The 115,343-nt window shown below is 56.2% G+C and carries 106 protein-coding genes and 4 tRNA genes (1 of these 110 running past the window's edge); 33 read left to right on the top strand and 77 right to left on the bottom strand.

Annotation, left to right across the window (positions count from 1 at the left end; translation table 11 throughout):
- The first annotated feature begins 38 nt into the window (after positions 1-38).
- Positions 39-1,399 (top strand): IS3 family transposase gene (locus tag KGP26_RS01770; RefSeq protein ID WP_371824949.1). Its coding sequence is split into 2 segments (ribosomal slippage): positions 39-554 and positions 557-1,399, totalling 1,359 coding nucleotides; the frame shifts between segments, so codons are not numbered across the junction.
- Between the two features lie 56 nt (positions 1,400-1,455).
- Here KGP26_RS01770 and pepE read toward each other — a convergent pair.
- On the bottom strand, positions 1,456-2,181 hold the full coding sequence (gene pepE, locus KGP26_RS01765; protein WP_021807957.1) for a dipeptidase PepE: 726 nt from the start codon (positions 2,179-2,181) through the stop codon (positions 1,456-1,458).
- A 242-nt stretch (positions 2,182-2,423) separates the two neighbouring features.
- On the opposite strand from pepE, the gene rfaH reads away from it, so the two are divergent.
- Positions 2,424-2,912 carry a transcription/translation regulatory transformer protein RfaH gene (gene rfaH, locus KGP26_RS01760; RefSeq protein ID WP_021181462.1) on the top strand — a complete coding sequence of 163 codons (489 nt, stop codon included), beginning with the start codon at positions 2,424-2,426 and terminating at the stop codon, positions 2,910-2,912.
- A gap of 42 nt (positions 2,913-2,954) precedes the next feature.
- On the opposite strand, the gene hemB is transcribed toward rfaH, so the two are convergent.
- From hemB to udp, 14 genes are all read right to left on the bottom strand, one after another.
- Positions 2,955-3,977, bottom strand: a complete 1,023-nt coding sequence (gene hemB, locus KGP26_RS01755) for a porphobilinogen synthase (protein WP_021181463.1) — start codon at positions 3,975-3,977, stop codon at positions 2,955-2,957.
- A gap of 14 nt (positions 3,978-3,991) precedes the next feature.
- Positions 3,992-4,774 carry a 3'-5' ssDNA/RNA exonuclease TatD gene (gene tatD / locus KGP26_RS01750; protein WP_223664947.1) on the bottom strand — a complete coding sequence of 261 codons (783 nt, stop codon included), beginning with the start codon at positions 4,772-4,774 and terminating at the stop codon, positions 3,992-3,994.
- A 52-nt stretch (positions 4,775-4,826) separates the two neighbouring features.
- Positions 4,827-5,597 (bottom strand): Sec-independent protein translocase subunit TatC, encoded by a 771-nt coding sequence (gene tatC, locus KGP26_RS01745; RefSeq protein WP_021181465.1) that lies wholly within the window; start codon positions 5,595-5,597, stop codon positions 4,827-4,829.
- A 3-nt stretch (positions 5,598-5,600) separates the two neighbouring features.
- A complete protein-coding gene (gene tatB / locus KGP26_RS01740) occupies positions 5,601-6,173 on the bottom strand; it encodes a Sec-independent protein translocase protein TatB (protein ID WP_059199066.1) in 573 nt (190 codons plus the stop codon).
- Positions 6,174-6,176: 3 nt separating this feature from the next.
- Positions 6,177-6,443 (bottom strand): Sec-independent protein translocase subunit TatA, encoded by a 267-nt coding sequence (tatA, locus tag KGP26_RS01735; RefSeq protein WP_021181467.1) that lies wholly within the window; start codon positions 6,441-6,443, stop codon positions 6,177-6,179.
- Positions 6,444-6,583: 140 nt separating this feature from the next.
- A complete protein-coding gene (gene ubiB / locus KGP26_RS01730; protein WP_021181468.1) occupies positions 6,584-8,215 on the bottom strand; it encodes a ubiquinone biosynthesis regulatory protein kinase UbiB in 1,632 nt (543 codons plus the stop codon).
- On the bottom strand, positions 8,212-8,820 hold the full coding sequence (locus KGP26_RS01725; RefSeq protein WP_094983281.1) for an SCP2 domain-containing protein: 609 nt from the start codon (positions 8,818-8,820) through the stop codon (positions 8,212-8,214). Before KGP26_RS01725 ends, ubiB begins: the two co-directional genes overlap by 4 nt.
- 13 nt (positions 8,821-8,833) lie before the next feature.
- Complete coding sequence (ubiE, locus tag KGP26_RS01720; RefSeq protein ID WP_021181470.1) at positions 8,834-9,589, bottom strand: bifunctional demethylmenaquinone methyltransferase/2-methoxy-6-polyprenyl-1,4-benzoquinol methylase UbiE; 756 nt, start codon at positions 9,587-9,589, stop codon at positions 8,834-8,836.
- A 78-nt stretch (positions 9,590-9,667) separates the two neighbouring features.
- On the bottom strand, positions 9,668-11,215 hold the full coding sequence (gene rmuC / locus KGP26_RS01715; RefSeq protein WP_223664946.1) for a DNA recombination protein RmuC: 1,548 nt from the start codon (positions 11,213-11,215) through the stop codon (positions 9,668-9,670).
- A gap of 142 nt (positions 11,216-11,357) precedes the next feature.
- Complete coding sequence (locus KGP26_RS01710) at positions 11,358-12,671, bottom strand: OprD family outer membrane porin (protein WP_223664945.1); 1,314 nt, start codon at positions 12,669-12,671, stop codon at positions 11,358-11,360.
- A gap of 107 nt (positions 12,672-12,778) precedes the next feature.
- On the bottom strand, positions 12,779-13,567 hold the full coding sequence (locus KGP26_RS01705) for a histidine phosphatase family protein (RefSeq protein ID WP_081050576.1): 789 nt from the start codon (positions 13,565-13,567) through the stop codon (positions 12,779-12,781).
- A 285-nt stretch (positions 13,568-13,852) separates the two neighbouring features.
- A complete protein-coding gene (locus tag KGP26_RS01700) occupies positions 13,853-14,383 on the bottom strand; it encodes a DedA family protein (protein ID WP_021807964.1) in 531 nt (176 codons plus the stop codon).
- Between the two features lie 86 nt (positions 14,384-14,469).
- Complete coding sequence (locus tag KGP26_RS01695; RefSeq protein WP_223664944.1) at positions 14,470-15,252, bottom strand: tyrosine-protein phosphatase; 783 nt, start codon at positions 15,250-15,252, stop codon at positions 14,470-14,472.
- Positions 15,253-15,403: 151 nt separating this feature from the next.
- A complete protein-coding gene (udp, locus tag KGP26_RS01690) occupies positions 15,404-16,165 on the bottom strand; it encodes a uridine phosphorylase (protein WP_021807966.1) in 762 nt (253 codons plus the stop codon).
- A 302-nt stretch (positions 16,166-16,467) separates the two neighbouring features.
- On the opposite strand from udp, the gene KGP26_RS01685 reads away from it, so the two are divergent.
- On the top strand, positions 16,468-17,295 hold the full coding sequence (locus KGP26_RS01685) for a dienelactone hydrolase family protein (protein WP_223664943.1): 828 nt from the start codon (positions 16,468-16,470) through the stop codon (positions 17,293-17,295).
- An 88-nt stretch (positions 17,296-17,383) separates the two neighbouring features.
- Here the strand turns inward: KGP26_RS01685 and fsa are convergent, their stop codons facing one another.
- Both fsa and ptsP read right to left on the bottom strand, forming a co-directional pair.
- Positions 17,384-18,049, bottom strand: a complete 666-nt coding sequence (gene fsa, locus KGP26_RS01680; protein ID WP_223664942.1) for a fructose-6-phosphate aldolase — start codon at positions 18,047-18,049, stop codon at positions 17,384-17,386.
- A 51-nt stretch (positions 18,050-18,100) separates the two neighbouring features.
- Complete coding sequence (ptsP, locus tag KGP26_RS01675; protein ID WP_223664941.1) at positions 18,101-20,602, bottom strand: phosphoenolpyruvate--protein phosphotransferase; 2,502 nt, start codon at positions 20,600-20,602, stop codon at positions 18,101-18,103.
- Between the two features lie 361 nt (positions 20,603-20,963).
- Here ptsP and KGP26_RS01670 point away from each other — a divergent pair, with 361 nt between their 5' ends.
- From KGP26_RS01670 to KGP26_RS01650, 5 genes are all read left to right on the top strand, one after another.
- Entirely contained in the window at positions 20,964-22,040 is a 1,077-nt protein-coding gene (locus KGP26_RS01670; protein ID WP_094983286.1) for a PTS fructose transporter subunit EIIC, read from the top strand.
- Between the two features lie 58 nt (positions 22,041-22,098).
- Positions 22,099-22,419 carry a PTS fructose-like transporter subunit IIB gene (locus KGP26_RS01665; RefSeq protein WP_094983287.1) on the top strand — a complete coding sequence of 107 codons (321 nt, stop codon included), beginning with the start codon at positions 22,099-22,101 and terminating at the stop codon, positions 22,417-22,419.
- Positions 22,420-22,485: 66 nt separating this feature from the next.
- Positions 22,486-24,783 carry a formate C-acetyltransferase gene (locus KGP26_RS01660; RefSeq protein WP_223664940.1) on the top strand — a complete coding sequence of 766 codons (2,298 nt, stop codon included), beginning with the start codon at positions 22,486-22,488 and terminating at the stop codon, positions 24,781-24,783.
- Entirely contained in the window at positions 24,749-25,645 is an 897-nt protein-coding gene (locus KGP26_RS01655; protein WP_218519980.1) for a [formate-C-acetyltransferase]-activating enzyme, read from the top strand. The genes KGP26_RS01660 and KGP26_RS01655 overlap by 35 nt, the downstream gene beginning before the upstream one ends.
- A gap of 21 nt (positions 25,646-25,666) precedes the next feature.
- Positions 25,667-26,011 carry a PTS fructose-like transporter subunit IIB gene (locus tag KGP26_RS01650; RefSeq protein ID WP_021807973.1) on the top strand — a complete coding sequence of 115 codons (345 nt, stop codon included), beginning with the start codon at positions 25,667-25,669 and terminating at the stop codon, positions 26,009-26,011.
- A gap of 147 nt (positions 26,012-26,158) precedes the next feature.
- On the opposite strand, the gene KGP26_RS01645 is transcribed toward KGP26_RS01650, so the two are convergent.
- Together KGP26_RS01645 and metE are read right to left on the bottom strand one after the other, a co-directional pair.
- The gene (locus tag KGP26_RS01645; RefSeq protein WP_094983290.1) at positions 26,159-27,046 is read right to left on the bottom strand and encodes an AraC family transcriptional regulator; all 888 of its coding nucleotides are present in this window, start codon (positions 27,044-27,046) and stop codon (positions 26,159-26,161) included.
- A gap of 125 nt (positions 27,047-27,171) precedes the next feature.
- Positions 27,172-29,448 carry a 5-methyltetrahydropteroyltriglutamate--homocysteine S-methyltransferase gene (metE, locus tag KGP26_RS01640; protein WP_223498726.1) on the bottom strand — a complete coding sequence of 759 codons (2,277 nt, stop codon included), beginning with the start codon at positions 29,446-29,448 and terminating at the stop codon, positions 27,172-27,174.
- 105 nt (positions 29,449-29,553) lie between these two features.
- Here metE and metR point away from each other — a divergent pair, with 105 nt between their 5' ends.
- Positions 29,554-30,504 carry an HTH-type transcriptional regulator MetR gene (gene metR / locus KGP26_RS01635; RefSeq protein WP_021807976.1) on the top strand — a complete coding sequence of 317 codons (951 nt, stop codon included), beginning with the start codon at positions 29,554-29,556 and terminating at the stop codon, positions 30,502-30,504.
- Here the strand turns inward: metR and KGP26_RS01630 are convergent.
- Positions 30,501-31,364 carry a carboxylate/amino acid/amine transporter gene (locus KGP26_RS01630; protein ID WP_223664939.1) on the bottom strand — a complete coding sequence of 288 codons (864 nt, stop codon included), beginning with the start codon at positions 31,362-31,364 and terminating at the stop codon, positions 30,501-30,503. The genes metR and KGP26_RS01630 overlap by 4 nt on opposite strands.
- Positions 31,365-31,520: 156 nt before the next feature.
- On the opposite strand from KGP26_RS01630, the gene KGP26_RS01625 reads away from it, so the two are divergent.
- Positions 31,521-31,874: a hypothetical protein gene (locus KGP26_RS01625; protein ID WP_094983292.1), complete on the top strand. Its 354-nt coding sequence runs from the start codon at positions 31,521-31,523 to the stop codon at positions 31,872-31,874.
- Here the strand turns inward: KGP26_RS01625 and KGP26_RS01620 are convergent.
- The 13 genes from KGP26_RS01620 to KGP26_RS01560 all read right to left on the bottom strand — a co-directional run bounded on the left by KGP26_RS01620 (position 31,855) and on the right by KGP26_RS01560 (position 45,762).
- Entirely contained in the window at positions 31,855-32,811 is a 957-nt protein-coding gene (locus tag KGP26_RS01620) for an AEC family transporter (RefSeq protein ID WP_094983293.1), read from the bottom strand. The two genes, KGP26_RS01625 and KGP26_RS01620, sit on opposite strands and share 20 nt — an antisense overlap.
- Positions 32,812-32,955: 144 nt before the next feature.
- Positions 32,956-34,110: an IS481 family transposase gene (locus KGP26_RS01615; RefSeq protein WP_166733846.1), complete on the bottom strand. Its 1,155-nt coding sequence runs from the start codon at positions 34,108-34,110 to the stop codon at positions 32,956-32,958.
- A 282-nt stretch (positions 34,111-34,392) separates the two neighbouring features.
- A complete protein-coding gene (gene ugpQ, locus KGP26_RS01610) occupies positions 34,393-35,130 on the bottom strand; it encodes a glycerophosphodiester phosphodiesterase (protein WP_223664938.1) in 738 nt (245 codons plus the stop codon).
- A complete protein-coding gene (locus KGP26_RS01605; RefSeq protein ID WP_021807984.1) occupies positions 35,130-36,203 on the bottom strand; it encodes a sn-glycerol-3-phosphate import ATP-binding protein UgpC in 1,074 nt (357 codons plus the stop codon). Before KGP26_RS01605 ends, ugpQ begins: the two co-directional genes overlap by 1 nt.
- 5 nt (positions 36,204-36,208) lie before the next feature.
- A complete protein-coding gene (ugpE, locus tag KGP26_RS01600) occupies positions 36,209-37,054 on the bottom strand; it encodes a sn-glycerol-3-phosphate ABC transporter permease UgpE (protein ID WP_021181492.1) in 846 nt (281 codons plus the stop codon).
- Positions 37,051-37,938 carry a sn-glycerol-3-phosphate ABC transporter permease UgpA gene (gene ugpA / locus KGP26_RS01595; RefSeq protein WP_021181493.1) on the bottom strand — a complete coding sequence of 296 codons (888 nt, stop codon included), beginning with the start codon at positions 37,936-37,938 and terminating at the stop codon, positions 37,051-37,053. Before ugpA ends, ugpE begins: the two co-directional genes overlap by 4 nt.
- A 115-nt stretch (positions 37,939-38,053) precedes the next feature.
- Positions 38,054-39,373 carry a sn-glycerol-3-phosphate ABC transporter substrate-binding protein UgpB gene (gene ugpB / locus KGP26_RS01590; RefSeq protein WP_021181494.1) on the bottom strand — a complete coding sequence of 440 codons (1,320 nt, stop codon included), beginning with the start codon at positions 39,371-39,373 and terminating at the stop codon, positions 38,054-38,056.
- A 193-nt stretch (positions 39,374-39,566) separates the two neighbouring features.
- Positions 39,567-40,754, bottom strand: a complete 1,188-nt coding sequence (locus KGP26_RS01585; protein ID WP_223498719.1) for a PLP-dependent aminotransferase family protein — start codon at positions 40,752-40,754, stop codon at positions 39,567-39,569.
- Positions 40,755-40,821: 67 nt separating this feature from the next.
- A complete protein-coding gene (livF, locus tag KGP26_RS01580) occupies positions 40,822-41,523 on the bottom strand; it encodes a high-affinity branched-chain amino acid ABC transporter ATP-binding protein LivF (RefSeq protein ID WP_021807790.1) in 702 nt (233 codons plus the stop codon).
- Between the two features lie 4 nt (positions 41,524-41,527).
- Positions 41,528-42,295, bottom strand: a complete 768-nt coding sequence (livG, locus tag KGP26_RS01575; RefSeq protein ID WP_166733863.1) for a high-affinity branched-chain amino acid ABC transporter ATP-binding protein LivG — start codon at positions 42,293-42,295, stop codon at positions 41,528-41,530.
- Positions 42,292-43,575 carry a high-affinity branched-chain amino acid ABC transporter permease LivM gene (locus KGP26_RS01570; RefSeq protein WP_021807789.1) on the bottom strand — a complete coding sequence of 428 codons (1,284 nt, stop codon included), beginning with the start codon at positions 43,573-43,575 and terminating at the stop codon, positions 42,292-42,294. The genes livG and KGP26_RS01570 overlap by 4 nt, the downstream gene beginning before the upstream one ends.
- Complete coding sequence (gene livH, locus KGP26_RS01565; protein ID WP_021181499.1) at positions 43,572-44,498, bottom strand: high-affinity branched-chain amino acid ABC transporter permease LivH; 927 nt, start codon at positions 44,496-44,498, stop codon at positions 43,572-43,574. Before livH ends, KGP26_RS01570 begins: the two co-directional genes overlap by 4 nt.
- 148 nt (positions 44,499-44,646) lie before the next feature.
- Entirely contained in the window at positions 44,647-45,762 is a 1,116-nt protein-coding gene (locus KGP26_RS01560; RefSeq protein WP_037376583.1) for a branched-chain amino acid ABC transporter substrate-binding protein, read from the bottom strand.
- A gap of 463 nt (positions 45,763-46,225) precedes the next feature.
- Here KGP26_RS01560 and panM point away from each other — a divergent pair, with 463 nt between their 5' ends.
- Genes panM through KGP26_RS01545 form a run of 3 tightly spaced genes read left to right on the top strand, consistent with a single transcriptional unit; the run spans position 46,226 to position 49,900 of the window.
- Positions 46,226-46,618, top strand: a complete 393-nt coding sequence (panM, locus tag KGP26_RS01555; protein WP_059199090.1) for an aspartate 1-decarboxylase autocleavage activator PanM — start codon at positions 46,226-46,228, stop codon at positions 46,616-46,618.
- Positions 46,615-47,832: a DUF3142 domain-containing protein gene (locus KGP26_RS01550; protein WP_115160209.1), complete on the top strand. Its 1,218-nt coding sequence runs from the start codon at positions 46,615-46,617 to the stop codon at positions 47,830-47,832. The genes panM and KGP26_RS01550 overlap by 4 nt, the downstream gene beginning before the upstream one ends.
- Positions 47,819-49,900 (top strand): hypothetical protein, encoded by a 2,082-nt coding sequence (locus KGP26_RS01545; RefSeq protein WP_223664937.1) that lies wholly within the window; start codon positions 47,819-47,821, stop codon positions 49,898-49,900. Before KGP26_RS01550 ends, KGP26_RS01545 begins: the two co-directional genes overlap by 14 nt.
- 58 nt (positions 49,901-49,958) lie before the next feature.
- Here KGP26_RS01545 and rpoH read toward each other — a convergent pair whose 3' ends face one another.
- The 4 genes from rpoH to ftsY all read right to left on the bottom strand — a co-directional run bounded on the left by rpoH (position 49,959) and on the right by ftsY (position 54,298).
- The gene (rpoH, locus tag KGP26_RS01540; RefSeq protein WP_021181503.1) at positions 49,959-50,816 is read right to left on the bottom strand and encodes an RNA polymerase sigma factor RpoH; all 858 of its coding nucleotides are present in this window, start codon (positions 50,814-50,816) and stop codon (positions 49,959-49,961) included.
- A 314-nt stretch (positions 50,817-51,130) separates the two neighbouring features.
- Positions 51,131-52,084 (bottom strand): permease-like cell division protein FtsX, encoded by a 954-nt coding sequence (ftsX, locus tag KGP26_RS01535; protein WP_021181504.1) that lies wholly within the window; start codon positions 52,082-52,084, stop codon positions 51,131-51,133.
- A complete protein-coding gene (gene ftsE, locus KGP26_RS01530) occupies positions 52,074-52,745 on the bottom strand; it encodes a cell division ATP-binding protein FtsE (RefSeq protein WP_021181505.1) in 672 nt (223 codons plus the stop codon). Before ftsE ends, ftsX begins: the two co-directional genes overlap by 11 nt.
- 5 nt (positions 52,746-52,750) lie before the next feature.
- Entirely contained in the window at positions 52,751-54,298 is a 1,548-nt protein-coding gene (ftsY, locus tag KGP26_RS01525; protein ID WP_223664936.1) for a signal recognition particle-docking protein FtsY, read from the bottom strand.
- A gap of 209 nt (positions 54,299-54,507) precedes the next feature.
- Between ftsY and rsmD the strand changes: the two genes are divergently transcribed.
- Both rsmD and KGP26_RS01515 read left to right on the top strand, forming a co-directional pair.
- Positions 54,508-55,131 carry a 16S rRNA (guanine(966)-N(2))-methyltransferase gene (rsmD, locus tag KGP26_RS01520; RefSeq protein ID WP_223664935.1) on the top strand — a complete coding sequence of 208 codons (624 nt, stop codon included), beginning with the start codon at positions 54,508-54,510 and terminating at the stop codon, positions 55,129-55,131.
- Positions 55,121-55,393: a DUF1145 family protein gene (locus KGP26_RS01515; RefSeq protein WP_021181508.1), complete on the top strand. Its 273-nt coding sequence runs from the start codon at positions 55,121-55,123 to the stop codon at positions 55,391-55,393. The genes rsmD and KGP26_RS01515 overlap by 11 nt, the downstream gene beginning before the upstream one ends.
- A gap of 29 nt (positions 55,394-55,422) precedes the next feature.
- Here KGP26_RS01515 and KGP26_RS01510 read toward each other — a convergent pair whose 3' ends face one another.
- Positions 55,423-55,782: a DUF2500 domain-containing protein gene (locus tag KGP26_RS01510; RefSeq protein ID WP_021181509.1), complete on the bottom strand. Its 360-nt coding sequence runs from the start codon at positions 55,780-55,782 to the stop codon at positions 55,423-55,425.
- Between the two features lie 163 nt (positions 55,783-55,945).
- Here KGP26_RS01510 and KGP26_RS01505 point away from each other — a divergent pair, with 163 nt between their 5' ends.
- On the top strand, positions 55,946-56,572 hold the full coding sequence (locus KGP26_RS01505) for a lysoplasmalogenase (protein ID WP_021181510.1): 627 nt from the start codon (positions 55,946-55,948) through the stop codon (positions 56,570-56,572).
- Between the two features lie 142 nt (positions 56,573-56,714).
- Positions 56,715-59,051, top strand: a complete 2,337-nt coding sequence (locus KGP26_RS01500) for a zinc/cadmium/mercury/lead-transporting ATPase (protein WP_223664934.1) — start codon at positions 56,715-56,717, stop codon at positions 59,049-59,051.
- 49 nt (positions 59,052-59,100) lie between these two features.
- On the opposite strand, the gene tusA is transcribed toward KGP26_RS01500, so the two are convergent.
- On the bottom strand, positions 59,101-59,352 hold the full coding sequence (gene tusA, locus KGP26_RS01495) for a sulfurtransferase TusA (protein WP_021181512.1): 252 nt from the start codon (positions 59,350-59,352) through the stop codon (positions 59,101-59,103).
- A 198-nt stretch (positions 59,353-59,550) separates the two neighbouring features.
- Between tusA and KGP26_RS01490 the strand changes: the two genes are divergently transcribed.
- From KGP26_RS01490 to KGP26_RS01480, 3 genes are read left to right on the top strand one after another with little or no spacing between them, the layout of a single operon-like run.
- Complete coding sequence (locus KGP26_RS01490; protein WP_021181513.1) at positions 59,551-60,216, top strand: 7-cyano-7-deazaguanine/7-aminomethyl-7-deazaguanine transporter; 666 nt, start codon at positions 59,551-59,553, stop codon at positions 60,214-60,216.
- 48 nt (positions 60,217-60,264) lie between these two features.
- Entirely contained in the window at positions 60,265-60,699 is a 435-nt protein-coding gene (locus KGP26_RS01485) for a GNAT family N-acetyltransferase (RefSeq protein ID WP_209555259.1), read from the top strand.
- Between the two features lie 53 nt (positions 60,700-60,752).
- Positions 60,753-61,319, top strand: a complete 567-nt coding sequence (locus KGP26_RS01480) for a DcrB family lipoprotein (RefSeq protein WP_021807781.1) — start codon at positions 60,753-60,755, stop codon at positions 61,317-61,319.
- 35 nt (positions 61,320-61,354) lie between these two features.
- Here KGP26_RS01480 and glpC read toward each other — a convergent pair whose 3' ends face one another.
- Genes glpC through glpA form a run of 3 tightly spaced genes read right to left on the bottom strand, consistent with a single transcriptional unit; the run spans position 61,355 to position 65,461 of the window.
- A complete protein-coding gene (gene glpC / locus KGP26_RS01475; RefSeq protein ID WP_223664933.1) occupies positions 61,355-62,554 on the bottom strand; it encodes an anaerobic glycerol-3-phosphate dehydrogenase subunit GlpC in 1,200 nt (399 codons plus the stop codon).
- Positions 62,551-63,822 (bottom strand): glycerol-3-phosphate dehydrogenase subunit GlpB, encoded by a 1,272-nt coding sequence (glpB, locus tag KGP26_RS01470; RefSeq protein ID WP_223665703.1) that lies wholly within the window; start codon positions 63,820-63,822, stop codon positions 62,551-62,553. Before glpB ends, glpC begins: the two co-directional genes overlap by 4 nt.
- The gene (glpA, locus tag KGP26_RS01465) at positions 63,812-65,461 is read right to left on the bottom strand and encodes an anaerobic glycerol-3-phosphate dehydrogenase subunit A (RefSeq protein ID WP_223664932.1); all 1,650 of its coding nucleotides are present in this window, start codon (positions 65,459-65,461) and stop codon (positions 63,812-63,814) included. Before glpA ends, glpB begins: the two co-directional genes overlap by 11 nt.
- Positions 65,462-65,822: 361 nt before the next feature.
- Here glpA and glpT point away from each other — a divergent pair, with 361 nt between their 5' ends.
- Both glpT and glpQ read left to right on the top strand, forming a co-directional pair.
- On the top strand, positions 65,823-67,175 hold the full coding sequence (gene glpT, locus KGP26_RS01460) for a glycerol-3-phosphate transporter (protein ID WP_021181519.1): 1,353 nt from the start codon (positions 65,823-65,825) through the stop codon (positions 67,173-67,175).
- A 103-nt stretch (positions 67,176-67,278) separates the two neighbouring features.
- On the top strand, positions 67,279-68,358 hold the full coding sequence (glpQ, locus tag KGP26_RS01455; RefSeq protein WP_021807777.1) for a glycerophosphodiester phosphodiesterase: 1,080 nt from the start codon (positions 67,279-67,281) through the stop codon (positions 68,356-68,358).
- Between the two features lie 122 nt (positions 68,359-68,480).
- On the opposite strand, the gene KGP26_RS01450 is transcribed toward glpQ, so the two are convergent.
- Positions 68,481-69,383 carry a LysR family transcriptional regulator gene (locus KGP26_RS01450; RefSeq protein WP_021807776.1) on the bottom strand — a complete coding sequence of 301 codons (903 nt, stop codon included), beginning with the start codon at positions 69,381-69,383 and terminating at the stop codon, positions 68,481-68,483.
- 429 nt (positions 69,384-69,812) lie between these two features.
- Here KGP26_RS01450 and budA point away from each other — a divergent pair, with 429 nt between their 5' ends.
- On the top strand, positions 69,813-70,592 hold the full coding sequence (budA, locus tag KGP26_RS01445; RefSeq protein WP_021807775.1) for an acetolactate decarboxylase: 780 nt from the start codon (positions 69,813-69,815) through the stop codon (positions 70,590-70,592).
- Between the two features lie 28 nt (positions 70,593-70,620).
- Positions 70,621-72,300, top strand: coding sequence for an acetolactate synthase AlsS (alsS, locus tag KGP26_RS01440; protein WP_223664931.1), 1,680 nt, complete (start codon positions 70,621-70,623; stop codon positions 72,298-72,300).
- A gap of 307 nt (positions 72,301-72,607) precedes the next feature.
- On the opposite strand, the gene yigL is transcribed toward alsS, so the two are convergent.
- Together yigL and pldB are read right to left on the bottom strand one after the other, a co-directional pair.
- Positions 72,608-73,408, bottom strand: coding sequence for a sugar/pyridoxal phosphate phosphatase YigL (gene yigL / locus KGP26_RS01435; protein ID WP_223664930.1), 801 nt, complete (start codon positions 73,406-73,408; stop codon positions 72,608-72,610).
- Between the two features lie 11 nt (positions 73,409-73,419).
- The gene (gene pldB, locus KGP26_RS01430; protein ID WP_218519994.1) at positions 73,420-74,457 is read right to left on the bottom strand and encodes a lysophospholipase L2; all 1,038 of its coding nucleotides are present in this window, start codon (positions 74,455-74,457) and stop codon (positions 73,420-73,422) included.
- Positions 74,458-74,573: 116 nt separating this feature from the next.
- Here pldB and rhtB point away from each other — a divergent pair, with 116 nt between their 5' ends.
- Positions 74,574-75,194, top strand: a complete 621-nt coding sequence (gene rhtB / locus KGP26_RS01425) for a homoserine/homoserine lactone efflux protein (RefSeq protein WP_021181524.1) — start codon at positions 74,574-74,576, stop codon at positions 75,192-75,194.
- 33 nt (positions 75,195-75,227) lie between these two features.
- Here rhtB and rhtC read toward each other — a convergent pair whose 3' ends face one another.
- From rhtC to pldA, 3 genes are read right to left on the bottom strand one after another with little or no spacing between them, the layout of a single operon-like run.
- Positions 75,228-75,854, bottom strand: a complete 627-nt coding sequence (gene rhtC / locus KGP26_RS01420) for a threonine export protein RhtC (protein WP_179249273.1) — start codon at positions 75,852-75,854, stop codon at positions 75,228-75,230.
- A 12-nt stretch (positions 75,855-75,866) separates the two neighbouring features.
- On the bottom strand, positions 75,867-77,699 hold the full coding sequence (recQ, locus tag KGP26_RS01415; protein WP_021181526.1) for an ATP-dependent DNA helicase RecQ: 1,833 nt from the start codon (positions 77,697-77,699) through the stop codon (positions 75,867-75,869).
- Positions 77,700-77,754: 55 nt separating this feature from the next.
- Entirely contained in the window at positions 77,755-78,633 is an 879-nt protein-coding gene (gene pldA / locus KGP26_RS01410) for a phospholipase A (protein WP_021807771.1), read from the bottom strand.
- A gap of 201 nt (positions 78,634-78,834) precedes the next feature.
- Here pldA and KGP26_RS01405 point away from each other — a divergent pair, with 201 nt between their 5' ends.
- Together KGP26_RS01405 and rarD are read left to right on the top strand one after the other, a co-directional pair.
- Complete coding sequence (locus KGP26_RS01405; RefSeq protein WP_021807770.1) at positions 78,835-79,305, top strand: thioesterase family protein; 471 nt, start codon at positions 78,835-78,837, stop codon at positions 79,303-79,305.
- A gap of 101 nt (positions 79,306-79,406) precedes the next feature.
- The gene (rarD, locus tag KGP26_RS01400) at positions 79,407-80,294 is read left to right on the top strand and encodes an EamA family transporter RarD (RefSeq protein ID WP_021807769.1); all 888 of its coding nucleotides are present in this window, start codon (positions 79,407-79,409) and stop codon (positions 80,292-80,294) included.
- Here the strand turns inward: rarD and KGP26_RS01395 are convergent.
- From KGP26_RS01395 to ysgD, 3 genes are all read right to left on the bottom strand, one after another.
- On the bottom strand, positions 80,286-81,347 hold the full coding sequence (locus KGP26_RS01395; RefSeq protein WP_021807768.1) for an AbrB family transcriptional regulator: 1,062 nt from the start codon (positions 81,345-81,347) through the stop codon (positions 80,286-80,288). The two genes, rarD and KGP26_RS01395, sit on opposite strands and share 9 nt — an antisense overlap.
- A 132-nt stretch (positions 81,348-81,479) precedes the next feature.
- Positions 81,480-82,430 carry a magnesium/cobalt transporter CorA gene (gene corA / locus KGP26_RS01390; RefSeq protein WP_021807767.1) on the bottom strand — a complete coding sequence of 317 codons (951 nt, stop codon included), beginning with the start codon at positions 82,428-82,430 and terminating at the stop codon, positions 81,480-81,482.
- A gap of 166 nt (positions 82,431-82,596) precedes the next feature.
- Complete coding sequence (gene ysgD, locus KGP26_RS30365; RefSeq protein WP_363136375.1) at positions 82,597-82,668, bottom strand: YsgD/CorL family protein; 72 nt, start codon at positions 82,666-82,668, stop codon at positions 82,597-82,599.
- A 208-nt stretch (positions 82,669-82,876) separates the two neighbouring features.
- Here ysgD and KGP26_RS01385 point away from each other — a divergent pair, with 208 nt between their 5' ends.
- Positions 82,877-83,350: a WbuC family cupin fold metalloprotein gene (locus KGP26_RS01385; RefSeq protein WP_223664929.1), complete on the top strand. Its 474-nt coding sequence runs from the start codon at positions 82,877-82,879 to the stop codon at positions 83,348-83,350.
- Positions 83,351-83,545: 195 nt separating this feature from the next.
- Here KGP26_RS01385 and uvrD read toward each other — a convergent pair whose 3' ends face one another.
- From uvrD to KGP26_RS01355, 6 genes are all read right to left on the bottom strand, one after another.
- A complete protein-coding gene (gene uvrD / locus KGP26_RS01380; RefSeq protein ID WP_223664928.1) occupies positions 83,546-85,708 on the bottom strand; it encodes a DNA helicase II in 2,163 nt (720 codons plus the stop codon).
- Between the two features lie 77 nt (positions 85,709-85,785).
- Positions 85,786-86,502, bottom strand: coding sequence for a 5-amino-6-(5-phospho-D-ribitylamino)uracil phosphatase YigB (gene yigB, locus KGP26_RS01375; protein ID WP_223664927.1), 717 nt, complete (start codon positions 86,500-86,502; stop codon positions 85,786-85,788).
- Positions 86,502-87,413, bottom strand: a complete 912-nt coding sequence (gene xerC / locus KGP26_RS01370) for a tyrosine recombinase XerC (protein ID WP_021807764.1) — start codon at positions 87,411-87,413, stop codon at positions 86,502-86,504. The genes yigB and xerC overlap by 1 nt, the downstream gene beginning before the upstream one ends.
- Entirely contained in the window at positions 87,410-88,114 is a 705-nt protein-coding gene (locus KGP26_RS01365) for a DUF484 domain-containing protein (RefSeq protein WP_021807763.1), read from the bottom strand. Before KGP26_RS01365 ends, xerC begins: the two co-directional genes overlap by 4 nt.
- A complete protein-coding gene (gene dapF, locus KGP26_RS01360; protein WP_021181537.1) occupies positions 88,111-88,935 on the bottom strand; it encodes a diaminopimelate epimerase in 825 nt (274 codons plus the stop codon). Before dapF ends, KGP26_RS01365 begins: the two co-directional genes overlap by 4 nt.
- A 69-nt stretch (positions 88,936-89,004) precedes the next feature.
- Complete coding sequence (locus KGP26_RS01355; protein WP_301178823.1) at positions 89,005-89,199, bottom strand: lipoprotein; 195 nt, start codon at positions 89,197-89,199, stop codon at positions 89,005-89,007.
- 78 nt (positions 89,200-89,277) lie between these two features.
- Here KGP26_RS01355 and cyaY point away from each other — a divergent pair, with 78 nt between their 5' ends.
- Positions 89,278-89,598 carry an iron donor protein CyaY gene (gene cyaY / locus KGP26_RS01350; RefSeq protein WP_021807760.1) on the top strand — a complete coding sequence of 107 codons (321 nt, stop codon included), beginning with the start codon at positions 89,278-89,280 and terminating at the stop codon, positions 89,596-89,598.
- A 38-nt stretch (positions 89,599-89,636) separates the two neighbouring features.
- Here the strand turns inward: cyaY and KGP26_RS01345 are convergent, their stop codons facing one another.
- A complete protein-coding gene (locus KGP26_RS01345; RefSeq protein ID WP_021181540.1) occupies positions 89,637-92,195 on the bottom strand; it encodes a class I adenylate cyclase in 2,559 nt (852 codons plus the stop codon).
- A gap of 314 nt (positions 92,196-92,509) precedes the next feature.
- On the opposite strand from KGP26_RS01345, the gene hemC reads away from it, so the two are divergent.
- From hemC to hemY, 4 genes are read left to right on the top strand one after another with little or no spacing between them, the layout of a single operon-like run.
- Complete coding sequence (hemC, locus tag KGP26_RS01340; RefSeq protein ID WP_094982255.1) at positions 92,510-93,451, top strand: hydroxymethylbilane synthase; 942 nt, start codon at positions 92,510-92,512, stop codon at positions 93,449-93,451.
- On the top strand, positions 93,448-94,188 hold the full coding sequence (hemD, locus tag KGP26_RS01335) for a uroporphyrinogen-III synthase (protein WP_094982254.1): 741 nt from the start codon (positions 93,448-93,450) through the stop codon (positions 94,186-94,188). The genes hemC and hemD overlap by 4 nt, the downstream gene beginning before the upstream one ends.
- A 22-nt stretch (positions 94,189-94,210) precedes the next feature.
- Entirely contained in the window at positions 94,211-95,335 is a 1,125-nt protein-coding gene (gene hemX / locus KGP26_RS01330) for a uroporphyrinogen-III C-methyltransferase (RefSeq protein WP_021807757.1), read from the top strand.
- A gap of 3 nt (positions 95,336-95,338) precedes the next feature.
- Positions 95,339-96,532 (top strand): protoheme IX biogenesis protein HemY, encoded by a 1,194-nt coding sequence (hemY, locus tag KGP26_RS01325; RefSeq protein ID WP_223664926.1) that lies wholly within the window; start codon positions 95,339-95,341, stop codon positions 96,530-96,532.
- A gap of 1,310 nt (positions 96,533-97,842) precedes the next feature.
- On the opposite strand, the gene KGP26_RS01320 is transcribed toward hemY, so the two are convergent.
- The 19 genes from KGP26_RS01320 to trxA all read right to left on the bottom strand — a co-directional run.
- A tRNA-Pro gene (locus KGP26_RS01320) sits at positions 97,843-97,919 on the bottom strand.
- 76 nt (positions 97,920-97,995) lie between these two features.
- Positions 97,996-98,082 (bottom strand) — tRNA-Leu (locus tag KGP26_RS01315).
- A 47-nt stretch (positions 98,083-98,129) separates the two neighbouring features.
- Positions 98,130-98,205, bottom strand: a tRNA-His gene (locus KGP26_RS01310).
- 70 nt (positions 98,206-98,275) lie between these two features.
- A tRNA-Arg gene (locus KGP26_RS01305) sits at positions 98,276-98,352 on the bottom strand.
- A 135-nt stretch (positions 98,353-98,487) separates the two neighbouring features.
- On the bottom strand, positions 98,488-99,891 hold the full coding sequence (locus KGP26_RS01300) for an amino acid permease (RefSeq protein WP_021807755.1): 1,404 nt from the start codon (positions 99,889-99,891) through the stop codon (positions 98,488-98,490).
- A 349-nt stretch (positions 99,892-100,240) separates the two neighbouring features.
- Positions 100,241-100,981 (bottom strand): lipopolysaccharide N-acetylmannosaminouronosyltransferase, encoded by a 741-nt coding sequence (gene wecG / locus KGP26_RS01295; RefSeq protein WP_021807753.1) that lies wholly within the window; start codon positions 100,979-100,981, stop codon positions 100,241-100,243.
- A gap of 8 nt (positions 100,982-100,989) precedes the next feature.
- Positions 100,990-102,357, bottom strand: a complete 1,368-nt coding sequence (wzyE, locus tag KGP26_RS01290; RefSeq protein WP_021807752.1) for an ECA oligosaccharide polymerase — start codon at positions 102,355-102,357, stop codon at positions 100,990-100,992.
- On the bottom strand, positions 102,354-103,439 hold the full coding sequence (locus tag KGP26_RS01285; RefSeq protein WP_223664925.1) for a TDP-N-acetylfucosamine:lipid II N-acetylfucosaminyltransferase: 1,086 nt from the start codon (positions 103,437-103,439) through the stop codon (positions 102,354-102,356). Before KGP26_RS01285 ends, wzyE begins: the two co-directional genes overlap by 4 nt.
- Positions 103,436-104,686 (bottom strand): lipid III flippase WzxE, encoded by a 1,251-nt coding sequence (gene wzxE, locus KGP26_RS01280; protein ID WP_223664924.1) that lies wholly within the window; start codon positions 104,684-104,686, stop codon positions 103,436-103,438. The genes KGP26_RS01285 and wzxE overlap by 4 nt, the downstream gene beginning before the upstream one ends.
- 1 nt (position 104,687) lies before the next feature.
- Positions 104,688-105,818 carry a dTDP-4-amino-4,6-dideoxygalactose transaminase gene (gene rffA / locus KGP26_RS01275; RefSeq protein ID WP_037376578.1) on the bottom strand — a complete coding sequence of 377 codons (1,131 nt, stop codon included), beginning with the start codon at positions 105,816-105,818 and terminating at the stop codon, positions 104,688-104,690.
- Positions 105,805-106,524, bottom strand: a complete 720-nt coding sequence (gene rffC, locus KGP26_RS01270; protein WP_094982250.1) for a dTDP-4-amino-4,6-dideoxy-D-galactose acyltransferase — start codon at positions 106,522-106,524, stop codon at positions 105,805-105,807. The genes rffA and rffC overlap by 14 nt, the downstream gene beginning before the upstream one ends.
- On the bottom strand, positions 106,502-107,383 hold the full coding sequence (gene rfbA / locus KGP26_RS01265) for a glucose-1-phosphate thymidylyltransferase RfbA (protein ID WP_021807749.1): 882 nt from the start codon (positions 107,381-107,383) through the stop codon (positions 106,502-106,504). The genes rffC and rfbA overlap by 23 nt, the downstream gene beginning before the upstream one ends.
- 66 nt (positions 107,384-107,449) lie before the next feature.
- On the bottom strand, positions 107,450-108,517 hold the full coding sequence (gene rffG, locus KGP26_RS01260) for a dTDP-glucose 4,6-dehydratase (protein ID WP_223664923.1): 1,068 nt from the start codon (positions 108,515-108,517) through the stop codon (positions 107,450-107,452).
- Complete coding sequence (wecC, locus tag KGP26_RS01255; protein WP_021807747.1) at positions 108,514-109,776, bottom strand: UDP-N-acetyl-D-mannosamine dehydrogenase; 1,263 nt, start codon at positions 109,774-109,776, stop codon at positions 108,514-108,516. Before wecC ends, rffG begins: the two co-directional genes overlap by 4 nt.
- Entirely contained in the window at positions 109,773-110,903 is a 1,131-nt protein-coding gene (wecB, locus tag KGP26_RS01250; RefSeq protein WP_021181555.1) for a non-hydrolyzing UDP-N-acetylglucosamine 2-epimerase, read from the bottom strand. Before wecB ends, wecC begins: the two co-directional genes overlap by 4 nt.
- 86 nt (positions 110,904-110,989) lie before the next feature.
- The gene (gene wzzE, locus KGP26_RS01245; RefSeq protein ID WP_223664922.1) at positions 110,990-112,042 is read right to left on the bottom strand and encodes an ECA polysaccharide chain length modulation protein; all 1,053 of its coding nucleotides are present in this window, start codon (positions 112,040-112,042) and stop codon (positions 110,990-110,992) included.
- 19 nt (positions 112,043-112,061) lie between these two features.
- Positions 112,062-113,159, bottom strand: coding sequence for a UDP-N-acetylglucosamine--undecaprenyl-phosphate N-acetylglucosaminephosphotransferase (gene wecA, locus KGP26_RS01240; protein ID WP_024484187.1), 1,098 nt, complete (start codon positions 113,157-113,159; stop codon positions 112,062-112,064).
- Between the two features lie 277 nt (positions 113,160-113,436).
- Positions 113,437-114,696, bottom strand: coding sequence for a transcription termination factor Rho (gene rho, locus KGP26_RS01235; RefSeq protein WP_021181558.1), 1,260 nt, complete (start codon positions 114,694-114,696; stop codon positions 113,437-113,439).
- A gap of 447 nt (positions 114,697-115,143) precedes the next feature.
- Positions 115,144-115,343, bottom strand: the 3' portion of a protein-coding gene (gene trxA / locus KGP26_RS01230) for a thioredoxin TrxA (protein ID WP_021181559.1). The gene runs 127 nt beyond the window's last position; only the last 200 of its 327 coding nucleotides appear in the window; the start codon falls outside the window, past its right edge; it ends in the stop codon at positions 115,144-115,146.

Raw genomic sequence — 115,343 nt, 5'->3', positions numbered from 1 at the left:
AAATGTTGGACAAACATCTGACATTTGGAGGTACAGTTCTGATGAAGTATTCACTTCAGTTCAAACTTGACGTTGTCCGGTACTATCTTGCCGGACTCGGCGGTCAAAAACAGACCGCTAAGAAGTTTTCTATTGCCCATGTCCAACTACGCAGATGGATTGCCGCTTATCAGCATCATGGGGAACAGGGGCTGCGGTTAGGACGCAAGCAACATTACACACCTGACTTCAGGCTCTCTGTTGTCGAATTCGCGCTTTCAAATCCGCTCTCTTTAGCGACAGTCGCCGCTAAATTCAATATTCCTTCTTACCTTACTGTGGAACGCTGGATTAAACTCTATCGGGAGAATGGGGCTGAAGCCCTTAACCTGAATAAGCGTAGTCGCCAAATGCGTCAGCATCCCAAAACCCCCCATGCCGATAAATCGCCTGATGAGTTGACCCCCGAAGAGATGCGGGAGGAAATCGAGTTTTTACGTGCGCAGAATGATTACATAAAAAAGTTGAGAGCCTTGATGCAACAGAAGGAAGCCCAGACTCGTCGAAAAGGGCAAAAATAATCAGAGCATTGAGGTCAGAACACCGTTTGGAGGTTTTGCTGTGGGCCGGAAAACTGCCGCGCAGTACGTATTACTATTGTTGTAAAAGCCATCAAGCACCGGATAAGTATGGTGAAGCCAAGCAGCAAATAATGGCTGTTTTTAACGAGCATAAAGGCCGTTACGGCTATCGCCGGGTGACCAGTGTTCTTCGAAAGATGGGGGCTGTGCTAAATCATAAAACCGTGCAAAAACTGATGGTTGAGCTGCAATTGAAATCGCCCGTTCGCCGTAAAAAATACCGTTCGTACAAGGGACATGTCGGTAAAGTGTCCCCGAATACCTTGCAGCGCGATTTTACCGCTCTGGAGCCTAACCAAAAGTGGGTGACCGATATCACGGAGTTCCGGGTGGCGGATAAAAAGCTGTATTTATCGCCGGTACTCGACTTGTTTAACGGTGAAATCATTGCCTATGAGATGTCCCGTAAACCTGTGTTCAGTCTGGTAAAAACGATGCTGGATAAGGCGCTCAGTACGCTAAAAACGGAAGAAAAGCCGTTGCTGCACAGTGACCAAGGTTGGCACTATCAGATGGCGGCTTATCAGCATCAGTTGCAGGAAAATGGGATAGAACAGAGCATGTCTCGCAAGGGTAACTGCCTGGATAATGCGGTAATGGAAAACTTCTTTGGCCATCTGAAAGCTGAACTGTATTATTTACAACGCTTTGAGAGTGTGGAACAGCTGTCTGAAGAGATAGACATGTACATAGATTACTACAATAACCATCGTATCAAACAGAAGCTCAAAGGCCTGAGCCCTGTGGAGTACAGAACGCAGGCTTTGATGGTTGCTTAATTTTAAACCGTCCAACTTCTTGGGGTCAGTTCACATGCTGCGCCCCCTTCGGTTTATCAATGGCAGATGAACGGCACCAACGAGCGCAGCGCCAAAGTATCATGATATTCCTGTATCTCTACCCCGTGGCGGAACACTTTAAAGCCCTGCTCCCTGGCGCTGAAGTAGCGCAGATCGTTGCCGCAGACGTGCAGCAGGCTGCCTTCACGCAGTGCAACAACCGACTCGCTTGGGTTCACCGCACAGAACTCTGCCAGGCGCTCATCACGGGTTTCACCCATGTGGCCGCTGATGTGGGCATCGATGTAATGTGGGTTGATCTGGACCGGGAACAACCCCAGCGCAGGCAACACGACGCTGCTGCGTACCGGCATATCATTGGTGGTACGGATGCTCGGCGTCGCCACGTTACAGCCAGCGCTCCAACCTACATAAGGCACTTCGCGCTCACGCACCGCACGCTGGATTGGCACAATCAGGCCATTTTCATGCAGCATCTGGTTCAGCATCCAGGTATTGCCGCCGCTGACCAAAATACACTCGGCCTGTGCGATCGCCTCTGCCGGAGACTCGGCGTGGTGGATGCTGGTAACCTTGATCCCCAACGTCTGCGACAGTTCCCCCGCACGCTGGTCGTAATCACCGCGGATCATGGCATAAGGAATAAATACGGCCGACGTGATGTTACGGCGTTCAATCATGGCCAACAGCTGACTCTTGGCATAACCGAGCAGTTCGGCCTCGCCGGAAAGCTTGCCGTTACTCAGTAAAAATAGCTCCATGTCTCTCCCTCAGTGCAAGAATGATAAAGGCGTCACATTGAGCATCAGGCTTGCCCACCATACTGTGACAGTCGTAAATTTGAGGCCTATTGTTATACCTGAATCAGGTAAACAAATATGTGACTTTATGCTGGCTACCGTGGATTGCCGCAACTCATGGCAACAAGATGGACGCTTGCGTCACTAGGTATCCGTAGTGGCTTTTGGTATGCTTAACGGCTGACAGAAAGGCATGTGAAACTATGGAATCTTGGTATTTACTTTATTGTAAGCGCGGCCAGCTGTTGCGGGCCCAGGAACACCTGGTAAGGCAAGCCGTCAACTGCCTGAGCCCAATGATTACGTTGGAGAAAATCGTGCGTGGCAAGCGTACCGCCGTTAGCGAACCGCTGTTTCCCAACTACCTGTTTGTTGAATTCGATCCGGAACGTATTCACACCACCACGATCAGCGCTACCCGTGGTGTCAGCCACTTTGTACGATTTGGAGCCTTACCGACCCAGATACCGTTACAGGTTATCGAAGAGCTCCAGACACATAGCGAAGAATACTATGTGGACCCAGAGACCCCACAGCCGGGCGATACGGTGTTGATCACCGATGGCGTGTTCGAGGGCCTACATGCGATCTACACCGAACCCGACGGTGAAGCCCGCTCGATGCTGCTGCTGAATCTGATCAACAAGCAGATTAATCAGAGCATCGATAACCGGCAGTTCCAAAAGCTTTAATGCAAACAGGCACCCAAGGGTGCCTGTTTTGTCTGCTACCGATTAACGGCGCATCGCATCATCATGCAGCCACTGGGCGACACGCTTGGCGAAGTAGGTCAGCACACCATCAGCCCCGGCACGCTTAAAGCACAGCAAGGATTCCATCACCGCCGGTTGCTCCTGCAGCCAGCCGTTCTGGATCGCCGCCATATGCATCGCATATTCGCCCGACACCTGATAGGCGAAGGTCGGCACCCCGAAGGTATCTTTGACACGCCGCACCACGTCCAGATACGGCATCCCCGGCTTCACCATCACCATATCCGCGCCTTCCTGCAGATCCTGAGCAATCTCTTGCAGGGCTTCGTCGCCGTTGGCCGGATCCATCTGATAGGTTTTCTTGTTGCCGCCTTTCAGGTTACCGGTGGAGCCGAGCGCATCACGGAAAGGGCCGTAATAGCATGAGGCATATTTGGCGGAATACGCCATGATCTGGGTATTCACCAAGCCTTGCAGCTCGAGTTGATCGCGGATCGCGCCGATGCGGCCATCCATCATATCGCTGGGAGCCACGATTTCGGCACCGGCTTCAGCGTGAGATAGCGCCTGGCGAACCAGAATCTCTTTGCTGATGTCGTTGATCACGTAGCCATGTTCGTCGATCACCCCGTCCTGCCCATGGGTCGTATACGGGTCGAGCGCCACATCGGTCAGGATCCCCAGCTCCGGCACGGCATCTTTCAACGCACGCACGGTGCGCTGCACCAAACCATCCGGGTTGTAGGCTTCCTCGGCATGCAGCGACTTCAGGCCAGGCTCAATCACCGGGAACAGGGAGATCACCGGCACGCCGAGCTTGGCAATGGCTTCTGCCTCTTTGATCAGCAGATCGATGCTCATGCGCGATACGCCAGGCATCGAGGAAACGGCTTCCTGACGGTTGCTGCCTTCCATGACAAACACCGGGTAGATCAGGTCATTGACCGTCACCTGATTCTCGGCGACCAAACGGCGGCTGAAGTCATGACGGCGCACACGGCGCATACGGCGACCAGGGAAGGTGCCCGGAAATGCATAGCTCATAATTTTCTCCTAACTCAGACCAGCCGGAATAACCGGCGGGCGTTCTCATCAGTTTTCTGGCCCAGCCACGCGGGATCTTCTTCGCGCCAGGTCGCAACCTGCCGAATGATATGGGGCAGAAAACAGGGTTCGTTGCGGCGAGATGCAGGTTTCGGGTGTAAATCCCGGGGCAACAAATAGGGGGCATCGGTTTCCAGCAGCAGACGATCGGCCGGGATTTGGGATAACAAGGCACGCAGTTCCAGACCCCTGCGCTCATCACAAACCCAACCGGTGATACCGATCGACAGCCCCAGCGCCAGACAGTCCTGTAACTCTTCGGCGCTGCCGGTGAAGCAATGCACGACTGCGGCGGGCAGTTTATCCAACCAAGGGGTCAGCAGTGCAACAAAACGTGCGTGTGCGTCGCGACAATGCAGGAAGACCGGCATATTGAGCTCGGCGGCCAATGCCAACTGGGCGTTGAAAGCCACTTCCTGCTGTTCCGGGGTAGAAAAGTTGCGGTTAAAGTCCAGCCCACATTCACCAATGGCTGCAACGAAGGGCTGCGATGCCAACCGGTGAATGTGCTGTGCGACCTCATCGTTCCAACTGCTGGCATCATGCGGATGCACGCCAGCCGTAGACCAGCAATAGCCACTATGCGCACGGGCCAGGTGACTGGCCGCCTCGCTTTGCTGCGCGTTGGTGCCGGTGATCAGCATCCCCGTCACGCCTGCGGTTTTGGCTCGCTCAACCACCTGTGTGGCATCTTTGGCAAATTGGGAGCTGGTAAGGTTGACGCCAATATCAAACATGGTTTTTCCAAAGCAAAAGCCGCCCGATGGGCGGCTTAGAGACAGACGAGTATCAGGAGGCTGGTGGCTCTTCGCCTTCCTCTTCTTCCTCTACCGGCTTGCGCCGCTTCCCGACATAGAAGCGGGCGAAGAATACCCCGACCTCAAACAGCAGGTACATCGGGATCGCCAACAAGGTTTGCGAGAACACGTCCGGCGGCGTCAACAGCATGCCGACCACGAAAGCACCAACCAGCACATACGGGCGTTTCTTACGCAGGTCTTCTGGCGTAGTAACACCGCTCCAGCACAGCAGAATAATGGCAACCGGCACTTCAAAAGCCACGCCGAACGCCATAAACAGCGCCATGACGAAACTCAGGTAGTTGCTGATATCGGTCGCAATCGTGACGCCGATGGGTGCAGTTTTGGCAAAAAAGCCAAAGGCCAGAGGGAACACGACAAAGTAGGCAAACGCCATCCCCAAATAGAACAACAGGCTGCTGGAGACCAGCAACGGCATCATCAGGCGGCGTTCATGCTGGTACAGCGCAGGAGCGATAAAGGCCCAGACCTGATAGAGAATGAAAGGCGCGGCAACGATCACCGAAACCATCATCGTCAACTTGATCGGAGCAAAGAACGGTGAAGCCACATCGGTGGCGATCATGCTCGCCCCGGCAGGCAACTGATCGATCAGCGGTGCAGACACGATCTGATAAATATCGTTAGCGAAAAACACCAACACGATAAAGATCGCCAGCACGCTGATGATCGAATTTAACAGCCGCTTACGCAGTTCAATCAGATGACTGATAAGCGGTTGGGTATCTTCAACGGCCATGTTTTAACGTTCGCCACTAGGTTGTTGAGACGCAGGGGATTTATCCGCCACAGGCTCTGGGATGGCCTGCTTTGCAGGGATTTGCTGATCCACGACCGTTGCCTGAGCCACGGTTGGCACCACCGGCTCACTATGCTCGACTGGCGCAGGTTCAGTCGGCTGCGGTGTGGCAACAGGTGCCGAAGCGGTAGTCGCCGCTTCCGCCGGCGTCACGCCATCGTGAATGGCTTCAGGATCGGTGACCACTGGATTGTGGATGGTATGCGGCGGCTCGTCCTTATCGACGTGATAAGAGCGTTTCAGCGACTCAGCCGCCTCTTTCAGCTCATCCATTGAAGCTTTGAGTTCCGGCGTTAAATTCTGCAAACCCGCTTTCTCCGCCTTCTTAAGGCTTTCCTGCAGTTCTTGCAGCTTCAATTCCTGCGTCAGCTCATTCTGCACCGAAGCTGCCAGAGAGCGCAGCGCTCGGATCCAGCCCGCAACGGTCCTGACCGCCACCGGTAACCGTTCTGGCCCGAGTACCACCAGGCCAATCACCAGTACCAGCAGCAGTTCACCAAACCCAATGTCAAACACGGTTTATACCTGCTCTTTGTTCTTCGACTCTTCCGCTGCTTTCACTTCCGGCTGCTTATCGGTGATAGGCTTGGCCGCAAAGTCTGCATCGTGGTTGGTTTTTTCAGTCGTGTTGGTTGGCGCGGTGCTGTTGTCGTCGCCAATCGCTTTTTTGAAGCCCTTGATTGATGCACCGAGATCGGAACCTAGGGTACGCAGTTTGTTGGTGCCAAACAGCAGTACCACGATCACCGCGATGATCAACAATTGCCAAATACTAATACCGCCCATTGTACTTACCTCTGGTTTAAAAAAGGGTCTATACCCGTTGTCTTTCAAGTTGCCGCATTATATACCCTTCATCTTTGTGTTGGATATGCCCCGTTTTTGCAGGGCTACAGCGACAACGCTTAACCTGATGGTTAATTTATTCAGACGGTGCGTTTCCAACCAACGACCCAGGCTACTACGCCTGCGGCCATCATCCAGGCAGGGAACACCTCTACGCCTCCCAGCAGTAAAATCGTACCACTGACTAACAGTGTAGCGCCAACCCCGAACAAATACCGTGATTGACCTTGCCGAACGCGTTGCGCCTGCATCTGACCGGTCAATTTATCGACGCTTTGTTGCAACAGTTTATGCTGTTGCAGGCTGTCATAAAATAGCTCTGGTAACTCCGGCAATTTCTCGGCCCAGAACGGCGCTTTTTCTTTCAGCGCGCGGATCACCGCCGGAATGCCCACCTGATCCCGCAGCCAGCTTTCCAGGAACGGCTTCGCCGTGGTCCACAGATCCAGTTGCGGATAGAGCTGGCGGCCAAGGCCCTCAACGTACAGCAGCGTCTTTTGCAGTAATACCAGTTGCGGCTGCACTTCCATATTGAAACGGCGTGCGGTATTGAACAGGTTCAACAGCACGTTGCCGAACGAAATTTCCGCCAGCGGTTTTTCAAAGATCGGCTCGCAGACGGTACGGATGGCAAACTCAAAATCTTCCACGTTGGTATCACGCGGTACCCAACCAGAATCAACGTGCAGTTCCGCCACCTTACGGTAGTCGCGGTTGAAGAAGGCGATAAAGTTTTCCGCCAGATAGCGCTTGTCGTCTTTGTTCAGGGAACCCACGATACCGCAGTCGATGCCGATATAACACGGATCTTCCGGGTGCTCATAGCTGACGAAAATATTGCCTGGGTGCATGTCGGCATGGAAGAAGCTGTCACGGAATACCTGGGTAAAGAACACCTGGACGCCACGCTCGGCCAGCAGTTTCATATTGGTGTTCTGCTGTTCCAGAGCCGCAATATCCGACACCGGGATACCGTAAATCCGCTCCATCACCAGCACGCTTTCACGGCAGTAATCGGAGTAAACCTCTGGCACGTAGAGCATCGGGCTACCGTCAAAATTACGGCGCAGCTGGATGGCGTTGGCCGCTTCACGCAGCAGGTTCAGCTCATCGAGCAGGGTTTTCTCATATTCACGCACCACTTCGCGCGGGCGCAGACGGCGACCGTCCGGCATCAGCTTGGGTACCCAGCCAGCCAGGCGATACATCAGGCGCACATCGGCTTTGATAATCGGCCCAATGTCCGGGCGGATCACCTTCAGCACCACCTCTTGGCCGGTCGTTTTCAGCCGGGCGGTATGCACCTGGGCAATCGAAGCCGACGCCAGCGCCTGCTGGTCAAAGTCATCGAACCAGGTTTCCAGCGGGCCGCCCATTGCCAACTCGATATGCTTACGCGCGAGCGCGCCATCGAACGGTGCTACTCGGTCCTGCAACAGCGTCAGTTGGTCGGCAATATGGGGTGGGAACAGATCGCGGCGGGTCGACATCATCTGGCCGAACTTGATCCACACCGGGCCCAGCTCTTGCAGCGCCAGGCGCAGGCGTTCACCCAACGGCTGGTCTTTATGGCGGTTAGGCATCCAGAACAGCAGGCGACGGCCAATGCGCAGCGGCAGCGTCAAGCGCATCTTGGGGATCAGTTCATCCAGTCCATAGCTCAGGAAAACGCGCACGATCAAATACAGGCGGCAAATTTCGCCAGGGGTCATCGGTTACCCTCCAACTTGTCCAGACGGGCAATCAGTGCGTCCACACTGCGAACGGTGGCATCAACCTCTTCGTTAAACCACACCACTTCAAGCGGGCCGGGAGCCATACGCCACTCTTCGGTCAGCGTTTCGGCGACGTAGCGTTGCTGGCTCTGCAAACCGGATTTCAGCAGGCCCAAACCTTTGCCAACGATCTGGCTAACCCCTTGCGCGGCGATGTCGCCTACATAAGGCGCCAGCCATTCCGCCGGATCCCACTCTGCCAGATCGAGCAAACCGACCAGTTGTTGCACCACCTGAATATCACCTTCGACAATCAGCTCGCCGCTGCGCATCAGCGGGGAAAGTTGCTGACGATCGCGCAATTTCAGCAGCACCGGTACGCGGGTTTGCACCGTACAGTCGGCTCTATCTTCTGATTGGCCAAGCACATCCACGCGCTGTTCGCTGAACAGCAGAACCAACGGCGAAGAGAGTTCCTGTAGCTCGATACGTAACACTTTACCCGCCAGCCGTTGGCGGGCAGCTTTCATGCTGCGATCGCGAAACAGCAGGCTATTGAGCGAGGTTTCCAGCACGCCGGTCAGTAACGGGGTTAGCAGCATCGGCATTTCCATATCAGAACTTGAAGCCCCGGTGCAGCGCCACGATGCCGCCGGTCAGGTTGAAGTAGTTGACGTTCTCGAAACCGGCCGCAGCCATCATCCCCTTCAGGGTTTCCTGATCGGGGTGCATGCGGATCGATTCTGCCAGATAGCGGTAGCTGTCCGGATCTTTCACCACCAGCTCACCAATTTTTGGCAGCACGTGGAAGGAATAGGCGTCGTAAGCCTTGCTCAGCGGCTCCAGCAGCGGCTTGGAAAATTCCAGCACCAGCAGGCGGCCACCCGGTTTCAGCACGCGGAACATCGAGCGCAGCGCTTTGTCTTTATCGGTGACGTTGCGCAGGCCAAAGGAGATGGTGATGCAGTCAAAATAGTTATCCGGGAACGGCAGCGCTTCGGCGTTGGCCTGCACGTAGCTGATATTGCCAACGATGCCGTGGTCGCGCAGCTTTTCGCGCCCCATCTTGAGCATGGAATCGTTGATATCCGCCAGCACCACCTGCCCCTGCTCACCCACCATGCGGGAGAACTTGGCGGCCAGATCGCCAGTACCACCGGCCAGATCCAGCACGCGCTGGCCGCGGCGCACGCCGCTGCAATCGATGGTAAAGCGCTTCCAGATACGATGGATACCAAACGACATCAGGTCGTTCATCACGTCATATTTTGCCGCTACCGAGTGAAAAACGTTGGCCACCATGGCCTGCTTCTCGTCTCTTGCTACGGTACGAAAGCCAAAATCGGTGGTTTCCTGCGCTTGATCTGCCATTGTCCTGCCTGCCATTCAGTCAATTTAGTGTCGTGGAGTGTACCAGAAAGCCGCGTAATACCCCACCTTGCAACGGCATCATCCGTGCGATGCGCGATGCGGTTCTTCGTTGCTATCGTCGTTCTCTTCCTCCGGCAGCGAGGTGATATCCTCGTCTTGCTCAGAGAGCAGCTCATCATCCTGTTGTTTCGATGCCTGCTGCGCCAAAAGCGGGTTGATGGGACGTTTAATCTCAACCCCAAGCGCGCGGAAGCCCTCGATCCGGCCGATAAGATTACCACGGCCTTCGCTCAGTTTATTCATCGCCTGGTGATAACTGCCCTGCGCCCTATCCAGGCTCTGCCCCAGGGCCGACATATCGTCAACGAACAGGCGCATCTTGTCATACAGGCGGGCGGCGCGATCGGCGATCCGCTGGGCGTTCTGGCTTTGGTGTTCATAGCGCCACAGGTTGGTGATGGTACGCAGAGCCACCAGCAAAGTGGTTGGGCTGACCAGCATGATGTTATGTTGCAATGCCTCGCTAATCAGCTCCGGCTCACGATCGATGGCCAGCAGGAAGGCGGGTTCCACCGGGATAAACATCAGCACATAATCCAGCGAACGCAGGCCAGGTAACTGTTGATAATCTTTACGGCCCAGCACACGGATGTGCCCACGCAGCGAAGTGATATGCTCGGTCAACGCTGCTTCGCGTTCAAAATCATCTTCACTGTTGAAGTAACGCTCATAGGCCACCAGCGACATTTTGGCGTCGATCACCACGTCTTTACCCTGTGGCAAACGCACGATCACGTCCGGCTGCATGCGGCTTTGGCTATCCAGCCGCACATTGACCTGCGTCTCATACTCATGTCCTTCACGCAGGCCAGAGGCTTCCAACACGCGGCTCAGCACCACCTCGCCCCAGTTGCCCTGGGTTTTGTTATCGCCTTTTAGCGCCTTGGTGAGGTTGAGCGCCTCGCGAGCCATTTGCGCATTCAACTGTTGCAGATTACGGATTTCGTGCGTCAGTGTATGGCGTTCGCGTGCTTCCTGGCCAAAACTGTCCTGCACCTGGCGGCGGAAACCATCCAACTGCTCGCGTAACGGCAGCAACAGGCGATCCAGGCTTTGCTTATTTTGCTCATCTACCTTGCGGCCGCTGTTTTCGAAAATACGGTTGGCCAGATTCTCAAACTGGGTAGTCAAACGCTGTTCACTGCTGATCAACAGCCGCTGTTTCTCTTCGGCGGCCATCCGGGTCTCTTCCAGGCGGATCGTCACCTCACGCAGTTCGGCTTCCTGAGCGCTGTTGACTTCACGCTGCGCCCGTAGCTCCTGGTTCAACAATTCACATTCATTGCGCCAATGGTTGAGCTGTTGCAGTCTCTCCTGCCCGGCGGCCAGTTGGCTGTGCAGGGTGCGCAGTTCCAGATCGTTTTCCCGTAGCAGCTGTTCGTGGCGTTGCAGCGTCTCTTGGCGGGAGGCAGTTTCAAGCTGTGCCTGCTGTAAAGACTGTTCCAGAAGACGCATGTCGGTTTCATGTTGCGCGCCGTGCTGTTGCGCACGCAGGCTGGCGATCAGCCACCCCAGCAGTAAACCTATCGCTACGCCACCAATACCGTAAACCAAACTGGTATCCACCCTGCCTCCTGTCATGCATGCACTTGCGGCGCGTTTTACGCCTGTTGCCTGCCACGTTAAAGGGAGCCTGTATGGATGTCCAGTCTGTTTTTATGTAGAAGTGAGCGCGGTAACCACGGAGGTACCGCGCTAATAAGGCAGGTTAAAACAGTTTGAAACGGTATTCGGCGATAAACTCGGTGGAAAGCGAGTGGGAGGTCTGGGAATGCCCATCCACCAGTATCGGCGTTTTATTGCTGTTCTTATAAGACCAGCCCGGCCCAGCCATGGCGAATACCGTCAGGTTTTTCAGCTTGGGATGGGAAGGTGCCCAGCGGCCAAAGACGTTAATCTCACCGGTACGCACCGCGGCACCTTGATAGCTGAATTGGCCAACGTTGCCCGCCAGCCCGGCGGTAAACTCAGGCGTGATGCGATATTCCGCTATGGTGGCCAGCATGGTTTCGCCATCGCGCATATAGTCTTCACCGGCATAGGCCATGGAGGTAAAGGTCCCGCGTGAGTTTTTTGACATATGGCGCGGGTAGAAGCCCAACTGACCCTCTCCCTTCGGTGCCCGCGTGTGGGAAATACCGAGCTTGACGCTCCACAGCGGCTCCTGCCATTTGGCATCCAGCGCATAGTGGTTGGCGTTATGATCGAAGTTGCGCTTGCTCAGCGCCATCTGTTTATAGTCATCCAGCGCCTGAGTAGTGTAAATCTGGCTGCCCAGGCTGAGTTTCTCATCGACCTTGTAGCTCATACGCAAGATCTGACGGCGCAGATAGTCCTGAGACTCCCCGTAGGCCAGTTGACCGTTAAATGCTTTATTCTCATAACCCAGCTCGGCACTGGCAAGATGGTTGATATAGCGGCCATCGTTGGTTTGCAAGCGCAGGCTGTTGGGTGAACTACGATCCATCGAACGTTCAACATACGCGCCGCGCAAAGAGAGCCCGGCACCGGATACGCCACCGGACCATCCCAGATAAGTCGTAGGCGACAGGCGAGTGGAGGTGGAAATCACACCGTAGTTACGCAACACCTGCCAGCCAGCCTGCGCATTCAGCGCTGCGCCGCCCACGTCGCCTTTCAACTTGATATAGCGTTGGCCCACCTTGCTGTAGCCAGCAGCATTCTCTTTGCTGTTGCCGGGGCCGTTGTTATACAGCACCCCACGAGTATTGAAGTAATCACTGGCCCCTAGCTTTACCGCGCTGTAGTAATCAAGATTAACGCCGATAAAGTCCGCCAGATAGCCGGACTGATAGCCCAGCGCCAGCCCTTGCCCCCAGGCGTTATGCACCTCTTTTGGATTGGCGGCATCTTCCTTGAGGTACTTCCAGTAGTTTTTCAGCGACAGTTCAGCGTGGCTGTCGCTGAAAAAGGGCGAACTCAGGACGTCATCAACGCTGGCCTGGGCCGCGGTGGAGAATAGCGAAATAGCGACCAGACAGCTTAAAGCAGAACGTTTCATTATTGTTATCCCCGAAAAGGTATAGAAAATCCCTGCCGAGGCGATATGCTATCGCCCCAGATAATATCCCCGAGCCAAAAGGGTGGGTTATTTTTATTGGGTACTCATCAAGGTGCTTTATTTAGTAACGCTTTCCCTTTAGCGACATAAGTCATATCGCCAATATCGGTTACGGTATATTTCCCGTCTTTATAAGTCATCTTGACGACGGCCGCATTAGTCAGTGGCTTATTTTTGTTCGGATTATCGGTCATATCGGAAATCATCATCTGCATCGAGAGCCCGGAAGAGACCGCCAGGATGTTTTTATCCCCGTTCTTCACCGCATTCTGCACCATGGTATGCAAGGCTCGTTGCATACGGGTTTTGACCTGCTGCGCGCTTTCCGCCTCTTGCTTATCATCGCTTTGCGTGATGGCATCCACCATCGGGATCAGGCTGATCTTGCCTTCGCCCATTTGCTTGAACATCTCGGCACCAGAGGCCAGGCCCAGCTTCTTGGCAGCAGCGTCGGCCATCTCTGCGTTAGCGCGTCCTTCAAAACCGCCGAAGAACATTTCGCGCAGGTCGGTCAATTCCGTGACCTTAGCGTCCGGCTTCCCCATTTCCTTGAGGATCACCTGCATCGTTTCACGCTGGCGGCCAGCGTCACTGGTGTAGAAGCTATCGAAAGGGATCTCCTTCAACCCGGCCCCCAGATAGCGCGCGGTTTCGATCCCGGCCGGTGTCAGCGGTGAGTCAGCCCAGCCCTGCACGCGATCGTAGGTATTGAGCAGTGTTTTACCGTGGCGGGCAAAATAGATATCGACGCTGTCGCTTTGCGCGGCGGTTACGTTGAAGGCTGCAGCAGAGGAAACGGCAAGTACGGAGGCCAGTAGCCAGGTTTTAATTTTCATAAATCTTTCCTTAGTGAACAAAATAACGTCTATAGGTTAATTTTTTTAATCATCGGCAGATCATTTGCCAAAATAAGGGCGAAAAAAAACCCAAACCCATGACATTGGTTCGTCAACGGGTTTGGGTTTTGCCTGTTTATTCACAGTAACAATCCACTTATTGGGAAAGTAACACCGTTAAAAAAATAAGGGAATTAAAAAACGCCGGTTAAGGATAAATTCGTGATCGAATTCTCACTGTGCGCTGAATAATTAAAATATGAGGTTATTTGGCAAGGCGCCGGTTCATGCCATCCACTGGGTAAACCATTTGATACCAAAGGCGCCTGGCGCCAGGATGCCGAAGGCCCAGACCATTGCCGAGGCCACATTGGCGATCTGGAACGCGGTTTGCGGCATGGCACAAATGCCCCCCACCAGCGGTACTACGGCGCGCAACGGCCCGAAGAAGCGCCCAAAGAAGATACCCAGCACGCCCCAGCGCTCAAAAAACGCATGGCCACGCACCAACAGCTGCGGATTGCGTGACAGCGGCCACATATGGGCTACACGCCCCTGATAGTGATAACCGACCCAATAGGAGAGCCAGTCACCAAAGAAGGCACCGGCGGCGGCCGCCGCCCAGATCGGCCAGAAGGCAATCCCGCTCTCGCCAATCAACGCCCCCAACCCCAGCAGAATAACCGTGGCAGGCAGCAACAGCGAGAGGAAGGCCAGCGACTCGCCAAACGCCAGGAAGAAGACGATCGGGATCGCCCAGGCTTCATGCTGGCGCACTGTTTCGCTAACCCAGTCAATCACGTCATTGAGGTTCATAGCCTGCTCCTTTTGAGAACGGATCCGACCTCAAGGATACGCAGTACCCTACCTCACTGGTTAAACCCCGGTTAAACATGGTGCCGTTATTCCAGATAGCGCGCCTGCAACGTCTCGAGCTGGCTTTGCCCCAGCCCATATTCGGCCTCCAACCAACGGTTGGTGGAGCCATATTGCTCATGAATGCAACCCAACGCAGTCGCCAGGAACTCTTCACGTGCGCTGAGCACATAGGCAAACTGCTCCACCGAGGCGTCGTTCAAACGGCTAGCGATCTGATCCAGCATGTGTTCACGGTAGCTCGCCAGCGTGGTTTCCGTCAGCAGATAATCTTCCATTACCGTAGCCTCATCCGCACCCAGCGCCAGCAGTACCATCGCCGAACCAACTCCGGTACGGTCTTTGCCTACCGCACAGTGCTGCACAATCGCACCGCCTTCAGGCTGAGCCAGCAGCTGCGCCAGTTGGCGATAGGCAGCGTTATTGAACGGCAGGCGGCGGTACAGCTCCAGCATAAAGGCCCGGGCATCAAACTTGGCCAGCGTTTCGTCGGTGAGTTTTTCAAGGTTGGCATTCACTTCGCTGCTGAGCGGATTGGCTGGCACGTGATAATAGTCGGCTCCCGACCATAGCACGTCAGGTTTAGCCTGCACTTCGTCGAAGTCGCGGTAATCCAGCACCGAGCGCATTGGCACCTGAGCCAGGTAGCTACAGTCGTTTTCACTCAAGCGATCCAGAGCGCCGGAACGAAACAGCAGCCCGCGTTTGATGCGGCGGCCATCGGCCACGCTGTTGCCGCCTAAATCGCGGAAGTTGATGCCACCGTCTAGCGGCGCAAGTGAAGGATGGAGCAGGATCTGAGCGGTCATAGACGTCCTTTATGTTGATTGTCTTGAGATTAGCTGCCATACGGCCAGCAATGGCAAGACCCCAGCAGCAGCAGGCCAGCAGCATGACACAGAGGGGGTAACCGTAACAGAAGGAGAAACGGGCCGTCAAACGGCCCGCTTTTAACGGGGATTACAGCAGACGGCGAGCAGCCTCAACGACGATTTGCACCGCCTGGCTTTCAGTCTTCTTCATGGTTTCCGCATTCGGGATCTCTTGCTGGGTGCGGTTAACGATCACACCGGCAACCATCCCCGCACGCAGGCCCTGACTGGCGCACATGGTCAGCAGAGTGGCGGATTCCATTTCATAGTTCATCACGCCCATCGCCTGCCACTCTTCCATTGAGCCTTTAAAGCGGCTGACCACACGGCCGGAATAGGTGTCGTAACGTTCCTGGCCTGGGTAGAAGGTATCGGAAGAGGCGGTCACGCCGATATGCGTGGTAGCACCGCTAGCCTTGGCGGCTTCAACCAGCGCAGTGGTACAGGCAAAGTCTGCCACTGCCGGGAATTCCATTGGGGCAAAGTGCAAGCTGGCACCGTCGAGGCGCACAGCAGCGGTTGTCACCAGCACGTCGCCCACGTTGATATTGGCCTGAATGGCACCGGTCGTGCCGATACGCAGGAAGGTACGGATACCCAGCTGTGCCAACTCTTCAACGGCGATCGAGGTAGACGGGCCACCGATACCGGTTGAGCATACGATCACTGCCTTGCCATCCAGTTCTGCACGCCAAGAGGTAAATTCGCGGTGGGAAGCCAGATGAACCGGGTTTTCCATCAGCTTGGCAATTTTCTCAACACGCTGCGGATCGCCAGGGACGATGGCCAATGTAGCGCCTTGCAGATCATTTTTAGTGAGACCGAGGTGGAAAACGTCAGACTGAGACATGGGGGACTCCTCATGGATACGGTTTTTGGGAGGAACAAACAGAGATTCTACTGACAATCGCTGTTAAATTTCGTGATGATCATCACCTTGAATAAAGAAACAGAAATTCATCTACATTATTTTTGTGATTAATATCACATAAAAAACCCTGACACGCTTAATCTCCATTCAGTTTATACCAACTTGCTGCCTGAGCGGCCATTGCTATCCTGCGCGAAAATTCGCCATGCGATGCTAATAAGCGCTAATCTGCCTATAGTTAACTGCCGCGCTTTTTCTCTAACGCATGGAGCCTGCAATCAATGAAAACAGAACAACAAATGACGTTAAAACAGGTCAACGGGGGATTTACCCCGGCCGTCGCACCGTTGGCCACCTCAACCATTCTGACCGATGTGCAGGATATACACGTGGGGGAAACCACCATCCCTTCGCAGGGGGACGATCTGCCAGCCTATATCGCCAAACCGGCCCATCATCAAGGGCCGTTCCCCATTGTGCTGGTCGTGCAGGAAATCTTTGGCGTGCATGAGCACATTCAGGATCTGTGCCGCCGCCTGGCCAAGCAGGGTTATCTGGCTATCGCTCCAGAACTCTATTTCCGCCAAGGCGATGCCAGAGAGTACAGCGAAATCAGCGAGCTGATGCAAAAGCTGGTCAGCAAGGTGCCAGACAGCCAGGTATTGGCCGATCTGGATCACGCTGCGCATTGGGCAACGCGCCACGGCGGCGATGCCGGCAAGTTGGCGATCACCGGTTTCTGCTGGGGCGGTCGCATCACCTGGCTGTATGCCGCGCATAATCCGCAGCTGAAAGCGGCAGTGGCCTGGTACGGCAAGCTGGTGGGGGAGAAAACCTTGAATTCGCCGAAGCATCCGGTTGATATAGCGATCGATCTTTCGACGCCGGTACTTGGGCTATACGGTGGCCAGGATGGCAGCATTCCGCAGGAAACGGTGGAAACCATGCGCAAGGCGATCCGAGCAGCCAATGCCGATGCGGAAATCGTGGTTTATCCAGAAGCGGGTCATGCTTTCCACGCCGATTACCGGCCAAGCTATAACGCGGAGGCTTCCGCCGACGGTTGGCAGCGCATGTTGGCCTGGTTCAGCCAGCATGGGGTGAAATAGACGGGCGCAATATGTCGAGTTAGGAGGGAAATATCAGCAGTTTCAGGGGCAGCAAGTGCCCCTGATGCTTGTCAGTTAAGCAACTAACTTAGCTCAGTGACAAAGTGCCGAACGCACCGTGCCAATCGTGCTCGAACTTCTCAACCGCCGCCTGCACCGCCGGGGCGCTGATAAACTGCTCTGTGACATCGACCGGTAAGGTAATAGCTTCACAACCTGCCAACAGGCACTCCAGTGCCTGACGTGGAGTCTTGAAGCTGGCGGCCAGCACCTTGGCCTGCGGGGCGTGCAGTTCTAACAAGTGCTGTAACTCCTGCACGGTAGCAATGCCATTGCCACCCTGGGCATCCACGCGGTTGACGTAAGGTGCCACATACTTCGCCCCTGCCAAGGCAGAAAGCAGCCCCTGTGCTGCCCCATACACTGCCGTCCCCAGCGTTGGAACAGCCAAGCCTTGCAGGATTTTGATCGCGGCCAGCCCTTCACTCGTCACCGGTACTTTCACCACCACGCCAGGAACGCGCTGGTGAAGCATGACCGCCTCTTCAACCATCTGCTCGGCCGTGGTCGCCATCACCTGGGCAAACAGCTTCCCTTCACCACCGATGATATCGCGTAAAGCGGGCAGCACTTCCCATAGCGACGTGCGTGACGCTGCCACAATGCTCGGGTTAGTTGTCACCCCTTGCAACGGCAACACACGTGCCAAACGTTTCACCGCATTGATGTCGGCAGTATCCAGATAGAGTTCCATAGTTGCTCCTCAAGGCTAAAAATGAAGGGCGCCGCAGCGCCCAAAAATGGATTACAGTTCAAGCTCTTGTTTCAGCAACGCTTCTACCTGTTGGGCAGACACTGCGTTTACCAGTGCGTCACGGAAACCTTCATGCATGATGCGCCGCGCCAGCTTGGAGAAAATACGCATATGCTGGTCGCCGGCGGCATGTTTATTAAGGGTCAGCATGATCACGAACTGCGCCTCTTCATCGCCCCAAACAACCGGCTGCGCCAGCTTGGCCACGCTGATGGTGGACTGTTCAATATGTTCAGATTTGGTATGCGGAATGGCAAAGCCAAAGCCCAGGCCGGTGGAGAATACCGCCTCACGCGCCCACAAATCGGCGGCAAGGTTACGGGGGTAACGGCAACGCCCGGCCAGCAGCAGGTTATCTGCCATCCCTTTGATCACCTCTTCTTTGCTGCGCCAATCTGCCCCCAGGGCAATGCATTCCGGCGTGATCAGCGGCGCATCGCTTTGCTCCATACGGAACTGGGCCAGCAGGTGTTCCACTTCCAGCGAAGTACGGCAGGCCATGGCCCGGTTGAGCAGCAAACGGCATTCGCGGCTGTCCAGCTTGGCCAGGCGGGTTTTGGTGGCGGCAATGGGAGGCGCGCTCATGCTGATCTCATCCAGCCCCATACCCACCAGCAGTGGCAACACCGAACCTTTCGCCCCCAGCTCGCCACACAGGCCGATCCATTTGCCATGTCGGTGCACTTCACGCACCGCATGATCCAACCCACGCAGGAACGCCGGGTTCAGGCTGTTGTAGTGCTTGATGACCTTGGCATTATCACGATCCACCGCCAGCAGGTACTGCGTCAGATCGTTGCTGCCGATACTGAAGAAGTCGATCTCCTCACAGCACTGGTCGATGATAAACAGCACCGAAGGCACTTCCAGCATGATGCCGAGCGGAATTTTTTCGTCGAACGGGATCTGCCCGGCACGCAGCGATTGCTTCATTTCGGCCAGTTGATCCTTCACCCACAGGATCTCTTCCATTGAGGAGATCATCGGGATCATGATCTTCAGCGGACCGTGTGCCGAAGCACGCAGGATCGAGCGTAGCTGGGTGCGGAACAGCGGCAGGAATTCCTGATAGATACGCACCGCCCGGTAACCGAGGAACGGGTTGTTTTCGGCCGGGATGTTCAGATAATCCACCGGCTTGTCGCCGCCGATATCCATGGTACGCACGATGATCGTCTTGCCTGCTGCGGCTTCCACTGCCTGGCAGTAAATGTTGTAAAGCTCATCTTCGGAAGGCGCGGTCAGGCGATCCATATACAGCATTTCGGTACGGAACAGGCCTACTGCCTCTGCACCGTTGCCGAAGGCCGCCTCCGCTTCTACCGCATGGGCGATATTGGCGGCAACTTCCATCCGCACACCGTCGGCCGTACGCCCCGGTTGATCAAGATAGGCGCTTTGCTGGCTGCGGATCTGCTCGCTCAGCCACTGCTCCTGCTGATAATAGCGACGAACCGGTTCGCTGAGATCGCAGGCCACCAGCCCAAGATCGCCGTCGATCTGCACCGATTGATTCAAATATGGCAGCATTGCAGCGGCATCAACGCCAACCAGGGTTGGAATGTTAAAGGAGCGCGCCAGGATCACCGTATGTGAGGTGCTGCCACCGCTGCCCAGCAACAGGCCTTTCAAATAACGCTTGTCCAGCTCCAGGAATTGGCTCGGAGTCAGTTCATCGGTGATGCAAATGCTGTCTACACTCAGTGCCTGCTGCGCCGGGAAGCGCTGCTCGCCATAAATTTGCTGTAACAGCTGGAAGCTGACATCACGAATATCCAGTTCGCGCTCGCGCAGATAGGCACTGGCAGACTGTGCCAGTTGCTGGCTGAAGTGGGCTGCAGTGGCCACAATGGCAGCGGCACAACTTTCCCCTGCCAACACGCCATCAAGCAGGTGCTGGCGGAATGCGCCGTCACGTAGCAAGGAGCGATGCGCTTCCAGCACCGCCGTGGTGGTGCCGTTACCGCCCATCAGTTGCAGATCCAACGCCTTGCCGAAGCGCGTCAACCCTTCGGCCAACTGCTGCTGCTCCTGTTCAACAGATTGCGTAGGCGGCAACGTCAGGGCGTTTAAATCTACCCGCGCCAGATGCACCAGTTTGCCATTGGCGGTGCCTTGGTTGACGGAGCGAGCGAGTACCAGCGTTGGATTCAGGTTAGCCAAAGACTGCGGGATAGGCTCCTGCTCTGCCTGGTCATTCACCTGTGGCAACACTTCGTCGCAGTGCGGGAATTCATGTTGGATAAACTGGCTCAGGCGCTCAAATGCCGCCTGTTCATCTTCCCCTTCGATGGTGATGCGGCATTCATCACCCAGCAAAGTATCGGTACCGATCAGTGACAACACGCTTTTGCCGTCGCCACGCAGGCCGCTACGCGAGTTGTGCCATTCAAAGCGGGAACGGAAACCGTTGCACAGGGTTTCGATATGGCTGGCTGGGCGGGCATGTACCCCGTTGGGCAGCGCGCAGGTAAACGTCACAATTTTCGCCATCACTCTTTCCTCATACCAAAAGCAGCGGTGAACAACACCGGTTTGCCACAAGGATAAAAGCGCAGCGCGGCCCAGGGCTATCGGATAAAAATGTCAAACACTGGACAAATGTATCCTGACGGCATAAATGCGATGCCGCTCACAAAGCCCGTTACCACAAGCCCGGTTTATTCTGTCGCACACTTTGAGTTAGATCGCACTTTTCTCCTGACAATACAAAAATCCAGTAAATGGCAATTTTATCCACTGTTGATAGTTCCGCCAGATGCCTATTGTGATAGCCAACAACCTTTATCCATCAGGGGTCATTCCCCGGTGGTTTTATCTCAGAAGCACGCTGGTTGCGGCCAGGGAGTGAACGATGAAAGAGCTACTCAATATTCTAAGAAACACACGCCAGCACTTGATGACCGGCGTCTCCCATATGATCCCGTTTGTGGTCGCCGGCGGCATTTTGCTGGCTATCTCCGTGATGCTGTATGGCAAAGGGGCTGTCCCCGATGCGGCGACGGACCCTAACCTGAAAAAACTGTTTGATATCGGCGTGGCCGGATTGACGTTGATGGTGCCTTTCCTGGCGGCCTATATCGGCTACTCCATCTCGGATCGCTCCGCGCTGGCTCCCTCGGCGATTGGGGCCTGGGTAGGCGCATCCTTCGGGGCTGGTTTCTTCGGGGCGATCATCGCTGGCCTGCTGGGCGGGATTATTGTGTTCTATCTCAAGAAGATCCCGGTGCCGAAGATCCTGCGCTCGGTGATGCCGATCTTCGTGATCCCAATCATCGGCACCCTGCTTACCGCAGGCATCATGATGTGGGGCCTGGGTGAACCGGTTGGCGCTCTGACCAACGGCCTGACCCACTGGCTGCAAGGTATGCAGCAGGGCAGCATCGTCGTGCTGGCCATCATCATGGGCCTGATGTTGGCGTTTGACATGGGCGGCCCGGTTAACAAGGTGGCCTACGCCTTTATGCTGATCTGCGTCGCTCAGGGAGTGTATTCGGTGGTCGCCATCGCGGCCGTTGCCATCGCCACCCCACCGCTCGGCCTGGGATTCGCCACGCTGATTGGCCGCAAATACTACACCCCAGAAGAGCGCGAAGCGGGTAAAGCTGCACTGCTGATGGGCTGCGTCGGCGTTACCGAAGGGGCTATCCCGTTCGCCGCTGCCGATCCGCTGCGCGTGATCCCCTCCATCATGATTGGTTCTGCCTGCGCCGCCGTGACGGCCGCGTTGGTGGGTGCACAGTGCTACGCCGGTTGGGGTGGTCTGATTGTGCTGCCAGTCGTTGAAGGCAAGCTGGGCTTCGTAGCCGCGCTGCTGGTGGGCATGGTGGTCACCGCCCTGCTGGTTAACCTGCTGAAAAGCTTTGCTGCCAAGAAACAGGCTACTAAAGTCGCCCAGGATGATCTGGACTTGGATTTCGAAATTAACTGAATAAATACGCTCTCAAGCTACGTCTTGAGAGATGACGGGTATCGTTGAGGAACTAAATATGACCATGATTATCGCTGTAACCGCTTGTCCATCTGGCGTTGCCCATACCTACATGGCTGCCGAGGCCATCGAGCGTTCCGCCAAAGCGCAAGGCTGGCAGTGCAAAGTTGAAACCCAAGGCTCCATCGGCCTGGAAAACGAACTGACGGCCGAAGACGTGGTAGCCGCCGACGTGGTGATCCTGACCAAGGATATCGGCATCAAGTTTGAAGAACGTTTTAAAGGGAAAACCGTGGTACGCGTGGCCATCAGCGACGCGGTAAAACGAGCCGATGCCATCATGGAGAAGATTGCCGCCCATTTAGCGCAAAAGGCTTAACCGCTCAGCCAGCCCGGCACACGTGCCGGGTTTTCCCGCCCCATTACCGCACAAAAGGAAAATGTGATGATCTCCCGGATCGAACGTCTAAAAGCCGCCCTGTTCTCCGCCCCGCGTGAAATTTCACTCGAACGCGCACTGCTCTATACCGCCAGCCACCGGCAGACCGAGGGAGAACCCACCATCATCCGCCGTGCCAAGGCAACCGCCTATATTCTCGATCACGTGGCAATCACCCTGCGGGAAGATGAACTGATTGCCGGTAACCGTACGGTGAAGCCGCGGGCCGGGATCGTGTCGCCAGAGATGGACCCTTACTGGCTGCTGAAAGAACTGGATGCTTTCCCAACCCGTCCGCAGGATCGCTTTGCCATTTCCGAAGCGGACAAGCAGGTGTATCGCGAGCAGCTTTATCCTTATTGGGAAAAACGTTCAATGAAGGATTTCATCAACGGCCAGATGTCAGAGGAGGTTAAAGCCGCTACCCAGACCCAGATTTTCAGCGTCAACCAGACAGATAAGGGCCAGGGGCATATCATCATCGATTATCCGCGCCTGCTGAATAACGGCCTGGATAGCCTGCTAGCCGAACTGCAAAGTCATGCTGATCAGCAGCCAGACAACGCGTTTTATGCCGCAGCATTGTTATTGTTACAAGCATCGCAGCACCATATTCTGCGCTATGCCAGCCTGGCACGCCAAATGGCTGAGCAATGCAGCGATGAGGCTCGCCGCGCCGAGCTGCTGCGCATCGCTGAGATCTCCAGCCACAACGCCCACCACAAGCCGCAGGATTTCTACCAGGCGTGCCAGCTGTTCTGGTATATGAACATCATTTTGCAGTATGAATCCAACGCCAGTTCCCTGTCGCTGGGCCGCTTCGATCAGTATATGCTGCCGTTTTATCAAGCCTCCCTCAACCAGGGGCAGGATCCGGCCTTCCTGAAGGAGCTGCTGGAAAGCCTGTGGGTGAAATGCAACGATATCGTGCTGCTGCGCTCTACTTCCAGCGCTCGTTATTTCGCTGGGTTCCCTACCGGCTATACCATCTTGCTGGGCGGCCTGACGGAAACCGGCCGCAGCGCGGTCAACGTACTGTCTTTCCTGTGCCTGGATGCCTACCAGAATATCCGCCTGCCACAGCCGAACCTCGGTGTGCGGGTCAATGAGTTCATCGATCGGCCATTCCTGCTGAAAACCGCCGAAACCATCCGCCTCGGCACCGGTATTCCGCAAATCTTTAACGATGAAGTGGTGGTGCCAGCGTTCCTGAACCGTGGCGTCTCACTGGAAGATGCGCGTGATTATGCGGTAGTGGGCTGTGTTGAGCTGTCGATCCCAGGGCGCACCTACGGCCTGCACGACATTGCCATGTTCAACCTGCTGAAAGTGATGGAGTTGACGCTGCTGGATAACGAAGGCAACGCCAGCCTCACCTATCCGCAGTTGCTGGATCACATTCGCGAAAAGATCCGTCATTACGTCCGGCTGATGGCCGAAGGCAGCAACATCTGCGATATCGGCCACCGCGACTGGGCACCGGTGCCGCTGCTGTCTTCCTTTATCGATGACTGCCTGCAACACGGCAAAGACATCACCGAAGGCGGCGCACGCTACAACTTCTCCGGGGTACAAGGTATCGGCATCGCCAACCTGAGCGATTCGCTGTTTGCCCTGAAAGGCCTGGTGTTCGATCAACAGCGCCTGAGCTTTGATGAGCTACTGGCCACGCTGAAGGCCAACTTCGCCACACCGGAAGGGGAAAAGATCCGCGCACGGTTGATCAACCGCTTCGACAAATACGGCAATGATATCGACGAAGTTGACCTGATCAGCGCCGATTTGCTGCGATTTTACTGCAAAGAGGTGGAAAAGTACCGTAACCCGCGCGGCGGTCAATTTACCCCCGGCTCTTATACCGTTTCTGCCCACGTGCCATTGGGGGCGGTGGTGGGAGCCACACCAGACGGGCGCTATGCAGGGGAACAATTGGCGGACGGCGGGCTTTCGCCAATGCTCGGCCAGGATGGCCAGGGGCCGACGGCGGTGCTGAAATCGGTGAGCAAGCTGGATAACTACCTGCTCTCCAACGGTACGCTGCTAAACGTAAAATTCACCCCAAGTACGCTGGAAGGTCAGCAAGGGCTGAATAAACTGGCTGATTTCCTCGGGGCCTTTACCAAGCTCAAGCTACAACACGTGCAGTTCAACGTGGTGAATGCCGAAACGCTGAAGGAAGCGCAGGCCAGGCCACAGGACTTCGCCGGGCTGGTGGTGCGTGTTGCCGGCTATAGCGCATTCTTCGTGGAGCTGTCGAAGGAGATCCAGGATGACATCATCCGCCGTACAGCGCATCAACTGTAACCTGATCACGCCCGGGTTTTCCCGGGCGACACCCGCGGAGCCAATGGCCCGGATCTTCAATATTCAGCGTTATTCGCTGAACGACGGCCACGGTATCCGCACCGTGGTGTTTTTCAAAGGCTGCCCACATAGCTGCCCTTGGTGTGCCAACCCGGAGTCGATGTCCGGCAAGATCCATCGCGTACGCCGCGAGGCCAAATGCCTGCGCTGCCAGCCCTGCCTGAACGACGCACAGGAGTGCCCAAGCGGAGCGATGGAACTGATCGGGCAAAACATCACGCTGGAGGCGCTGTTACAGCAAATCCTCAAGGATGAGGTGTTTTATCGCACCTCCGGCGGCGGGGTGACGCTTTCCGGCGGTGAAGTGCTGATGCAGGCCGAGTTTGCCACCCAACTGTTGCAGCGCTTGCAGGCGTTGGGCATCAATACCGCCGTTGAAACCGCCGGAGATGCCTCGCAGGCCCAGGTGCTGGCCCTGGCAGAACACTGCGACCAAGTCCTGTTCGATCTGAAAATCATGGATGCCGAGGCCGCCAAACATCAGTTGAACATCAATCTGCCACGGGTGCTGGCAAACTTTACCGCGCTGGTGCAGCGCGGAGTTAACCTGATCCCGCGCCTGCCGTTAATACCCGGCTACACTTTGAGCACGGAGAATATGGCGCAGGTGCTGGCATTCCTGGCGCCTTTTGGGCTACAAGAGATCCATCTGCTGCCTTTTCATCAGTATGGCGAGGCGAAATATACCCTGCTGGGACGAGAATATGCCATGCGCGGCGTAGCGGCCCCGACAGAACAACAGATCGCCCCTTTGCAGATGATGGCGCAACAGGCAGGTTACCGGGTGATCATTGGCGGTTGAACAGCAGAAAAAGGGGCTGACATGACGATAAAACTCGTAGCGGTAACGGCCTGTATCAGCGGGGTCGCCCATACCTACATGGCTGCCGAGCGGCTGGAAAAACTGTGCGCGCAGGAGAAATGGCCGGTCAAAGTAGAAACCCAGGGTGCATTGGGGATTGAAAATTCGCTGACGGCGGACGATCTTGCCCAGGCCGACGTGGTGCTGTTGATCAGCGATATTCTGCTGGCGGAAAGTGAGCGTTTTGAGCACCACCGCTGCGTGCAGATCGGCATCAACACCTTTCTGCGCACGCCGGAGAAGGCGCTCAGTGCGGTACGCAAGGCCGCCGCTTCGCCCCAGGAAACGCATATCCGCGTAGTTTAACTACGGTGTTAGCCCCCCTCACCCTAACCCTCTCCCCAAGGAGAGGGGACCGATCGAGTATCTCTGAAATTATAGTTTTTCACCTTGGATGACGGGACGATCGCGTTCGCTGATATGGCCTCTTTACTTGCAAAAGAGCAAGGGCTATCAGCTCCCTCTCCCTGTGGGAGAGGGTTGGGGTGAGGGGCCCAGTTCACTGTGGTATTGACCGCGATACTCCGACGGGGAACGTTCGGTGTTCTTGCGAAACAGGCGGCAGAAATAGTTGCTGTCGACAAACCCGCAGGCGTGCGCCACCTCTTTCACCTTCATGTCATAGCGTTTGAGCAGGTGCTTCGCCTGCTCCAGCCGCACGTGATTAAGATATTCGTTAAACCCGATGCCACCGGCCTTCTGGAACAGATGAGAAAGGTAATTCGGTGAGATATAAAACGCCTGGGCCACCGACTCGCGGGTGAGCGGCTCACGATAATGTTCCTCCAGGTGACCCCGCACCGCATCAAACAGCGCCTGGCTGCGCGAGGCGGTTCTCACCGAGGTGCCAAACAGATCGAGCGCATGGCTCAGCAAGCCCTTTACCAGGAAACGCGCGGTAGGCTGATCGCTCTGATGCCAGGAGAGTTCGTTAAGCGCCTGCAACATGAACGACCCCACACGCGGGCCACGGCGCGCCACGTTATCCTTACCCAGCGGCAGCGTGTTTTCCCCATCCCAGCCCAGCAGGCTATAGCCGAGTTGCTGCTTGCCAAACAACAGGCTGAGCGTGGTTGTAGGTTGCTGCCAGCGCGGGCTGTTCCAGCCTTGCGCCGGGACAAACAGCACATCCCCCGGCAGCAGTATCTGTTGTTGCCGCACTCCCTGGCTGCCCTCCCACTCCATTTCCTGCTCCCCGTCCACCACCAGCTCAAGGCGTGGAAAGCCTACCTGATAAGCCAGCTCCGGGGCCGGATGTTGGTTACCGGCAAAATAAACCTGCCGGATCCCCTGCCCGTCATCGAGCAGCGGAGCCAACACGGCCACCAGCGGGTGTTTCATCGGGAATAATCCTTCAAACCAAGTGAACAACGAGACTTGATAATAACCAATAGCAGCGAGGAAAACGCGGGAGTAGAACAAGAAAAGGGCGCCAAAGCGCCCTTGAGTAAAATATCGTTTTTGGATCAGACCACCTGGTCGCGCAGACGCTGAGCCGCTAACACCATGTTGGCCAGCGACTGCCGGGTTTCTGGCCAGCCACGGGTTTTCAGGCCGCAGTCCGGGTTCACCCACAGGCGTTCCGCCGGGATATTCTGTGCCGCTTTACGCAGCAGCGCTTCGATCCATTCCACGCTTGGCACGTTCGGCGAGTGGATGTCGTAAACGCCCGGCCCGATTTCATTTGGATAGTCGAACTCTTTGAACGCTTCCAGCAGATCCATATCGGAACGAGAGGTTTCGATGGTGATCACATCTGCATCCAGAGCCGCGATAGAATCCATGATGTCGTTGAACTCGCAATAACACATGTGGGTGTGGATCTGGGTATCATCCTGCGCCACGGCGGCGTTCAGTTTGAAGGCATCCACCGCCCAGTCGAGGTACGCGGCCCAATCGGACTGGCGCAACGGCAGGCCTTCGCGCAGAGCAGGCTCGTCGATCTGGATAATACCGATACCGGCCTTCTCCAAGTCTTCCACTTCATCACGCAGCGCCAACGCAATCTGTTTGGCGATCACTTCACGGCTCACATCTTCACGCGGGAAGGACCAGCAAAGAATGGTCACCGGGCCGGTCAACATGCCTTTTACCGGCTTGTCGGTCAGCGACTGGGCAAACTTGGCCCACTCTACGGTGATGGCTTCCGGGCGGCTGATATCGCCAATAATCACCGGTGGTTTCACGCAGCGGGAACCGTAGCTCTGTACCCAACCGTTTTGGGTGAACACGAAGCCGTCCAGGTTTTCGCCGAAGTATTCCACCATGTCGTTACGCTCGGCTTCGCCGTGCACCAGCACATCCAGCCCCAGGCGTTCCTGCTCGGCGATGGCCTGCTTGATATGTTCGCCGATGCTGGTGCGGTAGTTACTCCCATCCAGGCGGCCCTGCTTGAAGTCCAGACGCAGGCCGCGGATTTCGGTGGTCTGCGGGAAGGAGCCGATGGTGGTGGTTGGCCAGGCTGGCAGGTTGAAGCGATCGCGCTGAGCCTGAGCACGTTGTTCATAAGGGCGCTGACGTTCGCTGTCTTTGGCAGTGATGGCCGCCAGGCGTTGCTCAACCTGCGCATTATGCACGCGGCTGGATTGGCGGCGGGCGCGGATTGGTGCGCTGTAGGCATCCAGTTTGGCTTGTTTATCTGCCCCTGGTGCATTCAGAGCTGAACTCAACAGCGCCAGTTCGGCGCATTTTTGCAGCGCAAAGGCGAACCAGCTTTTCACTTCTTCGTCCAGACGGCTTTCCACGCTCAGATCGATCGGGCTGTGCAGCAGCGAGCACGAGGTGCCGATCCACAGCGGGCGGCTACCAACCAGCGGCTGCAGGCGTTCAAACCAACTGCTCACATCAGCACGCCAGACGTTACGGCCATTGATCACCCCAAGCGACAGCACCCACTCTTTAGGCAACGCGTTGTTCAGGGCAGCAGCATCATCTTTGCCTGCGACCAGATCCACATGCAGCCCCTGCACCGGCAGTTCGCGGATGGTGTCGAGGTTATGGCCAATGCTGTCGAAATAGGTGGTCAGCAGCAGTTTGACCTGGCCTTGCAGCGCGGCGTAAGCCGGTTTAAAGGCCTCCAACCAGGCTTTAGGCAGTTCCAGCACCAGCGCAGGTTCGTCGATCTGTACCCACTCGATGCCGCGTTTGGCCAGCTCCGCCAGCACTTGCTGGTAGACCGGCAGGATATCGTTCAGCAGTGACAGACGGTCGAACTGCTCGCCCTTCACCTTGCCCAGCCACAGATAGGTTAACGGGCCCAACAGCACCGGCTTGATTTTGTGGCCCAGCGCCAACGCTTCGTCAACTTCATCCAGCAGTTGAGTCCAGCCCAGTTTGAACCGCTGGCCTTGAGTAAACTCAGGCACCATGTAGTGATAGTTGGTGTTAAACCATTTGGTCATTTCCGCCGCTGCCGCAGGTTCACCGGTGGGTGCGCGGCCACGGCCAATACGGAACAGGGTATCGAGATCGATCGAGCCATCTTTATTTTGGTGACGTGCCGGGACGTTGCCCAGCAGCAGGCTGGTGGTCAGCACGTGATCGTACCAGGCAAAATCGCCAACCGGCACCAAATCCACCCCGGCCTGCTGTTGTTGTTGCCAGTGACGAGCGCGCAGCTCGCGGCCAACCGCCAACAGCTCTTCCTGTGTTGAATTACCTGCCCAGTAACTTTCCTGCGCTTTTTTCAGTTCACGACGCAGACCAACGCGTGGAAAACCCAGTGTGTGATTTAGAATTGTCATCGTCATATTTCCCATTTAGCCGTCCAGATGTTTACACATCCATAATCCGCAGGTACTGTATGATCCACAAGCGCAATATTTTCACTGTCACTGTGAAGGACTCTCATGATCGAACTGAAACACTTACGGACCCTACAGGCTCTGCGTAATACCGGCTCCCTGGCCGCCGCCGCCGCACAGCTTCATCAGACACAGTCTGCTCTCTCGCATCAGTTCAGCGATCTGGAGCAGCGTCTGGGCTTTAAGCTGTTTGTTCGTAAAAGCCAGCCGCTGCGCTTTACCGCTCAGGGGGAGATCCTGCTACAGCTGGCAGAGCAGGTATTGCCGCAGATCCAACAGGCGCTGCAGGCCTGCCACGAACCGCATCAAACCACGCTGCGCATCGCCATCGAATGCCACAGCTGTATTCAGTGGCTGACGCCGGCGTTGGACAACTTCCGCTCCTATTTCCCGCAGGTGGTGATGGATTTCAAATCCGGCGTGACGTTCGATCCGCAACCAGCCCTGCAACAAGGTGAGCTGGATCTGGTGCTGACCTCTGACATCCTGCCGCGCAGCGGGCTGCACTATTCGCCGATGTTCGACTTTGAAGTCCGGCTGATCCTCGCTCCCGATCACCCGTTGGCCAATAAGCCGCACATTGAACCGGCAGACCTGAGTGATGAAGTGCTGATGATCTACCCGGTGCAGCGCCAACGGCTGGACATCTGGCGTCATTTCCTGCAGCCGGCAGGCGTCAGCCCGGCGCTGAAAAACGTCGATAACACGCTGTTATTGATTCAAATGGTGTCGGCCCGGATGGGGATCGCCGCGTTACCACACTGGGTGGTGGAGAGTTTTGAGCGCCAGGGGCTGGTCGTCACCAAGACGCTCGGGGATGGCCTGTGGAGCCGCTTGTATGCCGCTACCCGCGACGGTGAGCAGCGCCAAACGGTCACCGAAGCCTTTATCCGCTCGGCACGTCAGCACGCCTGCGAGCATCTGCCGTTCGTGCGTGATGCCGCCCGGCCGATGGGCAGCCTGCCAGACACCAAATCCTTAGCGTCTTTAAGCTAGCGACCAGCCGCTTTCGGCGCGACCCAGCGGCGATGTACCCATAGCGAGGCGACAATCACCGAGCCACCGATAATAAAGCTGGCCCAGTGCGGCTGCTGATGCCAAACAGCAAAATTAACCAGCAGGCCCGCGGGCACATGCATATTGTTCATGATGCCCAACGTACCAGCATCCACCTGTGTCGCCCCGTAGTTCCACATAAAGTAGCCCAATCCGGAAGCCACCACGCCCAGCCAAACCAAAATGCCCCATTGCAGGTTGGTGGTTGGCAGTTGGTTCGGATTACCCCACAGGAACCAGGCGACCACCGCTACTGCCGCCGCGCCCAGATAGAACCAGGAAAATGCCGTATGTTGCGGCAGCGGGTGTACTTCCATCAGGCGTTTGTAACCCACCATGCCGATGGCGAAGCTGATATTCGCCGCCTGCACCAGCAGCAGCCCCCACCAGAAGTGATCGCTCAGTTGGTGGTAGCGGATAATCGCCGCCCCCAGCACGGCCAGCAACGCGCTGAACAGATAGCCCCAACGCAGACGGCGGCCGCTGATCAGATCGTAAATCAGCGTGATGTACAGCGGCGTCAGCACCGTAAACAGCAGGAATTCCGACACGCTCAGATAGAGAAAAGCACGGAAGCTAATCAGATACATGATACCAAGCTGGAAGGCACCCACCAGCATATACAGCAGGATCACTTTCAGCTTGATGTTGCGCCAGCGCAGGAACGGCAGAAACACCAGCGCAGCCAGCCCAACGCGCATCAGCACCGAGAACCAGCTGTCGACATTGCCTGCCAGGTATTCGCCGATCAGGCTAAAAGAAAATGCCCATAAAATGGTGGTAATAACCAGAAGCAGCACGACAAGTTCACCCTAAAAGATCCGAAAGGGCGATTGTAGCGGAAGCAGAACAACAATGTGGCGCAAAGGAGGTTTACGTTTGAATGTAAAATAAACTAACGGCAATTTTGCCTGACTACGTTAGGCTTAAGACTATCGGGAGAACCGGAGGTAAACATGAAACGTCACCTTATTATCACCGCCCTGCTGTGGCTACCTTGGCTGGCTGCGGCGGAAAACGGGGTCACTACGCTCAGCCAGCAACAGCACTTTCTCAACCAGCGCGACCAGCAGGCACAGCAGCAGCGCATGCTGAACAACCAGCAGATGGAGCAGCGCCAGCAGCAGGGTTATCCGCTCAAGGCCAACCAGCCGAAAATGCTGCCCTATAACGGCAATAACAACCCGATGCAGCCACAGATGACCACTGGCAAGATGCTGCAAAACGGCAATCAGCCGGTTAATCCCTTTAACCAGACTGCTCCGGTAATACCGCAGGCACCGCTCCCGGCTACACCCTTACCCCCATAACGGTGAGGATTAACGGGGTGGTGATCGCCGCCAGCGCAGTGGACATCACCAGGCTGGTAGCGGCAGGGCCCGTTAGAACGTTAAATTGGCGTGACATCAGGTAGACATTCACCCCCACCGCCATGGAGCCCAGCAGTACCACAACACGGGTCTCCATTGGGGGTAAATCCATTGACCAAGCCAGCAGCCAGACCACCATCGGCTGGACGATCAGCTTGAGAAAGCAGATGGCGCTGCTCAGTTGCCAGCCTTCGCTGATACGGTATTCCGCCAGCCCCATACCGAGCACCACCAGCGACAGCGGAGCCGCCACCTGGCCCAGCATGCTGACCGGTTGATCGACAAACACCGGCAGTGGCAGGCCGGTCAGGCTGAACAGCGTGCCAGACAGGATGCCGATAATCAGCGGGTTGGTCAGCACGCTGCGCGCCGTTTTGATAAAGCCTTGCAGCGTGGGAGAGCCATTACGTGCCCATTCGATGGAGATGGTCACCAACGTCCACAGAATCAGGCCGTTGAATACCAACACCAGAGCCACTGATGGGATGGCCTCCTCTCCCAGCATCACCGTGGCGATCGGCAGGCCAAGCATGACGTTATTGGAGAAAATGCCGCCCAGAGCGAATACCGACCCCGAAACGCCGTCCAGCTTGAAGATCCGCCGTGCGGCAATGCGGCCGATTACGAAGACGATCAGGCAACTGCCGAAGAAGGCGATCAGCAGGCGGGCATCCACTGCTGGACGTTGCGAGAAATCGCACATCATGCGAAACAACATGGCAGGCAGGGCGAGGGAAAACACAAAGCGGGTCAGGCCATCGGTGATGGCAGATGGCCACTTTCCCCAGCGGATAAGGCCATATCCCAGCACGATCAGCACAAATAACGGCAAAGACAGCACTATCTGGTGCCACAGCGAAACAATAAAGGCAGGCATCGCATCCCTTCCGATGGCGCGGCGGCAACGGGCTGACGTCGCTATGTTCTGGTTTAGTCAAAGTGAATGGCCCTCACCCTAACCCTCTCTCTGTACAGACCGGGGACATGGTAGACAGGTGTTCAAGGACATGGTGAACACTTTTTAACATCCTTTACCCATGATGATCGACCTATTTCTCAGGTCGATCATCCCCACTTTCGTGCTGTACCACCATATCTCGTAGTAGCCCTCTCTCTCACTTTCCTTCAGCCCGACATATTCACCGATAAAGGCCTTGCCCACTTTCAGACCCATCCCTTTCAGGCTCAGTTTTCCACTGACATCCACTTTCCTGACCAGGACCCCCTCGTCATACTCGGCTGCCGCCGGATTGCCATTGTACTGTCGCGATGAAGGCTGATAACGGGACGCTGGCACCGCCATTGACAGGGCTTCGTGTGGGCGTTCCAGGTTGTAGGTATCTCGCCAGGCGTCGAACACCTCCTGCAACTGCGCGGCATGGGTAAACCACCGTCCCTGCAGGAGCTCTGCCTTCAGGCTGCGGTGGAAGCGCTCCAGCTTACCCTGAGTCTGAGGATGATAAGGCCGAGAGTGACCCACCCGGATACCCTGACGCATCAGCCACAGTTCCAGCGCGGTCCAACTGCCCGTCGTGTCGCCCCAGGGGGCACCATTATCCATGGTCATTCTCTCCGGCAAGCCATAACGTTCGAACACCGCTATCAACTGTGACTGCACGGTGACACGTCGCTCGTCCGGGCAGTGCGCCAGACAGAGCGAGAAGCGCGAATGGTCATCCAGCAAGGTCAGCGGATGACAACGCCCTTCGGCGAAGGGGAAGTGGCCTTTAAAGTCCATCTGCCAGAGTCGGTTCGGGGCGTCATGTTCAAAGCGTCCGACGGTGGGCGCCGGTGACGGACCGCCTGGTAGCAGGTCATGGCGGCGCATGAGGTTATGCACGGTGCTGGCGGCCGGTAACGTATGCCCCTGCATCTCGAGCCACCGCTTGAGCTTGCGTGCGCCCCACATCGGATGGGCCAGGTGTGCAGCGCGGAGATGTTGGACAACGGTGTCAGAGGTTCTGCTGGGGGAATGGTGTGGCACTCGAGAACGTTCGTTCAGACCGGCGCGCCCATCAGAGTGCCAGCGATGTAACCACTTGTATGCGGTAGCAGGCGCTATGCCGAACTGACGGCATAGCGCGCGGATATTAGCGCCTTCTTGCGAGGCGAAAAGCACAAACTCGGTACGTAATGACATGGCAGATCTCTCATCCCACGGCATAAGCAACTCCACTCAGAAGTACTCATACCTATGTTGTAAGTGTCTACCATGTCCCCGAACAAGTGTTCATGATGTCCCCGGTCTGTACACTCCCACAGGGAGAGGGGACCGATCGAGCTCGCTGATACTCCGGAGAAATTCAGGCTAATCCAGTGTACAGACTGCCATCAGAATCCGATCGAACTCTCTGATACCCCGGAAGAAACTCTGGCTAACACAGTGCACTGACTGGCTCCCTCTCCCTGTGGGAGAGGGTCGGGGTGAGGGGTCATCTTTATCTACTAAATTAACCGTTTAAAAATCCGGACCGATCACATCTATCCGGTCGGTGCAAATACAGTCAACGCCCCAATTCAATAACAAACGCGCCCGCTCCGGTTGATTGACGGTATACACCAGAATACGCAGCCCGGCATCTTTCAACGCCGCGACACGTTCAGCGGTCAGTTCTTTATGATTAATATGCAGCGAGACACAGCCCAGGCGCTCGGTCAGCCCCCGCCAATTGTCATCCCACTTGTCCAGCAACAGGCCGCGCGGCAGTTCTGGAGCGGTCTGCTGCGCCGCTGCCAGAGCTTCCACCGAGAATGAAGAAAGCAGCGGATCGGTTTGCCCTTGCCACAACATGCTGGCGGCAAAGGCCACCACCCGCCCAGTTTCCTCGTCGCTGCCGGTGGTTGGCTTGATTTCAATATTGGCCATCATGCCGTGCTGCTTACAGCGCTCCGCCACGTCAGACAGCAGCGGCAAACGCTCCCCTTTAAAGGCCGAGCTGTACCAGTCACCGGCATCCAGTTCGACCAGTTTTTCCCATGGCAGTTCGCCCGCCACGCCCCAGCCGTTGCTAGTGCGTTCGAGCGTGTCATCATGCAGCAGGAAAATCTGCCCGTCCTGCGCCAGTTTGGCGTCAAACTCAATCATCTTGTGGCCATGACGTGCGCCGACATCAATCGCCGCCAGGGTATTTTCCGGTGCCAGAGAACCGCCGCCGCGATGGGCGACAATATGGGGATAAGGCCAGGCTGTAGTCATCAATCCATCCGTGTTCCGCTGTGGGTAGCAAAAAAGTGCAGCGCCGACGCAGGCAGCTGTAAATACAGGGTACTGCCCGCAGGCGGCAGGGTTTCATGGCTCAGGCGGACGATCACGCCTGAACTCCCCCATTGACCGTGTGCCAGATTATCGGCACCGAGCAGTTCCAGCGTTTGCAGCTCTAGCGGGATCCCGCCCTGCTCGCGCGTACTCAGTTGAATATGCTCCGGTCGGATACCCAACGTCAACTCCTGTCCACCCCACTGTGGCCGAGGCTCTGGCAGATCCAGTGCCATGCCACCGGTCAGTTGCAGTTGTTTGCCGTCCACACTCAGCGTGCCAGGCAACAAGTTCATCGCCGGGGAACCGATAAAGCTGGCGACAAACAGCGTCGCCGGACGTTGATAAACCTCGCTCGGCGTACCAATTTGCTCCGCCACACCTTTATTCATCACTATCACCCGCTGCGCCAGCGTCATCGCTTCAACCTGATCGTGGGTGACATACAGGCTGGTGGTTTTCAGGCGGCGATGCAGCTGCTGCAATTCCAGGCGCATCTGGACACGCAATTTGGCGTCCAGGTTGGAGAGCGGTTCATCAAACAGGAACACCGCCGGTTCGCGCACAATCGCGCGCCCCATCGCCACCCGCTGGCGCTGGCCACCGGAAAGCTCACGCGGTTTGCGTTGCAACAGCGGTTCCAACTCGAGAATACGCGCGGCCTCTTCTACCCGCTGACGGATGTGCTGTTTGCCAAAGCCACGGATTTTCAGGCCATAGGCCATGTTGTCGTACACGCTCATATGCGGATACAGCGCGTAGTTCTGGAACACCATGGCGATGCCGCGATCTTTCGGTTCCAGATCGGTCACGCGCTGGCTATCAATATAGATATCCCCGCTGGTGGTGCGCTCCAGGCCGGCCACCATCCGCAGCAGCGTCGATTTGCCACAGCCGGAGGGGCCAACCATCACAATAAATTCGCCGTCAGCCACGTCGAGATCGATCTGCTTGATCACCGGCGTTTTGCCGTCGTAAGACTTGGTGACTGCCTGTAGTTTTAAACCTGCCATATTCGTTACTTCTCGCTATCTACCAGACCGCGCACAAACCAGCGCTGCATCAGAAGAACCACCGCCAACGGCGGGATCAAAGTCAACATCATTGCCGCCATCACCTGATTCCACTGGGTCGGCGCGCCGGAGGTGGAAATCATGCTGCGGATCCCCGCCACCGCCGTGCTCATCGAGGCGTCACTGGTGACCAGGATCGGCCAAAGATACTGATTCCAGCCGTAAATAAAGGTGATGACAAACAGCGCCGCCAGATTGGTTTTCGACAGCGGCAGTACGATGTCCCAAAAGAAGCGCATCGGCCCGGCTCCGTCGATACGGGCGGCCTCCAGCAGCTCATCCGGCAGGGTCATAAAGAACTGACGCAGCAGGAAGGTGGCCGTGGCCGATGCCATCAGCGGCAGCGTGAGTCCGGTGTAGCTATCCAGCAGGTTGAGGTTGGAGATCACTTCCACCGTCGGGAAGATACGCACCTCGACCGGCAGCATCAGCGTCATGAAGATCAGCCAGAAGAACAGGCTGCGCAGCGGAAAACGGAAATAGACGATGGCATAGGCGGACAGCACCGAGACCACGATCTTGCCGCAGGTGATCGCCAGCGCCATGATCACACTGTTGAGCAGCAGCATCGAGAACGGCACCTTGAGGGTGCCCACTCCGCCCTGCCAGATATGGCGGATGTTGTCCCAAAGGTGCCCTCCGGGGACCAGCGTCATAGGCACCTGGAACACCTGCTGATCGTCCAGCGTGGCGGCCACAAAGGCCACATACAGCGGGAACAGCACCACCAGCACGCCAACAATCAGCATCGTATGGCTGAAGATATCCAGCCCGCGTCGGTTCTCAATCATTGGTAGCGCACCTTACGTTCGACAAAGCGGAACTGGATCACCGTCAGGCCAATCACCAGCAGCATCAGCACCACCGACTGCGCCGCCGAACTGGACAGATCCAGACCAGCAAAGCCTTCACGATAGATTTTGTACACCAGCGTGGTGGTCGACTGTACCGGCCCACCGCCGGTAGCGGCGTCGATCACCGGGAAGGTGTCGAAGAAGGCATACACCAGGTTGACCACCAGCAGGAAGAAGCTCACCGGCGTGATCAGCGGCAGCACTAGGTTGAAGAAACGCCGCACCGGGCCAGCCCCGTCGATCGCCGCCGCTTCCACCAAAGAACGCGGGATGGATTGCAATGCGGCCAGGAAAAACAGGAAGTTATAGCTGATTTGCTGCCACACCGATGCCAACACCACCAGGAACATCGCCTGTCCGCTGTTTTGCGCATGGTTCCAGTCGTAGCCGAAACCGGCGAGCACATGGGTGATCAGGCCCATGCCGGGGCTGAACAGGAAGATCCACAGCACCGCCGCTACCGCAGGGGCAACCGCATAGGGCAGGATCATCAAGGTCTGATAGAAACGGCTGCCGCGCAGCACATAGTCCACCAGCGCGGCAAAGAACAGCGATACCAGCAGGCCAACACCGGCCACCAGGAAGCTGAACAACAGCGTGGTGTAGAAAGAGTCCAGATAATACGGGTCCTGGAACAGCTGTGTGAAGTTGTCCAACCCGACAAACTGGCTGGAAAGGCCGAACGGATCGACGCTTTGTACCGAGTACCACAGCGCCTGACCGGCAGGCCACAGGAAGAACACGACGGTGATCAGCAGTTGTGGCAGCACCAACACATAGGGCAGCCAGCTACAGCCGAAGCCGGGACGGGATGATGACATAGGGTTAACCGTTAAATGGGGATGAGGGGGGGTATAAGCCCCTCACCCCAGCCCTCTCCCAAAGGGAGAGGGAGTGGATCGATGTCGTTTGGCAAAAGAACGCCCAATCTGACGCTTACTTGGTGGAAGCCTCGAAGCGGCGCAGCAACACGTCACCGCGCTGTACTGCAGCATCCAGCGCCTGCTGCGGGGTTTTCTTGTCGGTCCATACGCTTTCCAGCTCTTCATCCACCACGGTACGGATCTGCGGCATATTGCCCAGACGCAGCCCTTTGGTGAACGCCAACGGTGGCTTGTTCAGCATCTGGCGGGTGGCCACATCGGCCCCTGGGTTTTTGTCGTAGAAGCCCTGTTGCTTGGTCATATCAAAAGCGGCAGTGGTGATCGGCAGGTAGCCGGTCTTTTGATGCCATTCGGCGGCAATCTCAGGCTGGGCCAGATATTGCAGGAACTCCGCCACGCCTTTGTAGGTCGCCGCGTCTTTGCCGTTCATCACCCACAGGCTGGCCCCGCCGATAATGGCGTTCTGCGGTGCATTTTTGGCGTCAGCATCGTAAGGCATCATGCCCACGCCGAAATCAAACTTGGCGTATTTGCGGATGCTGGCCAGCGAGCCGGAAGAGGCGGTCGCCATGGCGCAGTCGCCGTTGTAGAACTTCTCGGTAGGTTCGTCCTTGCGGCCGAAGTAGGTGAAGTCGCCCTTCTTGTTCATGTCTTGCAGGAATTGAATATGCTTCACCTGCAGCGGCTGGTTGAACTCCAGCTTGGCACTGGTGCCACCAAAGCCGTTGTTTTCACTGGCGAACGGCACGCCATGCCAGGCGCTGAAGTTCTCCAGTTGGATCCACCCCAGCCAACCGCTGGTGTAGCCGCACTTCATGCCAGCCGCGCGCAGTTTGGCGGCATCGGCCGCCAATTCCTGCCAGGTTTTCGGTGGCTGATCCGGGTTCAAGCCCGCTTTCTTGAAGGCGTCTTTGTTGTAATACAGCACCGGAGTGGAGCTGTTGAAAGGCTGGGACAGCAGATGGCCGCTCTTGTTATCGGTGTAGTAACCGGCCACGGTCGGCACAAACACCGATTCGTCGAACTTGACGCCCGACTCCTGGAACACCTGATACACCGGTTTGATCGCCTTGCTCGCCATCATGGTGGCGGTGCCCACTTCATAGACTTGCAGGATCGCCGGTGCCTTGCCGGAACGGTAAGCAGCAATGCCCGCCGCCAGGCTCTGTTCGTAGTTGCCTTTATAAACCGGGACGATCTTCACATCGCTGTGAGTTTGGTTGAAACGGTCCGCCAGAGAATCCACTTCGGTGCCCAGTTCCCCTTCCATCGAATGCCAGAAGGGGATCTCGGTGGCAGCTATTGCATGGCCGCTGACCGCCAGGGCCAAGGTAACGCACAACGTGGTTTTTTTAATCGCGTGAGCAAACATGCCTAACTCCTGAAAAAGCGGGTGTGATCAAAACGCGTGAGCGAAAAGAAACAGTTTTTGTTCGGATGCTAAACATGCCATGCGCGGATGACAGTAAAATAACTCTGGCGTGACAGCTAGATGACAGCGAGGTGAAGTGCAGATGGCGGTTTGATGTCGGCGGTAGGGAATTCTCCCCACCGCCGCAGAGAGATTACAGCGAGCGACGCAGGCGGGCGACGGCCTCTTGCATCTGTTGTTCGGTTGCCGTGGCAAACGACAGGCGGAAGGTTGAGCGATCCGGTTTGTCAGAGAAGAAGTATTCTCCCGGCACAAACACCACGCCCTGTTTCAGGGTGGTATTCAGCCACTCGGTGGCATCGAATTGCTGACGGAAACGCGCCCACAGGAACATGCCGCCTTTCGGCATATCAAAGCTGATCACATCACCCAGCTCTTTTTCCACCAGCCCGGCCAGGATCTCACCTTTGTGCTTGTAGGCCGCGCGGATCTTTTCGATCTGCGCCGGTAAACGATCCAGCCCCAGGTAACATTCGACGATGCTCTGCGACAGCGCGCTAGCATGCAGATCCGCCGCCTGCTTGATGATCGCCACTTTATGCAACAGGAACGGTGGCAAGATGGCCCAACCCAGGCGCAGGCCCGGAGCCAGGATCTTGGAGAAGGTGGAGGTGTAGATAATGTTTTCGGTATGGCCCAGCACCTGCTGCGAAACCTGATACAGCGTAGCATTACGCTCTTCGGTGAAGCGCAGCTCGCCGTACGGGTCATCCTCGATAATCAGGAAGTTATGCTCCACCGCCAATTTCACCAACTGCTCACGGCGTGCGGCGCTCAGGGTCAGGCCGCTTGGGTTGCCGAAGTTCGGCACCACGTACACCCCTTTGATCTTCTGGGTTTTCAGCAGTTCAGCCAGCTCATCCACCACCATGCCGTCGCTGTCAGAAGAAACGGACATGACGTTGGCTTCCGCCAGTTCCAGCGTTTGCAGCGCCGCCAGATAGGTCGGGCGCTCTACCACAAACACATCACCAGGGTTAATCACCGCACGCATCACCAGATCTAACGCCTGCTGGGAGCCTGCGGTCACCACGATATCTTCCGGCTTGGCATTAACGCCACGCTTTGCGCATAGGGTACAGATGCCTTCACGCAGCAGTTCGCTGCCTTCAGTCAGCCCATATTGGAACGCGCTTTTCGGTTGTTCGGTAATAGCCTGCTGGGTAGCAATGCTCAATCCTTCGAAGTCAAACAGTGCATCAGAGGGAATGCCACCCGCCAGCGAAATGACGTTTTCCATTTTGCTGTGCTTGAGCAATTCGCGGATTGCCGAGCTTTTGACCTTTACGATGCGCTGTGCGAGTAGTCCTTCTGTCTTCATTGCTTGTTCTCGTAATCGTTAAGAATAGGGGCGCCACTCAGTGCGCCCTATGTCAATTACCCATGGTTTAACCACCCAGGTATGCTGACCGCACTGCTTCGTTTGCTAATAATGCGGCCCCCGTATCTTCCAACACCACGCGGCCGTTTTCCAGCACATAACCACGATCCGCCAGTTTTAGCGCCTGGTTGGCGTTTTGTTCCACCAGGAAGATGGTCATCCCCTCTTCGCGCAGCTGCTGGATGATATCGAAAATCTGCTGGATGATGATGGGGGCCAGCCCGAGTGAAGGCTCGTCCAACAGCAGTAACTTTGGCTGGCTCATCAGCGCACGGCCAATCGCCAGCATCTGCTGCTCACCACCGGACATGGTGCCAGAGCGCTGGCTGCGGCGTTCCAGCAGGCGTGGAAACAGGGTAAACACCCGCTCAATGCGTTGGTGATACTGCTCGCGGTCGGCAAAAAAACCGCCCATCGCCAGGTTCTCTTCCACCGTCATGCGTGAGAACACCCGCCGCCCTTCCGGTACGATCGCCACGGCCTCGCGCATGATGCGCGCTGTCTGCCACTGGGTGATATCCTGATCCATCAAGGTGATGGACCCTTCACTGGCCCTTGGGTCGCCGCATAGCGTGCCGAGCAGGGTGGTTTTACCGGCACCGTTGGCGCCGATCAGGGTGACAATCTCCCCCTGTTGAATGTTCAGGCTGACCTGGTGCAGCGCCTGAATTTTGCCGTAATGGGCGGAAACCTGATTAAATGACAACATATGCTTATTCGCCCAGATAGGCCCGGATCACGTCCGGGTTATTGCGGATTTCTGCCGGTGAGCCTTGCGCCAACGGCGTTCCCTGATTCACCACGTAGATGCGATCGGAAATCCCCATCACCAGTTTCATATCGTGCTCAATCAACAGCACCGACACCTGGTGCTGGTCACGCAGCTCGACGATCAGATGATCCAGCTCATCGGTTTCTTTCGGGTTCAGGCCCGCCGCCGGTTCATCCAGCATCAATAGTTCCGGGCGCGTTACCATGCAACGGGCGATCTCCAGCCGACGCTGCTGGCCATAGGCCAGATTACCCGCCGAACGGTTAGCCATCTCCAACAGGCCCACACGCTCCAGCCACACTGCCGCACGCTCAAGCGCATCGGCTTCTGCACGGCGGAACGCCGGGGTTTTCAGCAAACCGGCAAACACGCCGCTTTTCAGATGCTGATGTTGGGCCACCAGCAGGTTTTCAATCACCGTCATTTCGCGGAACAGCCGCACGTGCTGGAAGGTGCGCACCACACCCATGCGGGCAATGGTCTGGCCGGAAAGCCCTTCCAGATGGCGATCGCGCAGTTTGATGGTGCCACTGGTCGGGCGATAGAACCCGGTCAGGCAGTTGAACACCGTGGTCTTGCCTGCGCCGTTCGGGCCAATCAACGAAACAATCTCACCTTGATTCAGTTCCAGCGCGACGTTGTTTACCGCCAGCAAACCACCAAAACGCATCGAAAGCCCGGCGACCGCCAGTAAAGGTTGAGTACTCATGCCTGCTCCCCCTTCACGGCTTTGATATCAGCCGCTTTCAGCTTCAACTGCGGGCGTTTCATCGGCAGCAGCCCCTGCGGCCGCCAAATCATCATCAAGACCATCAGCGCCCCCAGCAGCAACATACTGTATTCATTCAGATCGCGCATCATCTCACGGGATACTACCAGCAGGATCGCCGCCAGGATCACCGCAAACTGTGAGCCCATGCCGCCCAACACCACGATCGCCAGCACAAAGGCCGATTCCACAAAGGTGAAGGATTCCGGACTGACAAACCCCTGACGTGCGGCAAACAGCGTACCGGCAAAACCGGCAAAGGCGGCACTGATGGTGAAGGCGGTCAGTTTGATTTTGGTCGGGCTCAAGCCCAGTGAACGGCAGGCGATTTCATCTTCGCGCAATGCTTCCCAGGCACGGCCCAGCGGCATGCGCAGCAGGCGGTTAATCACAAACAGCGTCAATATCACCAGCAGCAGCGCTACCAGGTAGAGGAACACTATGCGGTCACTGGGATCGTATTTCAGGCCAAAGAAGTTATGGAAGGTATCCCAGCCGCCGTCGCGGGCACTGCGGTTAAACTCCAGACCAAAAAAGGTGGGTTTCGGGATCTGGCTGATGCCGTTTGGCCCGCCGGTAATCTCGGTGTTGTTCAGCAGCAGGATGCGGACGATTTCACCAAAGCCCAGCGTGACGATCGCCAGATAGTCTCCCCGCAGGCGTAATACCGGGAAACCAAGCAGGAAGCCAAAGATGGCGGTGACAATCCCCGCCAGCGGCAAGCTTTCCCAGAATCCCAGGCCGTAATAATGGTTCAGCAATGCGTAAGTATAGGCACCGATGGCGTAAAAGCCGCCGTATCCCAGCACCAACAGGCCGGAAAGGCCGACCACCACGTTCAGGCCCAGCCCCAGCATCACGTAGATCAGCGTCAGGGTGGCGATATCCACCGTGCCGCGCGACACCAGGAACGGCCAGACGACGGCGGCAATGATGATCGCCGCTGCCAGCACCTTCTGGCGCATGGTGGAGCCGTCAAAGCTGGGTAAGACGAACGCCGGGCCGGAGATTTTCTTCATCCCATGCTGCATCAGCGGACGCAGCAGTTGGAAGAAGAACACCACCACACAACCGATACCAATCCACATCCAGCGCACTTCGGCAGCACCGTGCACCACCAGCTTGGTACCGTCGAGGCTCAGTTGCATCCCCATCAGGAAGGAGGCCATGACAAACAGCACGACCGTGGCAATACAGGCGTTAAGCAGACCGAGTTTCATACTTTCTCAACCTCCGGACGCCCAAGGATGCCGGTTGGCATCACCAGCAACACCACAATCAGCAAGGCGAAGGACACCGCGTCTTTGTATTCGGTGCTCAGATAGGCGGAGGTGAGCGCTTCAGCTACGCCCAACACCAGCCCGCCAATCATCGCCCCAGGAATACTACCGATCCCACCCAGTACCGCCGCGGTGAAGGCTTTCATCCCGGCCATAAAGCCGATGTAAGGGTTGATCACGCCGTAGAACTGGCCGAGCAGCACGCCAGCCACCGCCGCCATCACTGCCCCGATCACGAAGGTGAGCGAAATCACCCGGTCGGTATTGATGCCCAGCAGGCTGGCCATCTTCAAATCTTCCGCACAGGCACGGCAAGCGCGGCCCATACGCGAATAACGGATAAACATCGTCAGCGCCAGCATCGCCAGGAAAGTGACGACCCAGATGATGAGCTGCATGGTGCTGATGGTCGCGGCAAAGCCGTTGCTCTCACCCAGCACCCATTGGCCGGTGACCAGGCTTGGCAGCGCCACATCACGCGACCCCTGCGTCAGGCTGACGTAGTTTTGCAGGAATATCGACATCCCGATGGCGGAAATCAGCGCAATCAGGCGCTTGGAGTTGCGCACCGGTTTGTAGGCCACCCGCTCGATGCTCCAGCCATAGGCGCTGGCAATTACGATCGACACCAGGAACGCTGCGCCGATCAGCAGCCAACCCACGTCGATGCCGATCATCATCAGGGCGGCGATCACGATAAAGGAGACATAGCTGCCGATCATATAGACCTCGCCGTGGGCGAAGTTGATCATGCCGATAATGCCGTAGACCATGGTGTAACCGATGGCGATCAATGCATAGGTGCTGCCCAGCGTCACGCCGTTGAACATCTGCTGCAGAAAATAGAGAAACTGCTCTGACATACTCTGACCTTCTAAGGTGTTGTACTGGCCGACAAAGAGCGGCCCAACGGCCTGCTGGCGTTGCAGGCGCCGGGAATTCCCGGTTTGTAGATTTTGCTGTCGAGGTGGCCTCCACGCCCAAAAAACGCAGAGGCCACCTTAAACGGGCTTATTTAATCGGCGTTGATGAGCCGTCGGCATGCCATTCAAACACCCCGAACTCGAAGCCTTTCAGATCGCCTTTGTCATCCCAGCTCAGAGGCCCCATCACGGTTGCCACCGGTTGGCCGGTTTTCAGATCTTTGACGATATCTGCCGGTTCCTGGCTCCCGCTGCGCTCCATCCCGGTGACCAGTGATTGCAGTGCAGCATAGGTGGTCCAGACAAATGGCCCTGTAGGATCCAGTTTCTTGGCTTTTAATGCATCGACCACCGGTTGGTTGGCTGGCACCTGATCGTAACGTTTTGGCAGCGTCACCAGCATGCCTTCAGACGCGGCACCGGCAATGTTGGACAGCGAGGAGTTACCCACACCTTCCGGCCCCATGAAGCGGGTAGTCAAGCCCGCCTGTTTGGCCTGACGCAGGATCTGGCCCATCTCCGGGTAGTAACCGCCGAAGTAGACGAAATCGACGTTTTCTTTCTTCAGACGAGCGACCAGGGTAGAGAAATCTTTATCGCCAGCGGTGATGCCTTCAAACATCACAACATCGGTCCCCTGCTTTTTCAGGCTGTCACGCACTGAACGCGCCAGGCCTTCACCGTATTGCTGCTTGTCGTGGACTACAGCGATGCGCTTGGGTTTAATCTCGTTGAGGATGTAGCTGGCGGCCGTTGGGCCCTGATCGGAATCCAGGCCAGTGGTGCGCAGGATCATCTTGTAACCACGGGTGGTCAGATCCGCGTTGGTCGCCGCCGGGGTGATCATGATCACGCCTTCATCTTCGTAGATGTCGGAGGCTGGCTGGGTCGAAGAAGAGCACAGGTGGCCGATCACGTAACGAATGCCGTCATTGATGACCTTGTTGGCTACCGCTACCGCCTGTTTCGGGTCACAGGCATCGTCATACTCTACCGCCACCAGCTTATCGCCCTTGATACCGCCTTTGGCGTTGATATCGGCAATCGCCTGACGTGCACCGGTGAACTCCATATCACCATACTGCGCTACCGGGCCGGACATGGCACCCACTACGGCAATCTTGATGTCTTTTGCCACAGCGACATGGCCGATAGCCATCGCGATACAACCGGCCAGCAGCGCTTTACCCTTTGTTAATTTCATCCGCATATTCCCCATCTGTCGTTGTGAGTGTTGCTGTTGTATTTGTCACACCTAATCATTGTTTCTACCCGGCAGATTGCAAGTAACAGCCAACTGACCGTGGCTGGCAAAACGCCGGTAAATCGCTTTTATCTATAAGTAATAATGATTTAGGTACTTTTGCGACAATATTTTCTAATAAGACTTTATTTTTCATGTTATTAAACAGGAGTTTTCTTCTGCAAAGCAACTCCCAATGTCAGAAACAAGCGGTGTAAACAGCATAAAATCCGGATTAAATCTGCGCCGTTTAGCGCAAGGAACAGCGCGATGTGCTGGTTAACACGCCATTAACTAACCGTTTACTCGGAAAATGCCAGCAGCAAAAAACATTTCGCGCAGACCTCGTATAGAAAAACTTACACAACGCACTGAGCAAGATCCATTACACTGTCGGCATCCCTTATCGGTGCGGAAATCCGGCATGAAACTGACCATTGAACGCTTGACCAGTTTGTCCCCTCAAGACCTTATCGACCTTGGTAAAATCTGGCCACATCAACAGCCTGAGCAGTGGCTAAGCTGGCTGGAGGAGGGTAAAGCACTGTTTGCCGCCCGCTTTAACGAGCGGCTGCTGGGGGCGGTAAAAATCGAGATAGCGGGCCAGAGAGCTCAATTGCACGACCTGCTGGTGCGCGAAGTGACACGCCGCCGTGGCGTGGGGCTATATCTGATGGAAGATGCCCAACGCCAATTGCCACAGGTGCAACATTGGCAACTGGATACTACCGGGTTGGCCGCACGTGAACGTGGCGAAGTCGGCAACTTTATGCGTGCCTGCGGATTCCAGGCTCAGGGCGATTGCTGGCAAAAATGAAACGTTGGCTAGCTCTGATCGTCATTATGCTGCTCGCCGTCATGGCCTGGTTTGTAGGGCGCTACCAGGCCATGAATCTTCATCAACCTTGGGATCAGCAGGCCTACGTTTGGCAAAGGGTGTGGACACCTAAGCATGCCGAGGCGCTGGCTGCCAGCCGTGACCTGTTTACTACCCTGCGCGTGTTGGGTCTGCAGGTGCATCCCCGTGAGGGTTTCCGGGACATCACGGTCAATACCGCCATGCTGAAACAAGATGGCCGCCCGCTATGGTTGGTAGTGCGGATAGACGGGCAATTGATGCAGTTGGATGAGGCCACCATCTATGCACGTCTGCAACAACAGCTGCAACGCTGGCAGGCGGCTGGTTTACCGGTGATTGGTGTGGAGATCGACCATGACGCCGCCACCGTACGGCTGCCCAAATATCAACAATTTCTGCACCAACTGCGCCAACGGCTGCCCTCTTCATTACAGCTAGGCATCACCGCCCTGCCCGCCTGGATCGGATCCCCAGCGCTGCCCGGCGTACTGCAACAGGTAGACAGCTCGGTGCTTCAGGTACATGCGGTGCTCTCCCCCACCCAAGGTTTATTCGACGGCCGGTTGGCGCAGGAGTGGACACGCCAGTACGCTCGCCTTAGCCCTAAACCCTTCCGTATTGCCTTGCCAGCCTACGGCATGGCTCTGCTAGGGTTCGATGCCCAGGGGGCCCTGGTTGAGAGCGAAGCCTCGCAGCGCGTGGCGGGCAAGGTCCAGGAACTGACCGTGGCACCGCAGCAGGTTGCCGATTTCTTGCAGCAGCTCGCACAACGCCCACTGCCACATCTGCGCGGCATTATCTGGTTCCGCCTGCCGCTGGAAAACGATCGCCGCGCCTGGTCGATGGCGACGCTACGGGCGGTGATCCAGCACCAGCCATTGCTCACCCACTGGCAGGTTAAATTTTTGCCGCAGCCACAGCAAAATGGGCTGTATGATTTGATGATTGAGAATCAGGGGCCGGTGGATGCTCCGTTACCGCGTGAGATCCACATTCAGGCCGAAGGTTGCCTGGCCGCCGACGCGGTAGGTCATTACCAGTTGGCAACGCCATCGGACCCCCAACGCTTTATCCGCATTAGCGGCGATCAGCTCCGAGCAGGGCAATCACGCCCCTTGGGCTGGCTACGCTGCCAACAGATCACGCCAGGAGGCACCCATGTCATACCTTGAATTGCACACTGCAGGGCACCGTCGCCGTGCGCTCCCGTTAGCATCACTGATCGCTGCAGCATTGATGGTGCCGCTGAGCGGCCAGGCCTGCGGGCCAGACTTCCCCAACCGCCTGCTGGTTAATCGCAACGGCACCCTGCTGTATATGCCTGAGGGTAACTTCGCTTTCGAAGCCACCCGTCTGGTACCGGTAGACCCACAGCTGCCACGCTGGCAGGCTCCGCCCATGGCCCCGGTGACACCGCCAAAACCGATGCCGCTTTCACCCGCACAGCAGGCCATTAGCCAGATGCGTGCTACCCACACCGTTGAAGAAGCCGACGCGGTGAATGCGCAAGGGCTATCTAATGCCGCGCGCTTATATACGCTGGGGGCGGTCGCCTTTGCCGCAAAAGATCCGCGGGCGTCGCAATATTTCCAGCAGGTGTTGGCGTTGCCAGCCGCCGAGCAGGAAGCATGGGGGTTACGGGCGCAATACTCGCTCGGCCGCCTGCAGATGGACGATCATGGCACGCCGGAAAGTGAATCCGGTAGCGAGCCGGTGGTGAAACATCCGGAGAAAGCGCAGCTTGAGCAGGCCTTGGCTGCCTTCCAACAGGTGATCGACCAGGTGAAAAGTGGCACCGCCGATCCCGATCAACTGGCACTGAGTAGCCTGGGCCAACAAGCACGTATTCATTTGTGGCTCGGGGAAATCGCTCCGGCAGCACAGCTATATGCTCAGCAGGCTGCCCAAGGCGATCCCGATGGCGGTCTCTCGCTGCAATATATCTCCTCCTATCTGATCAACCCGCAGCATGTAGAGGCGTTAAAACAGGCTATTCACGATCCGTTGGTGCAGCAATTGGTCACCATTGAGCTGTTCGCCCGCAGCAGTAATCTGGAGATGTCCGGTATCATTAACGGCGAGACCAGCGCCAAGCAGCTTGTCGATCAGACCCTGACGTTGCTCAATGACTCGGTTAAAAATGGTTTCACCGGTAGCGACCGGCTGGCGGCGCTGGCCTATCGTTCCGGGCAATATGCCATGGCGGCCAACCTGCTGAAAAATGCGGGAGATGGCGGTTTAGCCTGGTGGTTACGTGCCAAAATGGCCCTGCGTGAGGGTGATGTGAAAGCCGCAACCGCCGCCTATGCCAAAGCCGCAGCCGCATTCCCTACCGATGAAAGCTGGGGGGAGCAGCGTAACGAAGACTTCGCAGCCGAAATGATCGTGCCGGATTGCCGTGTTGCCGGCGAGCAGGCCATTCTGGCGCTGAACCGTGGCGACTATCTGCAAGCGATGGATCTGATGTACCGCGGCAAAGAAAACTACTGGGCAGACGTGGCGGATATCGCCGAGCGGGTGCTAACGGTCGATGAGCTGAAAGGCTTTGTGGATAAGCATGCGCCAGCCCCCACCACGCCACTCAAGCCGGTCAAACCCGATGAATACAATGGCGAACGGATCACCCAAGAGGTTCAACTGCGTGAATTGCTGGCACGGCGCATGATGCGCGTAGGTCGCTATGAGGAAGCGGTGAACTACTTTGCCATTCCAAACTACCGCCAAGCGGCGCAGGACTTTGCCAACCTGATGAAAGCGGCGAAGGATAAATCGGCAGATAAGAACGCACGCGCCAAAAGCTACTATCAGGCGGCGGCGCTGTTGCGCTCGCAGGGGTTGGATTTCACCGGCTATGAAATGACGCCGGATTACAATATTTATGGCGCGGGGTATTCCTATCTGGGGGATGCGTTCAACACCAAGGACATCAAAGACAAGAGTTGGATCAGCGCGGCAGAAGCGGCACGGGCCAAGAAATCGTTGCCAGATGCGGATAACCGTTTCCTGCATTACCGCTGGCAGGCGGTGGATCTGGCGCAAAAGGCCGCCGATCTGCTGCCACCGAAAAGCCAGGCCTACGCTGCCGTGCTGTGTAATGCCGCTGGTTGGGTGATAGCCCGCGACGCCAAGACCGGCCGTGCGCTGTATCAGCGTTATATCAAGAATGGCACCCAGTTTGAGTGGGGTACCAAATTTGGCTATGACTGCCCGGCACCGGAGTTTGATCCCACAGCCAACTAACTACAAAAACAGAAAAGCCCGGCGAGCCGGGCTTTTCGAACGTTAAGCGCTATCAGTATCAGGCTTCGATCGCCATCTTCAGTTTCTTCATGGCGTTCTTTTCCAGCTGGCGCACACGCTCGGCGGAAACGCCGTACTGATCGGCCAGCTCCTGCAGGGTGGACTTGTTGTCGTCGTCCAACCAGCGGGCGCGAATGATATGCTGGCTGCGCTCGTCCAGACCTTCCAGCGCGTAGGCCAGTTTGTCTGCGGCGTTGCTTTCCCAGTTATCTTCTTCGATCCCTTCGGCAAAGTCCGAGCTTTTATCCTGCAGATAGAGCATTGGGGCCATGGCATGACCGTCACGCCCTTCGTCTTCCGGCGTTGGGTCAAAGGTCATGTCCTGTGCCGCCATACGCGACTCCATCTCACGCACGTCTTTGCTGGTGACACCCAGCTCGCGCGCGACCAGCTCCACTTCGTCCTGATTGAACCAGCCCAGACGCTGCTTGGTTTTACGCAGGTTGAAGAACAGCTTGCGCTGCGCCTTGGTGGTCGCCACTTTGACGATACGCCAGTTGCGCAGCACGTATTCGTGAATTTCTGCCTTGATCCAATGCACCGCAAAGGACACCAGACGTACGCCAACCTCTGGGTTGAAGCGACGCACGGCCTTCATCAGGCCGATATTCCCTTCCTGGATAAGATCTGCCACCGGCAAACCGTACCCTGAATAGTTACGGGCAATATGAGCGACAAAGCGCAGGTGAGACAGGATGAGCTGCTTAGCTGCTTCCAGATCGCCCTGATAATGCAGCCGTTCAGCCAGTTCCCGCTCTTCCTCTGCCGTCAGCATCGGATAGGTGTTGGCTGCCCGCAGGTAGGCTTCCAAGCTGCCCTGTGGGACTAAGGCTAAAGTGCGCATTTCTTTGGTCATTCAAAACCCTCTCTTGATAAAACTGGTCATGCAGGTGATTTCACGGCGGGGAGCTATTGATCTTGCGGCAGTTGCTGTTGCAAAAGCGGGTCCACTCGCCGGGCACCTAAACATTTGCTGCAGATTTGGACCGTGCTCAACCCCAAAAGTTCACCATTTTTCACACACAGTGCACACGACAATACGTCATGCAAGCTCAGGTTGATTGGGAATTTGTGCGTTTGAGAAGAGATCGGAGATGTTGAGGTCTGGCAGCTCTTCTCCCGCAGCACGGCAACCGGGCCGCAGCAGGAGAAGAGTATACCAAAAATTCACTATTGTGGTGTAAATCGGCGTAAATGTTGCACGGTGGCCAACCAGGCGGCAATCCAGCCGATCATCGCCGAGATCAGCAGCAGCAACAGCGCCTCATCCCAACCCAGGCCATGCAGGGTAAAGGTGGTGCCAAACACCTTCGCCACGTTGGTCACTACCGACTCCAGCTTCCACACCAGCGCGCCAGACAGGGCCAGCGACAGCAGCGCGCCGAAGAAGCCGAGCATTGCACCACCGTTGAGGAATGGCCGCAGGATAAAGCCGTCGGTGGCACCGATCAGCTTCATCACGTTGATGGTATCGCGACGGCTGAAGATGCTCAGACGCACGCTGTTACCAATCACCAGGAACACCGCCACCACCATCAGTATGCCGATCATCAAGGCCACCTGGCCCACCAACCCGGTCAGCGCCGCCAGGCGGGCAAACCAGCTGTCGTCCATCCTGACTTCATCCACGCCCTGCACCGCCGCCACGCGATCGCGTAGGGTAGTGAGCGTATCGGAACTCTGGAAACTCATCTGCGGCGTGACAATCGCCACGGCTGGCAGCGGGTTTTCTTCCAGCATATCCAGCGCGCCACCAAAACCAGACCAGTTGCGGAACTCGCCCCGCGCCTCTTCACGTGACAGGTAGTTCACCTTCTCCACCCCGGCCTCGGCCTTGATGGCATCCAGCACTTTGACCGCCGCATCATCGTCGAGGGATTTATCCAGATACACCGTCAACTGTGGCGTTGGGTACCACTGTGTTGCAGCGGTACTGACGTTCTTCCAGACGATGTAGCAAACGCTCGGCAGCGTCAGGGAGATGGCGATGACCATCACGGTCAGCAGCGTTGCCAGCGGTTGGCGCAGCATATCGGCAATCGCGTTCATCCAGGCATAGCGCCACTGTTCACGCCAGCCACCGCGCAGTGCCTTGCTCTTGGCGGTTTTTGCATTATTCGCCATGCTGTGCCCCCCCTACCATACGGCCCTGGCTCAGCGTCAGGATGCGGTAATTGCGCCGGGCGATCAGCCCGGTGTCGTGGGTTGCCATCAGCACCGTCACCCCAACGCGGTTAAATTCTTCAAACAGGCGCAGGATCCCTTCCGACAGGGCGTCATCCAGGTTACCGGTCGGTTCATCCGCCAACAGCACCGCTGGCTTGTTCACCACCGCGCGGGCAATGCCAACGCGCTGCTGCTCACCACCGGAGAGCTGAATGGGGAAGTTCTTCGCTTTATCCAGCAGCCCGACCTTGTCCAGCGCAGCCGAAACGCGGCGACGGATATCTTCGGTACTGGCTCCAGCGATGACCAGCGGCATCGCCACGTTGTCATACACCGTACGATCCAGCAGCAGATGGTGATCCTGGAAAATCATGCCGATCTGGCGGCGCAGGAAAGGCACCTCGCGGTTTTTCAACCGGCTGATGTCATGCCCGCCAAACCAGATATGACCGGCGCTTGGCCGCTCAATCCCACAAATCAGTTTCAGCAGGGTACTTTTCCCCGCGCCGGAATGGCCGGTCAGAAACGCCATCTCCGCCGGACGCAGATGAAAATCTACCCCCTGCAGGGCTTGCCGTCCGCCCAGATAAGCTTTACTGACCTGTTCAAAGCGAATCATCCGTATCAATCCTCTCGGGCAAAAAGTGCCTCAATAAAGTCATCAGCCTTAAACGGCCGCAAATCTTCGATGCCTTCACCAACGCCGATGTAACGGATCGGGATAGTAAACTGATCGGCAATGGAGAAGATCACCCCGCCTTTGGCGGTACCGTCCAGTTTAGTCAGCGTTATGCCGGTTAGGCCCACGGCTTCATTAAATAATTTCGCCTGGTTAACCGCATTTTGTCCGGTGCTGGCATCCAGAGTCAGCATAACCTCATGGGGGGCCTGCTCGTCCAGTTTTTTCATCACCCGCACGATCTTCTTCAGCTCTTCCATCAGGTGCGCCTTGTTCTGCAGGCGACCAGCGGTGTCGGCAATCAGCACATCGATATTGCGGGCTTTGGCCGCCTGCACCGCGTCGAAGATCACCGAAGCGGAATCGGCACCGGTATGCTGAGCGATGACCGGAATGCGGTTACGTTCGCCCCAGACCTGCAACTGCTCAACCGCTGCGGCACGGAAAGTGTCGCCCGCGGCCAACATCACCGATTTACCTTCGGCCTGGAACTGACGCGCCAGCTTACCGATGGTGGTGGTTTTACCCACGCCGTTGACACCCACCATCAGGATCACGAATGGCGTTTTGCCACCGACATCCAGTGGCTGATCCACCTTGGCGAGAATTTCCGCCATCTCTTCTTTCAGTTTGCCATACAGCGATTCGGCATCTTTCAGTTGCTTACGGCTGGCGTGCAGAGTAAGAGACTCAATGATTTTACGAGTGGTTTCTACACCAACGTCGGCGATTAACAGTTGTTCTTCCAGCTCTTCGAACAAATCGTCGTCGATCTTCTTGCCACGGAACAGGCCGATAAAGCCGGAACCCAGATTCTGTTTGGTTTTCAGCAGGCTGCGTTTAAGACGGGCGAAGAAGCCTTCTTTGCTCGGGCGCTCTTGCTCTTGCGTTACCGCCGGAGCCAGCAGCTCAGGCTGTTCGGGTTCCGCTTCCAGCTCAGGCTCGATAACCTCTTCAATCACCTCTGGCTCAGGCTCGATAATTTCAGCAGGCACTTCGATAACCGCTTCAATCACCCCTGGTTCAGGTTCGATAATTTCAGCAGGCGCTTCGATTACCGCTTCAATCACCTCGGGTTCAGGTTCGATAATTTCAGCAGACGCTTCGATTACCGCTTCAATCACCTCTGGCTCAGGTTCAATAATCTCGGCTGGCGCTTCAATCAGCTCGGGTTCTTCTACTTGCGCCTCAGGCTGTTGCGCTACGGTGACTTCTTCGATCGCCACCGGCTCAGCATGGTGTTCGTCCAGCGGCAGGATATTTTCGGTGATAGGCTCGCCGCTCAGGCTGCTATCCCACTCCCCTGGGGTATCTTTGGTGGCGGCTGGAGCAGATCCCTGGGTAGGAAGCTTATCGTCCAGTTTGGGGGCAGCCGGGGTTTCTGCGGCCTGCTGTTCCGCCTGTTCTACGGCAGATTCAGGTTGTTGCTGCTCTTCTTCCTTCTGGCCGAAGCCCAGCCAGGAGAAAAACCCACGTTTTTTATCTTTTGCCATGTTCTGACCCTACTCCGTACCAATGGCTTGCAAATGCGAAAAATTAATTCGCCGAGTCTATCACTTTCCCTGGCACAGCAACACGCATCGGCAATGCTTTCATCGCGGTAGTTTTAACGCTCTCACCGCCTCCAGGCTGCAACTTATCCGCAATCCGGTATAGAATGGCGGTAACTTTTCGTTAACTTCGCAACTGATTAAGACTCTTTATGGCAAAACAACCACCGCGCGGCGCGCTCAAAAAACCGCAGACGGCCTCCGCTGGCCAGATCCGCATCATCGGCGGCCAATGGCGCGGGCGCAAACTGCCGGTGCCCAACAGTGAGGGGCTACGGCCAACCACCGACCGCGTACGCGAAACCTTGTTCAACTGGTTAGCCCCGGTGATCCGTGGGGCTCGCTGTCTGGACTGCTTCGCGGGTAGCGGTGCGTTGGGATTGGAAGCCTTATCGCGCTATGCCGAAAGCGCCACGCTGCTGGAATACGAGCGGCCAGTAGCCCAACAGCTGGGGAAAAACCTGGCGCTGTTGCAAGGCAATGGCAGCGTGGTGAATACCAACGCTTTGACCTGGTTGGCAGGTAACGGGCAACCTTTTGACGTGGTGTTTCTCGATCCCCCGTTCCGCAAAGGGTTGCTGGCCGATACCGTCACGCTGTTGGAACAACAGGGTTGGTTAGCGAACGAGGCCTGGATTTACGTCGAGGCCGAAGCCGAAAGCGCCGCCACCGATATTCCTGCGACCTGGACACTGCACCGCGAGAAGGTCGCCGGCCAGGTAGCCTATCGCCTTTACCTCCGCACCCTTGAAGAGAAAACCGAACATGCTGATTAACCTGGGCCGTCTGCTGATGCTGTGCGTGTGGGGCTTTCTGCTCACCAACCTGTTCCACCCGTACCCCAAACCACTGACCTACTTCATCAACGTAGCCTTGTTCTTTATGGTGGTTATGCACGGGCTACAGCTGGTGCTACTGAAATCCACCCAGCCGAAAGACCAGCCCATCAGCCGCTGGCTGGAAACCAAGATCTTTATTTTTGGCGTGTTTGAGCTGTTGGACTGGCAGAAAAAACAGCCGCCGCTGAAGAAAAAATAGCCTTTTAGCGGGCGCAGCATGAGGCGCCCCTACGATTTCTGTGCCGTGAAGGAGATAAAGCGGGTGCCCTGCAGGCTCAGCGTGCCCTGAGCGCCTTTATCTATCTGATTATATTGCTGCTGCGGCAACGGTATTTTGATCTCGCTGCCGCCCGTCAACGGACGGAAGTACACTTCGTAACGCATATCTTCCACCACGATATTTTCCCGCTGCCGCGAACGACGATTCGGCGAGGGGAACTCCCGCTTGGCGCTGACTTCCACCTGCAATGTACGCACCGGCTGACGGTCATTATCCGCATCCTGGCGGCGTTTGTTGAGGTATTGGCGGGTCGCCAGCACCGCGATCAGCGCGATCACGGCAACAAAGAACAACGGTGGCTTACTCATTGACGGTTTTCCTCTTTTATCCGGCGGATTTCATTCACGCCTAAAACCGCGTAAACATAGCATTCGGAAGAAAGCATTGTCGAACCCACGCGCGCTGCTTACACTGAGAAAGTGACAACCTGGAGTTGGTTATCCCGGCTCCCATAATAAATAAGGAATACATATGAGTTGGCCGTTCCTTGCCGTATTTTTTTCCGGTTGGTTGTTCGTTGATGCCTCCTATCGCGGCCCGCGCTGGCAACGCTGGGTATTTAAACCAGTCACCTTACTGCTGTTGCTGTTATTGGCCTGGCAGGCTCCGGTATTGGGCCCTGCGGGTTATCTGATCGTTTTGGGCCTGTTGGCTACGCTGGCGGGTGATGCCTTGTTACTGCTGCCGCGCGAGCGGGTGCTGTACGCCATCGGTGCTTTCTTCCTCTCACACCTGCTGTATACCCTGAGCTTTGCCAGCCAGATGACCTTCAGCCTGTTCTGGCCTTTGCCGCTGGTGCTGCTGGTGATTGGCGCACTGCTGCTGGCCATCATCTGGAGCCGGTTGGAAGAGATGCGCTGGCCGATCGCCACGCTGGTCGCTATGACGCTGCTGATGGTGTGGCTGGCGGGGGAACAATATTTCCTGCGCAGTACCGACTTTGGCTTCTCATTGCTGGCGGGTACCTCGCTGCTGCTGTTGGCGAATATCGTCTGGCTGCTGAACCGCTACCGCTTTACCTTCCGTGCGGCAGATGCCGTGGTCGCTTTCTGCTACTTCTCCGGGCATTTCCTCATCGTCCGCTCGCTATATCTGTAATGACAGGCTACGGATTCGGGCAACCGGATCCGTAGCCTCCCCCTCAATTAACAATAATTCTCATATCGCACTTGACTCTGGAGCCAGCTCCAAGGTGTAGAGTGCTTGTTGAGAGGATATTGGATTGCCTGAAGGGGGCGCTATGCAGACTCATAAACCACATAATCACCAAGAGCATCAGCATCAAGAACATAATCACGATCACGGCTGCGGCTGTAGTCATGACCACGCCAAAACCCAGCATGGCTGTAGCAATGAAAAAACCCCGGTGGGAGCAACCGCTGCCCATGACCATCACGCGGCCCACGATCACGGTGCCAGCTGCTGCAGTAGCGATGGCCCCGACGACCCGGATGAGGAAAGCGACAGGCTGGCTGCCGTTCCCCCTTCCGGCAGCCAGCGTTTCAGTTGGAAAGTCACCGGCATGGATTGCCCGAGCTGTGCCAAGAAAATCGAAAATGCCGTAACGTCGATCCCCGGCGTCGACAGCGCTCGCGTGCTGTTTGCCACGGAAAAACTGGTGGTGGATGCCCAATCCGACGTCAGCATGCGGATCCAGGACGCGGTAAAACAGGCTGGCTTTACCCTGTTGGGGACTAACCCGCCGGCAATAGGCGATGAACCCAAAACCTCCCGGTTTGGTGAGTACGGCCCTCTGCTGCTGCTCTCCGCACTGATGGTGCTCAGTTGGGTTCTCGACTTCTTCAACCCACGGCTGGGCGAAATTGCCTTTATTGCCACCACCTTGGTCGGCCTGGTGCCGATTGCCAGCAAAGCCTTGCGCCTGATCCGTTCAGGCACACCGTTTGCCATAGAAACCTTGATGAGCGTTGCCGCCATCGGTGCGCTGTTTATCGGTGCCACCGCCGAAGCGGCCATGGTGCTGCTGTTGTTTATGGTGGGAGAACTGCTGGAATCCTACGCGGCCAATCGTGCACGCCGTGGCGTGAAAGCGTTGATGGAACTGGTGCCGGAAGATGCTCTGCTTATCCAGGGCAGCGTACGTAAACGCGTGCCTGTAGTCAGCCTGCGCCCCGGTGACGTAATAGAGATCGCGCCCGGTGGCCGCTTGCCTGCCGATGCCGAGTTGCTAAACCCGTTCGCCAGCTTTGACGAAAGCGCTTTAACCGGTGAATCCGTGCCGGTAGAGCGCCAACAGGGTCAGAAAGTGGCCGCTGGCAGCCTGTCCGTCGATCAGGCCGCGCAGATGAAGGTCACTTCCGAGCCGGGTAAAAATGCCATCGACCGTATCCTGCAGCTGATTGAAGAGGCCGAAGAGCGCCGCGCACCGATTGAGCGCTTCCTCGATCGCTTCAGCCGTTACTACACTCCGGCGATCATGCTGCTGGCCGTGGCGGTGATCCTGGTGCCACCGCTGCTGTTTGCCGAGCCTTGGGAGATGTGGATCTACCGGGGTCTGACCTTGCTGCTGATCGGTTGTCCGTGTGCCTTGGTCATCTCCACGCCAGCGGCCATCACCTCTGGCCTTGCGGCGGCCACGCGCCGGGGCGCGCTGATTAAAGGTGGTGCTGCATTGGAACAGTTGGGCCAAGTGCAAACCATCGCGTTCGATAAAACCGGTACGCTGACCGAAGGCAAACCGACGGTAACCGATGTGCTGCCAGCAGTCGGGCTTGGCGAGCAGCAACTGCTGGCCATTGCAGCGGCTGTCGAGACGGGCTCACATCATCCACTGGCACAGGCGATCGTCAAGCGCGCAGCGGAGAACGGGACTGCATTGCCACTGGCCGAAGGCCGCCGGGCTCTGGCGGGTATCGGGGTTGAAGGGAAGGTTGACGGTAAAACTATCCTGATCAGCGCCCCGGGCAAGTTGACGGAAAGCCAGTTGAGCAGCGAATGGCGCAGCCAGGTAGAGACGCTGGAAACGGCGGGTAAAACCGCAGTGGTGGTGCTAGAGGACGGGCAGCCTATCGGTTTGCTGGCGTTGCGTGACACCTTGCGTAGCGACGCTAAACAGGCGATTGCCGAGTTGGCGCAGTTAGGCGTTCGTGGCGTGATGCTCACAGGTGATAACCCGCGCGCTGCGGCCGCCATTGCCAATGAATTGGGGATCGATTACCGCGCCGGGTTAATGCCGGAAGACAAAGTGAACGCGGTAACCGAGCTGAGCAAGTTGCAACCTACCGCCATGATCGGCGACGGTATCAACGATGCCCCGGCGATGAAGGCCGCCAGCATTGGCATTGCGATGGGGAGCGGTACCGACGTGGCATTGGAAACGGCGGATGCCGCGCTGACACACAACCGGTTGACCGGCGTTGCCGAGATGATCCGCATCTCCCGCGCTACCCACGCTAATATTCGCCAGAACATTACGATTGCGCTTGGGCTGAAAGCGATTTTCCTGGTCACCACCCTACTGGGGATGACTGGCCTGTGGCTGGCCGTATTGGCAGACTCTGGAGCAACCGCGCTGGTGACCGCCAACGCCTTACGGCTGCTGAAGAAACGTACATAGTAGAACATCTGTCAGGCCCGTTATGGAAATGGGCCTGACAGCCAAAGGATTATTCTGCCAGGCCCTTACGCAGCAGGTAACGATATGGGGCCTGCTCGGTTTCCTGGGCCACCAGCGTATGTTCCATAAAGCGGCAAAAACCCGGGATGTCGCGGGTGGTGGCCGGATCGTCGGCAATGATCAGCAAGGTTTTACCGTTATCCATATGGCGCACGGTTTTGCGCACCATCATGACCGGTTCCGGACAGCGCAGCCCCAGCGCGTCTAGCGTCTGGTCTGCCTGGGCAAAAATGTCAGTCATACATCTCTCTCGATCTAAAACGATCGGCGAACCCTCGCCGGATCTGATTACCCGCTAGTTTACGCCGGTAGTTTTTCTGCGCAAGATACGTTAACGTTTGCGTTAAATTTAACCATTGCATTGAATGCCCAAACGCGTACCATGTCGCCGCGCAGTTAACAATGGGTTCCCTCACCCCACACTCAAAAAGGCTACATTATGTATTCGTTTACCGATCGACAACGCTTAATCGCGTTGGTTTGGCTATCGCTATTTCACATCGCCATCATTACTTCCAGCAACTACCTGGTGCAGTTGCCGATCAGCATTTTCGGCTTTCACACCACCTGGGGTGCCTTCACTTTTCCGTTTATCTTCCTGGCCACTGACCTGACCGTGCGGATCTTCGGTGCTCCGCTGGCACGCAGGATTATCCTTGCCGTGATGGTCCCGGCGCTGTTTATCTCCTATGTGATCTCCACCGTCACTTTCCAGGGTGAATGGCAGGGCTTTGCCGCCTTGACCAGCTTCAACCTGTTTGTAGCGCGTATCGCCGCCGCCAGCTTTATGGCCTACGTACTGGGCCAGATCCTGGACGTGCAGGTGTTCAACCGCCTACGTCAACGCAGTGCCTGGTGGGTTGCCCCCGCCGCGGCCATGTTCCTTGGCAATATCAGCGATACCCTGGCCTTCTTCTTTATCGCCTTCTACAAAAGCAGCGATCCCTTTATGGCCGCCAACTGGGTGGAAATCGCGCTGGTAGATTACAGCTTCAAGGTGCTGATCTGTCTGGTATTCTTCCTGCCGATGTACGGGGTGCTGCTCAATATGCTGCTCAAACGTCTGGCAGAACGCCAACCCGCCAACCGGTTGCAACTGAGTTAACCCGCCTTCTGGTTTATACTGGGCAGCCTGATTTAACGGAGGCTGCCCATGCGCTTAACCACTCGCCAAGCTACACTTGAAGAGATCTTCTCTCTTTACCTCTGCATTCCAGAATTTGGCAGTCTGCACAGCCTGAAAGATTTGCAGCAACGTATCGGGGATAACCCTTCTCACGGCTTGATTGCCGAAATTGATGGCCAGGCAGCCGGTTTTAAACTCGGCTATCAAACCGCGCCGGGGGAGTTCTACAGCTGGCTGGGCGCAGTTTTACCTGATTTTCGCCGCCAGGGTATCGCCCAAACCATGCTGGCGGAGCAAGAGCGTTGGGCGCGTTCGCAAGGCTATCAGCAACTGTGGGTAAAAACCCGCAACCAGTTCCGCGCCATGCTAATAATGCTCATTAGTCACGAATATCAGATTTTCACTCTAGAAAAGAAAGGCGAAGTAGACGAGTATCGTCTATTACTTAAAAAAAACCTGTGACATCTAGCCATACGGTCAACCAACTCTATCTGCAAAGGAATAAGGAACACCAGATGCGTAAAGTAACAAAATTGATGGGTATCGGCCTGTTAGTGCTTGGCCTGGCGGCCTGTGATAGCGCCACCAAAGACACTAATGCCCCCGCAGGCAGCGCAGCAGCCAGCGTCCCAAGCGGACAACAGGTGAGTTTATTGGATGGCAAGCTGACCTTTACCCTGCCTAACGGTTTGGCCGATCAGAGCGATAAGCTGACCAACCAACCAACTAACGTGCACATCTATGCCGACAGCACCAACCAGCGTGCGGTGATCGTGATCGTTGCCGACAAGGCAGCGGGCGATCTGGATACCCTGGCCAAACGCATGGAAGAGCAGCAACACTCCCGCGATGCCAACCTGCAGGTCATTACCAATAAAGCGGTTGAAATTAACGGCACGCCAATGCGCCAACTGGATACCGTGATCACCGTGGCTGGCCAGAAAGCCTACTCTGGCGTGCTGCTTGCTATGCTGCCAGACGGTAAGCAACTGACCCTGCAAATCACGCTGCCAGCGGATAACCAGCAGCAGTCTCAAAGCGTAGCGGCTGGCGTGTTCAATACGGTGAAGATCAAGCAGTAATCGCACTGGGCCAGCATGCTGGCCCGTTTAATCTGTTACGCCAATGCCTGTGCTAACAGGGTGATCGGATGTTCACAGCGCTTGCTGGTGGACATCTCGATCTGCCATTTGCAGGTTTCACAATCGGTGATCACCATATCCACTCCGCTGGCTTCAATCTGGCGAAATAGCGAGGCACCAATGCCTTGCGAGGTTTCATAGTTTTCCGACTTGAAGCCGTAAGTCCCGGCGATACCGCAGCACTGCGAGTCCAGCACCACCAGTTCCAGCCCTGGGATCTGCCGCAATAACTCCAGCGTATAGGCCGTCCAGCCCATTTTCTCCATATGACACGGCGTGTGGTAAGCCACCCGCAGCGGCGTCTGTTTGAGCGGCAAGGTGCGCCCTTGGCTGAGCAGACGATAGAGATAACGCGTAGCCAGCTCCACCCGTTCACGCACCGCCGAGGTGTCCACCTCCAGCAAATGCGGGTACTCATCACGCAGGGTAAACGTGCAGCTCGACGAAGTAGCCACCACCGGTATGCCTTTGGTCAGGACCGCATCATGCAGCGATTCCGCATTCACTTTAGCCTGCTTCTTCGCCTGTGCAATAAAGCCGTTGGCGATCAGCGGTACGCCGCAGCATTTCTCCCGCTTGAGCAGCTGCACGCCGATATCCATGGCGTTAAACACCTTGATCAGGTCTTTGCCAAGCTGTGGATGGTTGTAGTTAACAAAGCAACCGTGGAAAAACGCCACCTGCTCGGCATAGCGCTGCTGCTGTTCCGCCTGCTGGCGGTACCAACGGCGGAAGGTGCCAAACGAGTATTTCGGCAGCTCACGCCGATGGTCGATCTTCAACGCCTTATCCAACAGCTTGCGTACCGGCTTCAGGCCGGTAGTCGCGTTAACGATAGGGGCAAACGGCGTCGAGAGCGTGCCCATGATGTCAGTGTGGCTGAGGATGGCATCGCGCAGCGTCGGTTTGCTTTGGCTGAAATTGGCCCGTGCGCGTTGGATAATATCTCCGATTTTAACGTCGGAGGGGCAAGCCACTTCGCAGCGCTTGCAGTTAGTGCAATACTTCATCGCTTCGTCGTAAAGCGCCGGATCTTTCAGCCGCAGGCGCTCCCCATCAGGCCCGGCCTGCTTTGGCCCCGGATAGAGCGGGTTAGCCTTGGCAACCGGGCAATAGGTGGTGCAGACGGTGCATTTGATGCAGCTCTCGAAGCTGTTGTCTGGTAACAGGCTCATGCTGAAACCTCCTGTGCCAGGATCTGTTGGGCAACGTGCAGCGCGCCGAGCAGCGAAACCCCGGCGCCACAGCCCTGCTGCAACGGATCGTAACCGCCAGCCACGGCACCGATAGCATACAGATTGGTCATCGCCTCCCCCTGTTTTAACGCCCGTAGCGCGGTATCGGTCTGAACCCCAAATTGCAGGTACGGCTGCGGAGCAAACAGATTGGCATCGCTCCAGTCGGCGCGTTCGGCTTTGCTGTAAACGTCGAGGCCAAATACCGGCTCACGAATGCCGTCAAAATTGGCCACCAGGCCGTTGCTGAAGAAGCTGCCGCTGGCCAGTATCACCTGCTGCGCCCGCAGCGGAATATCGGTGTGATTGCGGGTATACAGACCGGTGACGCGCTGCCCATCGAAGCTGGCACGCAGCACGCTATCCCCCGGCATAAACACCCCACCCAGTTGCTGCAAGCGCTGACGCAATGCCTGATGCAGCCGCATGCCGAGCACGGAAGGCGGCAGCGTGGGTAACAGATAAACGGGCTTACCGACCAACCGGCGCAACGTCATCAACGGTTCATCATCCTCTAATCCCAGGCAGGCTGGCAGCAAGATGGCCTCGGCCTCACCTGCCTGGCGCGTGATCTCCTCCGCCAACTGAGTCAGATGTTCTGGCAGATCCAGTACGCGGGCGATATTCACCGCGCGGAACTCGCTGGGATTATTACGTAGACGATCCAAAACAGGCAGATGCAAAAATGCCACCTCAGCCTTGAGCCCCTGCTCTTGCATCAATGAGCTGGCCGCCATCTGCGGTTGGAAATCCAGAAAGCCTTCAATCCCCAGCACGGCGATATTCTGCCACGGCAACTTGCTGCCCAAGGGAGAGACAGGGATCGCCAGGGGGCTGAGCCAGGTGGCACGGCGGGTCCCAAGCGGGGTCACGCGTAGATGGTTTTGGCTGCTATCACCCTGCATCTGCCACCCGCAACGCTGTAGCAATTGTTCAGCCTCCGTTGCCAGCGCGGCCACCTGTGTGGCACCCATCAGGCTATACGGATGCTGCGGAGCCTGTTGCGCCAGTTCGGGCAAGGCAGACAGAGGCGATGCCACCGGCGTACCATCGGGCAGATGGGCCAACAGATCGAGCGAGCCGGAAGAAAAATAGAGCGCGCTTTGGCCGGAACTGACTACCGCACAGCGTTTGCCATGCTCGGCTAAACGGATAGCACAGCTCATCCCGGCCAAGCCACCACCAATCACCACCGCATCAAATTGCATCATCCGCCTCCTGCTTAGGGTCGCCTTGCGCATCTAACCCACATAACCCTTGATATACCCAACTGGTGAATTCGCTCTCCCGCAGGGCATCGCCCCAGGCGATAGGCCGCACGCCTTTCCAGCGTTCATTGAGGAAATGGGACAGTTGGGTGATGGATTGCTGCGGCGTTACCACGTTAAACCGCGTCAACAAACCTGCGGCACGGCAGGCGCACAGCTCACCCTGGCAGGTCCCCATACCCACGCGGGTACGGCGGCGCAGATCGACCAGATTGTTGACGGTCAGAGAATCCACCGCATATCGCACCTCACCGGCGGTCACTGCTTCACACTCACACACCAGGCTGTTGTCCAGCCGGTTACCAGAAGGGACCAGACTGGCGCGATCGCCATGGCGGTACACCGCCGACCCCCGGATGCTGGCAGGCAGTGAAACCACGCTGCGCACCGTTTCTTCGGCGCTCTGACGGGAACCGGGCAACGCCGCTTCCGCCGTGGTGCAAGGGCTGTCAATGCCCAGCTTGGCGCAGACCAGGTCGGTGGTCCATTCGGCCATCAGCCGGTAAGTCATCAATTTGCCGCCGGTAATGGTGATAAAGCCTTCCAACCCATCGCGCGCCGCATGATCGAGCAGCACGATGCCACGGCTGACGTTACGCCCGGAGGGATCGTCGTCGCTGGCGACCAGTGGCCGCACGCCCGCATAGGCACGCAGAATGCGCGTTTGCGCCAATTTCGGAGCCAACAGAGTGCCTTCTCGGATTAATATATCCACTTCCTGTGGCGTCACGACCATGTTGTCGATCTGGTCGTAATCGATATGGGTAGAGGTGGTGCCAATCAGCGAGATAGTATCGCCAGGCACCAGAATGTCGGCATCCGCCGGTTTGCGGCAGCGGTTAATCACCATGTTATTGATGCGATGGCCCAGGATCAGCAATGCCCCTTTGGCAGGGAACATGCGGATGCGCAGATCGGCATACTCGGCAATTTGCTGGCCCCAGATCCCGGCGGCGTTGACCACCACCTGAGCATGAATATCGTACTGTTGTGCGGCCTTGTGATCGAAAACGCGCACGCCCGTCACGCGATCGCCAGTACACAACAAACCGGTAACCTGATGATAGGTGAGGATTTGTGCGCCATGTTCACGCGCATCAAGCATGTTGGCCGCCGTTAAGCGGAAAGGATCGACGGTGCCATCCGGCACCCGCACTGCGCCGATCAGCGCCGGGTTAGCCGCAGGCTCCAGGCGTAATGCCAGCGCGGGGTCAATGGCTTCGGCCTCGATCCCGGCGCTGCGACAGGCGGCAATAAACTGCTGCTGAAAGGCCAATGAGTCCTGAGGCAAGGTAATGAACAGGCCATCGGTACGTTCGATGCAGTGGTGGGCAATACGCTTGAGAATGCGGTTTTCTTCAATACATTCGCGTGCAGATTCGCCGTCGGTGACCGAATAGCGCGCTCCGCTGTGCAACAACCCGTGGTTGCGGCCAGTAGCGCCAGTGGCGATGTCATGCCTTTCCAGTAAAACGCAACGCAGACCGCGCCGCGCACAGTCACGGGCAATCCCCGCGCCGGTAGCGCCGCCGCCAATGATGATCACGTCCGTTTCGGTGATTGGTGAGTTGTTGCTCATCACGCCCCCTGAGCCTGTAGTTATGGCTTTATTTAGCCACAGTCAGTAGGGTTTTTGTTTGATAAGGAACAATAACGAACAGAAAACGAAAATAATATGGCCATAAAAAGCCATGAATGTGACAAACATCACGTATTTGTGCTATTTAGCCATTCCAAAATGTTAACCGATCACTCAAAATTCGCCACAGTTTCATAAAAGTGTAACAAATGAGCCATCCATCACGGTGAGACCGGGGGGTTTTCTCTAGCATTGCGCTCGTTATGGAACATTTAACAACACTTCAGGTATCCGCAAGCTCATCTTCAGGACAGCCGTTTCCTGTTGAGGCAATAAACAGATAAAGCCATCGGAGGCGCTCATGTTGAGTATTTTTAAGCCAGCCGCACACATTTCTCGTGTGCCAGTCGACAAGGTAGACCCGCTCTACCGTAAGCTGCGCTGGCAGATTTTTATGGGGATCTTTTTCGGTTACGCCGCCTACTATCTGGTGCGTAAAAACTTCACCCTGGCGATGCCATATCTGATCGATCAGGGCTTCAGCCGTGGTGACCTGGGCTTCGCGCTGTCAGGGATTTCCATCGCCTACGGTTTCTCCAAGTTCATCATGGGGTCGGTTTCAGACCGCTCCAACCCGCGCGTATTTCTACCCGCCGGCCTGATACTGGCCGCTGCCGTCATGCTGTTTATGGGCTTCGTGCCTTGGGCAACCTCCAGCATTGCCGTGATGTTCGTGCTGCTGTTCCTGTGTGGTTGGTTCCAAGGTATGGGCTGGCCGCCTTGTGGCCGTACCATGGTGCACTGGTGGTCGCAGAAAGAGCGTGGCGGTATCGTTTCGGTATGGAACTGTGCGCACAACGTCGGTGGCGGCCTGCCTCCACTGCTGTTCCTGCTAGGTATGGCCTGGTTTAACGACTGGCATGCGGCGCTGTATATGCCCGCCTTCGGTGCGATCCTGGTGGCCCTGATCGCCTTCGCCTTGATGCGTGACACCCCGCAATCTGTTGGTCTGCCACCGATTGAAGAATACAAAAACGACTATCCGGATGATTATACCGAAGAAGCAGAAGAAGAGCTGACGGCCAAGCAGATCTTCATGCAGTACGTGTTGCCAAACAAACTGCTGTGGTACATCGCGATCGCCAACGTGTTCGTGTATCTGCTGCGCTACGGCATCCTGGACTGGTCACCAACCTACCTGAAAGAAGTGAAACACTTCGCACTGGATAAGTCCTCCTGGGCCTACTTCCTTTACGAATACGCTGGTATTCCAGGCACCCTGCTGTGCGGCTGGATGTCGGACAAGGTGTTTAAAGGCAACCGTGGTGCCACCGGGGTGTTCTTCATGGTGCTGGTAACCATCGCCACCATCGTTTACTGGCTGAACCCGGTGGGTAACCCTGGCATCGATATGGCCTGTATGATCACCATCGGCTTCCTGATCTATGGCCCAGTCATGCTGATCGGCCTGCACGCGCTGGAACTGGCACCGAAGAAAGCGGCAGGTACCGCCGCCGGCTTTACCGGTCTGTTCGGTTACCTGGGGGGCTCGGTCGCAGCCAGCGCCATCGTCGGCTATACCGTTGACTACTTCGGTTGGGACGGCGGCTTTATGGTGATGATCGGCGGCAGCATCGGTGCGGTGATCCTGCTGGTGCTGACCATGATCAGCGAGAAGAAACACCACGCAGAAATCGCGGCTAAACGCGGCTAAAAGCTAAGCGGGCGCAGTATGCAGCGCCCCTACCCTTTATCGTTAATCTAAGGCCGCGCTTGTGCGGCCTTTTTCTTACCTCTACAACATGGAGCTACACAGAATGCGGACTCAAACCAAAGCCCTGCTGACAGGGATCATTCTTGCCACTTCAATGCTCAGTGCCGCCCAGGCTGCGGATAAAGTCGTTATCGCTCACCGCGGTGCCAGCGGCTATCTGCCGGAGCATACGTTACCGGCCAAGGCAATGGCCTACGCGCAGGGCGCCGACTTCCTTGAGCAAGATCTGGTGATGACCAAAGACAACGAACTGGTAGTGTTGCACGACCACTATCTGGATCGCGTCACCGACGTTGCCGAACGTTTCCCGGACCGGGCGCGTAAAGATGGCCGCTACTACGCCATCGACTTTACGCTGCCTGAGATCAAATCACTGAAGTTCACCGAAGGCTTTGATATCAAAGACGGTAAGCAGGTGCAAAGCTACCCTGGCCGCTTCCCGATGGGCAAATCCGACTTCCGCGTCCACACCTTCCAGGAAGAGATCGAGTTCGTGCAGGGTCTCAACCATTCAACCGGCAAGAACATCGGCCTCTACCCGGAAATCAAGGCCCCCTGGTTCCATCAGCAGGAAGGAAAAGACATCTCCACCAAGGTGCTGGAAGTCCTCAAGCAATACGGCTACACCAGCAAGAGCGACAACGTCTATCTGCAGTGTTTTGATGCCAACGAGCTGAAACGCATCAAGGATCAGTTGGAACCCAAGATGGGGATGGATCTGAAGCTGGTACAGCTGATTGCCTACACCGACTGGAACGAAACCTACGAGCAGAAGGCCGACGGCAAGTGGGTCAACTATGACTACGACTGGATGTTCAAACCGGGCGCGATGAAAAAGATCGCCCAGTATGCCGACGGCATCGGGCCTGATTATCACATGCTGATCGTCGAAGAGAAATCGAAGCCGAACCAGATTGTGTTGACCGATATGGTCAAGGACGCTCATGCCAGCAATATGGCGGTGCACCCTTACACCATTCGTGCCGATAAGCTGCCGAAATACGTCACCGACGTGAACCAGCTGTTCGACGCGATTTACAATCAGGCGGGCGTTGACGGCGTGTTTACCGACTTCCCGGACAAGGGTGTACAGTTCCTGCAAAAGCAGGGGCAACATAAGTAACGACAACTCCCCACCGGGTTACCCGGTGGGGATCAGAACCAAGTCTGCCGTAACAGCAAAGCAACCACATAAATGCCTATGCCAGAGGCTGAACCGGGATTGAAAAGCTCGATCGAGCCACTTCATTGCCAGCTTGGAGGTTGACCAATACGCTCAGTGAGCAAACTCATAAAAACGCTCAATTTGGCCGAAATTCTGGCTGCTGGGCGCAATAGATAGATCCCTTGTTCCTCGCCGCGCGGATCTGCCAGCAGGGGCAACAAACTTCCTGCCTGAATATCCGGCCCCACCACCCAGTTAGGCAAGAAAGTGATGCCTAATCCGAGTAATGCCGCTTGGCGTTGTGCCGAGAAATCATCACAGCGCAGCACCATCTTGCACTGATTCATCAGAGGTTCACTGAGGATTTGCGCCCAGCAAGCGGGTTGCTGTTTGTGATAGCGGGCGATCAACTGATGATCACGTAACTCCTGTAGGTTGGCCGGTTTCCCATTGCGAACGATATAGTCCGGGCTGGCACACATGAACCAGCGCTGTGTAGCGATGCGGTTTGCGTACAGTGAACTGTCTTTCTGCTCGCCGATACGGATGGCGGCGTCCAGCATTTCTTGTTTCGGATCGGTCTGGCGTTCGGTGAGATCCAACTCAACTACCAACCTTGGATAACGCTGGATTAGCACCGGTAAGAGCGGCAACAGATAGGTTTTACCGAAAGTGGGCAAGCAACTGATACGCAGCACGCCTTGCGGAGTCTCGTTTTGCGCTGCCAGTTCGGCGCGGATATCGATGATTTGCGTCAGCAACTGTGAGGCGCGCTTTTTCAGCATTTCACCAGCTTCGGTCAGCACCAGGCCGCGAGTTGAGCGCACAAACAGCATGACGCCAAGTTCACCTTCCAGCGTATCGATATGCCGCACCAATGAAGAAGGCACCATGCCCAGTTTGCGTGCGGCGGCAGAGAAGCTACCCAATTGGGCAACATCGAGAAAGATCGGCAAATGTTCGGCATAGCGTGCGTCATTCATCTTTGCATTATATGCAAAAGCATTTCTTATGAATACTCGGTTCTCTACCGGCTGAGTTAACGTTACTCTACCCCCAGAGTAAAGCAGCGATATCGCGCTGAAAATATTAAATTATCAAGATAAAATGCCTTGGTTTATTTTTATAAACCTTAAAATTTGATATTGAATAGTGAATTAATCTGCTGAATTTATTTTCAAATTAATACCGAATTAACCGTAAACGTGATGTGTCACGGTTAAAATCATTAGAAGGTCTTTGTTTTATCTAGACTCTGCTTGAGTCCGGCACGTTGCCTGTTTGTATCACTGTTTTTTGCCGCTGCCAGTGAAGGGTTCTAAGTGAGCGCTTTGGCAGCGGCAGGTTTGCTCATGCTCTTGAGCATTTAAACGCATAGCACTTTAGATGCCGTGCGGGTGGAGGAGGTGGTAATGAATGAAAATCACGGCTGTTCATGTGCGCAGCAGTTGGCGCAAGGTTTTGCCAGGCAAGCGCTGGATTGTGGTCAGGGGGAAATTTATCAGACCTCATTGATGAGCGCCTTGCTTGGTGGCGTTTACGAAGGGGATGTCACTATCGCCGAATTGCTCACACACGGTAATTTCGGTCTAGGGACCTTCAACCATCTTGATGGTGAACTGATCGCTTTTGATCGGGAAGTACATCAGTTGCGTGCAGATGGCAGCGCCCGCGCGGCCAGTCTGCAACAAAGAACGCCGTTCGCGGTGGTCACTTTTTTTCAGCCTAGCGTGACGCTAAAGATGGAAAAACCGATCTGCAAAGCCGACCTGCACCGGTGCATCGACCAGCAGGTAGCTTCACCTAATCTGTTCTGTGCGCTACGGGTTGATGGTCTGTTCAGCCACGTGGAAACTCGGACCGTACCGCGGCAAGAGCGGCCCTACAAACCGATGCTGGAAGCGATCGAAGCGCAGCCGACCTTTGCATTTCAGCAACGCAGCGGCACATTGGTGGGATTCCGCTCACCTGATTATATGCAGGGCATCAGTGTTGCGGGTTACCACGAACACTTTATCACCGACGATCGCATCGGTGGGGGTCATGTATTGGATTATCAACTCGATCATGGCCGTCTGCAGTTTGGCGTGATCGCTCGTCTCAATCTTCAATTGCCGCACGATGCGGATTTCCTGTGCGCCGATCTCTGTCCAGAGGATTTGGATTGCGCCATTCGTTCTGCCGAGGGTTAATCGGCGTCGTTTTTTCAGGAGGTGGATTATGGTTGGTTCAGACAATCACTGGCGGTGTGGGGCAGATTTGGTGGTTAAAAATCTGCACGCGCAGGGTGTGAAACAGGTATTTGGTATCCCCGGAGCTAAAATAGACCGCGTATTCGATGCGTTGGAAGATGAACCTGAGATAAAAACCGTGGTGGTACGTCACGAAGCCAACGCGGCGTTTATGGCAGCGGCAGTTGGCCGCTTGACCGGCAAGGCAGGGGTCGCACTGGTGACCTCCGGGCCGGGCAGTTCTAACCTGATCACCGGGCTGGCCACCGCAACCTCCGAAGGGGATGCGGTGGTGGCCTTGGGCGGAGCGGTGAAACGTGCTGACAATCTGAAACAAACACACCAGAGCATGGATACCGTCAGCATGTTCCGGCCAGTCACCAAATATTGTGCCGAGGTACATACCGGTTCCGCCATTTCAGAAGTCATGGCCAATGCGTTTCGCAGTGCTGAATTTGGCCGTCCTGGGGCTGTGTTTATCAGCTTGCCGATGGATATCATCAATGAACCGGTTACGGCACCGGTGCTGACCGGATGCCGCTCACCCCGTCTGGGGGCCGCTTCAACCGAAGACATTCATGAGGCGCTTAAACTGATCCAGCAGGCGAAATGTCCGGTACTGTTACTGGGGCTGCAAGCCAGCCGCCCAGAAAACAGTGCCGCAATACGCCATTTGTTACAGCGTACGCATATGCCGGTGGTAGGAACCTATCAAGCCGCCGGAGTGATTGATGTTAATGATTTTTCCCGCTTTGCTGGCCGCGTCGGGTTATTCAACAATCAGCCTGCCGACCAACTGTTGCAAAAGGCCGATCTGGTGGTCAGTGTGGGTTATAGCCCGATCGAATACGACCCCTGCATGTGGAACAGCCAAAGGCGGTTGATGCTGGTACATATCGATGTACAACCGGCCGAAATTGATACCTGTTACCGCCCAGATGTGGAGCTTATCGGCAATATCAACGCCACTATCAATTTGCTGACCGAAGGTTTCAGCAATGTGCTCAGTATGCCTGCCGAAGTGGAACTGATCTTATCCGATCTCGGCCTACAGCGCGCCGAGCTGGCAGAGCGTGCTGCAGGCCGTGGCGGCATGCCGATTCATCCGTTGCGCATCGTCAAGGAACTGCAGGATATCGTCAGCGATGACGTGACGCTATGTGTGGATATGGGGAGCTTCCATATCTGGATCGCTCGCTATTTGTATTGCTTCCGCGCCCGCCAACTCCTGATCTCCAATGGCCAGCAAACCATGGGGGTTGCCCTGCCGTGGGCCATTGGTGCGGCGTTGGTCCGGCCGGGAGACAAAGTGTTATCCATCTCCGGCGATGGGGGATTTATGCAGTCGAGCATGGAGCTGGAAACCGCAGTGCGGCTGAAAGCCAATATTGTGCATGTGATTTGGGTGGATAATGCCTACAACATGGTGGAGATGCAGGAGGTGAGTAAATATCAACGCAAGTCTGGTGTAGAGTTTGGCCCGATTGATTTCAAAGCCTATGCAGAGGCATGCGGCGCCGTCGGATTTGCAGTGCAATCAGTGGAGGATTTGCGGTATATGTTGCGTAAGGCTATGGAAATTGAGGGGCCGGTGGTGGTGGCGATCCCGGTAGATTATGCTGACAATTACAAACTGATGGCTCAAATGAACTTTAGCCAAATGATTTAATTCGGGCTAGGGAAAACGTTCCCTTAGGCTACCCCTTGGAGACTGTAAACGTCGTTCACCTGACGGTGCACTAGGCTTGGAGGGCATTTGCCTTGCTGTTTCAATAACGTAAGTGCTCTGCTATAAGCCGTGCTTTATGCCGTGGCTATCAACAGCCGGCACAGATCGGTCGGATGGCGTCGGTACCAACACAGACGTTTTCCATATCAGGTGCATAGCACTGAACCCAATGGTAAATCGTTTTGTAGCACGGAATGTGAGCTGAGTCGCTCGGCGGGCGCAGCCGGTGAAGACTGCGCCCAATCAGTTAAATCGAGTACATTTTACGCAGGTAATGAGGCACCGCGTCGTCAACGTTGGAGCCAATCACTTCCAGCTCCGGTAGTTTGTCTTTCAGACGCTGCTGGGCATCCTGCATGATGCAGCCTTTCCAGGACATCGACAGCATTTCCAGATCGTTCATGCCGTCGCCAAAGGCGATGCACTCTTTGAGCGAATAGCCGATGATCTTGGCGACTTCTTCCAACGCATGGCCTTTCGAGACGCCACCGGCCATCACTTCCAGGCAGGTTGGGAACGAGAAGCTGACGTTGACCCGATCGCCCCAACGCGCGTTGATGGCATCTTCCAGCGGCAGCAGTTTTTCATGATCGTCGCAGGTGAAATACACCTTGCACACGCCATCGGTTTCCAGCAAGCCCGGCTCAAACAACTGATATTTAAAGATCGATTCCTGGAAAAAGGCTTCCTGCTCCGGGCTTTCACGGTTCATGAACCAGTCGTCGTTGCGGTAGACGTTGGTCAGGATCTCCTGGTTGTCGTGCATCATGTTGTACAGATCGCGGGCGATATCCTCATCCAGGTTGTGGCTGAAGATCAGCTCACCGGCGGTGTTATGTACCCGCGCACCGTTGGAGGTGATCATAAAAGCACTGATGCCGAGATTATCGCGGATCTGGGAAACGTCGATATGGTGGCGGCCGGTAGCGAAAACAAAGTGCACGCCCTGCTGCGTCAGCAGCTGCAGCGTTTCTTTGGCGTACGGTGTCAGGGTGTGCTCAGGGGACAGCAGAGTGCCATCTAAATCGGAAGCAACGACGTGATACATAGCGATATGTTCTAACCTCTAGTGGAATTTTCGGCGGCAGCAGTACCGCCTAAGTGCTGAGCAAAGAAACGCAGGATTGCGTTCAGTGCCTCGGCGCGCATCGCGTCCCGTTCGAACAGGATCTCATGGCGAGCGCCTTTGATAACCCACGGTTTTCCCCCTTCACAAGGGTGCCCCGCGTCTGACAGTGCCTGACAAAAAGCGCGCTGGGAACGGTTGTCGACCACCCGATCCTCACCGGCCTGCAATAATAAAATCGGCGTAGTGATGTTAGCAGCCTGGGCGATGATCTGCTGCCCGGCCTGAATACTTTCCTTGACCCAGTGATAGGTTGGCCCACCTACCCGCAGTTCGGGATGATCGGCGTAATAACGCAGGTTGCGGCGATAACGCTCGCGGCTGTGGGTCAACGTATTGACCACAAAGGGTAAAGGACGCCAATGCCCGGTGCCCACCGCGTAATAGTCACGCAGCCCTGGGCGTTTTTCCGTCCAGCTCAAAATACCGTTGGCCATCCAGCCCGGCATCGGCAGATAAATGCCCAACATCGGCGCGCAGAGTGCGACGGCGGCGAACGACTGTGGCTCACGTGCCAAAAACTGCGCCAGTATCGCGCCCCCCATAGAGTGTGCCAGCGCGACGTGCTGCCGGTAACCCAAGGGTTTAACCTGCTGATGATAAAACTGGGCAAAATCGTCTACGTAGTCGGCAAAGTTTACCACATGCCCCCGGTGCGTATCTGCCAGCATCCGCCCGGATAACCCCTGACCACGATGATCGATGATCATCACGTCATAGCCGCAGTGAAACAGATCGTACGCCACTTCGGGGTACTTGATATAGCTTTCGATGCGCCCGGGGCTTATCACCACCACCCGCTGGTGTAGCGGGGAAGCTAAGCGCACAAAGCGGATCGGTACGCCTCCGACGCCGATGAACTCCCCTTCCTCACGTCTCCGCCAAAAATCCAGCAGTGGCCCAGTCGCGAAGGCAGAAAACTGCTTTTCACGGTTTAACCATTCAGCTGGATCGAGGGTGATTGACGACATGGCCTACCTTTTAACGGGATGTTCAGAGAGGTAAATGTGATCTCTGGCACGGGAAATCATACTAGCGTATTGTGGCACAAATTGGTGACAAATTGGTGTATTCAGGGAGCATTGCGATGACCTTAGACTGGTGGTTAACCTATCTGCTGACAACCCTTATCCTCAGCCTTTCCCCCGGCTCCGGTGCCATCAACACCATGAGTACCGGTATCAGCCACGGCTATCGCGGAGCGGCAGCGTCAATTGCAGGCCTCCAGGTTGGCCTGAGTATCCATATCGTGCTGGTGGGGATTGGCCTCGGCGCGGTGGTCTCCCAATCGCTGCTGGCCTTTGAACTGCTGAAATGGTTTGGTGCGGCCTATCTGGTGTGGCTGGGTATCCAGCAGTGGCGTGCCGCAGGCGCGTTGGATCTGCACACTCTGGCAGGCACCATGCCACGGCGCCGTCTGTTTCGCCGCGCCGTACTGGTGAATCTGACCAACCCCAAGAGCATCGTGTTTCTGGCAGCCCTGTTCCCGCAGTTTATCATGCCCAACCAGCCCCAGGCCGAGCAGTATGTCATTCTCGGCGTCACCACGGTGGTGATCGATATTCTGGTGATGATTGGCTATGCCACGCTGGCCACGCGCATTGCCGGTTGGTTAAAGACCCCGCGCCAAATGCAGTTGTTAAACCGGATTTTTGGCTCGCTGTTTATTCTGGTGGCGGGATTACTGGCAACGGCTAGAAAGGCATGATCTACCGGGCCGCAGGGGTCGGCCCGGTAATCATTAACGCGTGAAGATCAGATGCAGGCCAAAACCGGTGAACAACACCCCGGCCAGGCCATCGATCCACTTCGCCATCCGCTGATAGCCCCGGCGCATAGCGGGTAACGCAAAGATGATCGCCACCAGGGTGAACCAGATAAAGGTTTCACCGGTGATCAGAGCGAACAGTCCCCAGCGCGCTCCGGCACCTACATCCTCGCCGACAAACAGCGAGAACACGCTACCGAAGTAGATAACAGCCTTGGGATTGGAAAGGTTGGTGAGCAAGCCACGGATAAAGCTGCGGCCCGGCTTGGGTAACGCCACCTTCACTTCTGCTGCCGGAGCAGTTTGCGCATTCTGGCCACGGGCGGAGCGCAGCAGTTGCCAGCCCATCCAGCACAGATACAGGCCACCGCCCACCATGATGATCTGGTGCAGCCAGGCCATCTTTTGCAGGATCAGGTTCAACCCCAGCAGCGCCACACCGGCCCAGACCATGACGCCGAGGGAAATCCCCACCACGCCCATCATCGCCTCGCGACGGGAGCGGCTGGCTGCGGTTTGCGATACAAAAAAGAAGTCCGGCCCTGGGCTCATCAGCGCAATCAAATGCACCATCGCCACCGTTAAAAACAACATCAGCATGAGTGATTATCCTTATTCGTCGTCACCGTCGAGGTGAGCGCGGATCAGCGCCATAAATGGCGCACCAAAACGTTCCAGCTTACGCTGCCCCACGCCGTTGACGCTCAACAACTCGCTGGCCCTGATCGGCATCTGTTCGGCCATCTCCAGCAGCGTTGCGTCGTTGAACACCACGTACGGGGGGATGTTCTCTTCGTCGGCAATCGATTTACGCAGCTTGCGCAGTTTGGCAAACAGCTTGCGATCGTAATTGCCGCCGTAGGATTTCTGATTGGCGCTGCTGCGTACCTTGAAGCTCTGAATACGCGGCACCGCCAGCTGTAACACCACTTCGCCACGCAGCACCGGGCGCGCGGCCTCGGTCAGTTGCAGTGCCGAATGCATCGCTATGTTCTGGGTGATAAAGCCCAGATGGATCAGTTGGCGCAGCACGCTGGTCCAGTGTTCGGTGGTCTGATCGCGGCCAATGCCGTACACCGGCAGCTTTTCATGACCAAACTCGCGGATACGCTGGTTATTGGAGCCGCGTAGCACCTCCACCACATAGCCAATGCCGAAGCGTTGCCCAACGCGGCCAATCGCCGAGAGTGCCTTACGGGCATCCTCCAGGCCGTCATAACGCTTGGGCGGATCGAGGCAGATATCGCAGTTGCCACAGGCCTGCTGCTTGCCTTCACCGAAGTAGTTCAGCAGCACCAGGCGGCGACAGGTTTGCGCTTCAGCAAATGCCCCCATGGCGTTGAGCTTATGGCGTTCGATATCCAACTGCTGCCCTGCCGGTTTCTCTTCCAGGCAACGGCGTAACCAGGCCATATCCGCCGGGTCATACAGCAGGATCGCTTCCGCTGGCAGGCCATCACGCCCTGCACGGCCAGTCTCCTGATAATAGGACTCTATGTTGCGCGGAATATCGAAGTGCACCACAAAACGCACGTTAGGTTTGTTGATGCCCATACCGAAGGCGACGGTAGCCACCACCACCTGCAAATCATCACGCTGGAAAGCCTCCTGCACCTGGGAGCGGCGTTCGTTGTCCAGCCCGGCGTGATAGGCCCCAACGCTCAACCCACGGCTTTGCAGACGTGCGGTGGTGTCTTCCACCTTGGCGCGGCTGTTGCAGTAAATAATGCCGCTTTTACCGCGCTGGTCCTGCACGAAGCGCCAAAGTTGGTCGAGCGGCTTGAACTTCTCCACCAGCGTGTAGCGGATATTGGGGCGGTCGAAACTGCTGATCTGGATTAGCGGCTCGTCTAGCGCCAACAGGCGAACGATATCCCCCCGCGTGGCTTCATCGGCGGTGGCCGTCAATGCCACTACCGGCATGGTCGGGAAACGTTGCTTCAACTGGCCCAGTGCGCGGTATTCCGGGCGGAAGTCGTGGCCCCACTGGGAAATACAGTGCGCCTCGTCCACCGCCAGCATCACCGGCGGGCAGTGATCCAATAGTTCGAGGAAGCTGTCCATCATCAGCCGTTCAGGCGCGATATACAGCATCTTGATCTGGCCGCTGCGGCAACCTGCCATCACCTCAAGCTGCTGCTCGCGCGTTTGCGTCGAGTTATAGCAGGCGGCGGAAACGCCATAGGCCAGGAGCTGATCGACCTGATCTTTCATCAAGGAAATCAGTGGGGATACCACCAGCGTCAGTCCATCCATCACCAGCGCCGGGATTTGATAGCACAGCGATTTACCCCCGCCGGTCGGCATCACCACCAGGCAATCCTGGCCGCCGATAATTGCGTTGATAATCGTTTGTTGACCCGGACGGAACTGCTGATAGCCGAAGGTATCGCGTAATACCTGCTCTGCCAGCAACTCTCTGTTTATCACTGCTGCGGTTGACACACACTTCCCCATTTATCGCTATCACGGTGCCTGACTGACACCGTTATTACCTAAACTACATAATATCGTTAAGCATGACACCAACACCCAGCCGTGTCTGCTTGAAGTTGTAATCAATCATCGATTCGCCGTAGCCGCTGAACACCTGGGTATAGAAACGAACATGGCTGGTAATTGGGTAGCTCCAGCCCACCTGCGCGCCGCCATAACCGCTATTCCAGTTGTACTGGCCTTCGGCACTGAACACGCTTTCCCCCAAGGCATAGCCCACCGTCAGACGGTAATAGCCCATATACTTGGTGATATCCGGGTTATCGTCGTTGCTGTCGCTTTCCGAGAAGCGGAACCAGGGTTTGACCTCGACCTGCCAGTCGCCGTTCTGCGCCATCAGGCGTGCATAGCCACGGTTCCAGCTGCGTGAGGTAGGATCTTCACGGCCATTGGACTCATGATTCAGACCCACTTCGATATCACGCAACGTCCAGCCGGCAAACTTATACGCCGTAGCCCAGCCGACAAAAATTTGCGGTTCGTAGTTGGTTTCACGAAACGGTGAGGACTCGTCATGGTTGGAGAACTGCCACCAGGAACGTTGGGTGTACGATGCTCCCAATACCGAGTTCTCACCGGCAATGCCACGCCAGATCGGGAAGGCCAGGCTGAGCTGGAACTTTACCTCATCCTTGCGGGCATTTTCCGCCCAGCTATAGGATTTGATCGCTTCTTTGTTCAGATCGCTGGTATCGGTATAAATCAGGTAGTTCGTTTCATAAGGATACAGAGTGAACGGATTATCATAGTGTTGCAGCATGTTACCGATGATGCTGCCACGAACCGCCGGTTTATTCAGATTCTTTTGCTCGGTGGCCTCATCGGCCTGCACCACTACTGGCGCAAACAGCATCGCCATCACAATCCCAGACAGAACGCGCATAATTTTTTCACTCTCGAAAGATAAGGAAAAACCCGGAAATAAAAGCAGGCTATTTTACACACATTGCTGGTTTTACCGCACTAGTGAATACATTTATCTGCCAGGCCTGGAAAGCAACAAAAGATAAGCATAAAATCCACAAGTCATTAACCTGGACTGACCAGTACATCGGCTGGCCGAACTCAAATAAAGAAAGGAACTATGTCACACACAACTTTGACCCTCGAGGCCGCCCGCCAGAAAATAGGCGAAATCTTCGTCTATCACATGCCGTTTAACCGTGAATTGGGGCTGGAGCTTCGCCGCTTTGAGGATGACTACGTTGAATTGAGCTTTACTAACCAACCTAAGCTGGTGGGCAATGCCGCCCAGAAAATCCTGCATGGCGGCGTGATCGCTTCCGTACTGGATGTTGCCGCCGGGCTAGCGTGCGTGGGCAGCGTGCTGATGCGTCAGGACCCGCTGATCGAGGAAGAGCTGGCGTCCCGTTTATCGCGCATGGGGACGATCGATCTGCGCGTCGACTATCTGCGCCCAGGCCGCGGCGAGCATTTTGTTGCTTCCGCCAGCGTACTGCGCAGCGGTAATAAAGTGGCGGTGGCACGCGTTGAGCTGCACAACCACGATGGCTTACACATCGCCAGCGCCACCGCCACCTACCTGGTGGGCTAAGGGTGCCAGCCGGTTGTGATCCATACACCACACAATTGTGGGACACGGCCGGTTATCTTCAGTAAAATCACCGCATCTCCTTTTCCCACCCGGTAACCGTCATGGACGCACAACAGACGCGGCAGGGCATTTTCTTTGCTCTGGCCGCCTATTTTATTTGGGGTATCGCCCCCGCCTATTTCAAGCTGATCCAACAGGTCCCTGCCGATGAAATCCTCACCCACCGGGTGATCTGGTCGTTCTTCTTTATGCTGGGGCTGGTGTCATTGGGCCGCAATTGGCCGCAGGTGCGGGCCGCTTGTAAAAACCGCAAGCGGCTACTGCTGCTGGCCGTTACCGCGCTGCTGGTGGGAGGGAACTGGCTGCTGTTTATCTGGGCGGTGAATAACCACCATATGCTGGAGGCCAGCCTGGGCTATTTCATCAATCCACTGGTGAACGTGCTGCTGGGGATGCTGTTCCTGGGCGAGCGTTTCCGCCGTATGCAGTGGGTGGCCGTAGCCTTGGCCTTTACCGGGGTGTTGGTACAGCTGTGGCAGTTTGGTTCGCTGCCGATCATCGGGCTTGGCCTGGCCTTCAGCTTTGCCTTCTACGGCCTGCTGCGCAAGAAGATTGCCATTGATGCACAAACCGGCATGCTGATCGAAACCCTGTGGCTGCTGCCGGTGGCCGCCATCTACCTGTTCCTGATTGCCGATAGCCCAACCAGCCATCTGAGCGCCAACCCCTGGTCGCTGAATTTACTGCTGGTTGCCGCCGGGGTGGTCACCACCGTGCCACTGCTGTTCTTTACCGCAGCGGCCACACGTCTGCGCCTGTCGACGCTCGGGTTCTTCCAATACCTCGGGCCAACGTTGATGTTCCTGCTGGCAGTCACCTTCTACGGTGAGACCATCGGCCAGGATAAGCTGGTGACCTTTGGCTTTATCTGGGCGGCGTTGGTGTTGTTCCTGTTGGATGCCTTATACCAGCAACGAAAGCTACGTTGATTGTACCGGCTGGGCATGGTTAGAGATGAATCTGGCCATCGCCGGGCCGGTCAGCAAAATAGTAAACAGCCGCAGCGTCTGCATCGCCATCACAAAGGTCATATCAACCCGGCTGCCTGCGGCGATGATCGCCACGGTATCCAATCCGCCGGGGCTGGTGGCCAGATAGGCCGTCAACAGATCGACCGGCAGGAACTGGGTCAACATCCACCCCAGCCCGCCACAAAACAGCATCAGCGCGACAATCGAGACCACCATCTGCGGCAAGGTGCGCAATGCCAGCAGGAAGATGGCCCGGGTAAAACGCAGCCCGACGCTCCAGCCAATCAGCGTGTAGGCCAGCGCCAGCAGCCATTCGGGCACTTGTAACATCATGGTGCCAGTGGAATGTAATGCCGCCCCCGCGATCATTGGCAACATCAGCGCACCGGAAGGAATGCGCAGGCGCGGTCCTAACCAGGAGCCGATAACGGCTACGGCCAAAGTACCGGCAAAGCGCCAGTCGAGGGCGGGGAACCACTCCAGAGCGGCGCTCCCATGCCCAGCTTCATCTCCCAGGCCGATACGCGCCACGACCGCTGCTGCCGTCGCGACAAACAGCACGCGAAGATACTGCATAAACGCCACCAGCCGCACATCTGCGCCGAAATCTCCCGCCATCGCCACCATCGCCGATGCGCCGCCAGGGGAAGATCCCCAGGCACCGGTAGGGCCAGGCAGACCACTGAAACGCACCAGGCACCAGCCGGAAACGCCGCTCGCCAACAACGTCGCGATCAGCACCAGCAATACCAGCGGCCAATCATCCAACAGGGGGGTAAGAATATTGGGCGAAAGGCTTTGGGCGATCATACAACCCAGGATCGCCTGTGCAGCAATAAATAGGGGGCCAGGGATGCGCACCGAAGCGCCGAGCAGCCCCATCGCGACGCCGACAATCATCGGCCCAAGCAACAAGGCGGCAGGAACATGGAAGGCCTGTAGACCAAACCCCAACACCAGCGAAGCCAGCAGCAGGATCAGCCATTGAATGACGCGTGGAAACTTCTCCATTAAGACGCATGCCTTACGAGCCGATAAGCAGTGGGGATATTCTACCCCGGTTTAACGGGCGAAAGCGGGGATCATTGAAGATAAAATGGGGCGGTGGTGTAGACCACCACCCGAAGCGTACGAGAGCCGGATTTAAAGCCAGTTCTTGCGTTTGAAGTAGAGATAAGGTGCCAGCCCTGCCACGATCATCAGTGCAATCGCCCCCGGGTAGCCGAAGGACCAACGCAGCTCAGGCATAAACTCAAAGTTCATCCCATAGCTTGAGGCCACCAGCGTCGGCGGCAGGAACACTACCGATACCACCGAGAAGATCTTGATGATGCGGTTCTGTTCGATGTTGATAAAGCCCATCGCCGCCTGCATCAGGAAGTTGACCTTCTGGAACAGCGATTCGTTATGCGGCAGCAGGGATTCGATATCGCGCAGCACTTCCCGCGCCTGCTCCAACTGGCTGGTTGGCAAACGCGCCTTGCGCACCAGGAAATTCAGCGCGCGTTGGGTATCCATCAGACACAGGCGTACCTTCCAGCCGATATCTTCCAGTTCCGCCAGCGTGGACAGCGCTTCATCATATTCGTCGCCCTGGTGTCCTTCCATAATCACCCGGCTGAGCTTTTCCAGATCGCTGTAGACGTTTTCAATCTCGTCGGCCAACTGCTCAATTTTGGTTTCAAACAGATCCAGCAGCAGCTCGTAGGCGTTGCCGTCCACCATTCTTAGGCTGCGCGCACGCATCCGGTAAAGCCGGAAAGCGGGCAGTTCGCGTTCACGCAGGGTATACAGGCGGCCATCGCGGATGGTGAATGCCACGGTAGAGTTGCCCGCGTGATCTTCGGCGTCTTCGTAGTAGAAAAAGGAGTGGATATGCAGGCCGTCATCGTCTTCGAAGAAACGGGCCGAGGCTTCGATATCATCCAGTTCGGGGCGTGTCGCCAGGCTTTGGCCCAACTCATTTTGCACGCGCTCGCGTTCGCCCTCCTCCGGCTCGACCAGGTCAACCCACAGCGACGAGGTCAAATCATCTGAGTCATCCAACTCCAGACGGGATAAGCGGCTGTTATCTAATTTAAAAGCGCTTAGCATGTGCCAAAACTCCCTAATGGTAACGGGGTAGACAACGCATTGAAGCACAGAAAGCGAGGGAAGTATGCAATACCGGCTCGTTCCAGACCATGAAGAGATCTGACTCGGAGCGACGCTGGGGAGGGTCGCCGACAACCACGAAGGGTATCAGCGCAATGGGATAGCCTTAGAAGTTGTACCTGGTGTCCAGGTCTGTGAGCCAGTATCTACTGGGTGTGTCCAAGGCGTGTGTCCTCATTGATATTCGTGCGCGCATGTTACGCCGAGAAGAAAAAGCCTGTCAACCGGTTAGGGTGGATAATCGCGCAACAATTCAGCACGCTTGAGGCCGGTTTGTAACACTCCCGCAACCTGGACCACGCCTGAATGAAAACCGCGTCGCGATCTCTGACCGCAGCCACGAATCTTGCTAAGATTAGCGCACAGAAATATTGCGGATTGACGAAATGAAACAGATTACCGCCCACGATTTGACGACCATGAGCGAACAGGCTGCCACACTGCCACGCCTGCGTGCCCACCGTACCTTGCATGAAGAGTTGAGCGATCCGGTGCAGCGCCTGGCAATTGCCATGGAGCCTGGCACCTATATTCGCCCACACCGCCACCCGCAGACCTGGGAGTTACTCACCCCGCTGCGTGGCCGTTTCGTAGTGTTGCAGTTCAATGACGAAGGCGTGGTCACCCAACGTACCCTGCTAGGCGAAGAAACCAAGGTGCTGGAGATGCCGGCGTTTACCTGGCATGCCGTGCTATCTGTCGATCCGGGTGGCGTGGTGTTTGAAGTGAAGCAGGGCCCTTATCAGGCGCTCGGCGAGGAAGACTGTATGCACTGGGCTCCGCCGGAAGGTGGCGAGGGGATCGAAGCAGTGATGCGCTGGTATGCGACGGCCAAAGTGGGCGATCGTTTCACTCACTAAATTATTGCCCCCTCACCTTCTCCCACAGGGGACCGATCGAGTTGGACTGAAAAAACGGTGATACATCATGGACTTTTGTTGACTCACCTTAGGTGAAGGTAAACTCAATTTTTGCTGAGATTATCTTCTTGCTTCCAACAGAGCAGGGACTTTGAGCTCCCTCTCCCTGTGGGAGAGGGTTGGGGTGAGGGGATGTTACACCGTTTCCAGCTTGGCGTAGGCTGCTACCAGCCACTTGATGCCTTCACCCTGAAACGCGATCTGCAACCGGCTGTGTTCACCGCTGCCTTCCAGGTTGACGATGGTGCCCTCACCAAATTTGGCATGGCGCACGCGCTGTCCAAGCTTGTAACCAGTGTCGTTTTCACTGATCGGCGTCCCCATCCTGCGGTGGCTTACCGAGCGGGAGACGCTGGCCCGCAGGCGCACCTCTTCCACACAGTCTTCCGGGATCTCACCGATAAAGCGTGATGGCCGGTGATACACCTCTTTACCATACAGGCGGCGGGTTTCCGCATAGGTCAGCGTCAGCTTTTGCATTGCACGGGTCAGGCCAACATAGGCCAGGCGGCGCTCCTCTTCCAGGCGGCCACCTTCGTCCAGCGACATCTGGCTTGGGAACATCCCCTCTTCCATGCCGACGATAAACACCTGGCGGAACTCCAACCCTTTGGCCGAGTGCAGGGTCATCAGCTGCACCGCGTCCTGATAGGCATCTGCCTGCCCTTCCCCTGCTTCCAGCGCGGCATGGGACAGGAAGGCCTGCAACGGCATCAGATCCTGATCTTCATCCTGGTAGCTGTATTGGCGCGTGGCCGTGACCAGTTCCTCAAGGTTTTCGATACGCGCCTGACCCTTCTCGCCCTTTTCCTGTTCATACATAATGAACAGCCCGGAATCGCGGATCACCCGGTCGGTTTGCACATGCAACGGCATTTCAGCGGTTTCGTGGGCCAGTGAGTCCACCAGCTCCAGAAAACGCTGCAGGGAGGACGCTGCACGGCCCGCCAGCACCTTATCTTGCAGCAGCGCACGCGTAGCCTGCCACAGCGTCAGTTGGCGGTCTCGTGCCGCCTGGCGCACTACGTCGAGGGTACGATCGCCAATGCCGCGCGTTGGGGTATTCACAACGCGCTCAAAGGCCGCATCATCGTTACGGTTGGCGATCAACCGCAGATAGGCCAGGGCATCCTTGATCTCCTGACGTTCGAAGAAGCGCATGCCGCCGTAAATGCGGTATGGCATGGCGGTTTGCAACAAGGCCTCTTCCAGCACACGCGATTGGGCGTTGCTGCGATACAGGATGGCACAATCATTCAGCGCGCTGCAGTTGTCCTGCCAGGCCTTGATGCGGTTAACCACAAAGCGGGCTTCATCCAGCTCGTTGAACGCACAGTAAATCGAGATCGGCTCGCCTTCGGCCCCTTCGGTCCACAGGTTTTTGCCCATGCGCCCGTCGTTATTGGCGATCAGGGTGTTGGCAGCCTTCAGGATGGTGCTGGTCGAACGGTAGTTCTGCTCCAGACGCACCGTTTCTGCACCGGGAAAATCCTTCAGGAAACGCTGGATGTTTTCCACCTGCGCACCACGCCAGCCGTAGATCGACTGGTCATCATCCCCCACGATCATTACGTTGGCCTTACCCCCGGCCAGCATGTGGATCCAGGCGTACTGGATGCGGTTGGTGTCCTGGAATTCGTCCACCAGGATATTGGTGAAGCGCTCACGATAATGATTGAGGATATGTGGTTTGTTCAGCCACAGCTCATGAGCGCGCAGCAGCAATTCGGCAAAATCGACCAGCCCTGCACGATCGCAAGCCTCTTGATAAGCCTGATAGATCCGCAACCAGGTGGCTTCGACCGGGTTGCCGTAGCTTTCGATATGCTGTGGACGTAGGCCATCGTCTTTCTTGCCGTTGATGTACCACATCGCCTGGCGCGGCGGCCATTGCTTCTCGTCAATGTTCAGCGCCCGCACTATGCGTTTCAGGAGGCGCAGCTGGTCTTCACTATCCAGGATCTGGAAGTCCTGCGGCAGGTTGGCATCCATATGATGAGCGCGCAGCAGGCGGTGTGCCAAGCCGTGGAAGGTGCCGATCCACATGCCGCCCTGGCTGGTACCAATCAGGTGTTCGATACGGTGGCGCATCTCTGCCGCCGCCTTGTTGGTGAAGGTCACCGCCATGATGGAGTACGGCGAGCAGTTCTCCACCGCCAGTAGCCAGGCAATGCGATGCACCAGCACCCGGGTTTTGCCGCTGCCTGCACCGGCCAGCACCAACAGGTTGCTGCGTGGCGCAGCCACGGCTTCACGTTGTTTATCATTCATGCTGTCGAGCAGGTCGGAAACGTCCATAGGCACCATTGATTGGTAAAGGGAAAACCCGCTTCCACGCGCTTTCCACTGGGAATTTATACAGAGTTCTGCTGGGATTATAACAATGCTGTCAGCGATGCCAACTGCGAAATCTCAATATGTGGTAGCAGGCGGCTGTCAGCTACCAGCATCAGGCTCCGCTGACGGTCGTTGATCCAACAGGCTTGCAGGCCCGAACGCAGCGCCCCGGCAACGTCGGTGGTCAGGTCATCCCCGACGTGCAGGATTTGTTCCGGTGCCACGCCCAACCTTTCGACCGCCAGTTGATACATATCCTGATACGGCTTGGCGCGGCCATCTGGCCCGGAGCGCAGCACAAACTGGAAGTATTGCTCCAACCCGCACTGGGCCGGATCGGCATTACCATTGGTGATCGCCACCAGCGGATAACGTTGCCCCAGCGCCCGCAAGGTCGCGTGAGTGGCTTCTGGCACATCGATCCGGCTACGCCACAGGGCAAAGTTCTGCATGGCGGCATCGGCACCGATGGACGCTTCAGCATCGCGCAGCCCCTGACGGCTCAACGCCAAGTGGACCGCCCGCCAGCGCCATTGGGTAACGTCGTGGTAAATCTCCGGATCCTGTTCACGCAGTTCCTGCCGCAAACGGTGGAAGTCCGCCGACTGAAAGTGGCTTAATCCCGGATGGTAGTTCTGCAAAAAGGCCACCGACTCATGCTCGGTCTGCTTGATCACCGGGCGGTTGTCATACAGCGTGTCGTCCAGATCGAAAGTCAGCGCGGCCAGTGGGCGTAACGGACGGTAAAAGTGCATCAGGATTTCCCTCGTTTGGCGCGTGGATGCGCGGCATCGTACACGTTCGCCAGATGTTGAAAGTCGAGGTGGGTATAAATTTGCGTGGTGGTCAGGTTGGCGTGCCCCAGCAACTCCTGCACCGCGCGCAGATCGCCGCTCGATTCCAGCATATGGGTGGCAAAAGAGTGGCGCAGCTTGTGCGGATGGATATGACTGTTGACGCCCTGCTTGACGCCCCACTCGGCAAAACGTTTTTGCACGTTGCGCGCCGAGATGCGCTTGCCCTGATTGGAGAGGAACATGGCATCATCCTGCGGTGCAAACAGATCGCGCAGCGCCAGCCAGTGCTCCAGCCAGGTAACCGCCGTACGGCCTATCGGCAATTTACGTTCTTTGCTGCCTTTCCCCAGCACCCAGATCTCACCGCCGCCCAGATCGACATGGCGGCAATCCAACCCCACCAGTTCGGCCAGACGCAGCCCGGCCCCGTACATCACTTCCAGCATCGCACGATCGCGAACCGCTAGCGGATCGTTGAGATCGATGTTCAGCAGTTGGTTCATTTCGTCGACGTCGATATTCTTCGGCAAATGACGGCCACTGCGCGGCGTGCGGATGCCTTTGGCGGGGTTGGCGCTTATCACGCCCTGGCCGACCAGCCAGTCCAGAAAACTGCGTAATGCGGAGAGGCGTAGCGCCAGGCTGGAAGACTGTAACCCGGCGCGCTTACTGCGGGCTGCCAGCTGACGCACTCTGGCGGCATCCAGCATCGGCCATTCGCTGATGCCCAGCTCGATTGCCATGGCGATCAACGCCTGCAGCTGGCGCGAATAGCTGATCTGAGTCAGTGGGCTGAGTTGCCGCTCCACCTTTAAATAACGCAGGAAAGCGTCCACCGGCGGTTGCAGGTTGGCCGCGACGCCGGTCATGCGCGTTCTATCCAGCGTTCCAACAGTTTTGGCAACATACGCGCCAACTGGCCGAGCATCACGGTGCCCATCCCCTGTTGATAATGTTGAGTATCGCGGCTGCTGAAGATCACCATGCCAAGATCGCCCTGATCCCCAAGCAATGACAGCGCCACGGAGCCAACCTGTTTGGCCTGCGGCAGCAACAGCAGCAGTTCGGGGCCATTGAGGTTGCCGAGGTAGTGATAGCGATCGCCCAGGCGTTGAATACGCAGCGGCTCAAACGCCGAGCGCGTCAGGCCAAGATGGGTGAAATCCGACGGTGCGCCAATATTCCAGCGATCGGCAAACAGGCGGATATTCGCCCCTGCCAGCCCAAACCCGCGCGCCCAACGCTGCAAGCGGTTGAGCATATCCTGCAGGCTGCTGGCGGTGGCCAGGTCAGCCTGTAGATGCAGCAGGCGGCCAAACAGCGATTCGTTGGCACTGGCCTGCTCCATCAACAAGGTGATCTCTTCTTCCAACTGGGTGATCTGGTTGCGCTGACGCGCCAGATGCCACTCCACCAAAGATACCGTGCCCCGCACCGGGTGAGGCACTCGCATCTGTTCAACCAGCCGTGCATTGCGCATAAAGAAGTCCGGATTCTGCATCAGAAATTGCATCACCGTGTCATCATCAAGCTCAACGCCCATGGCTATCCGATCGTCAACCTGCTTCATAAGTGAATAAATCCGTCATAAACATGGGTGGCCGGGCCGGTCATGAATAACGGCTCCCCTGGCCCCTTCCAGCGAATATGCAGGCTACCGCCAGGCAGTTCGACATGCACCTCTTCCGCCAGTAGCTCTTGTTGAATGCCCACCGCCACGGCAGCACAGGCACCACTGCCACAGGCCTGCGTTTCACCGGCACCACGCTCATAAACCCGCAGTTTGATATGCTCGCGGCTCACTACCTGCATAAAGCCGATGTTGGCGCGTTCCGGGAAGCGATCGTGCCCTTCCAGTACCGGCCCCAGCAGTTCCACCTTGGCGGTTTTCACGTCGTCCACCTGCAACACACAGTGTGGGTTACCCATTGAGACCACGCCGCACAGCACCGTATGTTCCGCCGCGCGCATGATGTAGGTTTTTTCCGCTTTGGTGGCGCGAAACGGCACGATCTGCGGATCGAAATTCGGTTCACCCATATTGACACACACCAAGTCATCATCGGTAACGCTCAGGATCATGCGCCCGGTCTGGGTACTGACGCGGATATCACGTTTGTTGGTCAAGCCTTTCAAGCGCACAAAGCGGGCAAAACAGCGGGCGCCGTTGCCACACTGGGCCACTTCGCTACCGTCAGCATTGAAAATACGGTAATGGAAATCGAGTTCGGGATCGTACGGCGGTTCTACCACCAGCATCTGGTCAAAACCCACGCCCAAATGCCGGTCGGCCAGACGGCGGATCAGCTCAGGTGAAAAATAGACGTTCTGTGTAACGGCATCGACCACCATAAAGTCGTTGCCTAAACCGTGCATTTTGGAGAACTGCATATCATACTCCGCTATCTGGACGACGTACCGTCTGATATTTATGGTGGCATCAACCACCATAAAGGCTCATTACTGATTGCTCATCGACGGTTGCTGCTGAGTGCCAGCGGGTTCTTGTTGGTTTTTGCTAACGGTGCCAGCACTGGTTACCGGTTGCTCTGCCGGTTTGTCCTGCGGTGGAAAATACAGCGGGCCCTTCAGGCCACAGCCAGAGAGCCCAGCCAGCAAAACGGCCATCAGCGCATAGCGTAGTTGTTTTTTCATTTGCATTAATGCCTGTAATTCATGCGTCCAAGCTCACTATAATCGCAGGTGGATCATGAAAAGCAATAGGAATCGAATATGAACGATAGCGAGTTTCACCAGTTGGCCGACCAACTAATGCTGAATATTGAACAGACCCTGGACGATTTTGATGGTGATGCGGATATCGATTACGAAACTAACGGCGGGGTGATGACGCTAAGCTTCGAAAACGGCAGCAAGATTGTGATCAACCGTCAGGAGCCGTTGCACCAGGTGTGGCTGGCCACCAAGGCCGGTGGCTATCACTTTAGCTATCGTGACGAGAGCTGGCATTGCGATCGCAGCGGCCGGGAATTTTATGAGTTGCTGAGTGAGGCGGCCAGCACACAGTCCGGCGAGACGGTCAGTTTTAGCTGAGTTTTGCAGAGGGGCGCAAGCAACTGCGCCCTCAAGCATTAATGCAGCTGGAACTGTTGCTTCAGAGGCTGTGCGGCATTGCCGTCGGCGACCGAGATACACAGGTTCGACAGCGCATTGCTGCGGAATGGGATCACCTGGGTACGGCCATCGATATGCACAATCTGATAGAACTGCGGCAGGTTGAAGTTGATAAAGCTGGAGCCGTAGGTAAAGCGATCGTGTGAGGAGGAATAGAAGCGGCTGACGTCGCGCACCAACTCCTCTTTGCTCCCTTCACAATGGTGATAAACCTCAACCCGGTTCGACTCATCCAGAATGTAAATGTTGAAGCCTTTATCATCCGTGGTGTCTTCAAAGAAGAACTGGATGATCCCCTCGCTGGCAAAACCATCAACCACCGGTGGCAAATGCACCTGATCGGTTTCCACCTTGATCGACAGGCCATGCAGTTTGTTGTTGGAGATCGCCCCGTAGAACTCCACGGCGTTTTCCAGCTTCTGCACCGACACGCTCAGGCGTTCGAAGAACAGGCCCCAGGTTTGCCCGGCCACACGCACCGCTTTAAACCGGCCCGGCTCCAGGCGAGTGCTGGAAAGACGCAGCTCGATACACTCGGAAACCAGTTGTTGAATGCGGGTACGGATCAGGCCACGTAAGTGCTGGCTGTAACAGAACACCTCCACCGATTCCGGCGGTGCCGCATCCTGATGCATCTTGCCCAGAATGGTCTTCAACGCTTCAAGCACCGACTGCTCACCGCTGAAATGCAGGGTACGCACTTCGTTCCATGAGTTGCGATACAGCAGATCGATACTGCCAACCAGGCATTGTTGCTGCTGGCCAAAGCTGAACACGTCCAGCTTACGGAAATCGAAATGCACCACCTGATTACGGAAAGCCGCCGTCGGGTCGTTTTCCAGGTTGACGATAATCGCCAGATGGCGGATTTCACACGGGCTGTAGAGCGCTTTCGGCGTCGGAGCGGCCAAGCGCAGCGGGAAATGGTGCGACACGTCGGTAACCAATTCCTGCAGTTTGGCGGTGTCGCAGATATTGCCACTCTTGATATGCAAGCGGGTGCGCGAAGTGAGCAGGCCGTTGAAATAGGCCCAGGCCACCAGCTTGTTGAGATAGCGGTTATATTCCAGCGGCTGATGGCTGACGATCGAGCTCATCTCCGGTGCCTGGTTATACAGATACCAGCCGGTGCGGTTGGCGCGGCCAATCGGCACGTGAATAAAGGTCAGGTCGTTTTCTGACAGGTCGGGTGAAATCTGCGGGTTCACCAGCGTCACCTTACCCGGCAGTGCCTCAAAGGCCGCGTACAGTTTACGGGTCAACACTCCGATATCCTGCGGGCTGGCACTGACGCTGAGGTTGTTGCGGCGAGCGAAGCGGATCAGGTTGCGATAGCTTTGCATCATCGCATCCAGCAGTTCGTTGTGGGCTTCGCGCACCCGTTCGATCTTCCAGTTAGCCCGATTATCGAGGATCTCCAACCGCTCTTCGTCCCAGCCCCACTCACTGACCAGTTGGCTGAGGATTTCCCGCCGCCAGCCGATAGTGGCGTTGTTGGACTGCGACAGCTTCTCGCAGACCTTCAGATAGAAGCAGCGGCGAACCAGGTCAAGGCGGGTGGTATCGTTGATTTCAGTCAGATAGTGGGTGACGCGCTCCAGCATCATGCAATAGGCATCAAGGCCAAAGCAGACGATCTCCCCCTGGTGCAGACGATGTTTGATCCCCATCGCCAGCAACTGAGTTTTCGGATATTCCCATGAATAGGCTTCAAGCAGCAGCGTTTTCAGCACCGCCTTGTAGGGCGAATCAATGCTCTTATACAGCTGCCACAGGCTGGCACCGAAGTACTCTTCAGCGGAGAGCGTGCTCAATCCGCCGAGATCCAGCCACTCATTCGGGGTTAGTACCCCCTGGGAATAGAGCGAAAGCACATATTCATCGTAATGCGCTTCCTCTTCGCCCGGCACCATGTTCCACAGGATACGTTTCCCTGCCAGACGCACGGCCGTGCGGTAGAACTCATCGAGCAACAGAATATGTTGGGTCGAGCCGCAGTCTTCTCCGCCCAGGCTGCCGCTTTCGTTATGGCGGAAACGGTTTTCGTCGATCAGGAAGAAGCTGACTTCCACCCCCATCGAGGCCGCCCATTTCTCCAGCAGGCTGCATTTTTGCTGCAGGCGGCTGCGTTCTTCGTTGTCTAGCCAAGATTGGTGGCAGACCCAGATATCCAGATCCGAAGTGCAGCTCTGGCCGATCGAGGAGGTGCTGCCCATGGAATAAAGCGCCGTAATCGGCAGTTCACCCGTGGCCATTTTTTCAAACGGGCTACCCCATTTGTCTTCTAGATCATTGAGATAGGCTTGTTGGGTTTCATCAGGCGTGTAGATACAGATGCCATGGGGAACGTTACCGTTGAGGTAGCCCGGCATCAGTGGATGATGGTGGTGCAATAAGGTAGGCAGCAGACTGTAGACCCGTTGGAACGCGGGCTTCATGGCCGCCAGGGCACGATCGACACGTAGTTGGTTGATCGCATCCAGTCTTTGTTTCAGTGTCTCGATGTAGAGGTACAAGACGTCTCGCCTGATTATCCCGATGCTTGAAAAAAACCCGTATTCCCGCTGCGTCTTTAGTTTAGAAGAATTTTTGACGACTTATTGCTGGAAACGTGATCAATCTAACACCTTGCTGATTGACCGTAAAGGAGGTAAAGCGACACACTTATCCTAGCACTTCTATAAATGATTTACCCGCTGTGTGAACTGCCGCCAACTTCTCCTCACGCCCCTTTGATTCCGTTGTCCTTTCTCCGCCTGTGGCTTCTTGCACTGACAGTTTTGATCCTCAGTGGTAGGATGGACGGCGAATTATAAAAACGGTAACCAGCATGTTAGACAAAATTATTCGAATTGCCACCCGTCAGAGCCCACTTGCCCTATGGCAAGCACACTACGTTCAGCAGCGTCTGATGGCTAGCCACCCTGGCCTGCAGGTGGAACTGGTGCCTATGGTCACGCGCGGCGACATCATTCTGGATACGCCGCTGGCCAAGGTTGGCGGTAAGGGCCTGTTCGTCAAAGAACTTGAACTGGCACTGCTGGAAGGCCGGGCAGACATTGCCGTGCACTCGATGAAAGACGTCCCCGTCGACTTCCCCGCTGGCTTGGGGCTGGTCACCATCTGTGAACGTGACGACCCGCGTGACGCTTTCGTCTCCAATCACTTTGCCTCGCTCGATCAACTGCCGCTAGGCAGCGTGGTCGGTACCTCCAGCCTGCGCCGTCAATGCCAGCTGCGTCGCCGTCGCCCGGATCTGATCGTACGCGATCTGCGTGGCAACGTCGGCACAAGGTTGGGTAAACTGGATAACGGCGATTACGACGCCATTATTCTGGCCGTGGCCGGGCTAAAACGTCTGGGTCTGGAACAGCGTATCCGCTGCCCGCTGAGCGCGGAAGAATCCTTGCCCGCCGTCGGCCAGGGCGCAGTCGGTATCGAGTGCCGCCTTGACGATGACGTCACCCGAGCTTTGCTGGCCCCTCTCAACCATCGCGAAACCGAAATTCGTGTCCGCGCAGAACGGGCGATGAACACCCGCCTGGAAGGAGGCTGCCAGGTTCCCATCGGCAGCTATGCCGAACTGACAGGCGATGAGCTGTGGTTACGTGCGCTGGTCGGTGCCCCCGACGGCAGCCAGATGGTCTGCGGTGAACGCCGTGGCCCGTCGGCACAGGCTGAGCAAATGGGTATAGAACTGGCAGAAGAACTGTTGGCTGCCGGTGCCCGTGAGATCCTGCATGACGTTTATCAGGGAAATCCTCCGGCATGACCATTCTGGTAACCCGCCCTTCTCCCGCCGGGGAACAACTGGTGAGCCGCCTGCGCGCACTTGGCCGGGTTGCCTTTCACGCGCCGCTGATCGACTTCGCCCCCGGTAACGATCTTGTCCGCTTACCTCAGGGGCTGGCAGAGTTGCAGGCGGGCGATCTGGTGTTTGCCCTGTCGCAGCACGCCGTCAGCTATGCCAGTTCGGTCATCAATCGTGCCGGGCTTCAATGGCCTGGCCAGTTATCCTATTATGCTATTGGCCGCACCACCGCACTGGCAATGCATCGCATCAGCAGCCTGCCGGTAGACTATCCGCGTGAACGTGAAATCAGCGAAATGCTTTTGCTGCTACCCGCGTTGCAACAGCTCACCGGTAAACGAGCGTTGCTCATGCGGGGCAACGGCGGCCGCGAACTCCTAGGCGAAACGCTGGCTGAGCGGGGTGCAGCAGTAAGCTATTATGAATGTTATCAACGCAGCCCGGTGCATTATGATGGCAGTGAGCAAAGTGCCCATTGGCAACGCGCCGGTATCGATACGCTGGTAGTGACCAGCGGTGAAATGTTACAACAGCTCTATACTTTAGTTCCTGATTACTATCGCTCTTCCTGGCTGTTACGTTGCCGCCTGATAGTGGTCAGTGAACGTCTTGCTACCCTTGCCCAGGAGCTGGGTTGGAGCACGATTCGGGTAGCTGAAAACGCAGATAATGACGCGCTGATCCGCGCGCTACAATAACCTGACTATGGGATGTGCCACTATGACGGAACAAAACACTCCATCCGCCGCGGTTGAAGAATCAAACCCAGCGGTTGAGAGCCCCCAGCAGCCAGCCGCTGACCACCGGAAAGGCAAGAACACCGGCCCGGTATTAGGTGCGATTGCCATCGTGCTCGTCATCGCTCTGGGTGCTGGCGGCTATTATCACACGCACCAGCAGGCGCAGACATTGATTGCCGCCAACCAGGCTTTACAACAACAGTTGGCAGAGCTTAAACAAAGTCAGCAGCAGGGAAAGAGCGCACTGGAAGGCTTGCTGCAACAGCAGGGTAAAACGCTGGAGGCCACCGATCGCGAGCAAACTTCGCTGGTGCGTCAGCTCAATGAACTGCAAGATAAGGTTGCCACCATTTCCGGCAGCGATGCCAAAACCTGGCTGCTGGCACAGGCGGACTTCCTGGTGAAAATGGCAGGCCGTAAACTGTGGAGCGATCAGGATGTCACCACCGCGGCTGCGCTGCTGAAAAGCGCCGACGCCAGCCTGGCAGAGATGAACGATCCGAGCCTGATCGATATTCGCCGCGCCATCACCGAAGATGTCGGAACCCTTTCCGCCGTGGCGCAGATAGATTTTGACGGCATCATCCTGAAGGTCAACCAGCTGTCCAATCAGGTCGACGACCTGCGTCTGGCGGATAACAACCGTGATGAACGGCCAATGGATGAAGACGACGGCGAACTGTCCAGTTCGTTGAGCGAATGGCGTCAAAACCTGACCAAGAGCTGGCACAACTTTATGGCGGACTTTATTACCGTCCGCCGTCGTGATAGCAGTGCTGAACCGCTGCTGGCGCCGAATCAGGATGTCTATCTGCGTGAGAATATCCGTTCGCGCCTGCTGGTTGCCGCACAGGCTATCCCTCGTCATCAGAACGAAGTGTATAAACAGTCGCTGGAAACGGTATCAACCTGGGTACGCGCCTACTTCGATACCACCGATCCGGCTACCAAGGCGTTCCTGGAAGAGTTGGACAACCTGAGCCAGCAATCGATCTCCATGGACGTACCGGGCCAGCTGAAAAGCCAGCCGATGCTGGAAAAACTGATGCAGACCCGGGTGCGTAATCTGTTGGCCCAGGCCCCTGCCACTCACCAGGAGGGATAAGCCATGTTACGCGTGTTATTCCTGTTTCTGGTGCTGATTGCCAGCCTGGTGCTGGGGCCGATGCTGGCCGGGCACCAAGGCTATGTGCTGATCCAGACCGACAATTACAACGTCGAAACCAGCGTCACCGGTCTGGTGATTATGGCGGTGCTGCTGTTCCTGGCGCTGTTTGTCATCGAATGGATCCTGCGCCGCGTCTTCCGCACTGGCGAGCGCACTCGTGGCTGGTTCCTTGGCCGCAAACGCAGCCGCGCCCGTAAACAAACCAAAGCGGCGCTGATCAAACTGGCGGAAGGGGATTACAAGCAGGTAGAGAAACTGCTGACCCGCAATGCCGATCATGCCGAGCAACCGGTGGTGAACTACCTGCTGGCGGCAGAAGCTGCACAGCAACGTGGCGATGATTTCCGCACCAATCAGTATCTGGAGCGTGCCGCAGAGGCTGCCGATACCGATCAGTTGCCGGTAGATATTACCCGCGTGCGTATTCAGTTGGCTCAGGGTGAAGCCCATGCGGCACGGCACGGCGTCGATAGCTTGCTGAACCAGGCACCGCGTCACCCGGAAGTGCTGCGGCTGGCGGAGCAGGCCTATCTGCGTACCGGAGCTTATGCCTCACTGCTGGAAATTCTGCCTTCGATGAGCAAAATCAACCTGCACAGTGAAGAAGAGCTGCAGGCTTTACAGCAGCAGGCCTATATCGGCCTGATGAATCAGGCCATGGCCGATGAAGGCAGTGAAGGGTTGAAGCGCTGGTGGAAAGATCAGAGCCGTAAAATCCGCCACGAAATCCCGCTACAGGTAGCGATGGTGGAACATCTTATTGAGTGTAATGACCATGAACTGGCACAAAGCATTGTGCTGGACGGTCTGAAACGCCAATACGACGAGCGGCTGGTGTTGTTGATCCCACGTATCAAATCTGGCAACCCGGAGCAGTTGGAAAAAGCGTTACGCCAACAGATCAAGCAGCATGGTGCGACACCGTTGCTTAACAGCACGCTGGGTCAGTTACTGATGAAACACGGTGAATGGCAGCAAGCCAGTGATGCGTTCCATGCAGCACTGCAACAGCGGCCAGATGCCTATGACTACGCCTGGCTGGCAGATGCGTTGGATAAGCTGCACCGCAGCGATGAAGCCACACAGATGCGCCGTGAAGGGCTGATGTTAACGCTCAAGCAAAACGGCGAGTAACTTCCCCGGTTGGCTTGTCAGGGCTCAGCATGCCGTGCTGGGCCCTTTTTTTTGCCTGAAACTTTCCTTGGGGCAAAAAAAACACTTGCCGCGAGACAAGTGTATAAAAGAAGCAATCAGGTCTAGGACAACTGGGGTGGTGCCTCACTCAACGTTTTGCCCGGAGTGTGATGAAGCCGTTGCAAGCAACCCTTTCATCGTTCAGGTGGGCAATAGGCACCCTAAAATCGGCTCTGCATCATTCCTGGGTTTATGAGGCCTAAGGCGAACATAAGAAGTGGAATGAGCATCTACGATAGAGGTATTGCACTTGGCGTGCCAACTTTTAACTGCTGAGTGCCAACAGGCAAAAAATTAACTCATCATTTTGAATTTAAACGATTTTAAATTATCCCCATTGACCCCTCTGATTTTTCCCTCCCGTTCGCTGCGATTTGCCCCTCTACGGATCCTGTCGCCTTAAAACGACGGGTTAATGAGAAGTCTCTTTTATTGATTAAAATCATCAGGTTAAATGTCTCAAACTGACGACAGCAGGCATGCCCATAAAGGACAAAAGGAGACAGGTTGAAATTTCGTAGGGTTTGCCAAGATAAAACCGCTCGATAAAACGACTCGCGATAAAATAAAACGCTGGTTTAATATTTTTGTGAGGTACATCACAAAATACTTGATCGATTTGGCGGCCAGGTGTAGCCTATTTGTGTGACGTGAATCACACTATTAATAACTCTCTGGGGACTGTCACTATGAAACTGATTAACAAAATCATCACCGTTTTCAACAACGTAGACTTCTCATTCGGCACCATCAATCTCTGATTACCGACGTAATGCCTGCCTGAAATAAAACGACTGTTATCTGGGGCAAGAACGGCATGATGCCGATATGCTCCAGAAGTCGTTGCATTGTTTATCCTCCATTTCGCACCCTAGCGTTTTTCCAGCGCTTATCTCTGCTTCCTTCTGATCATTCCCTTGTAAGGCCAGCTCTAAAGTTGTCTGCTTCCCCTCACCCCAACCCTCTCCCACAGGGAGAGGGAGCTGCCCTGAGCCCTTGATTAGCCCGTACCGCTTCGGAGAGTGATTAGTTAGAAGAAAGACAGGGCATTACTTAGAGAAATCAACGAACTCGATCGGTCCCCTCTCCCTGTGGGAGAGGGTTAGGGTGAGGGGCCAGCACGATATCTCAGGTATCGGACGCCCACCCTTTCCGCCAGTATAAAAAGCAAAAAACCCGCTCATTGCTGAACGGGCTACACAAATCCTAGACGTAAAAAAGCCCGCTTTTAAAGCGGGCTTTCTTGAAATTGGTCGGCGAGAGAGGATTCGAACCTCCGACCCACTGGTCCCAAACCAGTTGCGCTACCAAGCTGCGCTACTCGCCGATTTCTTGTTGCTGATACTACCGAACTTTCCAGCCTATGTCTATGTAAATATTAAATTTATCAGACATTTTGTGTGTGGTGCGAAGAGAGGGACTTGAACCCTCACGTCCGTAAGAACACTAACACCTGAAGCTAGCGCGTCTACCAATTCCGCCACCTTCGCACTGTCACAAAACAGCTTTCAATTCTTGTACTTTACCCTAGGTAAAGTGGGGTGGCTAATGGGGCTCGAACCCACGACAACTGGAATCACAATCCAGGGCTCTACCAACTGAGCTATAGCCACCATAACTACTTTATCTACTGCTTACTTCACGCGGTAATCATACCACCGCAGCTCCTGCGCACAAAATTAATGGCGCGCCCGACAGGATTCGAACCTGAGACCTCTGCCTCCGGAGGGCAGCGCTCTATCCAGCTGAGCTACGGGCGCGTAGCGCCGTTGCGGGTGGGGATACTACGGTTTTATGCCCATCCTGTCTAGTGCTTTTTCTCAGAAATGTTGAGTTCGCTGACCCTTTGCTCACTCTTGCAGCAGAAAGAGCCCGACAGGGCCCTTTTCTTAAGCTTAGCGCTGACTTTCTGTCCGCTTTTCAGGCTCATGATGGACTTTGTGCATACCGAATACAAAGTAGCACAGGCTCACCGCAGCCAGGAAAATCATCCCCACCACCAACGAAATCCGCGTATCCGGATTGATCCCCATGCCAACCAGCACACAAATCAGGAAAGCGATGGTCAGGTAGTTCATGTAAGGGAACATAAATGACTTGAAGCTGTGAGTCTTCATCGCTTCTTTGTGGGCTCGGCGGAAGTAGATCTGGCTGATCAACACCACGAACCACGGCATCATGCCCGGCAGCACGCTGGCGCTATAGACATAGACGAACACCTGCTGAGGATTGGGAATAACGTAGTTCAGCGCCGACCCCACCAACAGGCAAATGATGGTGATGGCAATACAGTTGACCGGCACGCCGCTGGCAGAAAGCCTGGTCAATGCCGCAGGCAGTTGACGGTTCTTGGCCAAGGCATAGAGCATGCGTCCGCCGCTATACATGCCGCTGTTGCAGCCGGAGAGTGCGGCGGTCAGCACCACAAAGTTGATGATACCCGCAGCGGCAACAATACCAATCTTGGCAAAGGTCAGCACAAACGGGCTGCCAGCGGTGCCGATACCGTTCCACGGGAAGATGGTGACAATCACGAAGATGGCACCGACATAGAAAATCAGAATACGCCACAGGATGTTGTTGATCGCCCGTTTGAGCGTTACCTGCGGGTTTTTGGCTTCCCCGGCGGTAATACCGACCAGCTCAACTCCCTGGTAAGAGGCCACCACGATACACAGCGCAAACAGGAAGCCTTTCCAGCCACCAGCAAAGAAGCCGCCGTGAGCCGTCAGGTTGGCAAACCCGGTCGGCTGCCCGCCGTTGCCGAAGCCGAAGAAGATCACCCCCAAGCCCACCAGGATCATCACGATAATGGTGGTAACCTTGATCATGGCAAACCAGAACTCCAGCTCACCGTACAGACGCACCGCCGCCAGGTTGGCTAACGCGACCATGGCGACCGCAATTAACGCTGGCAGCCACTGCGGTATCTCAGGGAACCAGAACTGTACATAGACGCCGATAGCCGTGATTTCCGATATCCCCACGGCAAGCCACATAAACCAGTAGCCCCAGGCGGTGAGATAGCCGAAAAAGGGGTTCATGTATTTGTGCGCATAGACGGCGAAAGAGCCCGCCACCGGCTCCAGGAACAGCATCTCCCCCATCGAACGCATGATGAAGAACACAAACAGGCCGGCGATGATATAGGCCAGCAACACTGAAGGCCCTGCCCATTTTAGCGTACTGGCCGATCCCATAAACAGACCCACGCCAATCGTCCCACCCAGGGCGATCAGCTCTATATGTCGCGCTTCTAACCCGCGATGTAAACCTTGTGGTTTTTCTTTGCTTGCCATAAATCCTCAGTCATATCTTTTATGATGTTGTTTGCCTGCCGATCGGTGCCGGTCATTATTGTTTTAGACAAGTTGAGTGTAATTCATCCCCCACCCGCGCAAAACGCTACTTGGCGAGCAATCCGCACCATGTAATGACGAGGAAGTGACACTAGGGCCTGGGGAAATTTGCGGGCGTTATGGTTTCGCATTTTGCCGCTATAAGCAAACCGCGAATTAAAACCTTATGGAATAAGTGACGAGGGAATGATTGACCGAGGTTATAGCTTTGACCACGTTATGGCCGACAGGGAGATTATTTGCGCAAAACAGACGCTGGAGCAACAGATGGGCTGCTCCAGCCGGAGGATCACATCTTGCCGGTATAGTAATAGCCGACGAACTTGAGTAGCCGAAGCTGGCGGCGTATACGGCTCGGCTGGCTGAGCAGGCGATAGAGCCACTCCAGGCCCAGATTCTGCCACACCTTGGGGGCACGCTTCACATGGCCGGTAAACACGTCATAGGTGCCGCCAACCCCCATATACAGCGCCTGTGGATGTACCTTGCGGCAATCCCGCATCAGGATTTCCTGCTTGGGCGATCCCATTGCCACGGTCACGATAGCCGCGCCGCTGGCACGAATGCGTTCAAACAAGGCATCCCGCTGTTCTGGTTTGAAGTAGCCATCCTGGCTGCCAACCAGATTCACATTCCACTGACTACGCAGCTTCTGCTCGGTCTCTGCCAGCACCGAAGGCTTGCCGCCAACCAGAAACACCGGCGTGCCTTCCTGCCCGGCACGCTGCATCATGGCTTCCCACAGATCGGCCCCAGCCACACGCGACACCTCCGCGCCAGGATACTTGCGGCGGATGGAGCGCACCATGCTGATGCCATCGGCATATTTATACTCCGCCTCATCCAACAGGGCATGCAGCGCCGGATCGGTTTCTGCATTGAGGATTTTCTCGGCGTTCATCGCCACCAGGGTGCCTTGCTTGACCCTGCCACCGTCGAACAGAAAATCCATGCACTGCGCCATGTTGCGAAAGCCCCACAGGCTGAAACCACGCAGCTCATACTTGGGAACCGAAATGTTTGCTTCCATTGTCACTATTACCTTGGCACAAGGGAGTTGGCTGCTGGAGCCAACGCGCGCTTGCGCATAATTCGAGTCTTGATAAGCCCGGCAGCATCAAACAGCCAGTACAGTAATTTTGCCAATATCAGGCAGGCACCAAAAATAATGCAGAAGAACACCACGCGTGAGACAAACGAATCGACCCCCTCACGCGCCAGCACGATGATATTAAACACCGCACCAAAGCAGAACCCTTGCAAAATCGCCGCCTTAAAGCGGTTCTGTTCACTTTTACCTAGCTCATACAGCCAGTCGAACCACTTGATGATCAGGCCCACCACAATGGCGCCCAGTGGGATAAACAGCACTCCACCCATCACCACCAGCGAGCCAATCAGCGTTGGGGAAATCGCCAGCCCGGAGTGGTTGTCCAGCACTTCCCAGGTAAAGTAGTTGGCAGTATTCAGCACCAGATCCGGCCGCCCCGGCCACAGCCAGGCAGGGATGAAGACATAGAAATCACGCACGATCGGGGCCAACCCCTGGAAATCGATCTTGTCGTAATTTTGCAGCAGTAGCCCCAGGTTCTCCCACGGCGAGAAGGTATCACGGGTCAGATACAGGAAAGTGTAGAACGCTTCCGGGCCGCTGACATCCAGGCTATAGCGTTTCAACGCCAGCCAGAACATGCCGACGATGCCGAACACCCCGGCGGCCACCAGCATCCACAGCGAGATCCAGCCGCGCACAATGCCGATAAACAGGAATAGAGCGAACGCGATGATGATGTTGGCACGGGTGCCGCCCACGATCACGTAGGTCAGAATGCCAAACGCCACCGTGGCCGCCAGGAAGAAGAACCAGGCGCGCAGATCCTGTTTCAGGAAATAGACCACCAGCATCGCCGGGATAAAGAAGTAGAAGAAGCGCTTGAGCGCCACCCCTGACACATCGCTGGAGAAGATTTGGCTGTAGGAGTTAAGCTTGAACAGCAGGAAACCGTTCTGCATAAAGAAGATGCCCACGGTGCCGATCGCCACCAGCGCCAGCAATATCCAGGTGATATGCGTCTCAACCCGGTTCATGGTGAACACCGGCTTATGCGGCTGGCCAGTGCGTTTACGCAACCGCGTCTTGTAGCTGACGTAGTAAATCGCGTAGAAGGCGGTAGCCGAAAGGATGGCGTAAAGCAGGAACTCTACCGGCACCACGGCCACGTCAAACTGGAATACCAGCAGGCAGGTCAGCGGGAAGCCAAAGTAAAACGTCAGCAGATAGAGCAGGGAAAAGAAGACGTTAAAGTTGAAGCGGACGCGCCGAAACTCCTGATAGGTCAGGGTCAGCACAAACAGCGCCCCGATCAGATAGACGACAAACAGCCCGCCAAACTGTGCCAGCGTCATGGGTTTTCCCCCGCCGCCAGCGCCAATGCCTGCTGCCAGCCATCCACGTAGTTCGGATTGAAAAAGGCAATAGACTGCTTATCCAGCGTTGCCAGTTGGCGCTGTGATTCGCGCACCACGGCTTCATCCAGCGAGTCGCCATAGAACAGCACCGGCAGATGCTGCTCAGCCAGATCCTGCCAGAACGGGTTCTTGCGGCTCAGTACAAAAGGCACGCCAAACTGGATCAACAGGCACAGCGTACCGATCCCCTGCTGACGGTCGAAAATGAAGTAGCCGAGATCGCACTCACGCAGAATATTGAGATAATCGTCAAACGCCACCTGTTGGGTCAGCAGTTGCAGATTCTGTTCGGAGAACAGCTTCAGGCCCGCCGCGCGCACCTGGGCAATATAGGCGTCGTTATTGGCCGGATAGCCCATCGGCAAAATCACCCGCACCTTGTCACCAAATTGCTGATGGATCGCCTGCAACGCCTCAATATGGCGGTTGGTGGTATCACCAGAATTGCCCACCAGGATAGTCATCGGCCCAGCCAGGTTCTTTTCAACTTCGATACCCGTCAGGGCAGGATCCATCCGCGTTGGGAAATACAGCAGCGAGGCCGGAACGCGTGCGTTCCGCTGCTGATAGTGGATCAGGTCGCCTCGGGTAGCAAACACGTGGCCCACCCGGCCTTGGGCAATGCGGCGCAGCACGTAGAACAGGCGGTATTTCCAACTGGTGGCGTTTTCATACAGATCGGCCCCCCAGATATGCCAGCTCACCTGGCGCGGCTTGATCTTGCCGCTCAGCAAGGCCAGCCACAACGTTGCGTTAAACTGGCCATGCAGGAACAGGCGAGTGTCACGGTTGGCCTTGGCACGGGCAATCACTGCCTCTGCCAGGCTCTTTTTGCCAGGGAAAGACTCAATGGTCAACTTTGGAAAGTGGCCCAACGCGGCCACGTCTTTGGCTGCCACCATGAAGTGACACACTTGTTCTGCGGGCAGGCGGTCAGCCAGCACGTCATTAAAGAAGCGCAGCACCGTCTGATTATGATGCGGGATATCAGATCCCAGTACGTGGATTAGTATGGTCATACTCGTCTACGATAAAGAATAAATACGCAGCTACAGAGCGCAAAATACACGATGTAGGTTGCCATATAGGCCTGTGCCGCCCCTAATGCGCCGTGCAGCGGGATCAGCCAGTGCGAGAACAGCGTCAGCAAGGCAAACTGGCTGACCTCTGTCAGAATATAAAAACGGAGCGACGCCTTGGCGATCACCAGGTAACCGAAGACGTAGGCCCCGACTTTCAGCACGTCCCCCACCAGTTGCCAGGCAAACAGATCGCGCATGGCAACGAATTTCTCAGAGAACAGCAGCCAGATGGCGAAGTCACGCAGCAGCCAGACGGTAAAGCTGGCAGCGGCGACCGCAGGCAGCACAAACTTCAGCGAGCGCACGATCTCCCGCGAAATGGCGCTTTTCTCTTGCAGGCGCGACAGCGTTGGCAGCAGGTAAACGGTGAAAGAAGCGGTAATAAACTGCAGGTAGGCATCGGAGATACTGCTCACCCCTTGCCAGATCCCTACTTCGTCCCAGCCGTAATGTTCTGCCAACAGGTTACGCATCATTACATAGGCAACCGGCAAGGTCACGGAGGTGATCAGCGCCATCAGGGTAAACTTACCGAGATGGCTGGCCAGCGCCTTATCCCAGGCCAGCGCCAGATAACGCAGCGGCAGCGCCTTGCGCCGCCACAGCATGAAACCAGCAGGCAACACCACCAGGGCAGGAACCAGAGCCAACCCGGCCAACGCGCCTTCATAACCGCCCAGCTTAAAGCATAGCGTAAAGGCCACCACACCTATCAGGCTACCGGCGATCATCGCCAGCGCGTTACCCATCGCATCGCGATAACCTTTGAGGATCGCCAGGAACAGGTTGGCGTAGGCAATCCCCATCTGGATAAACGCCACCGCCCGCACCACGTTCACATAGTCACCATGGCCAAACAGCCCACGGCTGATCGGCTCGGCAGCAAACAGGAACACCAGCGCCAGCAGGGTTGAGAAACCCAGCACGATGCTGGACGCGGTGCCCACCGCCATACGCAACCGCTGCGGATCCTGATGGTATTCCGCCACATACTTGGTGATACCGTTAAAAATTCCGGCACCCGACAGCACGCCCAGCACGGTGATCAACTGGCGGAAGTTACCCGCCTGCCCGACCCCGCTGGGGCCGAAGGCCACCGCCAGCATTTTTACCACCAGCAACCCCACGCCGATCTTGATCAGCGTGGAGCCCGCGGTCCAAATCGATGCTTTTGCCAGCGACATATCAGGCGAGGAAGCTCAGAATGGTATTGATCACCGTACGTTGATTGACGTCTGACATGTTAAAGAACAGCGGCAGACGCACCAAGCGCTCGCTCTCTTTGGTGGTGAAGCGGTCTTCGCCGGAGAAACGGCCAAACTTCTCACCCGCCGGGCAGGCGTGCAGTGGGATGTAGTGGAACACCGACATGATTTCGGCTTCTTTCAGGTAGTCGATAAACGCGGTACGATCCTGCACGTCTTTCAGCTTGATGTAGAACATATGGGCGTTGTGCACGCAGTTGGCCGGAATGACCGGCAAGGCGATACGCCCTGAGTCTGCCAACGGTTTCAATGCATCGTAATAGTTCTGCCACAGCTTCAGGCGGCGCTGGTTGATCGTCTCGGCGGCCTCCAGCTGTGCCCACAGATAAGCGGCTTGCAGATCTGACATCAGATAGCTGGAACCAATATCGCGCCAGGTATATTTGTCTACCTGACCACGGAAGAACTGGCTGCGGTTGGTGCCTTTTTCACGGATCACTTCGGCACGATCGATCAGGGCCGGGTCGTTAATCAGCGTCGCGCCACCTTCACCGCCAGCGGTGTAGTTTTTGGTCTCATGGAAACTGAAGCAACCGATATGGCCGATAGTCCCCAAGGCTTTGCCTTTATAGGTCGACATCACGCCCTGCGCGGCATCTTCCACCACCATCAGGTTGTACTTCTTCGCCAGCGCCATGATGGTGTCCATTTCACAGGCTACGCCAGCGTAATGCACCGGCACAATGGCACGGGTTTTATCGGTGATCGCCGCTTCGATCTTGGTCTCATCGATGTTCATGGTGTCTGGACGCAGATCGACAAACACCATCACCGCCCCGCGCAGCACAAAGGCGTTAGCGGTGGACACGAAGGTGTAGCTCGGCATGATCACTTCATCACCCGGCTGGATATCCAGCAGGATGGCGGCCATTTCCAGTGACGCGGTGCAAGACGGCGTCAGCAGCACTTTTGGGCAGCCAAAATGCTGTTCCATCCACTGCTGGCAGCGACGGGTAAAACCACCGTCACCACAGAGTTTGCCGCTGCTCATCGCAGCCTGCATATAATCGAGTTCCGTGCCAACAACCGGTGGAGCGTTAAATGGGATCATGTAAACCTCTATAGAACCAATACGCGGTGCTTTCTAGGGTGGCACCGTGCCGTTGATAGAGCCGTAACGCGGCAATATTACTTATTTGAGTCGCGATCCGCAGGCGCTGCAGCCGTTGCTGCTGGCACCAAGCGATCGCGGCAGTCATCAGCCGAGAACCGGTCCCTTTACCTTGTACACCTGGGAATGCCGCCAGCAGGCCGATACGCGCCTCTTGCTGGCCAATATCTCGCAGGCTGACAAACCCTTCTGGCTCCCCATCGCTACCCAGCACCAGCAGGCACTGATGGTCAAACGTCCCCAGCACCGCTTTTTCAATCCAGGTGGCGTAAAAACGCCCGCTGTCCTGCGGCTGATACCAAGGCGCGCGAAAACGGCTGGCGGCAAAAACCTTGGCCGCCACCGAACGCAACAGTGGAATATCTTCGAGCTGGGCGATGCGGATGGCCGGTAAATTCAATGCACAATCTGTGCCAATTGCCAGGGCAAAGTCCACTTCGCCCTCTACCAGCCGAAACCCCGCGGCTGCCAAACCATCGGCCAAATCCAGACGCTGGGCCGGGATCTTGGCCTGAACCAGCGCAAACGCATCCAGTTCAGTTGCCGTAAGCGCAGGAGCCGCCTCGTCAAAATGCAATTTGGCGCTGGTGAGTTGGAAATACTCGCTTTCCCAGCCCAAAGGCTCAATATTGGCGTGGACGGACATGCAGTAAATCCAGTAAGTATTTGCCATAGCCGGTTTTGGCTAACGCCTGCGCCGAGCGTCTTACGCCATCATCATCCAGCCAACCGTTACGCCAGGCGATCTCTTCCAGACAGGCAATCTTGAACCCTTGGCGCTTCTCTACCGTCTGCACAAAGGTACTGGCTTCGATCAGGCTGTCGTGGGTGCCGGTATCGAGCCAGGCAAAACCACGCCCCAGCAGCTCGACGCTCAGTTCGCCACGCTCCAGATACATCTGGTTGATGCTGGTAATTTCCAACTCGCCGCGTTCGGAGGGCTTCACCTGCTTGGCGAAATCCACCACCTGGTTGTCATAGAAATAGAGACCGGTGACCGCCCAGTTGGACTTCGGCTTCAGCGGTTTTTCTTCAATCGACAGCGCGCGGAAGTTATCGTCGAACTCCACTACGCCAAAGCGCTCTGGGTCCATGACCTGGTAACCGAATACCGTGGCACCTTTCAGACTCTGGACCACGCTTTTCAGTTTCGGGCTGAAGCCCTGGCCGAAGTAGATATTGTCGCCCAGCACCAGGCAGCACGGCTCGCCGCCGATAAACTCTTCGCCAATCAGGAAGGCCTGTGCCAACCCGTCCGGGCTCGGTTGTTCGGCGTAGCTGAGGTTGATGCCAAACTCTTCACCGCTGCCCAGCAAACGGCGAAACGAGGGCAGATCTTCAGGCGTAGAGATAATCAGAATATCGCGGATCCCGGCCAGCATCAGCACCGAGAGCGGATAGTAAATCATCGGTTTATCGTAAATGGGCAGCAACTGCTTGGAGACGCCGCGGGTGATCGGGTGCAAACGCGTCCCCGAACCGCCGGCTAGAATAATACCTTTCATCATGACTCCTGAACTTCCGCTAGCCGCACGGCGCTTATAGCCTTCCGTGCGTTTATCTAGATAGGATTATTGGTTTAGCCCTAAACGCTCGCCTGCATAGGAACCGTCTTGCACGCGGCGCCACCAGGTTTCATTGTTCAGATACCAGGAAACCGTTTTGCGGATGCCGCTTTCAAAGGTTTCCTGTGGGCGCCAACCCAGTTCACGTTCAATTTTGCCCGCGTCGATGGCATAACGCATATCATGGCCTGGGCGATCTTTAACGTAAGTGATCAGATCGCGATATTTCGCCACGCCCTGCGGTTTGTTCGGTGCCAGTTCTTCCAGCAGATCGCAGATGGTCTCTACCACTTCGATATTTTTGCGCTCGTTGTGGCCGCCGATGTTATAGGTCTCCCCAATCACACCTTCTGTCACCACCTGATATAACGCCCGCGCATGGTCTTCCACAAACAGCCAGTCACGCACCTGCGCACCATCGCCGTAGACCGGCAGCGGTTTGCCGGAGATGGCATTAAGGATCACCAGCGGCACCAGCTTCTCTGGGAAGTGGTAAGGGCCGTAGTTGTTGGAGCAGTTGGTCACGACGGTAGGGAAACCGTAGGTACGCAGCCAGGCGCGCACCAGGTGGTCGCTTGAGGCCTTGGAGGCAGAATACGGGCTGCTTGGCGCGTAAGGCGTGGTTTCGGTAAACAGATCGTCGGTACCGTGCAGGTCGCCGTACACTTCATCGGTAGAGATATGATGGAAACGGAAAGCCTGCTTTTTCTCTGCCGCCAGCGGCTGCCAATAATGGCGGGCAGCTTCCAGCATGGTGTAAGTGCCCACTATGTTGGTTTCGATAAAGGCCGCCGGGCCGTCGATCGAGCGGTCAACGTGGCTTTCTGCCGCCAGGTGCATCACGAAATCCGGCTGGTACTGCGCAAATACGCGGTCTAGTGCGGCACGGTCGCAGATATCTACCTGCTCGAAAGCATAGCGCTCGTTGTCCGCTACACCCGCCAGCGACTCCAGGTTACCGGCATAGGTGAGCTTATCAACCACCACCACGCTATCGCGGGTCCCCTCGATGATATGTCTTACCACGGCAGAGCCGATAAATCCGGCCCCGCCGGTGACCAAAATACGTTTCAACGCCAAACTCCTTTGGTGTCCACGATCCAGGACTGCTTAATCTCTTCCGGCCTGATGGCCTTGAATTCTTTATGATCGACCAGCATGACGATCACATCCGCCTGCTGTAAGGCCTCAGGCAGTTTTTTCAGCGTAACGAGGCCCGCCAGTGACTTCGGTAATTGCTCAACGTTAGGCTCGACCGCCAGGGTTTCACCTACGTGCCAGTCGGCAATCAGGTGGGCTACTTCAACCGCCGGGCTTTCACGCAGGTCGTCGATATTAGGTTTGAACGCCAAACCGAAGCAGGCAATTTTCACTTCAGAAGCGCGCTTGTTGGTGGCCGCCAGGCAATCTGCCACGGCTGCCTTGACCTGATCGACCACCCAGAGCGGTTTGCCGTCGTTTACCAGGCGCGCAGTATGGATCAGACGAGCCTGCTGCGGGTTCTGCGCCACGATGAACCAAGGGTCAACGGCGATACAGTGCCCGCCCACGCCTGGGCCAGGTTGCAGAATGTTGACGCGCGGATGACGGTTGGCCAGGCGGATCAGTTCCCACACATTAATGCCCTGCTCGGCACAGATCAGCGAAAGCTCATTGGCAAACGCGATGTTAACGTCGCGGAAGCTGTTTTCCGTCAGTTTGCACATCTCGGCGGTGCGCGAGTTGGTGATCACACACTCACCTTCGAGGAAAATCTTGTACAGCGCGCTGGCGCGCTCGGAGCATTTTGGCGTCATCCCGCCAATCACTCGGTCATTCTGGATCAGCTCAACCATTACCTGCCCAGGCAGCACGCGCTCAGGGCAGTAGGCAATGTTCACGTCGGCCTGCTCACCGGCATCCTGCGGGAAGCTCAGATCGCTACGCGCCTCTGCCAACCACAGGGCCATCTGCTCGGTAGCGCCCACCGGTGAAGTAGACTCCAGGATCACCAGGTCGCCTTTTTTCAGTACCGGTGCCAATGACTTGGCGGCGGCTTCAACGTAGGCCAGATCGGGTTCGTGATCGCCTTTGAACGGCGTTGGTACGGCAATCAGGAACGCATCGGCCGCCAGCGGTTTAGTCACCGCCTGCAGGTAACCGCCTTCTACCGCTTCTTTTACCACGCGATCCAAATCAGGTTCGACGATGTGGATGGCACCGCGGTTAATGGTATCTACCGCGTGCTGGTTAACATCTACGCCCACCACTTTCTTCTTGCGGGAAGCAAACGCCGCCGCCGTTGGCAAACCGATATAGCCCAGGCCAATAACTGAAATAGTGTTAAAACTCATAGTGTCACCTGATGATTCTTTAAAGCTTCGAGGATACGTTGGCAGGCATGCCCGTCACCGTATGGGTTATGCGCCCGGCTCATGGCGTGGTATTCGCCTTCGTCTGTCAATAACCGGGTTACCGCATCAACAATTTTAGCTACGTCCGTTCCCACCAGCTGTACCGTGCCGGCATCTACCGCTTCTGGCCGCTCGGTGGTATCACGCATCACCAACACCGGTTTCCCCAGCGATGGCGCCTCTTCCTGAATGCCGCCCGAGTCGGTCAGGATCAGATAAGATCGCGTCATCAGATAGACAAACGGCAGGTAATCCTGCGGATCGATCAGAATGATGTTATCGATCCCCTTCAAAATACGGTTAACCGGCTCGCTGACGTTCGGGTTGAGATGCACCGGATACACCACCTGCACGTCAGGATGCTGAAGAGCAATCTCGGCCAAGGCGCTACAGATGCGCTCAAACCCACCGCCGAAGCTTTCGCGACGGTGCCCAGTCACCAAGATCAGCTTTTTGTTGGCATCCAGGAAAGGATAACGTTGGTCAAGGCTGCTGCGCAGCTCTGGGTTGTGCATGATGCGGTCGCGCACCCACAGCAACGCATCGATCACGGTGTTACCCGTGACGAAAATATGGTCGTCCCGCAGCGATTCACGTAACAGGTTCTGCCGTGAATTTTCGGTTGGCGAGAAGTGATACATCGCCAAATGCCCCGTCAACTTGCGGTTGGCCTCTTCAGGCCAAGGAGAATAGAGATTACCGGTACGCAGGCCCGCTTCGACATGCCCCACCGGGATACGCTGATAAAACGCCGCCAGGCTGGTCGCCATGGTGGTCGTCGTGTCACCGTGAACCAACACCACGTCCGGCTTGAAGTCCTCCAGTACGCCTTTGATCCCTTCCAGAATGCGGCAGGTGATTTCACTCAGCCCCTGGCCCGGTTTCATAATATTCAGGTCGTAATCCGGTACGATTTCAAACAAACGCAGTACCTGATCCAGCATCTCGCGATGCTGTGCCGTAACGCAGACTCTTGACTCAAAGGCATCATCCTGAGCCAGAGCATGTACCAGAGGTGCCATTTTGATGGCTTCCGGTCTGGTGCCAAAAACAGTCAACACTTTCACAGCGAATCTCTTTTGGTCGGTGAAGTGCAGGCGAACCTGCAAAGTTGGGCACTCAGTGCCCAACAGCGAAATTATTATATTATTAGTTAACTACGTGGCCGGCGTACCAAGGCGACGCCCGCACCAATCAGGCCACCGATTGCGCCCCACATAATCAGCCAGAATACCCGGCGTGGACTATCACGTTTCACCGGCTCTTCCGGCGTACGTAAATAGCGGTAGGTCTGGAATTTGGCATCCAACGTCGGGCCAACGTTCAGAGTTGCCAGCATCGCCCGGTTCTGATCGTAACTTACATCGTAAGCCGGGCCAGAAGCCTGTAAACCTTCCAGACGCGCCTGCAGCATAGGTTTGCCCAGCAGGAACAGATCGGAGTCTGGTAGCTGTTCGGCTGGCGTATCGGTCTGCGTACGGCTAATCCCCTGCTGCTCGGCGATTTTCAGCGCCTGCTGCACGGTCTTGAGCTCACGCTGATAAACCGCATCGGCTACCGCTTCCTGGCGTTTGACCTGTGCACTCATCGAGGTGGTACGCGCCGCCCAGGCTCCCTGGATCTCTTCATTCAGATGCTGCGCCGCGCGGTGGCTGGCAAAGGCAACATACTGACGCAGCAGATGGTTGGAGTCTGGCGCGGTCTCGGCGGTGAGTTTCACGCTATCATTCAGCACTTTTTTGTCGTCGCGCGGCGTGAACTGGATATTGTTAATCAGGTCATCAAGCAACGCCGCATCGGCACGGGCATCCCCTTCCTGGCGCTGCTTGTAGTAATCGCTTTGCAGCCAGAAATCACGGCGCGTGTCATAGGCGGCCAACTGCATGATAAATTCATTATAGGCTTCATCGGCGATGCCTGGCTGATCGCTGGCAACCCCAGGCAGCGTGCGCTGATCCAGGTTACGCAGGAACTGCTGCTGAGAGTAATATCCCCCCAGCGCATTCACCGTTGGCTTATCGGTGATCGCCGTAGCGCTCCACTCCTGTTTCACCAGGTAGGAAACGATCAGCGCGACGGCAGCAAACAACACCGCAAAACCGATAATCCATTTTTTGCCGCGCCACAGGGTGCAGCACAGACCGCGGATATCGAGTTCGTTATCGACCACCGGGGTATTCTTGTCAGACGTTGTTTCAGGATTCATCACTGCCCTAAAGCCTCAGTTAAGGTACTTGCTTATTGTTCGTTGCATTCCGCAGGCGGCGCTTGAGACGTTTGATATAGCGCGCGACCCGCCATGCACGTTTAATGCAATAGCCATACAAGAAGAATGCAAGCAAGAATAATGCCAACATAACCCATTCAGGTATGAAAGTCAGACGTTCGCCTATCACACCAACCGCCGCCAGCAGCGCTGCGGCTAGGGTGATGAGCACAAAAGCCTGACGAGGCGTAAAGCCCGCTCGCATAATCAAATGGTGGATGTGTTGACGGTCTGGCGAAAACGGGCTCATGCCCTTACGCAGACGGCGATACATGATGGCAATCATATCCATCAGCGGGATGGCGATAATCCACAGCGCGGTGACCGGTTTGATCGGATGGTTTGGCCCTTGCGAGCTTTGCACCAGCAGCCAGATGGCGGTAAAACCGATCAGCGTACTCCCGGCGTCACCCATAAAGACTTTATAACGACGGCCAAGGATGCCGAGGTTGAGCAGAATATAGGGAACAATGGCCGCCAGCATCGCGAAGCACCAGAAGGCAAGCTCGCTATGGCCGCCTTGATACAGCAGGATCCCCATCGCGCCGAACGACACGCAGGAGAGACCGCCGAGCAGGCCGTCGATACCGTCGACCATGTTAAAGGCGTTAATCGCCGCCCAAACGGCAAACAGCGTCACCAAATAGCCAAACGGCCCCAACTGCATTTCCCAGCCACCAAACACATAGCCGAGGCTGCGCAGATAAAGGCCAGCAAATACCATCATGGCGATGCCGACCAGTGCCTGAATAGTGGCGCGGATCTTGACGCTGATATCGAAGCGATCGTCCAGTGCGCCGACGAAGACCAGGACACCGGCGCAGGTGAGATAGAGTTTGCTGTGCGCAATCGTCTGGTCGGTGATCAGGAAGGCAAAGCAGATGCCAGCGTAAACAGAAATCCCACCCACCAGCGGGATCAGCCCCTGATGACGTTTGCGATAATTAGGCTTATCAACCAAACCAATAGGTTTTGCTGCCTTGCGAGCAACAAATAAAAAAGCCAGAGAAAACAGAAAAACAAAAAGAATTTCAGTACTCATGGTGAGTAAGTTCACGGTTAACAAATCTCTGAAGAAGATGAGGCAGCTTAACATGGGTAAAAAACCGCGCCACATGACCAAGCGACCTTTCAGTCATTTCCTATGACATAGACACTTATCAATGCCCAAAACGTGTCTTGCTTCAACGCATTAATGCAAAAACAGGCACAAATAAGATAAGTTCTCAATAAGTCACAAGAATAACTTACTTTCCTTTACTGTTACTTATCGTATCCGCCAAAAGCAAAAAACGCCACGACTAGGCGTGGCGTTCCTCGAATATTTTACTTATTTATGAGCGTTTCATCATGTCGAAGAATTCATCGTTGGTTTTGGTCATCGCCAACTTGTTAATGAGGAACTCCATCGCGTCGATCTCGCCCATTGGGTGAATGATCTTGCGCAGGATCCACATCTTCTGCAGTTCTTCAGAGGTAGTGAGCAACTCTTCTTTACGCGTACCGGAACGGTTGTAATCGATAGCAGGGAACACGCGCTTCTCGGCGATTTTACGCGCCAGATGCAGTTCCATGTTACCCGTACCTTTAAACTCTTCGTAAATCACTTCGTCCATCTTCGAACCGGTATCAACCAGTGCGGTAGCGATGATGGTCAGGCTGCCGCCTTCCTCAACGTTACGAGCCGCACCGAAGAAGCGCTTCGGACGATGCAGGGCGTTGGCGTCCACACCACCGGTCAGCACTTTGCCTGAGGCAGGTACTACGGTGTTGTAGGCACGCGCCAGACGGGTGATGGAGTCCAGCAGGATGATCACGTCTTTTTTGTGTTCGACCAGGCGCTTGGCCTTCTCGATCACCATTTCGGCAACCTGTACGTGGCGGGATGCGGGTTCGTCGAAGGTAGAAGCGATCACTTCGCCTTTTACCAGACGTTGCATCTCGGTCACTTCTTCCGGACGTTCGTCGATCAGCAGCACCATCAGCACGCAGTCTGGATGGTTGTATGCGATGCTCTGCGCAATGTTTTGCAGCAGCATGGTTTTACCGGCTTTCGGCGGTGCCACAATCAGGCCACGCTGGCCACGACCGATTGGCGCTGCCAGATCCAGTACGCGAGCCGTCAGATCTTCGGTAGAGCCGTTGCCGCGCTCCATACGCAAACGTGAGTTGGCGTGCAGCGGCGTCAGGTTTTCGAACAGGATCTTGTTACGGGCGTTTTCCGGTTTGTCGTAGTTGACTTCGTTAACTTTCAACAGGGCAAAATAGCGCTCGCCTTCTTTTGGCGGACGAATCTTACCGGAAATGGTGTCACCTGTGCGGAGGTTAAAGCGGCGGATTTGGCTGGGAGAAACGTAGATATCGTCGGGGCCTGCGAGGTAGGAACTGTCTCCGGAACGGAGGAAACCAAATCCATCCTGCAATATCTCCAGCACGCCATCACCGAAGATATCTTCTCCGCTTTTCGCATGTTGCTTGAGTATAGAGAAGATAATGTCCTGTTTGCGCAGGCGGGCCAGGTTTTCCAGCCCCATATTTTCGCCGAGAGTAATCAGCTCAGAAACCGGCGTATTCTTTAATTCGGTAAGATTCATAGTGGGGGTTCTTAAACTCGGGGTGTGTCTCGAACTAGTATCGTGAATGGTATGGCAGCGTGTTATACCCATAACCTTTCAAGCTACAACGTGAAATTCATAGGGTATGCGTGCCTGTTACTGGACGTTCGATCGCCGGGCTGCTGGGCCGCCGCAGTAAGAAATGGCTTAGCTGGGGCGCACACGCTGACGGTTTAAGATCGAAGGTGCCTTAAAACTGATTTTTTTGTAAAACCGCTTGATCGTCAAAACACGGGCTCGGTTCACAGTAAAATGCTAGTGCCGATGGTTCAACGTAGAGTAACGCTTAGATTCAGACTCTTTAGATTTAATACTTATGGCAAGTTCAGAATGCAGTATGGTTAAACTTAACACGCTTCTTGGCAGGCGTCTAGCGGTGAATGAAAATCCCCCTCCAGACGCCCGTCACGGGGCTTCCCGCCCTAATTACAGATTCGCGTCCAGGAACTCTTTGAGCTGGCCCTTGGACAGCGCGCCGACCTTGGTCGCTGCCACTTCACCGTTCTTGAACAACAACAGCGTCGGAATACCGCGGATGCCGTACTTAGGCGCGGTAAGCGGGTTTTGATCGATGTTCAGTTTGGTAATGGTCAGCTTGCCGGCGAACTCTTCGGCAATCTCGTCGA

Source organism: Serratia sp. JSRIV002 (assembly GCF_019968725.1).
GTDB classification, from domain to species: domain Bacteria; phylum Pseudomonadota; class Gammaproteobacteria; order Enterobacterales; family Enterobacteriaceae; genus Chania; species Chania fonticola_B.
The sequence above is the reverse complement of the archived record's forward strand: the minus strand, read 5'-3'. Positions and strand labels throughout refer to the sequence as shown.

Bases quoted from the DNA above. Each gene is read 5' to 3' on its own strand.
- KGP26_RS01550 (WP_115160209.1), top strand. From the start codon at position 46,615: ATGAAACGTTGGCTAGCTCTGATCGTCATTATGCTGCTCGCCGTCATG.
- cyaY (WP_021807760.1), top strand. From the start codon at position 89,278: ATGAACGATAGCGAGTTTCACCAGTTGGCCGACCAACTAATGCTGAAT.
- ubiE (WP_021181470.1), bottom strand. From the start codon at position 9,589: ATGGCAGATCAAGCGCAGGAAACCACCGATTTTGGCTTTCGTACCGTA.
- KGP26_RS01365 (WP_021807763.1), bottom strand. From the start codon at position 88,114: ATGAAGCAGGTTGACGATCGGATAGCCATGGGCGTTGAGCTTGATGAT.
- KGP26_RS01585 (WP_223498719.1), bottom strand. From the start codon at position 40,754: ATGAAGACAGAAGGACTACTCGCACAGCGCATCGTAAAGGTCAAAAGC.
- KGP26_RS01355 (WP_301178823.1), bottom strand. From the start codon at position 89,199: ATGAAAAAACAACTACGCTATGCGCTGATGGCCGTTTTGCTGGCTGGG.
- KGP26_RS01485 (WP_209555259.1), top strand. From the start codon at position 60,265: ATGCGCTTAACCACTCGCCAAGCTACACTTGAAGAGATCTTCTCTCTT.
- ugpQ (WP_223664938.1), bottom strand. From the start codon at position 35,130: ATGACTACAGCCTGGCCTTATCCCCATATTGTCGCCCATCGCGGCGGC.
- rhtB (WP_021181524.1), top strand. From the start codon at position 74,574: ATGACCTTAGACTGGTGGTTAACCTATCTGCTGACAACCCTTATCCTC.
- KGP26_RS01705 (WP_081050576.1), bottom strand. From the start codon at position 13,567: ATGAAAATTAAAACCTGGCTACTGGCCTCCGTACTTGCCGTTTCCTCT.
- rsmD (WP_223664935.1), top strand. From the start codon at position 54,508: ATGGCAAAACAACCACCGCGCGGCGCGCTCAAAAAACCGCAGACGGCC.
- livH (WP_021181499.1), bottom strand. From the start codon at position 44,498: ATGTCAGAGCAGTTTCTCTATTTTCTGCAGCAGATGTTCAACGGCGTG.
- glpT (WP_021181519.1), top strand. From the start codon at position 65,823: ATGTTGAGTATTTTTAAGCCAGCCGCACACATTTCTCGTGTGCCAGTC.
- hemY (WP_223664926.1), top strand. From the start codon at position 95,339: ATGTTACGCGTGTTATTCCTGTTTCTGGTGCTGATTGCCAGCCTGGTG.
- ugpB (WP_021181494.1), bottom strand. From the start codon at position 39,373: ATGTTTGCTCACGCGATTAAAAAAACCACGTTGTGCGTTACCTTGGCC.
- wzxE (WP_223664924.1), bottom strand. From the start codon at position 104,686: ATGTCGCTGGCAAAAGCATCGATTTGGACCGCGGGCTCCACGCTGATC.
- KGP26_RS01685 (WP_223664943.1), top strand. From the start codon at position 16,468: ATGAAAACAGAACAACAAATGACGTTAAAACAGGTCAACGGGGGATTT.
- hemX (WP_021807757.1), top strand. From the start codon at position 94,211: ATGACGGAACAAAACACTCCATCCGCCGCGGTTGAAGAATCAAACCCA.
- ftsE (WP_021181505.1), bottom strand. From the start codon at position 52,745: ATGATTCGCTTTGAACAGGTCAGTAAAGCTTATCTGGGCGGACGGCAA.
- wzzE (WP_223664922.1), bottom strand. From the start codon at position 112,042: ATGAATCCTGAAACAACGTCTGACAAGAATACCCCGGTGGTCGATAAC.
- rffA (WP_037376578.1), bottom strand. From the start codon at position 105,818: ATGATCCCATTTAACGCTCCACCGGTTGTTGGCACGGAACTCGATTAT.
- KGP26_RS01670 (WP_094983286.1), top strand. From the start codon at position 20,964: ATGAAAGAGCTACTCAATATTCTAAGAAACACACGCCAGCACTTGATG.
- pldB (WP_218519994.1), bottom strand. From the start codon at position 74,457: ATGTCGTCAATCACCCTCGATCCAGCTGAATGGTTAAACCGTGAAAAG.
- tatD (WP_223664947.1), bottom strand. From the start codon at position 4,774: ATGTTTGATATTGGCGTCAACCTTACCAGCTCCCAATTTGCCAAAGAT.
- pepE (WP_021807957.1), bottom strand. From the start codon at position 2,181: ATGGAGCTATTTTTACTGAGTAACGGCAAGCTTTCCGGCGAGGCCGAA.
- KGP26_RS01285 (WP_223664925.1), bottom strand. From the start codon at position 103,439: ATGACCATACTAATCCACGTACTGGGATCTGATATCCCGCATCATAAT.
- rffC (WP_094982250.1), bottom strand. From the start codon at position 106,524: ATGTCCGTCCACGCCAATATTGAGCCTTTGGGCTGGGAAAGCGAGTAT.
- rarD (WP_021807769.1), top strand. From the start codon at position 79,407: ATGGACGCACAACAGACGCGGCAGGGCATTTTCTTTGCTCTGGCCGCC.
- wzyE (WP_021807752.1), bottom strand. From the start codon at position 102,357: ATGACGCTGGCACAGTTTGGCGGGCTGTTTGTCGTCTATCTGATCGGG.
- KGP26_RS01645 (WP_094983290.1), bottom strand. From the start codon at position 27,046: ATGAAACACCCGCTGGTGGCCGTGTTGGCTCCGCTGCTCGATGACGGG.
- ftsY (WP_223664936.1), bottom strand. From the start codon at position 54,298: ATGGCAAAAGATAAAAAACGTGGGTTTTTCTCCTGGCTGGGCTTCGGC.
- KGP26_RS01500 (WP_223664934.1), top strand. From the start codon at position 56,715: ATGCAGACTCATAAACCACATAATCACCAAGAGCATCAGCATCAAGAA.
- hemD (WP_094982254.1), top strand. From the start codon at position 93,448: ATGACCATTCTGGTAACCCGCCCTTCTCCCGCCGGGGAACAACTGGTG.
- KGP26_RS01655 (WP_218519980.1), top strand. From the start codon at position 24,749: ATGACATCATCCGCCGTACAGCGCATCAACTGTAACCTGATCACGCCC.
- rhtC (WP_179249273.1), bottom strand. From the start codon at position 75,854: ATGCTGATGTTGTTTTTAACGGTGGCGATGGTGCATTTGATTGCGCTG.
- rfbA (WP_021807749.1), bottom strand. From the start codon at position 107,383: ATGAAAGGTATTATTCTAGCCGGCGGTTCGGGGACGCGTTTGCACCCG.
- xerC (WP_021807764.1), bottom strand. From the start codon at position 87,413: ATGACCGGCGTCGCGGCCAACCTGCAACCGCCGGTGGACGCTTTCCTG.
- KGP26_RS01620 (WP_094983293.1), bottom strand. From the start codon at position 32,811: ATGCCTGCCTTTATTGTTTCGCTGTGGCACCAGATAGTGCTGTCTTTG.
- KGP26_RS01490 (WP_021181513.1), top strand. From the start codon at position 59,551: ATGTATTCGTTTACCGATCGACAACGCTTAATCGCGTTGGTTTGGCTA.
- ptsP (WP_223664941.1), bottom strand. From the start codon at position 20,602: ATGGCGAAAATTGTGACGTTTACCTGCGCGCTGCCCAACGGGGTACAT.
- metE (WP_223498726.1), bottom strand. From the start codon at position 29,448: ATGACAATTCTAAATCACACACTGGGTTTTCCACGCGTTGGTCTGCGT.
- ugpA (WP_021181493.1), bottom strand. From the start codon at position 37,938: ATGTCATCATCCCGTCCCGGCTTCGGCTGTAGCTGGCTGCCCTATGTG.
- KGP26_RS01385 (WP_223664929.1), top strand. From the start codon at position 82,877: ATGAAACAGATTACCGCCCACGATTTGACGACCATGAGCGAACAGGCT.
- rho (WP_021181558.1), bottom strand. From the start codon at position 114,696: ATGAATCTTACCGAATTAAAGAATACGCCGGTTTCTGAGCTGATTACT.
- yigL (WP_223664930.1), bottom strand. From the start codon at position 73,408: ATGTATCACGTCGTTGCTTCCGATTTAGATGGCACTCTGCTGTCCCCT.
- KGP26_RS01660 (WP_223664940.1), top strand. From the start codon at position 22,486: ATGATCTCCCGGATCGAACGTCTAAAAGCCGCCCTGTTCTCCGCCCCG.
- KGP26_RS01510 (WP_021181509.1), bottom strand. From the start codon at position 55,782: ATGAGTAAGCCACCGTTGTTCTTTGTTGCCGTGATCGCGCTGATCGCG.
- tatA (WP_021181467.1), bottom strand. From the start codon at position 6,443: ATGGGCGGTATTAGTATTTGGCAATTGTTGATCATCGCGGTGATCGTG.
- wecC (WP_021807747.1), bottom strand. From the start codon at position 109,776: ATGAGTTTTAACACTATTTCAGTTATTGGCCTGGGCTATATCGGTTTG.
- metR (WP_021807976.1), top strand. From the start codon at position 29,554: ATGATCGAACTGAAACACTTACGGACCCTACAGGCTCTGCGTAATACC.
- KGP26_RS01560 (WP_037376583.1), bottom strand. From the start codon at position 45,762: ATGAAATTAACAAAGGGTAAAGCGCTGCTGGCCGGTTGTATCGCGATG.
- panM (WP_059199090.1), top strand. From the start codon at position 46,226: ATGAAACTGACCATTGAACGCTTGACCAGTTTGTCCCCTCAAGACCTT.
- glpA (WP_223664932.1), bottom strand. From the start codon at position 65,461: ATGAGCAACAACTCACCAATCACCGAAACGGACGTGATCATCATTGGC.
- hemB (WP_021181463.1), bottom strand. From the start codon at position 3,977: ATGAGCTATGCATTTCCGGGCACCTTCCCTGGTCGCCGTATGCGCCGT.
- KGP26_RS01710 (WP_223664945.1), bottom strand. From the start codon at position 12,671: ATGAAACGTTCTGCTTTAAGCTGTCTGGTCGCTATTTCGCTATTCTCC.
- glpB (WP_223665703.1), bottom strand. From the start codon at position 63,822: ATGCAATTTGATGCGGTGGTGATTGGTGGTGGCTTGGCCGGGATGAGC.
- uvrD (WP_223664928.1), bottom strand. From the start codon at position 85,708: ATGGACGTTTCCGACCTGCTCGACAGCATGAATGATAAACAACGTGAA.
- wecG (WP_021807753.1), bottom strand. From the start codon at position 100,981: ATGGAAGCAAACATTTCGGTTCCCAAGTATGAGCTGCGTGGTTTCAGC.
- glpQ (WP_021807777.1), top strand. From the start codon at position 67,279: ATGCGGACTCAAACCAAAGCCCTGCTGACAGGGATCATTCTTGCCACT.
- KGP26_RS01725 (WP_094983281.1), bottom strand. From the start codon at position 8,820: ATGCTGCTAACCCCGTTACTGACCGGCGTGCTGGAAACCTCGCTCAAT.
- KGP26_RS01480 (WP_021807781.1), top strand. From the start codon at position 60,753: ATGCGTAAAGTAACAAAATTGATGGGTATCGGCCTGTTAGTGCTTGGC.
- KGP26_RS01605 (WP_021807984.1), bottom strand. From the start codon at position 36,203: ATGGCAGGTTTAAAACTACAGGCAGTCACCAAGTCTTACGACGGCAAA.
- KGP26_RS01405 (WP_021807770.1), top strand. From the start codon at position 78,835: ATGTCACACACAACTTTGACCCTCGAGGCCGCCCGCCAGAAAATAGGC.
- KGP26_RS01395 (WP_021807768.1), bottom strand. From the start codon at position 81,347: ATGGAGAAGTTTCCACGCGTCATTCAATGGCTGATCCTGCTGCTGGCT.
- alsS (WP_223664931.1), top strand. From the start codon at position 70,621: ATGGTTGGTTCAGACAATCACTGGCGGTGTGGGGCAGATTTGGTGGTT.
- KGP26_RS01505 (WP_021181510.1), top strand. From the start codon at position 55,946: ATGAGTTGGCCGTTCCTTGCCGTATTTTTTTCCGGTTGGTTGTTCGTT.
- KGP26_RS01450 (WP_021807776.1), bottom strand. From the start codon at position 69,383: ATGAATGACGCACGCTATGCCGAACATTTGCCGATCTTTCTCGATGTT.
- KGP26_RS01625 (WP_094983292.1), top strand. From the start codon at position 31,521: ATGAAACGTCACCTTATTATCACCGCCCTGCTGTGGCTACCTTGGCTG.
- corA (WP_021807767.1), bottom strand. From the start codon at position 82,430: ATGCTAAGCGCTTTTAAATTAGATAACAGCCGCTTATCCCGTCTGGAG.
- pldA (WP_021807771.1), bottom strand. From the start codon at position 78,633: ATGCGCGTTCTGTCTGGGATTGTGATGGCGATGCTGTTTGCGCCAGTA.
- KGP26_RS01515 (WP_021181508.1), top strand. From the start codon at position 55,121: ATGCTGATTAACCTGGGCCGTCTGCTGATGCTGTGCGTGTGGGGCTTT.
- tusA (WP_021181512.1), bottom strand. From the start codon at position 59,352: ATGACTGACATTTTTGCCCAGGCAGACCAGACGCTAGACGCGCTGGGG.
- tatC (WP_021181465.1), bottom strand. From the start codon at position 5,597: ATGGCCGTTGAAGATACCCAACCGCTTATCAGTCATCTGATTGAACTG.
- KGP26_RS01695 (WP_223664944.1), bottom strand. From the start codon at position 15,252: ATGACCGCTCAGATCCTGCTCCATCCTTCACTTGCGCCGCTAGACGGT.
- livG (WP_166733863.1), bottom strand. From the start codon at position 42,295: ATGAGTACTCAACCTTTACTGGCGGTCGCCGGGCTTTCGATGCGTTTT.
- KGP26_RS01650 (WP_021807973.1), top strand. From the start codon at position 25,667: ATGACGATAAAACTCGTAGCGGTAACGGCCTGTATCAGCGGGGTCGCC.
- livF (WP_021807790.1), bottom strand. From the start codon at position 41,523: ATGTTGTCATTTAATCAGGTTTCCGCCCATTACGGCAAAATTCAGGCG.
- ftsX (WP_021181504.1), bottom strand. From the start codon at position 52,084: ATGGCGAATAATGCAAAAACCGCCAAGAGCAAGGCACTGCGCGGTGGC.
- ubiB (WP_021181468.1), bottom strand. From the start codon at position 8,215: ATGACCCCTGGCGAAATTTGCCGCCTGTATTTGATCGTGCGCGTTTTC.
- dapF (WP_021181537.1), bottom strand. From the start codon at position 88,935: ATGCAGTTCTCCAAAATGCACGGTTTAGGCAACGACTTTATGGTGGTC.
- KGP26_RS01300 (WP_021807755.1), bottom strand. From the start codon at position 99,891: ATGGCAAGCAAAGAAAAACCACAAGGTTTACATCGCGGGTTAGAAGCG.
- udp (WP_021807966.1), bottom strand. From the start codon at position 16,165: ATGTCTCAGTCTGACGTTTTCCACCTCGGTCTCACTAAAAATGATCTG.
- rfaH (WP_021181462.1), top strand. From the start codon at position 2,424: ATGGAATCTTGGTATTTACTTTATTGTAAGCGCGGCCAGCTGTTGCGG.
- KGP26_RS01545 (WP_223664937.1), top strand. From the start codon at position 47,819: ATGTCATACCTTGAATTGCACACTGCAGGGCACCGTCGCCGTGCGCTC.
- budA (WP_021807775.1), top strand. From the start codon at position 69,813: ATGAATGAAAATCACGGCTGTTCATGTGCGCAGCAGTTGGCGCAAGGT.
- glpC (WP_223664933.1), bottom strand. From the start codon at position 62,554: ATGAGCCTGTTACCAGACAACAGCTTCGAGAGCTGCATCAAATGCACC.
- KGP26_RS01700 (WP_021807964.1), bottom strand. From the start codon at position 14,383: ATGAACCTCAATGACGTGATTGACTGGGTTAGCGAAACAGTGCGCCAG.
- rpoH (WP_021181503.1), bottom strand. From the start codon at position 50,816: ATGACCAAAGAAATGCGCACTTTAGCCTTAGTCCCACAGGGCAGCTTG.
- ugpE (WP_021181492.1), bottom strand. From the start codon at position 37,054: ATGATTGAGAACCGACGCGGGCTGGATATCTTCAGCCATACGATGCTG.
- fsa (WP_223664942.1), bottom strand. From the start codon at position 18,049: ATGGAACTCTATCTGGATACTGCCGACATCAATGCGGTGAAACGTTTG.
- KGP26_RS01570 (WP_021807789.1), bottom strand. From the start codon at position 43,575: ATGAAACTCGGTCTGCTTAACGCCTGTATTGCCACGGTCGTGCTGTTT.
- KGP26_RS01665 (WP_094983287.1), top strand. From the start codon at position 22,099: ATGACCATGATTATCGCTGTAACCGCTTGTCCATCTGGCGTTGCCCAT.
- hemC (WP_094982255.1), top strand. From the start codon at position 92,510: ATGTTAGACAAAATTATTCGAATTGCCACCCGTCAGAGCCCACTTGCC.
- yigB (WP_223664927.1), bottom strand. From the start codon at position 86,502: ATGCACTTTTACCGTCCGTTACGCCCACTGGCCGCGCTGACTTTCGAT.